A 112,101-nucleotide genomic window follows, 5' to 3' on the forward strand; every position below is an offset into this window, starting at 1 on the left:
GGCCACGAGGGCGGTGGCGAACGCGGCGAACAGCACTGGTCTGGCCTTCATATTTCTCCTCGCATCGATACGCCATCCCCGACTTCCATCCAAACACCCCTGTGGTGGACCAGGTGTCGATGTAGCAGAGGCCCGTACCCGGATCAGTACCTCGGCGGGACCCGGTTGCGGCCTGGGCAGGTTACGCACTTCCCGCATCGCATCGGCCGGTCGGTACGTAGGCGGCCCGCATCGTCGCTGTCATTTCCGTCATGGCCGCGAATACTGCCCGACGGCGCTGACACCGCACTGTCAACCGCTGCCAGCGGGTCAATCGCGGTGACCCAGCGCCGTTCAATCAGCCTGGCCATACCCGACGCAAGTATCCGTTGTTGGCACGGTCAAGTCCCGGGGCGTGGTGTAGCTCGGGTGGTCACCACGAAGCGCAGGAGTCGTCGACGTGGGGATCACCGACGTGATGGGTTGATGGCGGCTGGCGGTGTGAGTTTTCGAGGGACGGCCGCTCGCTGGCCGGATATGCGCTGCTGCGACGCCGCGCCCTCAGCGTTGGGGGCACTCGAACCAATGCGAAGTACTAACATTTCACTTACTGTCGGGGCTCATGAAACACCGCCGTACCCGCATCGCCGTGATCGGTTCAGGCTGTGGGCGGGTGCGGTAGGTGCTGGGCGGCCGATGAGGTTGGTCGGGGTGCTGGAGGTCGGGTTTCGTGGCGACGCAGGTATTCGCAGACGAGACCTCCGATGGTTTTAAGGGTCAAGCCGCAGAGCGTGTCGGGGGTGTGTCGAAGGACGGACCGAAAGCTTTGACCGGATCGAATGATTGGCCGGATAGGAGGCAGTGGTGCAGTTGGCCGAGCATCTTGTTGAACAGGTGCCGCATCGCGGGCGCGTGCCGGTCGCCGTGTGTCCGCCGGCGCAGGTAGTGGTTGCGGGCGGGGCCTTGGTTGGCCATGGCGGAGAACGCCCAGACCCATCCGGCGGCGGCCAGGCGGTCGTTCTTGATGCGCCGGTGGGTGATGGAGATTGTCTTGCCCGACGCTCGGGTGACGGGTGCGGATCCGGCGTAGGCCTTCAACGCTCGGTCGCTGGCGAATCGTGTGCGGTCGTCACCGATCTCGGCGAGGACCCGGGCGCCGGTGAGGTCGGCGAGACCGGGAAAGCTGGTGACGACCGCGTAGTCAGGGTGTTTGCGGAATTCCTCCGCGGTGGCCTGTTCCAGGTCGTCAGCGCCGGCGCAGGCGGCGTCGAGGGCGGCCAGCAGGGCCAGGGCTTGGCGGCCCATCGCCTGCTCGACCGGCGCGGGCTGACGCAGTTGCGGGGCGCGCAGGCTCGTGAGGATCTCGACGGCGAGGTCGTCGACGCCGCGCTGGCGTCCGGCGCGGCGCAGCGCGGCAGCGACACGAGTCTTCGTGAGCTTTGCGGTGTGGGCGGGAGTCGGTGCCAGGGCCAGTATCACGCGGGCTTCGGGTCGAGCCAGGTTGGTGGCCGACCTTCCCGCGAAGGTGGCAAGGAAGGCCGGGTAGTACTCGCGCAGCAGCGAGCGCAGCTCGTTGCTGGCCTTGGTGCGTCGCCAGACCGCGTCCTGTTGGGCCCGCGCCAGCACCGCGATGGCCTGGACAAGTTCACTGTCGGCGGGCAGCCGTCGGTGGTATTCGCGGTCGACGCGGATGATGTTGGCCAGGGTCATGGCGTCGACGTGGTCGGATTTGGCGCGGGTCATGGAGTGGCGTTCGCGGTAGCGGGCGACGGCCATTGGGTTGATGGCATAGACCGGTCGGCCGGTGGCGCGCAGTGCGGCGACCATCAGGCCGCGCGGGGTTTCGATCGCGACTGCGATCGGGTCCGCGGCGGTGTCGCCGGCCTCGCTCAGCAAGGCGGTGAGCTCAGCGAAGCCCGTGGGATCGTCGCTGATTCTCTTCTTCGACACGAGTTTTCCGTCGTGGTCGATGACCGCGATATCGTGATGCCCTTCCGCCCAATCGATTCCGCACTATCGGTGCATACCGGCCTCCCTCGTATCGGGTGTATCCGCAGGTCCAAGACCTCGGCGAGAACGCGCAGCGCCCTACTTACGAGCCTCTGTGGGCTTGCCTCCGATGAGCTGTTCGCGACCCAGCGCACCCGCACGGCACCGGTCTTTCCAAGAACTCGGGGCTCTCGAAAGCTGAGGTGTCTGATCGTGAGAGCAGGCTCGAACCACGAGCAATTCGATTCGACACGCACAGCCGGACGGGACCAACACGCGTCAGTGCCCGGTCCGGCTGCACCAGCTGCCGTGTACCCGCGGTCTTGCACGAGGGCTCACCGCCCAGAGGTGTGTCAGGGGTCGATCACGGCAGGTCAGGCTCCGCTGCAGGTGCCCCCACTCTTGTTCGAGGACTCTCAACCCACGGGCTGCCAAGAGGTCACCGCAACGGCAAGCAGGCCGGTTCGGCTCCGGTACTCACGGCCTTGTCTGAGGGCTGTCACCGCCCAGGAGAAACCGAGGAGTCACCGCGGCCGAACCGCCGAACGATCACCACAACTGCTCGGCGCACTGCCTCGTCCGAGGCCTCGAGGGCCGTGGAGTTGGCGTGGCGTCCAAGTCAGTTCGAGTAACCGTTACTACATAAGTAGGAGTTGGTGCGTCTGCGGGAGTTTCCGGAGATCAGCCGCGAGGAGCTGTTCCGGTTCTTTACGCTGACCCCGGCCGATATCGCGTTCGTCGCGCCGGGCGGGGGCGGGGACCGGAGGATCAGCTCGGTCTTACGGTCGCGTTGTGCACGCTGCTGGGGCTGGGGTTCGTTCCGGACAAGATCGCCACCGCGCCGCAGGCCCGGCACAGCCCCCACTACTGTTTCATCGCGTCGATCTCACTTCCCACACGATGGGATCGAGCTGACACGTCTGGTTGTGGGTTCGGGTGAGGCCGTGTTCGTGTGGTGGTGCGGGTATCGAGCCAGCGAATGAGTGGCGGTAACGCCAACAGAACGAGAAACAGCCGCAGACTTTGCACGGTCGAGATCAACGTGATGTCGCTGCCGCTGGATACGGCAGTGGCCAACACGGCGTTGATACCACCCGGCGTGGTCGCCAGATAAACCTCCACAAACGTGCGGCCGCTGATCGCCGCGGCGGCCCAGGCCATCCCAGCGCAGAGCAGGCAAACCGCTGTGATCGCGACCAGCAGGCGCGGCAACACGGCTGTTACCTGACCGATAGCGGGCCGGGTGAACCGCAGGCCGATCTCGAGTCCGATAACTGCGAACAGGATGTCCTTGAGCGGTCCGGCCGGCGCGAGGCCTGTCCACGTGCCGGTCATGGTTACCACAGCAGCCAATACCATCGGGCCCAGTAGTACCGGTGCGGGCAGCTTGATCCGCTGCCCCAATCTGACACCCAGAAGACAGACCGCGCACAGTGCCAGGACCGATGAGATGCCCTGAGGTTGGTCGACCCACAGGTCGAAGGTGGGCCATGTCAGCGGCGAGGAGGAGCGAGTGCCGCTGCTGCCCACCGCGGTGACGATCAACGGGGCAGAAAGTGCGATCACACCCACCCGTAAGAACTGCGCGAAAGCCACCCGCCGGGAATCCGCCCCGAGGTCGTCAGCGCAGGCGATGATGCCGCCCGACCCACCGGGAACCATTCCCAGAACGGCATCGACCAGCGGGAACTTCGGAGTTCGGGCAAGCCACAGTGCAGCCAGACCACAGCAGAGAATCGACGCGACCGTCACGACGATCAACGGCAGGCTCGCACCTGCGACCGATCGCAGCGCATCGAGCTGCAAGTAGCTGCCCATCACCACACCGACCATGGCCTGAACTGCCCGACTGGCCCGCTCCGGGGAAGGCGAACGCACCAGCCCGGTGATCGCCAGCACAATGCCCGCGACCAGCGGCACCACCAGCTCCGCGGCGGGAACTCCAACTACCTCAGCGCACTCGGCGAGCCAGTAACACCCGACGATGACAACGGCCCAGCCCAGAAAACCACGCACCATCACCCACGCGGCCCCGCACCACGATCCCAGCACCGACACGCGAACCAACCGACGTGATGATCGACCGCGCGGGCCCGCGCACAGCGCAGGTGGCTGCGGTCGGCCGGAGCAGGTGGCGGACGAGGCCAGGCCTTGAACGATCGTGGCAGCCGCAGCGAGGTCCGGATCTGGAGGCTCACCCGAGCTCTGGTGAACATCAGCCCGCGACCGAACCATAGAAACTCCCTGACAGCCTCACACCCGAGAAACAGTTGCCAAGAAATAACTGTACCGGGGTCGAGCGTGACGACTGTCAGCGCTGTTCTGATCTGACGTCAACCCCACGGCCGGTTCCAGCTCGGCACCGACCGGCCGTCGAGCGTCACGGGAGATGATGACGATCACCGCTGAGCCGTCGTAGAGGTTGCCCGATGGTGTGGTTGCCGATGGTGTGGTCTGCGTGGGTTCGGGGTTGTTCGGGATGGGCATCGCGGGCCGATACGCCGCCGCGCGCGTCGACATCGACGACGCCCACGCGGTGTGGGGGTCGCGCTCGTAGAGCCACTGAATCCACGCCGGCACTGTCGGTCACGCTCAGCCGATCCGACTGCGCGAGACGGCTGATCACCTCCGCCCGCCGCACCGCCACCGTGGCTCATCGGCGGTCGACACATCCCGCTCCACCACCGCATCACCGGCCATCCCGCGAACCCCTCCACTGAAGACGAGTGCGAGCAAAAAGCACGTTACACAAGCGGAGTACGAGACACACCGATACTCGAAGTCCCTTCAGCCAGAACCGAATTCGCACCTCAGTGCTGAAGACGACTTCGAACACTGGCAAAGACGGAACATCAGCGAACAGCGACGGCACCGAGCGTGGCTGTCATATTTCGAAGTCGCCGACTTCCCATCCGCTGGCCAGCGCCCGACCAAACCGCGAGGTTGACAACTGGTCACTTGACCAGGTTAAGTTGATGTGTCATAAGTTAGTCAGACCTGAGTAGACACGAACGGAGAACACCCTTCATGTTGGCAATCATTGGCCTGATCATCGCCGCTCTTGCCGGGACTGGCAGCGCCGCCGCAGGCTCTGGCGGCGCCTCCCATCTCCCGGCGATGTTCTGACCAACCGGTAGTTGGCGCGACAACCACCAGCGCTCGCCCCGAGTTTCGCGGCGGGCGCTGGTGGTTGTCGCGGGGTGAGACTCATCGAGCGTTTCCGAGCAGCTTCCTGTCGGTCCTACCTGTCACCGTGGTGGGATGTCGTTTTCCGAACAGCGCCGAAATGAAATCGATGCGATGAGTGATTCCCAATGACGGGTTGGGCGGCTACGCCGCCCAACCCGGTGCCGCCGTGGTCACGAGGCCCGTGGTGTGGCGCTGCCGACGTTCGTGAGCCGGTGAGGACGGCTTGTTCGACAGATGGGGCGGGAGCCGCAATCGGGGGTCACAGTGCCGCTTCGGCGGCGCGGACGGCGCGGACGAGGGTGGCGGTGGCGTAGCGACGCCAAACTGGTGCGACCGCAAGGCGGATCAACCAGTACCGACCTGGACGTGGATGGAACGAATAAGTCCAGCGGACAAGGCAATCCGAACCGTTCGGGGTGAACGTCCACTCTCCACGCACCTTTTCGACCAGAAGACGCAGCGGGCCGGTGAAATCGGTTATTTCGTAGGCGAAGCTGTGGGGCCGGGTGTAGGCGATGAGGCGTTCGCGGGCTGTGGAGCCGTCGGACAGGACCGGAATGCGAGTGTTGCCAACGGTGTCCCATGGCCCGGACTGGTCGCGGACACCGCCGACCCCGGGCAGTGGTCCCATTCCCGTGAAGATGGTGGTCAGGTCGATCGGCTCGATGATGTCGAAGGCGGTCTCCGGTGAAGTGCGGCAGGGGGATTCGACGGTCACCGGCACATATCCGAGGCTCATGCCGCCTATTGTGCCCTTGATTCAGTACCAGGCCGGGGCTCGTGCACCGCGGGCCCGATCGCGACGTGTGCGAGCAACCCCGGCAGGTCGATGCCCAGATGCCGGGTGATCTCACGCAGCGCGTTGTCGAGTGCCACCCGCGTGGACCCAGGCTGGGGGTGCAGTCGCACGACGGCGCCCGCCCGCCGGATTTCGGCATGGCAGACCTTGTCACCGCGGGCGCACCCGGCGACCGGCCGCGGTACACCGATGACGACGTGAGCCTCACCGCCGCGGCGGCTGACCCGGCCGCTGATGAACATCTGCACTCCAGCACTTCGTCTCGAGCGACCATTTCCGCCGTGACGATCCACATTGCTGCTCGGGCCGGGTGGATAGGAAGAGTCTGCGGGCCGATCCACCCGGCTGCCGAGCACGATGCGCCGCTCGGAGTCGGCGAAGCGGGCATCGATTCCGGAGTCGTCCACTGTGACCCCGGCCGGGTGATCCGAAGTGAGGAATGCGGCGCGATAACCGCACCCTGATTCCTGCCGCGCCCCACGATCGGCTCACCCGCACCGCACCGTATCGAGATCCTGTGCGGGAGCGGCCCGAATGCCGCGCCGATGGCACGAATCGAGAGTGCCCGGGCACGGGTGGTCACCGACATCTCGGAATTAGCTACGTGATCGAGATTGTCGTGCAGAATGCCGGACAGAACCGGCCCGACCGGTCGGTGAACCTTAACGAGGTGAAATGACCGATCTGATGGGATCGACCGCGCACGAGCTGCTCGCGCAGGTCCTCGCGCGCTACGGCAGCATCGACGTCTTCATCGCCCGTCTGCACGTTCAGCTGGACACACCCACCATCATGTGCCCTGCCGCGGTGGCACCCTCGGACTGCGGCCGGCACCGGCTCGCAGAGCCCACGGGCACGGTGCCTGTGACTACCGCAGCCCTATCCTCGCCCACGTTGCGGAAACCCTGGGGGTCCGGGGTGCCGGTAAGAATCGTGTCGCCTGGTACATGAGCGTGTCTTCCGGCCTGTGCGAGCTACAGCATCTCGGCGTACATGCGGCCGTCGCGTACCCCGAATTCGATCCGACACGGGAACTCCGACGGGTATCCGGCCTGGAGGTTGCGCAGATTGCCTCCGATGACGAACGTCGCCCACTCCCACAACTCTTCGGGGAGCTCGAACATCCAGCCGTCGGTGGCGCGCACGTACGGGATGTCGGCACCGAGGGGATCGTGGCGGCCGAGAGCGGCCACATCGAGGATCATCCCCTTCTCCTGCGCGGACGCGATCGGGGGCGGCTGCAGCAGCATCATGGCGGAAACCGTAGCGCCACCCACGCCCTCCGCGGGCGAGGCGCGACGAGGCGCGACGAGGACGCCCGATTTGCCCGGCCGGCAAGCCCGGAACCTACTGAAACCACTGGTCGCCCGACGCAATGAAAGCGCGGCGGCGTTTTGCCGCAAGGCATTTCAGCGGCTTCATGTACCACCTGACGCGATTCTTACTTCCCCCATCATCGGCCGCGGCAGCCAACCGGGACCCGCTGTTCACCGAGGCAACGACTGCGTGTCCTTTCGATGGTCCAGCACTTGCCGACCAGTTGGTCGAGGTCGCCGCCGACCAGGTCTCGCACCCAGGGGCGCAACGCGGCAGCGGCGCTCGGCAAGCCCGGGACCTCACCGATGGGCGTGGTCGCGGAGTCCGCAGGGACCACGGCAGAGGTCGTGCTCGGCTGTGCCTGACCACCTGGTTCGGTGCTTAAGGCAAGCCCAGGAACCCGGCCGCGGTGAGTGCGTCATGCCGTTGCAGTCCACGACCGATCGCGGCACTCGGAATGGGATGCCAGCGCACACCGCAGCGCTGCCCGTACCTGCTACACGGGCGCGCTCGTGCCCGATGGTTCTCGGATAGAACGCCGCACCTCAGTCGGTCGCGAGGCGGGAGGGCAGGGGTGCGAGGGAGAAGTTCTTCCAGATGTAGGTGTCCATCTGGTGCTGGTCGAGGGTCAGGTTGTCGACGCGGTCCACTTTGCCGTCGGAGTTGAAGTGCCACACCAGCGCCCACAGGGTGTCGACCTGGCCCTCGCCCTCGGTCGAGTAGCCGCGATGGATATCGACGACGTATTCGGCGTTGGCTTCGAGGAAGAACGTCTCGGCCTTCATGCCCGCCTTGGCGAGCTGGGCGAAGAAGGCCAGGACCTCGTCGAGTCCGTGCTTGGTTCCGGAGAGCGCGTGGTGCCCGGGAATAGTCCATGCGATGTCGTCGGTGAGTACCGCCTTCATGCCGTCCAAGTCGTAGCGCGCATACGCCTCGAAGAAGTCGCTGATCGCCCGGATCTTCGGGTCCTGCTGTGTCACCACGTGATTCCTTTCGAAGAGGTGAATTCGCAGTCTGCATCCGGTCGCTGGCAGAACACTGTCAGCGGTTGACGGCGACGGACACCCACAGGACGGATGCAAGTGAGCCACATCGGCAGGAAAAGCCATCTCCGATCGGTAGTGCGCGAGCCTGCCTGAGATCATGAAGGAGATCATCGGCCGTAGCCCTGACGACGGACTGAGACAGTCGAATTCGGTATCCGGCCGGTGGCGTGCGCCGCGTTGGCCGGATTTGGTTGAGGAAAGGCAATTCTCATGAGTGCTGAGCTCGTGCTCCGGACGGTCCAGGATGGCATTGCCACCCTGACCCTGAACCGTCCCGAGAAGCTGAACGCGCTGACGGCGGCCTCGTTCGAGGAGCTGGCGGCGCATCTGGACGCGCTGGCCGGCGCGGACGTCCGGTGCGTGATCCTGACCGGCGCGGGCCGATCCTTCTGCGCCGGACACGATCTGGAGTCGCTCGCCGCCGGTGACGCGCTGGCGTCCCGCTACCATGAGGCGGAGACCATTGCCCGGCTCGAGGCGTTCCCGGCGCCGGTGATCGGCAAGATCCGCGGGCACTGCTTCACCGGCGGACTCGAACTGGCCCTGGCCTGCGACCTGCTGGTCGCGGGGGAGAACGCGCAATTCGGGGATACCCACAGTCAGTGGGGGCTGGCCCCGCTGTGGGGCATGTCGGTGCGGCTGCCGGAGCGGGTGGGCATGGCCCGGGCCAAGGAACTCAGTTTCACCGCCCGGCGGTTCAGTGGTGTCGAGGCCGCGGACATGGGCCTGGTGAATCACGCGGTACCCGATGAGGGGCTGGACGAATTCGTGGCGCACCTGGCCGCGCAGATCACCGCCAACTCGGCCGGGTCGAATCGAATCTACAAGTCGCTCTACGCGAATTCGCGGGAACTCGGACGCGCCGAGGCGTTGAAGGCGGAGACGGACATGCAGTTCGGGCTGCCGGACGACTCGGTCGAGCGACTGACCAAGCGCTGAGCGGGTCAGACAGGGCGTGCCGCCTCGGCGCGGGCGATGAGGAAGTCGCGTTCGGTGTCGTTGCGGGCGTGGGCGATTGCGGCGCGGTACGCTTGTGCGGCTTCGGCATTCCGGCCGAGGCGGTGCAGGAGATCGGCGCGGACGGCATGGAAGAGGTGCTGGTCATCGAGGTCCAACTGGTCCAGTTCGGCCAGTGCGGCTACGGGTCCGGCAACCTCGGCGACGGCCACCGCGCGGTTGAGCCGCACCACCGGGCTCGGGGTGAAGGTGAGGAGCTGGTCGTAGAGCTGCAGGATCTGCGGCCAGTCGGTGTCGGCGGCGGTGCGGGCGTCGGTGTGCACGGCGTTGATCGCGGCCTGGATCTGGTACGGGCCGGGCTGGTTGCGCCGCAGGCATTCTCGGACCAGAGCGTGGCCCTCGGCGATCAGGGCTGTGTCCCAGAGACTTCGATCCTGCTCGGGGAGCGGCACGAGCTCGCCGGTCCCGGAGGTGCGTGCGGCACTGCGTGATTCGCTGAGCAACAACAGCGCCAGCAGGCCGTGAACCTCGGGTTCGTCCGGCATGAGCTCCGCGAGCACCCGGGTCAGCCGGATGGCCTCGGCGCACAGGTCGGCGCGGGTCAGGCGCGCGCCGGCGGTGGCGGTGTGGCCCTCGGTGTAGATCAGGTAGACGACCGCGAGCACGGCGTCGAGCCGGGCGGGCAGCTCGGAGTCGGACGGCACCCGATACGGGATCCGGGCATCGCGAATCTTGCCCTTCGCGCGGGTGAGGCGTTGCGCCATGGTGGTTTCCGGCACCAGGAAGGCCCGGGCGACCTCCGCCGTGGACAACCCGCCCAGCAGGCGGAGGGTCAGCGCCACCTGAGCCTGGCGGGACAGCGCGGGATGGCAGCAGGTGAATATCAAGCGCAGCCGGTCGTCGCGCACCGCGTCCTCCTCGATCGGTTCGCCCTCTGCCCGGAGCAGCGCGGCCTGGGCGTACTTGTCCGCGCGGGCGGCCTCGCGGCGCAGCCGGTCCACCGCGCGATTACGGGCCGTGGTGATGATCCAGCCGGGTGGACTCGGCGGCAGCCCATCGCGCGGCCAGCGCTGCACGGCGGTCGCGAAGGAGTCCTGCACCGCGTCCTCGGCGATATCGACATCGCCGAAGACGCGGATCAGGGCAGCCACCGAGCGGCCGTAGTGCTCGGCGAAGACGGCCGCGACATCGACTGTGCCGGAGGGCATGTCAGCTGTCCTGGATCGGCCGGACCTCGATCGGCAGCCCGATGACGCGTGCCATGCGGCGACCCCAGTCCAGCGCCTCGTCCAGGTCGGCCGCGCGGATGACGGTGAAACCGCCGATGTGCTCCTTGCTTTCGGCAAAGGGCCCGTCGGTGACGAGTACCTCCGAGCCCTGCGCGCGCAGCACGGTGGCGGTACTCGGCGCGTGCAGCCCGGCCGCGAACACCCACGCCCCGGACTCCCGCATCTCCGCATCGAGTGCCGTCAGCTCGCTCATGATCTCGTCGAGGTTGTCCGGCGGCGCGGTGTCGTCGGGCTGGTAGACGCTGAGCAGGTACTCGGTCAACGCGACTCCTCTCCGGCGGGACGATAGGTGGCCATGAGGACACCGGTCGTCGTGGTGACGCTGTCGGTCAGCCGCAGCGGGCCCACGTCGACGCTGTCGAACAGGCGCGCGCCGGGACCGACCGTCAACGGGTGGATCGAGAGCAGGTACTCGTCGATCATGCCCGCGCGCATGAGGGAGCGCAGCAACTCGCCGCTGCCGAGGACCACCAGATCCAGGTCCGGCCGCCCGGCGCAGAGCGCGCGCACGGCCGCGATCCCGTCGCCGGGCAGCAGGGTCGAGTTGTGCCACGGCAACGGTTCGGCGAGGGTGCGGGAGCAGACGAACTTCTCCGCCTTGTCCAGCACCTCGGTGAACGGATTGTCCGTCTGATGCGGCCAGAATCCGAAGAAGTCCTCATAGGTGCGACGGCCGAACAGCAGGCCACTGTCGCTGTGCGCGGCCGTGTGCGCACCGATGACGCGGCCCTGGACCGGGTCCGCGTACCGGTGTGCCCAGCCGCCGCCGGTGAATCCGTTCCGGGTGTCCTCGTCGGCCCGGCCCGGCGCCTGCATGACGCCGTCGAGGGTGAGGTTGACGACCGCGGTGATCCTGCCCATGTTCGCTCCTTGGCTGCGGCCCGGCCAGGTTGCCGGGTTCACCCTCTACACGAACGGGCTGCCGCGATCACGACACCGCCGCGGAAATTTTCCGACGGCACAGACCTCGAGGTTCTCCTCGATGTCGCGGAGCCGATGCCGGGCGAGTGCCAGATTGCCGCGGTTCCGGTCCAGCGCGACGTACAGGTTGGACCCGCCCGGGCCCGAAAAAACCTGCGGGCGCCGCCGTTTCCGGCAGCGCCCGCAGGCTCGGTACGTCCGCGGCTCAGCTCAGCCGCACAGGCTCCCCGGCGCGGTGGCCGCGTCGAGGAACAGTACGGCCTCCTCCTTCTCGGCCGCCCCACCCGGAAGCTGTTCGGACAGCTGCTCCTTGGTCATGCCCGAAGCGATGGCCGCGCAGTCGGCCTTGCCGACATCGATGGCCGCGAGCTGCTGATCCTGATCGGTCAGCAGCTCACCGCGCTCCTGCAGGTAGCTCACGAACACCTGCTCCGGCGCGGTCAGTGCGCGCTCCGCCCCGGCCACCCCCGCGGCCGCCCCCAGCAACGCGACCCCTGCAGCCATCACTCCGAAACCCGAAGCGAGACGGCTCTTTTTACCCACGAACTCTCCTTCAACATCGAACGAACCCGGCGAGCCTACCCCGGGCCGGCCCGGGCCATGTGCGAAGCCGACCGGAGCTCTGGCCGGGGAATTCGGGTCAGTCGCGTTCCAGAATGCTGGTCACCAGCATGGTGTGATCCTCGAGCCGCCGCCGCACGGACCAGCCGAGTTCGGCGAAGGCCTGCTCGTACTCCTGGCGCGTCCACAGTCGCACGCCGGTGACCGCGTGATAGATCTCGTAGGTGGGCGAGAACCACGGCTGCTGTGTCCAATACGGGGCCTCGAGCAGGTAGCCATCGCCGATCACCAGCCGCCGCAGGTTGGGGAACCAGTCCATCCAGCCCCGCAGCACCGCGGCGATGCCGTCACCGTCGCTGGCCAATTGGTGCAGTAGGAAGAACGACATGGCGGTGGTGACGGCATCGCGGTCGATGGTGGCCAGCCAGGCGGGCGGTTCCGGTTCGGGCTGCACCGATCCGCCGAGCAGGGTGATGCGGTCGCCGAGCCCGCGCGCGGTGAGTTCGGCGGTGGCCGAGGCGATCACGCCGTCCTCGATGTCCACGCCGAGGAACCGTTCCCGCTCGGCGATTCCGGCCAGCGCCAGCACCCGCCCGGCGTCGGCGCAGCCGAGATCGATGGTGCAGCCGGGTGTTCCGGCCGCGATGGCGTGCCCGATGGCCTCGAAGATCTCCGGCCGCCGCCGCGCGATATCGGTGCAGCCGCGAGCCACCTCGCCGGGTTCGGTGGCGGCGGGAATGTATTCGCGGTGCGGGCTGTCCGACAGCTGCCGGAAGGTGGGTTCCCACCCGCGCACCGCCACCCGCACGAAGCCGCGGTTCTTGCCGACATCGTGGCCAGTGTGGGTGAGCTGGTAGCGGCGCCCGCGCCGCAGCAGGAAGCCGGCGCGCACCAGCCCCTCGGCGACGGTCTGCTGGATGCCGGTGCTGGGCGCGACGGTGTCGCCGCCCAGCAGGGTGACCCACCAGCCCCAGTCGTCGGCGGCGACGATGAGCTGGCCGGCGGTCTGGCCCTCGATGACGTCTCGGATGGTGAAATCGCCGAGGGCGGACTGCGGTTGGACGAGCGGGGTGACTGCGGTCATGATCGATCTTCCTGAGCGGTGGCGACGGCGATCGCCTGGATTTCGATGAGCAGCCCGTCGATGGGCAGGGTGGTGACGGTGGTGATCCGCGCCGGTGCGGCCGTCGGGAAATGCGTGTGGAAGGCGGAGTTCCAGCCGGGGAACCAGCGGCGATCGGACAGGTAGCAGTCCAGCCGCAGCACGTGCGCGCGGCCGCTGCCCGCCGCGGTGAGGGCGGCGTCGAGCTGCCGGAAGACCTCGGCGGTCTGGCCCTCGAAGGATGTGGTGGTGACGGTCAGGGTGTCCGGGTCGACGGCGGCCAGGCCGGAGGTGAACACGAGCCCGGCCGCGGTGCGGGCCAACGGGAACGCGCTCACGGGGCGGCTCGCATGATCCGGGTGGCGTCGATCTCGGCGAGGGTGGCCGCGCCGGACAGGATCATCAGGGTGCGCAGCTCCTCGGTGAGCAGCTCCAGCACCCGATCCACTCCGGCCTCCCCGGCCGCGGCCAGGCCGTAGATGGCCGCGCGGCCCAGGATCACCGCGTCCGCGCCCAGCGCGAGCGCCAGGTACACATCGCTGCCGGTGCGGATGCCGCTGTCCAGCAGGATGGGTGTCTCCGGGCCCACCGCCGCGCGAATGCGCGGCAGCATGTCCAGGCTGGCCGGGGCCGGATCGACTTGGCGGCCACCGTGATTGGAGACGACCAGGGCGCTCGCGCCGATGGCCAGGGCGCGGTCGGCCGCGGCGGGGGTGAGCACGCCCTTGGCGATCCACGGCAGCCCGAACCCGGTGGCGGCGCCGGCCAGCTCGGCCCAATCCCACACCATGCCACCGCGTTTGAGCAGCTGTCCGAAGATCTCCGCGACTCCGGGAGCGCCGTCCTCGCCGGTCAGATTCCCGGCGAAGTGCCGCTGGTCGGGGTCGAAGCGATTGGCCATATTGCGGGTGCGGAAGCCGCCGACCGGGCAGTCGAGGGTGACGCACAGCGCGTCGTAGCCCAGTCGCGCCACCCGGTCCGCGACCGCGGCCGCGTGCCCGAAGGGATGCACCTGCGCGATCCGGGCGGCGCGCGGTGCGGCGGCGTGTACCCGCTGATAGGAGAAGCTGCCCGCCTCCGGCACGACGGACAGCGCTCCCCGGGCCTGGGCGGCCCGGGCCACGGCCGGATGCCCGTCCGGATGGAACAGCGCGTCACCACCGAACGGTGCGGTGAGAAGCGGTGTCTCCAGGGGCATTCCGAGAAATTCGGTGCGGGTCGAGGGTGCGCCCACCCCGCTCATCGGTGCGGGCAGGATGCGCCAGCGGTCGAAGGCGAGCCGGTTCTCCCGCAGGGTGATCTCCTTGCCCGCGCCGCCCTCCATGAAGTCCAGGACGTCGGCGGGCAGTGCGGTCGCGGCCGCGCGATGGATCTCGTCGAGGGTCCCGAAGTCGACGCGGGTCGGGTAGAAGCTGTCGAGCTGCGCGGTCACGCGGCACCTCCGGTGGTCACCGTCGCGGTCGTGGTCAGTGCGCTCGAATCGGCCGTCGCCCGGGTGGGATCGGGTGCCGGGCTCGGATCGGGCACCTGGGGTGGATCGAGCGCAGTGGCGGTCGGGCCGTGGACGGCGGTCGCGTGGCTGCGACCGTAGAACAGATACAGTGCGACTCCCGCCGCGCTCCAGATCACGAACCGCAACCAGGTGAGCGCCTCGAATGTGGTTGCCAGCCAGACGCATCCGGCGATGGCGCAGACGGCCACCACGGGCAGGAAGGGCACCCGGAACGGACGCGGGCGATCGGGTGCGGTGCGGCGCAGGACGAGCACGCCCACGGCCACGATCACGAACGCGAACAGCGCGCCGATATTGACCAGCTCCGCCACCGTGCCGATGGGCAGCAGCCCGGCCACCGCGGCGACGACCGTGCCGAGCAGCAGGCTCAGCCGGACGGGCGTGCCCCGGGAACCGGTGCGGCACAGCGCCTTCGGAACCATGCCGTCGCGGCTCATGGCGAACACCAGGCGGGTCGGGCCGTAGCACACCATGAGCAGTCCCTTGGTGAGCGCGACCACCGAGGCCACCAGGATCACCTTGCCGATCCACCCGGCTCCCACGGCGGCCAGTGCGGTCGCCACCGGCGCGGCATTGCCGAGGGTGGAATACGGTGCGACACCGGTCAATACAGCGCTCACGGCCACATAGAGGGCGGTGGCGATGACGACCGAGCCGATGATGCCCCAGGGCAGATCACGGCGCGGATCGCGGGTCTCCTCGGCGGAGGTGGCGACGACATCGAAACCGAGATACGCGAAGAACGCCAGCGCCGCGCCGGCCGCGATGCCGTGTACGCCGAAAGGCAGGAACGGCGACCAGTTGCCGGGATGCAGGTGGGGCGCGCCCACCGCGATCACCAGGACGAGGACGCCGATGGTCAAGGCCACCAGAGTTTTCACCACGACTGCGGTGAGTCTGACCTCGAACACGAGCACGCCGATCAGCATGGCGACAATGAGGACCGCCGGAAGATTGATGACGCCACCGTCGCTGGGGCCCGCGGAAATCGCCTTGGGCAGTGTCACTCCGAACAAGGAATCCAGGGCGGCCCCGAACAATCCGGACCAGCCGATGGCGATGGCCGATGCCGCGACCGCGTATTCGAGCAGCAGATTCCAGCCGACCAGAAACGCGGGCACCTCGCCCAGCGTGCCGCGGGTATAGGTGTACGCGCTGCCGGACAGCGGCGTCATGGACGCGAGTTCGCTGTAGCACAGCGCCACCAGTGCGCAGATGGCCCCGGCCAGCACGAACGACAGGACGATGGCCGGTCCCGCCTTGGTCGCGGCCGCAATGCCGGTGGTGACGAAGATGCCCGCGCCCACGATGGTGCCGACGCCCATGGCGATGAGGTCCACCCGGCCGAGACTGCGGGTGAGCGTTCCGTCGGCGGCCGGGGTTGCCGGAGTCACGCCGGCCCGAGTTTGTGCTGCCATTTCTGGAATCCATTCGGAGAGAATGTTTTTGGAGCTGATGTATTCCAGTGAAACGGCCGGAGTTTATGTGGCGGTGAACTCGCGTAACGACTTCGTTTCGTCGAATTCCGGAGTATTCGGCAATGTAAAGCATTGCGGGCATGCGGAATTGCGCGCGATCGGAATTCGCGCGCGATCAATTGTGCCGTTCCATTCGATGCGTCGAATATGGCGGCGGAAGAATTATGCGGTTGTCGAGATCTGCGGAGTGGGAACGGAGTCCGTGGCGCGCGCCGTTGCGTGCCGACGGACGACTGCGGTGGTCGTGGCCACCAGAACGAGGACGACCGCGGCGGCGAGCACCGCGTCGCGCATGGACGCCACGGTCGCGATGGCTCCGAAGCCCACCGTCGCGACCGCCGCACACGCGTAAGCCACGCCCGCGAAGCGCGCGGCCGCCTGGGCGTGCTGATCGGGAGTTGTTGCGGCACTGACGATCCGGAGTCCAGAGCGATAGGCGATGCCCTGTCCGAAACCGGCCACGGCGCCGCCGCACAGCAGCAGCGCCAGGCTGGGCAGCCAGGACACGGCAGCCGTCAGCGCGACCCCGGCGATGATGATCCACTGCGCCGCAACGGGTTCGGCGGCGAGTCCGGCGGGCGCGATCAGGCGCTGCGCCAGCCAGGCGCTCACCAGATACAGCGTGACGGGCAGCGCCAGCAGGGCGAGATTCGTCGTGCCCAGCAGTTCCGCGCCGTAACTCGGCAGCAGAGCGACGATCAGTCCCGCCGACACCCAGGCGGCAATGCCGCTGAGGTATCCGGCGATTCGCGGTTCGACGGTCTCGGGAGCCGCGGCCGCGCGACCGGCGATCGCCGGTCGCGCCGCACGATCGCTCAGCACCGCCATCGCGGTCACCGCGAGCAGGATCGCGTGCCCCACATAGACGGTCACCCCGGGCGCGGGCAGATACTGCGCCACGACCGCGGCCGCGATCGTCCCCAGTGCCGAGCCGAGCACGGTCGCCACCGCCATGGCCGTGCGCCCGCGTTCGCCCGTGCGTTCCAGGATCAATCCGGCCACCGAGCCGGTCACCAACCCCACCGATAGCCCCGCGCAGATCCGCGCGGCGACCGCCGGCCCCGGCGAATGCGCCACGGCCATGGCCGCATCCGCGGTGATGCCGAACCCGCTGCCCACCCCGATGCGCCACCACCAGCCCTGTCGGGTGGGCGGCGGACCCACCAGCGCGAGCGCCGGGGTCAGTGCGAACAGGTAGGCGGCGAAGATCACGGTGATGAGCAGGGGAGCGAGCGTCCAGGCATGCCGGTAGTACGGCATCATCCCGGTCGCCATGTTCGGCTGCGCCATGATCAGCACCAGCAGCGCCCCCGGTGCGGCTGCCCGCATCCCGGCCTCCTAATTGAGGAGATCTTCTCTGTTAGAGAATACGAAACTGAGAAGAACTTCTCTACTCGAGTGCCGTGCCCTGATACCGCGTCGCGCTCGCGCAGGATGGAGGCGTGCCCGTGAACACCCGCAGTGACGCCCAGCGCAGCCGCGTGCTGCTGGTCGACGCGGTCCAGAGCCTGCTGGAGGCGGGCCGGATCGGCTTCTCCATCCCGGAACTCGCCGCGGCGGCGGGTGTCGGCGTGGCCACCGCGTACCGGCATTTCCCGACCCCGCAGGACGCCCTGCAAGCCTTCCACCGCCGCGCCATCGAACATCTGGTGCAAGCGCTGGCCGCCGTCGACGCCGGCCCCGATCCGGTGGAACGCTTCCACCGCTGCTGCCGCACCTGGGTGGACCAGGCCGGGCAGTGGGGTCCGGCCGTGCGCTACATCCGCAGCTCCCGGGGCTTCATCGAACGGCTGGCCGACGGCGACGAATCCATCACGGCCCTGCACGACATGCTCGCCGAGGTGCTCAATGCCCTTGCGCTGCAGGGCAAGACCGCCGAATACGACCTCACCTACGCGGTGCTGCTGTGGATCACCATCTTCGACGAGCGCGTGGTCTACGACCTCACCGAGCACCGCCACTGGAGCCCCGCCCAGGTGACCGACCACCTCACCCGCGCGGTCGCCGGAGCGCTCGGCATCACGGTCTGACGGACCTCAGCCGACCGGCCAGCCTGCCAGCGCCGCGGCCACCCCGAGCGCACCCGCGCCCAGCAGGGCGCTCACCACGCCGCGGCGCGCCGCCAATAGCCACGCCGCAGCAGCCGCGAGCACCGCGAACTGCCAGAGGTGGTGCAGCGCAAGGGCGAGCGGGATCGCGGAGCCCGCGATCGCCCCGATGACCGCAGGTCCGGCACCGGTGAAGAACGCCTGCACGCGCTGGTCGGCCCGCAGCCGGTCGAAGTACTTGGCGCCGGCCAGCACGAAGGCGAACGACGGCGCGAAAGCGACCGCGGCGGCCAGCAATCCGCCCGGCACGCCCGCGGCCGCGTACCCGACCGCCGCCACCGTCTGCACCACCGGGCCCGGCGTGATCTGGCCGAGCGCAACGGCATTGAGGAATTGCGCTCCGGTCATCCAGCCGTAGCGGTCGACCGCATCGGCCTGCATGAGCGGAATGATGACGAAGCCCCCGCCGTAGGACAGCGCGCCCACCTTGAAGGCCACCCAGCACAGCGCTGCCAGGCCGCCGGTGGCCGGCCAGGCCGCCGGTGCCAGCGGCCACGCGGATACCCGGCTCGGGGACAGGCCGCCGCGTATCCCCACCTCGGCCAGCCCGGCCCCGATCAAGACCAGGACCAGCCACGGTCCCAGGACCGCGGCCGAGACGATTCCCAGTGCGGCATAGGAGATCCAGCGGGCCCGAGCGGCTCGGCCGTTGCCCGCGCGCCTCCAGCCGGCCGGAAGCAGGCCCATCGCAGCATGCACCGCGACGGCGGCGACCGCCGCGCCCGCTCCGGCCGCGGCGCCCCGCACCCACACCGGGCTGCCCGCCGCCAGGAAGACCGCGGCCAGGACCAGGATCAGTGCCAAACCCGGTGCGATGAAACAGCATCCGCCGACGAGCGCCCCGGCGGTGCCGCGCAGGCGCCAGGCGGTATAGATCGCCAGCTGCGTCGAGGCAGGTCCGGGGAGCAGGTTGGTCGCGGCGATGGCGTCCTCGAACTCCGCCGCGTCGAGCCAGCCGCGCCTCCGCACGCACAGGTCCCGGAGCAGGGCGATGTGTGCGGGTGGCCCGCCGAAGCCGAGGCAGCCGATGCGCCCCCACTCGCGGGCGATCGTCCACAGCGTGACCACTCCGGCTCCTCCTCCGTGTCCCGAATCCGACGGCCGACCCTAACCCTCGGTCGGTGACGATGCTCGGTACGGCGGCGACGGGCTCACTTCAGGGCGGCGTGCAGCAGGGTCACCCCGGCGGTGAGGGCCGCGCCCGCCACCGACCAGCTGGTACCCGCGGGCTGAGTGGACAGCACCACCACGGCATAGCGATAGGGCTGATCGGGAGAGGGGGAGACCAGGCCGGTGGTGTCCAGGGTGGTCGAGGAGTTGAGATCCATCCAGCCCTGTTTGACCGCCCACGTCGCACCGGTGAGGGCATCGGGGATGCCGAAGTACTGGTCGGTGCCGTCGGCGGCGGTCTCGGAGGCATTGTGCAGCGCGCCGACGATCAGGTCCCGGGCCGGGGCCGGGATCGCAGTGGTGATGTAGTGGAAGACAGTGACCACATCCCGTGGCGTGGTGAGGGTTTCGCCCCACTGGGCGGTGTCGCCCGGTGCGGTGGTCGCGGACAGTCCGATGGCGGCGACCATGCGATCGATGATGGCGTTGTTGCCGCCGTTGTCCCACATCACGTCGGCGATGTCGTCGTCACTGGTGGACAGCATCCGGGTGATCTGGGTCGTGGTGTCCGGGTCCGGTTGCCAGTTCTGGGTTTTCAACGCGTCCAGCGCGATGAGCAGCTTGACCACCGAGGCGGTGTAGAACTGCTCGTCGGCATTGAGACTGGCGATGGCCGCCCCGGTGGTGGTGTCCACCACGTCGATGCCGACGCTGGTGCCGGGCGAGGCCGCCTGGATGGCGGTCTGCATCTGCTGGGCGATGGCCGTCACCGAAATGGGGTGCGGAGCAATCACAGACGCGCTGGGTGCCGTGATCTCGGGTACCTGGCCGACACCGGCCTGATCATGAGACGTGGCGAACGCAGTGGGAGCGCTGAGGGCTGCCAGGGAGATCACGGCGACGAAACTGCCGGCCGCGATCCAGAACCACCGTGCGTGCGGTGAAGGGGCCTGAATCGAGGTCATAGTCAATTACATCGACACGAACCTCGAGACATTTCCAGCCGAAAGCTGTCAATTTCCTGTTAACTGAGGCACATTCGGATCTCGGTTCGGAGACGGTGCCGACCGGCTAATTCACCGCGAACCCAGATCATTTCTGCGTCGGGATTCATACGCCCTGGAGACAGGGATGGGTGCCGGTCCTGAGATTGCTCGAAACGCCCTCGTAAAGAGCCTCGATCCCCTCGGTTTCGGGGTGCTGCTCATGATCGTCCCGGTCCTCGCCGATGCTGACGCGCACTATGGCAACGGATGTGTTCTGTTCTCCGACAACACATCAGCAACTGTGGATTCGCTACGGTTCAGATTCATGCTGGGCGGCAGCGGTCCGCTCGGGTCGGCGCGCGCCCGGTCACACCCCGCGGTAGATCTTGCGAGCGGTCGTGATCAGCGGAATCTGGAGCGGGAGGCGCAGCAGCGCGCCGATTTTCAGCGGCAGCGGGCGATTGCTGCGCAGCCAGTCGGCGGTCAGCTGCAGGTTGGCGGGGAAGACCGCGAGGAAGACCAGTGCGGCCAGGCGGGCGCCCAGAGCGCGGGTGCGGGGGACCACGAGCAGCGCGCCCGCAGCCAGTTCGGCCACGCCCGAAACCTGGGTGTAGGTACGGGGTTTGCCCGGGAGCTGGGGCGGGATCATGGTGTCGTAGGGCTTGGGCATGAGGAAGTGCAGGACGCCCGAGCCGAGCAGCAGGGCGGCCAGCGCGAGGGCGCGGGCCCGAATGCCATTGGAGCCGACCGGTTGGATTGCCGCGGGGGAGTGCGACAGGTCTGCTGTCATCGTTGCAGCATAGCCGGTCGGTATGTATTGCCCGGCAGGTAACCGGGTTCCGCATCTCTGCTCGGAGTGTCGCCGTCGCGGGTGGCCGATCGCCAAGGGATAGCGCACAATTAGGCGGCTATCCGGCTCGAGCAGGGGAAGTTATGAAGGCGCACAAAGGGCTTGCGATGGCCCTGCTGGTCCTGGGTTTGACGGTCGCGTGCTCGAAGGGGGAGGCCACCCATCCGGCGAATGCACCGGCACAAGCGGTTCCGCAGCCCGCGCCCAAGGAGAAGGAGGGCACGATTCCGGTCGGTCCCGGTCCCCAGGGCACGTACACGGTGGCGGCGCAGCCGGCGCCCGGCAGCTGTCACTACCGCTCGACCGCCGACGGCCAGCCGCTGCCCGACCCGAACTGCACCCCGGGCGCGACGAATCCCAAAGTGACAGCGGCGAATCTGGCCGACACCATCTGTAAGTCGGGCTATACCGCCACGATTCGGCCCAACACGTCGATCACGAATCCGGAGAAGGCCGCCAATATCAAGTCCTACGACTACACCGGCGACCCCCGCGATGCCGAGTACGACCACCTGATCTCGCTGGAGCTCGGCGGGGATCCCAACGATCCGCGCAATATCTGGGTCGAACCGCCGTCACCGGGCCACCAGGCCGGCGCCGGGCCGAACAATCCCAAGGACGGCGTGGAGACCAAGCTGCACACCCTGGTCTGCAATGGCAAGGTGGCGCTGGTCGACGCCCAGGTGGCGATCGCCACCGACTGGACCACCGCGCTGGCGAAGGTCGGCTTCCCCAATAGCTAGGGGCGCGTCGCGTCCGGCGTGCCGGGCCGAAACCGCCGCTGGACTCGAACCCGCGGGCCTACGATCGAACGATGTCAGCGCCGCAGGACCCCTCGACGATGATCGAGGGCCGGGTCGTGCACAAGGTGAGCAACGCACTGAAGATCACCTTCAGTGCGGGCCCCGGTGACCCACTGGCCACCGGGGTGCAGGGCGCGGGCAATGGCCTTGCGGCCAAGGCCGCCATCCTGTTCGGCTTCAAGAACGGCGGCACCGGCAAGCACCGCATCACCTACGCCGACGGGTCGGTGGTGTGGGTGGAGTCCAAGGACTCCGCGCCCACCGTGCTCAGCCGGGGCGACGGGACCTCGCTGGCCACCGTGCATCGCGCCGACACCTCGACCGCCGTGGGATCCACGGCGGGAACACTTTTCCACTTCGTACCCGATCCGGAGGAGGCCCGGACCCCGGAACTCTTCCGCATCGTGGTGCTCGACCGCATGGGACAGGAGACCGGCCGCCTCGACGTGGTGCGGACGGTCGGCGGCTGGACCCTGCGCCGTATCGCGAACGATCTCTACAGCGAGTCCTTCTGGTGGGATCGGGCCGGGCAGCCGCTTCCCGTCCCGATCCTGGGCACCCGGCTCTGGCTCGAGCACCCGCTCGACCCGGTGGAGCGGGACGTGCTGCTGGGTGTCTGTGTGGACATCGCCCTGGGATTGCGGCCGTACATCGCGGTCATGAAGTAGGAGAACGGCTTCCGGGACTTCCGCCCGTCGGTACGGGAGTCCCGGAGGTCCGGGGTCGGCTGTCAGTCGGAGACCTTGATGACCAGCTTGCCGAGATTCTTGCCGGTGAGCAGGCCCTGGAACGCGGCGACGGCATGGTCGAGGCCGTCGACCACATCCTCGAGGTAGACGAGCTTGCCCTCCGCGATCCATTGCGCGGCCGCCGGATAGAACTCACCGGCCTGGCCGGCGAACTCGGACACGATGAAGCCGCGCACGGTCAGGCTCCGGCGCAGGATGCTCGACATGAGCAGCGGCAGCCGGTCGGGGCCCGGCGGCAGGTCGGTGTCGTTGTAGTTGGCGATCAAGCCGCACAACGGAATTCGGGCGAATTGATTGAGCCGGGGCAGGACGGCGTCGAAGACCGCGCCGCCGACATTCTCGAAGTAGACGTCGATGCCGTCCGGGGTGGCGGCGGCCAGCTGCTCGGCGAAGTCGGGGGCGCGGTGGTCGACGGCGGCGTCGAAGCCGAAGCGCTCGCGCAGCAGGGCGACCTTCTCCGGGCCGCCCGCGATGCCGACGGCTCGCGCGCCCTTGATCCTGGCGATCTGGCCGACGGTCGAACCGACCGGTCCGGTGGCGGCGGCGACCACCACGGTCTCGCCCGGCTTCGGCTGCCCGATGGTGAGCAGACCGGAGTACGCGGTCAGACCCGGCATGCCCAGCACGCCCAGGGCGGTGGTGAGCGGCGCGCCGCTCGGGTCCAGTTTTTGCAGAGCCCGCACATGCTCGACCGAGTGCGTCTGCCAGCCGCCCCAGCCGAGCACGATATCGCCCGGCCGCAGTGCGGGATCGGTGGATTCGAGGACGCGGGAGACGGTCGCGCCGCACATGGTCTCGTCGATCTCGACCGGCGGGGCGTAGGAGGGCGCGTCGCTCATGCGTCCGCGCATGTACGGGTCCAGCGACAGGTACAGCGTCTGCAGCAGCGCCTCGCCCGGCTGCGGCGGGTCCAGTTCGACCGTCTCGGTGCGGAAGTTCTCCGGCTGCGGCATACCGGTCGGGCGGGAGGCCAGGACTATACGGGTGGACTTCATCGTCGGAACGACCTTTCGATGGGCAACCCCTTCATTCTGGACATTGTGGACCCACGTCAGGTCTGTTCCGCGTGCCAGGTATCGAAACCCGTCGTGATGTGGCGGCGGATTCCCGGGGCGGCGGGAATTCTTGTTACTCGGGGGTGTGGCCTTCGGCGTGGACGGTGTTGCCGTAGCAGCCTTCGGGTTGTCCGGCCAGGAGTGGCGGGAGTTGGCGGGTGATGGCGGCTACCGGTTCGGAGCGGGTGGTTGCGTCGTGGGCGGGCTTGTTGATCCAGAGTTGGGTGAGCCAGATGGTGTCGGGGTCGTCGGGGGCCGTGTTGATGGTGTAGGTGAGCAGGCCGCTGGTGGGGCCGCCGGCGCGGAACCCGTTCAGGAGCAAGGTGATCAGGTCGTCGCGGCGGCCGGGGAGGGCGGTCATTCGACCGTAGACGCTGAACATGGTGTCGTCGGACATCGGGTCACCCTTTCGGTTGGGCGGTGCGTCGTCGAGCCTACGTTGGAATCCGTTGCACAGGTTGGTGGTTGGGTGCCCGGCACCCGACGGCCGCGGCCGCGGTGAATCAGGCTGGGTGACTTGGCGATTGATTTGAATGCGGGGTTACGTTTTGCGGTGAGTCGGGGGTTTGGGGTGGCGGGGGTGGGGAGGGGGCAGGAGAATTTCGGGGTCTGGCCGGAGTGCGCGGTCGGGGAGAAAGAGGACCGCTATGGCGGGACGGCGACTGGTGGGGGCGGCGCTGGTCGGGCGGATGCGCGCGAAGGTGGCCGACGATGGGCTGCTGTCGGTGTTGCGGGACATCGGGTTCGTCAGTCTCGGGAAGTACGGGCAGTTCCTGGTGACCGCGGTGACCGTGCCATTGACCGCGCGGACGCTCGGGGTGAGCGGGGTCGGGCTGCTGGCCATCGGGATGTCGGCGTACTTTCTGGGCTCGCTGCTGGTGGACCTCGGCATCAATACGTTTCTGGCCGCGCTGCTGAACGAGGAGGGGCTCGACGAGCTGCGGGGGAGTTACCTGGCGGTGCGGGGCGCGGGGCTGAGCATCATCGCGGTGGCGCTCACGGCCGGGCTCGCCGTCGGCGCCGGCCCGCACCTGCGCATGATCCTGCTGGGGCTGTTCGTGGGCGGATTCCTGTCCATGTCCGAGGACTGGCTGCTGGTGGGGCAGGCCAGATTCGGGGCCTCGATGACCTATCAGATCGCCGGGCGGGCGGTGTACCTCGTGCTGCTGGTCGCGGTGCTGCCGCGACTTCCGCACGCCGAGGTGGTGCTGCTGTGCCTGCTGCTGTCGTCCGTGGTCACCGTCGCGCTGACCTGGCGGGACGCCCACACCCGGTTCGGCCGCCCGGGACGCCCCACCAAGGTCGTGATGATCCTGCGCACCGGTGCGCCCGTACTCGCGTCACGGCTGCTGGTGACCAGTTACGGCCAGGGCACCGCCACCGTCTACTCCTCGGTGCTGGACGCGGCCTCGCTCGGGTTGTATTCGGCGAGTGACAAACTCGTGCGCGCGGTGCAGTCGCTGCTCGATCCGATCGGGCTGGCACTGCTGCCCCGCATGGCGCGCGAGCGTACCGATCCGGGTTTCTGGCGGCACGAGATGCGCGCCCTGGCCGCCTGCGTGATCGTGGCCGCCGTTGCCGTGGCGGGGATCTGGGTAGCCGCCCCATTCGCCGTGCAGCTCATCTACGACGACGATTTCCGCGCCGTGGTGCCGATCCTGCGCGCGGAGGTCTGCATTCTGGTCGCCACCGCCACCACCTCGTTCGTCACCACCGCCATCCTGCCGGTGCGGCAGGACACCGTCGGCATCATGATCGGTGCGGTGGTCGGGACAGTAGTGGCGGCCACCGCGCTGCTCCTCACCCTGCGCACCCACTCGGTGTGGACGCTGGTGTGGGGCACGGTGGCCGCCGAATTCTGTGTCGCCGCCTGGTATCTCGCGCGGACCGGTCAGCTGGCCGCGCGCGAGCGGATTCAGCCGGCGCTACCGGCCACCCACTGATCCCAGCTCAGTGGGCACTACTTTGGCTACCAGCGTACCGTTCCGAAAAGCGCTGGCAGTCGGGCAATTTGGCGAGCCCTGATTACGCATGATTGATCCCACGTAAGCTACAGCTAAGCTACAGACAATCGAAGGGGGTTCCCGTGCCCGTCAAGAAGAGACGCGGCCGACGCGGCGAAGGCGCTTTCTACAAGCGCAAGTCCGATGGCCTCTGGATCGGTGCCATGGCCTATGAGGACGAGTACGGCGAGTCGCGCCGGGCCACAGTGTCTTCGGCGGACAAGGTGATCGCCATGGAGAAGTTCCGTGACCTGAAGGCGGAGATCGCCCGCGGTACGTATTCGCCGCGCAAGAAAATGACAGTGGCGCAATGGATGACGTACTGGCTGGACGAGATGGTCAAGCCGCACAAGGCACCGCGGACATACAAGAGCTACCAGGACACGGTGAAGAACCAGATCGTTCCGTTCGTCGGCGACAAGCAACTTCCCGTCCAGCCGGCCACCATCCGCGGAAACCTCAAACGCGTTGGCGACCAGTGGAGCCCGCGCACAGCCGAACTCACCCACAGTGTGTGGAACATGGCGATGAAGGCGGCGAAGGCCGAAGGCGTGATTCTGACAAACCCCGTCGAGAACGTCACGAAGCCCATGAACAAGGCCGCCGTCGGCAAGGCACTCACTTCGGAGCAGGCGCGCAGCGTGCTGCTCTCGGCGATGGAGACCAAGGACCCCATGGTGACCCGCTGGGCCACAGCGCTATTGCTCGGCACGCGACAAGGTGAAGCCCTCGGCCTCGAGCGCGATCGTATCGACCTGGAGCACCGAACGGTAGATCTGTCCTGGCAGATTCAGGCGCTGCCGACGAAGGACGGATACGACCTGGAGGACCCGGACCGATTCGACGTGCCGAACGGCTACGAGATTCGTCCGCTGTATCGCCGCTTTGCCCTCACCCGGCCGAAGTCGGACCGGTCGAAACGCCTGATCCCCCTACCTGATCCGCTGGCGGCCATCTTCGAGACCTATATGGACGCCACGCCGCCGAACCGATTCGGCCTGATGTGGGTCACGGACGCGGGTACGCCGATTCCGCATCGGTACGACTCGCAGGCGTGGCATGCCGCCCTGGTTCGTGCTGGGGTTCCTGACGTTCGCCTGCACGACGCTCGGCACACCACGGCAACCCTATTGCTGGAGATGGGCGTCGAGGAGTCCGTGCGCATGGCGATCATGGGGCAGAACACGGTGGCGTCGCACCGCATCTATGCCCACGTGGACCTCGACACGCAGCGCAAGGCGCTCGGCAATCTGGGCGGGCTGCTGGCACTGGAGTAGCACAAGGGTGGCGGCCAACAAGTCGACTTGAAACTCGCCCGCGAAGCCCTCGGGAACCTGGACGGCCTGCTGGAACTTTGCTGATTGGGATATGTTCTCCCTCTGGGGGATTCAAAACGATACAGTCGCGAGATGCTGCTCGCTTATATCGATGAGACATACCGAAGAGGCTCGCAGTTCTGGGTGTCTGCCCTGGTGTTGCCGGGCGACTGGATAGCCGCTGTAAGCGATGCAATGGACGCCGTGGTGGCGCGGGCGTCAGAGAAGTTCGACGGCATCGAGAAGACGGCCGAGTTGCATGGCTACGAGATCGACGCTGGGACCGGTCATTGGGAGCCCCTTAAGGGGCAAGCACGGGCACGGGTGGGTGTCTACACCGACGCGATCGAAACGATCGCGCAATTCGGCGATCTTGCATGGTTCCGGGGCGGCATCAATGAGAAGGCATGGTGGAGCGAGACTCAAGACCCGCACGAATGGGCACTGAAGTTCCTGCTCGAACGGATCAACAGCGAGGCTTACGCCAGGGGCGAGTACGTCCTCTGCATATGCGATGACGTCCACAACAGAGACAAGTATCGAGAACGCCTACAGCATTACCGCGAGTACGGGACCGGAGGCTATGCGTCGTCGAAACTCGGCCGTATCGTCGACACTCTGCACTTCGCGCCGTCCTGCCATAGTCGAATGGTGCAGGCCGTAGACCTAGTGACCTATGTTCTCAACCGCCACCAGCACCCTGCCGAGAACCCGCGCACTGCAGCCTTCTATCAGGGACTTTGGGACATGCTTGAGCCGCTTCGCAGTCGTGGAGTGTCCCGATTCTGGCCGACAAATACGTGAGTGCACCCGAAGGAAACGCCCAGATGCACGACGACCCCGCAGCGGCGGGGTCGAAGGCGGGTGGGAATCCCTACAAAGGATGTCCTCCCACGATAATAGCGATCGGCACTCATCACCGACAACAACGCAGTGAATTTCGCGCAGGCGTGTCCTCATGGCTGGTGCCACGGCCGCTGGCGGTCGAGCTCGCTGTTGACGTGCTGGACCTCGGCGGCCGTAATGTGCCGCAACCGGATTCGCAGAGTCGGCATGTCGACCCACAGTTCCTCGGCGAGCGCGTACTGATCGCTGGGCGATACCCACATCAGTGCCTCGGTGAGCGATGCCAGTGGGATGAGGCGCTTTGCGGCAATGATGCTGACCACTCGCTCTTCGATGGCTGCGAGTCGAGGGTCGCGGGGGAGCGGGCCGCGTTCGAGATGAACGATCTCATGGGTGAGGGCACATCGTCGGGCGGCCTGGCCGAGCCTTCGGTCGATGAAGATGCCGCGGCTGGTGACTACCGCACGCTTCTTGCCTGGCAGGGCTTCCGTGCACGTCACTGTCGTGCATGGGTGGCGTCGTCCGAGCTGACGCCACGGGTTCCATCGATGGCTATTCGTTGGTAAAGAACTCCCCATCACCGGAGTAGAACACATGTTCGAGTAGGGTAGCTAGGGGTTCGCGCAGTAGTTTCTATGACCTATCGTGCCAACCTGGCTACGGGATGTTGTCCCAGTCGGGGTCCTGTTTGTCCTCGTCTCCATCCTCAGGCTCGAAGGCGGCCAGCACTTCGTCCTCGTTGTAGACGGGCTGGTCGTCCTCGTCGATGTCGTGCCCGCCCTCGACGACAGATCTGTCGCGATTGGTCGGGCCTTGTCGGCCCCTGATGGTCCGCGAGCGTGCGTCAAGCCCTCGGCGCCCGCCCTCATCGCTGACCTTGAGCTCAAAGGGGACGAGCTCAACACCTCTGAATGCCGAAGAGTCGCGAGGGGCAGGGTCGTGGCGGTCGCCGGCGGTCCGTGAGGTCGAATCGAGATCTTCGGCGACGCCTGTCGTGTCCGCGTCTTCTGACTGCAAGGGGTAGCTCATAAAGGCGGGCCGCTGGCGCTTGCGCTCCCGGCTCTTCAATCGAGCTAATTCGCTTCCACTGCCAGCCAATTCGACAGCCAGGGTGTCGGCGAGCTCTGCAGCATAGTCCAGGTAGTCGATAAGTCCCTGCGCCTCCGGCGGCAGCACCTCCAGGACTTCTGGGCGATATAGGACGCCGGGCAGTCGGTGGAACGCCTCGTCGAGTGCGAGGGCAATGTTCACCGCGAGGTTGAGGTGCCTTCCAGTGCCCTCTGGCATAGGTTCACCAGCCATAGTGAGCAGTTGATGTGTGCCCTGTGCTATCTCAGTGTGTCGCTGGTGACGGCCTTCTAGATGACCCCACCGCTGCCAAGTCAAGGCTCGAGCGGTTTCGGTCGGTATGGAAAGAGTTGGATAGCCACCTGCAAGAATGGCGTCGACACTGCCTGGCGTCCAGTGCATAACATGGTCGAGAGCTTCACGGTCGATCAAGCTGAGCGAGCTGGCGTGAAGGTCTTCAAGTGCTTGTAGCACTGCGGTCGGTGGCCCTCCCAGCGGTTCAACCATCAGCTGGTTCATGTTCAGTTCGATGCGGCGATTGCGGACCATGTCACCAAGTCGGTTCAGGTCCTCTCTGGACAAACGGCGAGGCGGGGTCGCGTCCGCTGGTTGGTCTAGTTCGTGGCCGGCGGAACGTGTGATCCGCCGGCGCATCTGATCCAGGGTGCCAAACTGAAGTTCCAGCGCCGCTTCGATCTTCGCAACCGACGCGGTCCGCGGCCAGCGGACGCCGCGCTCCAGTCCCCTGAGTGTCTTGGGGTCGATCCCGGCGTGTTGGCTGAACTCCAGCTGCCCGAGCCCCATGCGCGTTCGTTCTCGTTCGACAAATTCTCCGACACGCTGCCGGGCATGCTCCTCAGTGTCCATGCACCCAGTCTGGCAGGGAACATGTGGGAACTTCAAGCGCCTAAGCTCCGCCTAGATACTCCACGTCGGTAACTGCGATTGTGCAGCTACTCGCCGTGTGGAGTTCCCGACAAATGCCGGATACTCGCGGAAATTGGACAGACACGGGAACATAGTTTGACTTGTTCCGCAAAGCTCCCTAGGTTCGTCCCTATGGAAACGGACCATCGGAGAGTCGCTGGCAAAGGCGTAGCTTCAACGCCTTTCGCGCCAGGGGAGTGGGAGCGGGTGGGCGCAACGCTTCGGTCACTTAGGGAACTCAGGGGATATAACCCGAATCAGTTTGCGGCTCTCCTGGGGATATCCCGGGCGTATCTCGTCAACATCGAGGCTGGTCGCAAGAAGCTGACGAACATCCTTCTAGCCAGATCGGCTGAGGCTCTCGCTGTACCGCAACTCGCCATCATGCGACCCGATGCCGGGCCCGAAGACAGCGGCGTCCAGCCACTCCTCCAAGAACGCCTGGACACCGCCGCCACTTCATCAACCCCAGCTCTTGAGGAAGCCGGAGCTCATGCACTCTAACCGACCCATCAGCGCGAACACCCATTCCAACGGGGTCGACATCGTCCCTGTGAGCGTTCCGGGGTCGTCGATGCCGATCCAGGTCGACACCCAACGCCGGACGGCAGTGTTCCGACCGATGGTCAATTTCTTCGGCCTCGACTACTCGACACAGCTCCGCAAGCTCAAGGGCAAGTCGTGGGCAACCCTGGTCACTAGCACCATGGTTGGTGCGGACGGGAAGAGCCGCGAGATGGTCAGCATCGACCGTCGAACGATGAGCATGTGGTTGGCGACGCTGGACGAGAACCGCGTCGCAGAGGACAAGCGTCCCGATCTGCGCGCCTATCAGGCCCAGGCCGCCGACGCGCTCGATGCCTACCTCCACGAAGGCGGCGCGATCAATCCGAACGCGACCGCCCAGCAGCTCGACCATGTCATGCAGCGGGCTCGCGCGCAGATGGAGATCATCCGGCTGGCTGACGGCATCATCGACCCGAAGCACCTGGAAGCCAAGGCGCGCATCGTGCTGGCCCGCGGTCTCGGCGAAGCGCCCGAGCTCGACCCTGCGAACACTCCGCTGTACATCCAGACCTACCTGGAGGAGAAGGGGCTGAGCCGGGCGAGTGTGAAGTCGCTCAGCAGCCCGTTCGGGAAACGGGTCAAGGCGGCGTACATCCTCAAGTGCGGGGATGAGCCGAAGAAGTACCCGCTCACCGCGTCGAACGGCCGCGTCGTCCAGGTGAACGCCTATGTCGAGTCGGACCGCCCCCTCATGGATGAGGTGTGGGACAGGTACTACGCCGAGGGTGAGCTGTCGGCATGACCGCCGAGGACATCGCCACATGCCGCGTCATACGCGAGGTTCGACTCGAAATGCGCCGGCAGCATAAGTCCACGGCTGATCTCGCCGAACTGCTCGGCGTGTCGCCGCGCGGAGCTCAGCGCCTTCTTGCTGGCGAGACTCGGGTGCTCGTTCACGAGCTGATCGGAATCGCCTTCTGGCTAGGCATCGCCTGCAGCGTGCTCATCGAGCGGGCGGGGGAGTAGCGATGGCCACCGAGTCACGAACCCGCATTCGCTACGCGAAGGCTGAGGCCGCGCAGATGCTCTCCATCTCCATCTCCACGTTCGACCGGCTTCGCCGAGCGGGCAAGATCATCGGCCGCCAGGACGGCGGGCGGGTGTTCTTCGACCACACCGAGCTGGAGAGCTACGCCCGGTCCTGCCCTGCTGAGGGTGCGGCCTAACTAGGTATACCGACCCGGCTTGTGGTCGGGCCCAATCCATTTCCCCGAACGCCCCGCCGGGCGGCTCAGCTCGGCGGGGCGCGGGATCTCATCATACGAGGGGACTATTACCCATGGCCAATCAGGCCTGCCCTGCCCGTACCGAGAAGCTGTACGCGCCAATGTTTCTCGGCATCAATCCGCTGTGGAGCATTGCGACGCTGTCGATCGTGATCCAGCCCGCGACCGCGGCGCCAGCGACGGAGACTGTCGACGGCGTCGTCGAGACCCGCATCGGCTACGTCACCATCGACGACTGCGACCGGCCGGTCCTCACGCCCTGCGAGCACGCTACAGCGCGCACGCTGGAGCGGCTGATCGCGATGACGTCCGACATCATCGAGTTCGAACAGCCCTGCAAGGGTGCGGCATTCGACATCTGGGCCCACGAAGAGGTGGCCTCGTGATCATCCTCGGCCATCTCATCCAAATCGGTTACAGCGCAGTCCTGTTGTGGATCGGCGCGAGCATCGCTGTCCATCACCGGCGCACTCGGCGTGAGGAAAGGGACTTGCGCGATGCAAGTCTCCCGGACACCCGACCGCCGGCCACGCACCATCGGCCCCGGACTGTTGGACGGGCCGCGTGATGTGGCAGGACAACGCGGCGTGCGCCGATACCCCGACCGAGGTGTTCTTCCCTCCCGGCAGCAGTGACGATCCGGAACGACGAATGTTGGTGCGCCGCGTGATCCGGCTGTGTGAAGGATGCCCGGTGCGTCGCCGCTGCGCACAGGCTGCGCTGGACAACCGCGAACGCTACGGCATCTTCGCTGGCGTCGACCTCGGCGACGACGTCCTGGACCGAGGGTCGTCGCACTACCGGCGTAAGAAGTTGCGTCGCATCGCCAAGGCCGCAGCGTGAGCGCGGTCGAGCTCGGCGACGGTGAGCGGATCGCGCGCCAGTGCCGCCGCTGCGGCGGCTGGCTGGTATCCGCGGAATCCATCTCGTCCGGGCTCGGCCCGGTGTGTGCACGCCATGAGCGCGAGGACGCACGCCGGGCCGCATCCGACATTCCCCTCTTCGAGCTGGAGATGACTCGATGACCACAACGGAACTGCCCGCGGACCTTTCGCCCGACGAGGCCCGCGTCTACGTCGTGACCATGCTCGACGCGTGCCGCAAGGCGGAGCAGGCCGCCGCGCTCAACAAGATCCGCTACGTGCTGCTGGCCCGCCGCTACGGGCTGACTCTCGCCGAGATCGGCGAGTACCTCGATATGTCGAAATCCCGTGTGTTCCGGGCGATCCGACGGGCCGAGGATTCGCCCAGCGATGGCAGCGAGGCGCAGTAGATGCGTATCCGATCCATCAAGCCAGAATTCTGGCGGTCCGACGACATCGACGCACTCGAATGGGATCACCGGCTCGTGTTCATCGGCCTGTGGTCCTACGTCGACGACAACGGCGTCGGCCTCGACAAGCTCTCGTCGATCTGCGCTGACCTGTTCGCCGCCGACTTGGAGCGAGACCCTCGCGAGACATTCGCGAGGGTTTCCGAAGCCCTTCAGAAGTTCGCCGAACGTGGCCTGATTCAGCGGTACGCCGTCGGCGGAAAGAAGTATCTGTTCGTCACCAAGTGGGATCGCCACCAACGGGTTGACAAGCCGAACAAGCCGCGTTTCCCGACCCCGACCAGCGAAAACCCAGTCGTCGATACAGCTTTCGCGACATCCTCGCGAGAGTCTCACGAGACCCTCGCGCCTGGAACAGGGGAACAGAGGAACAGGGGAACAGAGAGTTCTCCTACGGAGAACTCTTGTTCAACGGCTGCGCCGTCGAACGTTGTCGCGCACCGCGGCGACGACTCGAAGCAGCGGGCGAAGCTGGGCGAGCCGCGAGGGTTCGCTGACTTCTGGAGCGCCTATCCGCGCCGCCAGGGCAAGGGCGCGGCCATGAAGGCGTACGCCAAGGCGATCAAGACCACCGACCCCAGCGTCATCCTCACGGCCGCTGCGCGCTTCGCTGCTGACCCGAACCGTGACCCGCAGTACACCGCGATGCCCTCGACGTGGCTCAACCAGGAGCGCTGGTCCGACGAACCGTTGCCAGCGCGCAATAGCGGCAATCGCGGGGCCGCCCGCGTCAGCCGCGATCAGAAGATCGCCGACCTCGAGCGCTTCAAGACAAATCCAAATCCCGCGATCCTGAACGCTTTCGGCGGCCCACCCGATATCGGTACCCAATTCGATCCCGGTCGTCCGCCCCGAGCGCTTCCAGGCAGCAGTGCGCACGCTGCGAATTCGCCTGCCGCCTACCAGCCCCCGCTTCTAGGAGAAGTTTCGTGACCTGCAACCTGCCCACCGCGCCGAAAGGCAACACCCCACCCGGGCTCACCAACGACGAGATCGTCACCCTGCTGCAGATCATCACCGCCTACGACAACCGCAGCGTCGACAGCGCCACTGTCGCCGCCTGGCGCGAGGCCGGCCGCCGTCGCCGCTGGACGTTCGACGAGGCCGTCGAGGCCGTGCACGTGCACTACTCCCACAACACCGCCTGGCTGATGCCCGGCCACATCACGCAGATCATCCGCCGCGACCGGGGAAGGAACTGGCAGGAATGAACGACCACCACACCCCCTACGATGCGACCGCCGAACGCGCCCTCATCGGCACCGCGCTCCTCGCGCCGGACCGCTGCCGCAACGAGTTCCTGTCGGTCCAGCCAGACGACTGGTTCAACCCCGAGGCCCGCCACATCGCGATCGTCATCGCGGAGATGATTACTGCCGGCCACCCGGTCGACCAGAACACCGTGCTGGTCGAGGCGCAGAACCGCGGCCTGGTCCCGGCGCGGATCAAGCCGCGGACCCTGCTCGACTGCGGCGACGCCGCAGGCCTGCCGGAGTCGGCTGGGGTGCACGCCGAACGGATCCGTGCGCTGTCGGCGGCCCGCAAGCTGTCCCAGGTCGGGATGCGTCTGGCGCAGCGTATGGAGACCGCCTGGACGTCGGGTACCGACCCGGCCGACATCGCGGCCGCGATCAGCGAGACCCGCCGCGCGTGCGACGACGCCGAACGCATCGCCACCGCGGCGGCCGAACCGCCCACGCGCATGGGCGATTTCCTGTCCATCCCGGACCGCCACGACTGGCTGGTGCCCGGCCTGCTCGAGCGCATGGACCGGATCGTGCTCACCGGCGCCGAGGGCGGCGGCAAGTCCGTGCTGTGCTCGCAGATGGCCTGCACCCTCGCCGCCGGACTGCACCCGTTCACCGGGACCGTGCTCGGCGCTGGCCGCCGCGATATCCGTGTTCTGGTTGTCGATTGCGAGAACTCGCCCGCGCAGTCCCGCCGCCGCTACCGGTGGATGACCAACCTCGTCAATCAGCGCCGCTCCCTGTGTGAAATGGCGCCGGTCGACTGGAACGACACCATGGCCATCGAAGTCCGGCCCGCCGGAATCGACCTGCTCACCGGCCCCGACACTGCATGGCTGGAACGTGTCATCACCGACACCGCCCCCGACCTACTCGTCCTCGGCCCGCTCTACAAGCTCCACCATGAGAACCCCAACGACGAGAAGCCCGCCCGCGAAATCGCCTGGGTCCTCGACGGATTGCGCGAACGCCACGGCTTCGCACTGCTGTCGGAAGCCCACGCGGGCAAGGGACAGGCCAGCGACGGCACCCGCTCCATGGCCCCGATCGGATCCAGCGTGTGGATGCGCTGGCCCGAGTTCGGATTCGGACTCCGCCGCTCGGCCAACGACACCAGCAAGGGCCGCGCCGAACTTGTCGACGTCGTGTCCTGGCGCGGATCCCGCGAGGAACGCCTCTGGCCGTCCAGCCTGCAGCACGCCCACATCCTGCCGTGGATGCCCGCCGACCCCGCGTACTACGAGCAGCTGCACGCCGCCAACCACACCGCTGCCTGATCCCATCCGGATCCCATCCGAAAGGCATCGCCATGCCACGCGATCACACCGACCTCCTACGGAAGCTGTGGAGCCGCAGAGACTTCCGCGCCCTGCAGCGCACCGCCCAAGCCCTCTACGTCCAGCCGCTCACCGACGCCATGCTCACCACCGCCGGCGTCCTGCCGCTCATGGTCGATAAGTGGGCCACCGCCTGCGACTACATCACCGACGCCGACATCCGCACCGACCTGAAGACCCCCATCGAAGCAGGTTTTGTGATCGTCGATACCGGGACGTTCGAAGTGCTACTGCGCTGGTACCTCGACCTGGCCGGACTCACCCGACACCCCAACCACCTCAAGGGTGCCCTGCGCGCGTCCGAGGCCGTCGAAAGCCCGCTGCTGTGTGAGGCATTGGCGGTCGACCTGCTCGCCCTCGGCCTGACCGGCGACGCTGCGGAATCTGTCGAGCGACTCATCGGACCGGAGTCCGACCCCGATCCCACCCCGATCCCATCCGGGAGTGCCCCAGTCGGGATCCTGAAGGAGGCCCGCCATGCCTGACCGAGACCACCTCGACGAGGTCGCCGAGCTCCTGACCCGTGACCTCGTGCACTACATCCACGCGGGATGGCCCACCTGGGAAGGGCTTTCGAACACGCGACGCGAGGCGTACCTTGCCCGCGGCTGCCGGGCTGCCGAAGGCGTTGTCGAGAAGCTCACCCCGTCGAGCGAGGCCTTGGCCGAGGCGTACATGGCGGGCTACACCAACGTCGTGATCGGCGGAATCTGCGAGGCCGTCGCAGGACACCTCAGCTTCGCCGCGGTCGCAGCCCACACCGCGACCGCCAGCAGCGTGGCCAAGATCATCGCCCAGTTGCGCGACGAACCAGCCGTGTTCGAGTTCGTCGGGGCGCGCCTCGCCGAAATCTCTGCCGCCACACCGACGAACTGACCGAGGAGAGATAGCGATGGACACCACTTTCATCGAGCGCCACCAGCTTCCGTTGCTGCGGCGGCTGCTGTGCAGAATCCCCGCCCTCGCCGCCGACCTCCACCACACCCGCACCAAGCAGGCCCGCCTCGGCTCGATAGGCGACGGCAAGTCCCAGAAGGTTTTCGGCCAGCCGCTCCCGTATCACCTAGGCGCGGCCAAGGTCGCTGACCAGCTGCACGCCGAGCTGGTCAGCTGGGTCCGACTGGTGTGCGAACAGCGGGCCATCACCTACCAAGGGCCCACCAGCACAGGAGGTCTCGCGCTGTGGCTGGAGCGGCACATCTACTCGCTCGCATGCACCGAGGGCGCGCAGGACTGCTACCCGAACCTGCACGCCCTCGCCAAGAAGGCTGATGCGATCGTGTGCCCGCCGGCCTTCGAGCCAGTGGTCGACGCCGAGCGCGTCGCGCAGGCCCGGCGGTGGCAGCTGAACGCCGCCGGAATCGCCACCGTGGCACGAGAGCTCGGCGAGGAGTACCGACACCTCACCCGGCGTCGCGTGTTCGTGCTCAAGGACGCGGGAGAGATCGCACCGCTGCCCGGGCCCTGGCAACCCGGCTACCCGCTGCTGTTCCTGCTCGGCGACGTGCTGGACGCACACCTCCGCGTGCCGATCCGGGCGCGCCACGCGGAGGCCAGCTGAAGGAGAGAGGATCACGGAGCACCGATCGAATGGAGGCTGGCCGAATGACCCAGCACACCCTGTTTGAGTCTCACCCGTGCGGTTTCGATGGCTGCCCCGGCGAAATGTACGAAATCGGCAAGTACGACTCGGTGGCGGATGCCCGCGCGTCGGCCGAAGCCCAGACGGACTGTCTGATCGATTGGAGGCCGAAGCCTTGCTTCAACGCCGGAACCATGTACGGCTACCCAGGCGACGAGGACTGCGCGCCCTGGAAGTTCATCATCAAGTGGGACGACGACCTGGAGTAATCCTGTCGCGGACGCACCTCGGCGTGCCGATCCCGGCGCGGCACGCCAAGGCGGGCTGATGCGGGTGACGAGGGGACTATCTCGCGGTCCCACCAAGTTGCTGAGCGTGGTACAGATTTCTACCGGCAGCCTCTGGGTTCATGCCCGCGACTATGACATTGAGTGCCAATCTGCACTGATCTGCTGGAGCCTGGTTGACGCCAGCCTGCCATGCCATACCGTGCTTTGCATGGTGGCTAGTATGCGTTGGGGTTGGTGAGTTGGCAGGCGAATCAGAGCAGGCGAAAGGGCGTCAGGGTGCTCTATTGGCGAAGCTATGGCTCAATCGGACCACAAGGGCTACGTCATGTATTGTAAACCCTGATAACTTCGCCAAGCAGAAGCTCACATTAAAAAAGGCCGACTATCGTACGTTGAACGACGTCTTCTCGTTCGATCTTGGAGGTCGGTTGCGGGGTGGAGAACTTGAGGGGCAGGATTTTCTGGCGGAAGTCAAGAACTATAAGAACTCCTCAAATCTTCCTGGCCATTTCCGCGACTTTCTAGCGCATTGCTATCGCGCCATGATCGTTCAGCATCTAATGGCTGACAACTTCTTTTGGATCGCCTTTTCTCCGCACACGGCGAGCAAGTGGGACCAACTCGCTAACGCTGACGCGGTTAAGGCTGCAGTTTTGGACACCGAAACTCGTGGGATTAATTTTACGCCTGAACAAGACCCGCAGGAAGAGTTCTTGGAGGAAGTTGCGAAAGAAGTTTCGAATCGAATATGGATGATCGTCCTATCTGAAAAGCAAATCAAACACTTGACGCTCCTGGAAGAGCATCATAGAATTATCGAGGGCCATATCGTCCAGTCGGCAGGGGAGATTATGCTATGACTTCCTATGAAGCGATACAAGAAGCAGCGGAAATCCCTGACTTTTATGAGTCGGTGACTCGTGTCAAAGAACTTGCCGCTCGAACGATCTCCGATGCCGATAAGAACGTGCGCGTCTTTTCGACTGAGAATTTCAACCATTCATACTTCCCCGACTTCGTGCTCCGGTGGCCCGGCCGTGAGCGCTTTGTATTCCTTAGAACCTCCTCGTATGCTGAGGAAATTGAAGAAGATGTAGTCAATCTTGCAGGCAAGCATCCGATATTCATGCAACTGAGCGAGTTTCGGCCCTACGGTGACGACCCGTCGCCGCGCCGGGCGTTGGATGCGCTGAGCGCCGCTGCACGTTCAACCAAGAGCCTCGTCACCAGTGTTCCTGCTATCGAGCTTTTAGACGGCCCGCGATCGGAGCGAACCGGTCGAATACTGTCCTCCTATGTAATGCGGGGCGGCAGAGGATTGGTGGAGGATGATGCCGCGCCTGCCCTGGCTGAACGTGTTGAAACAGGATTCAACGGTGCCCTCGGCGCTGATCGAGCCCCGACTGCGGCCGCGCTCGAAGTTCTAGAAGGGTTGCTTGACCCGCCGACCAACGCCGAGTTCACACATCTACTTGAAGCTGCGTGGATCAGCGGTGGAGGCTCGGCGCTTGATTTTCCAGGATCGATTACCACGATCGGCGAAAATTTGTCCGCGACTCTACTGGCTCAGCTCCTCGACATTGTTCCCGAAAATATCGAGGAATTCTGGAACCAGGTTGGAAACGCGATAACGATTGATTCGTTCGATAATATGGACCTTGTCGGCTCCCAGCCAAGATTGCAGCTCATCATGCGAACCGCAATCGGCAAGCTTCTAGCGAAGCGTTGCAGTATTCGCCGAACATATCGATCAGATCAGGAATTCGATCCGTTCATGTGGCAAGTGTACAACGGTATTCTGTCGCTACGCGGGGGTGGCTTCCAGGCGTGGATGGGGAAGGTGCCTTCGGGCCTGGAAGGTGAACATTCAGTCGACGATCTTCCGACTCTCACGAAAGTTTCTACTCGTTCGGAGAACGCGGGTCTCACCCTCACGGAGATTGGAGTGCGTGACGCACAAGAATTGTCGGTCAGATTCTCGTCCTCCGACGGACGCGACATCGCCACCAGTGAGCTCATTCACCGCGTGAGTGATAGCCTTGGTACCTCGGTCAAGGTCGACAGCGTAACAGCTCGCGTCAACGGAAAAGCGCTGCGGGTTGACCTCGAAGCCGGATTCGCCTCAGTTAATACAACTGCACTCGTCGACCTGTCAGATCTTGTGTGGAATGCATGGAACATTCTTGCTGAGACTGATAGTGAAGACGTGAGAGTCGAGCTGCGGAATGTACTCGCTGTTGAAAACTATGAGGGAATATCTTCAAGTGATGTCATGCGTGAATTGCCGGCAATGCCAACGAATGCGCTGGACGCGCCGACAATGAAAGCGCTGCCAAGCGCGGACGGCGACCAAATCGACGAGTGACGGTATGGACGTGGAAGTGGTAGGTCGCACGCACGATAACCCGCATGTCATGGCTCTCGACCTGCCTACGGCTGGGACGTGATCTCGTTACGGACAACCCATCTGCTACGCTAGTCGCGTAGCGCGTGAACTGTCCGCGCAGCAACGACCCCACCAGGGCGTCGAATTCTGGAGGCCACCACGGGAATCCCGTGCGTGGCCTTCGCCATTCCCGCACCCTGCACCGGCCACAGAACACCACTTCGGACAGCGGGCGTGAGTTCAGGGCGCAACCACCACAGCCACATTGGGAGTAGCTGTCGTATTGGGGTATGACCGCGGACTGGCCTTGAACGGATTGCCGTGCCCCAGCCTGTCGATGATGCGATGCTTTGCCTGTGGCTCAATGGCTTCCGTTGCTCAGTGCTCTTGTCGTCGCATGTGTGACGCTCTTCGGTATCCGCCTCAACAACCAGACGAACCGAGCCGCGATCACCGCATCGGACCGGCGAGAGCACTTCAAGTGGCAGCGGGACACGATCCTCCGACTGAGCGGAGAAGCGCTTGACGCGGCCGCTCGTGCGAGGTCCGAACTCAACAGACTTTCCCTCGGCGAGATCGAGTCTCGGGAGGACTTTCTGAAGTTTCTGGAGAGACTGGTCGAGCAGCACCACCGGCTGTCCCTCAGGGCGGACATGCTGTCGATGCTCGATGCCGGGGAGATCGGACTGGCGTACAACGAGCTTCGGGATTTGGTGGCCGACAAGGAGTACCTCGGACTGGCTGGCCAACTCGGCTCATTCGACGACCATGGGCACCCGCTCGGCGACGACGAGGAACTCAGCCCTCAGGAACGGCAGAACTTGTACAACCAGCTTTGTACATTTCACGCCAACTTTGACCACATGGTTGACATGGCTATCGATATCACCAAGGCCGAAATAGGCCGATGGGATCACTCCTGCGGCGTGCCCCCCGCTGCCTCTTGGCTTGAACGCAGCTCGGCTATCGAAATCCCTCTCGTGACAACGAAGTGGGGCGCGAGGTAACGATGCGTGGTCGTATCGGACCATGATATGCCGGTGTCCCTGCTGTGTTGGATAGCGTTAGGAGTGGCGTGCACCTAGGAATGGGTGCACGCCACTCCCTTTTTGTCTTGCAGCGCGTCAAGCCGGACCGACATGACCCGGCAAGCAGCTAGGGAACACCGCAAACCCACATCCGCGCCCGGATGAGTTCCACAACCCTGGATGCCTGTCCAATCCAGGGAGCCGCTGCGCGCTGCAACCCACGTCCCAGGCCGGGCCGCCGAGAGCGACGACTACCCGCTCAGTCCCGGCCTGGCACCGTCCCGAACCGTGAGCACCTGCGGCACTCCCCGCCCGCCCTGCCCGGTTCGGGACCCATTGGTCCGTAGCTCAATCGGCAAGAGCAGCCGTCTCCAAAGCGGCCGGTTCCAGGTTCGAGTCCTGGCGGATCAGCGCATCACCCAACCGAATAGGAGAACCATCATGGGCACCATCCTCGTTGACGCCGCCTCCGCTGCGGCGCATGCCGTGGACTGGGAGGACGTCATCATCGCCGTCATCAAGGCGCTGTTCTGATGACGCTGCATCACCCCATCCTGCGGCTGCCGCTGTGGTGGCCGAACCCGCTGGGCTGCTGGCTGTTCGGGCCCTGGGGCTGAGCGTGGCCGGGATAAGCGGCGGCCATGCGTTCGCCGCGGCATGGGACTGCGTGACTCAGTAGTCGAACACCGCGCCGGTCCCGCCGCCGTCCCCGTCTGTGTCGGGATGTGTGCGCCGCAAGAGGGCCATCTTGATTGATCTAACAAGGCGAGTGGCACCTAGCCAGATCAGCGTACCCACGACAACGCCGAGAGATAGCGAATATGCGTGCTCAAGCGTTGCACCGCTCGACAAGGTCACAGCCATGAGCAAACCTGCCAGGAGGAGTCCGACTGCAAGCGTCGCGAGCGCAGACTGCCGGTCTAAACGCTGCTCTTCGCGGGCGACCGCCACGCGTTCCTCTTCTGTCGAGAATGGCGGAAGGATGTCTCCCTCCTTGACTCGAATGCTCGCCACTGCCCGCTGGATTGCACGATCGAGTGCCTGTTGACCTTCGAGACCCTGAGGCCAAGCAGCCCGTGCCTTGAGCAGCAGATCAAGGCGATCGTATGGCGATTTCCGAGCGTTCCGAAGCAGGAAGTATCCGGCGATCACTGCACCGACGATCGTGCCTGTAGGAGTCGCGAGCGTCAAAAAGTCCTTCCAGCTCGCCGCCACGTTCGTCTGAGCTGGATCTGCTGCAAGCCAGGCGATCACGCCCGCGATCCTTCCAGCTGAGCGAGCAACATCGGTGATTGCCGCACGGAGGAACAACGCAGAAGGCTCCAAAGGAGTTGGCCCGCCCTACTCGAAACCAGGAGCGTCTGTGACGACATCAGGTGTGCTGCAGTGTGTCTGGACCGCCCACCGGCGGCCTACGTGCGTCGGCCCTATACCCAGGCTGGTGGCTTCGACACCGCACCCTGGTGGCGGCAGTGAGGGCGAGCTCACCACCCGCCATGCCTTGGGCACCGATCGAACAACGTTCTCCGGCGCGCTCCGCTCGACCCTGACCGGCCGGTGACCCGCGCCCGGCTGCGCGTCTGCGCGGTCGCGGGTTGCCCTGAGCTGCAGGCCGCCCCGAGGTGCGCCGAGCACCAGGGCGACCAAGAGCGGCACCGCCGGCAGACCACACCGACCAAGGCCACTCGCGACTACGCCGAGCAGCAGCGGCGCGCGGCGGTCGTCCGGGCGCACCGCCAGGGCCATGGCGATTGGTGCCCCGGATGGGGGCGGCCGGCGCACCGGTCCGCGGACCTCACCGCCGACCACATCACCGCCATCGCAGCTGGAGGTGATCCGCGCGGACCGCTCCAGGTGTTGTGTCGATCGTGCAACGGCCGCAAGGGAGCCCATAGCCACCCACCCCAGGGGAGGTGACCCCGTACCCCCCCTCCGCGTTTGGCCCCGGCTGAGGGCGCTGCTTGGTGCGGAGGGTTCAAACGTTCCGGACCAGCCAATTAGCCCACCGGCTTCCACACTCCCATCCCTCGGCTGGTGAACTGTCCGTCGGATGGAGCGATAGTGACGGTCACCTCTTGGGCCGAGGTTACGAAGCTGTTGTCGATGATGTCGCCGGACCGGCTGGTTCGCTCCCAGTACCCGTTCTCGATCAACTTCCCTGCCGACGCGGTCGTCTTGTAAGTGCCCGGGCGAATCTGGTTCGGACCGTCGCCAACGGTCAACGTGCCTGAGCCATACCAGTATTCGATGTCGCCGGCCTGCACACGCCTGTAGGCTTCTTTGATCAGGTCATCGCCGAGCATGCTGACCCCGGCTGCCAGCATGTCCGGGTTCCAGTGCTTCGACCACTCCGCATAGATTTGCGTGGGTGAACGGCTGGCATCCGGCGATGTGACCTGTTTGATGAAGCTGAGAACGGCCGCTGCTGGTCTGCGGACAACATCGGACGGAGCGCCAGAGGATCCGGCCGGGGCGTAATACTCCGGCGGGGTCCAGCCCTTCTCGTAGGCCAGTTTGTTGAACTGGTCAACTGGGAGGTTTCCGAACTTCGGTGGAGCGGTAGTCGCTGTAACCCTGGGCGTAAACGGTGTCGCTCGAACCTCGAAATCAGAGAGTATGAACTCGAAGTCACGGCCAGTAACGCTCGATAGGTCGGCGTCCGTTCCGACAACATGTGGATGGAGGCTGAACATAGACTGCCCGCCGACACCATTCGCAATCATCTCGTTGGTAGCGCGCCCCTCCTTGCCCGTGAAGTAGACATCAACAGGAACGCCATTCTGTCGAACCTGAACGGTGGCTCGAATGCTCCTTTCGGGGCCGAAGGTCCACGTCGATTCGTCAAACTGCGTGTTCGCGATATCTACGCTGACGTACGGCCGTTCGTGCCCGCCACCTCCGATGTCCGTCGTCTCGTAGTAGAAGGTGGCCTTCAGGCCGCCCTGCTCGAAAATCTTCGGAGATGTCCGGGTGACCGAGGGGTCGATACTGATAGTCGTGGCAGCGGCATCGCTGTCATGGCCTCCAGATCGGATCAGCGCCACGCCAGCCACCGCCGCGATTGCTGCAGTGATGCTGGCGCCGATCAGAATTGCTCTCTTCTGCATGCTCCTCCGTTCTGTGTGCCGCAAGAACGGCCATTCTTCCTGGCTGGCGCGATGCCCGTCCAGGGTTTCCGACCGGTAGCGCGACGCTGTCAGGTGGAGGTGACCAATGCGCGGTGGCGCACGTAATCGCTCAGGGCCGCAGCCGGATCCGAAGTCCGGCAGGTCCGACCGGCGCGGCCTGCAGTCGACCGCCTTGCCCAGCGAGGGCCACTCGGGCCGACCGCCGAAGTTTCCACTCATGCCCCGCAACGTGTTGCGGTGGGAGTACGGCGAGAAGGGCGCACGGTGGCAGGTCACTGATGAGGACGCGACTGAGGCCGTCAAAGACCGCGAGGCCCAGCTGTGGAAGTGGGCGTGGAAGACGCCGCAGGCGGCGGCCTGGGCGGCTGAGCCGTGGCGGTGGCAGGCCGTCGCCCACTGGGTTCGGACCTCGGTGATCTGCGAATCGAACGAGGCGACGGCCGCTGACCGCGGCTCGCTGCATCGGTTCGCCGACCAGATCGGTTTGACGCCGGCCGGGCTGAGGGAGAACGGCTGGAGCATCGCCTCCGACGAGGTCGGCCAGGCGCGCACCGCCGCGGCCGGGAAGTCCACTCCTGCAGCACCTTCGACACCCGCCCGCCGCCTGCGGGCTATGCCCGGTGGCGGGGCCTGACGGGTGGCTGGTCGAGTGGCCAACGCTCGGCGATATCGGCGAGGCATGGGTCCGCCAGCACTGCCGGATCCCTGACGGCTTCCGCCGCGGCGCCGAATTCGTCTGGTCCGACTGGCAATTCTGGTGCGCCGCGAACTATGGACGGATCCGCGCCGGTGTCGAGTGGGTATCCCCGGACCAGCCGCTGTTCAACCAGGCATTCGTCTACCGCCGCATGCAGGTGGTCGCACCGCAGAAGACAGGCAAAGGGCCGTGGGGCGCGTCGATGGCGTGCCTGGAAGCTGTTGGCCCGTCGCAGTTTCTGGGCTGGGCGGCCGCCGGTGACGGGTGGGCGTGCTCGGACTGGGGTTGCGGCTGCGGCTGGGAATACGAGTATCTGCCCGGCGAGCCGATGGCGATGCGTCACCCGTCGCCGGTGCTGCAGCTGACCGCAACCAACGAGGACCAGGTCGGCAACGTCTATCGACCACTGACCGCCATGATCAAGCTCGGCCCGCTGTCGGACCTGATGGTCGTGCGCGAGGGATTCATCCGCATCCTGGACGGCGTCGGTGGCGACGACTTCGACCGCATCGACGCCGTAACGTCCAGCGCCACAGGTCGAGTCGGTAACCCGATCTCCTGGGCGCTGCAGGATGAGACCGGCCTGTACACCAAGCGGAACAAGATGGTCGGCATCGCCGAGACCCAGCGCCGCGGCGCGGCCGGTATGGGTGGTCGTACCATCGAGACCACGAACGCGTGGGACCCGTCGGAAAATTCGACGGCCCAGCGCACGTGGGAAGCGAAGGCGCCGGACATCTTCCGGTTCTTCCGCCAGCCACCAGCGTCGCTGTCGTGGGGCAACAAGCGCGACCGGCGCAAGATCCTGCGCCACGTCTACGCCGGTAGCCCGTGGGTGAACCTGGACTCGATCGAGGCCGAGGCCGCCGAGCTCAATGAGCTCGACCCGGCTCAGGCCGAACGATTCTTCGGCAACCGCCTGGTCGCCCGCATGGGTTCCTGGCTGCCGCAAGGACTCTGGGAGAGCCGCTATGCCGAAGATCTGGCTACCTAACCCGCCGCCAGGTACACCGATCTGCCTGGGCTTCGACGGGTCGGAGAACAACGACTGGACCGCGCTGCGTGGCGAGACCCGCGGCGGGCTGCAGTTCACTCCGCGCTACGGGCCCGACCGCCGGCCGACGATCTGGAATCCCGACGATTGGGGTGGGCGGATCCCACGCGGCGAAGTGCATGCGGCCATCAGCGAGGTTTTCCGAACCTGGTCGGTCGCACGCATGTACGCCGACCCATACGACTGGCGCAGCGAGATCGGTGACTGGGCACTGGAGTACGGCGACGAGCATGTCGTCGAGTGGCCGACGAACCGGGTTACGCCGATGTACGGCGCGATCCGCCGGTTCGAGATCGATCTGAAGACCGGGCGCATCCAGCAGGACGGCTGCCCGATCGCCGCGGCCCACATCGCCAACTGCCGCAAGGTCGCCAAACCCGGCGACAAATACGTGCTCGGCAAGCCTGCCGACCACCAGAAGATCGACGGAGCTATCACCTCGATCCTCGCCCACGAGGCTGCCTCGGATGCCCGTGAGGCGGGCTGGGAAGACGTCGATGGCCGCATGTTCTGTTTCAGCTGAATCGGAGGTGAGCCCCTTGGTCGAATTGCGGACGCAGCTCACCGCTGATGAGCGCGACATGCTCGGCAAGCTCAACGCCAAGCACCACAAGAACGTCTTCCAGGACAAGCTGCTCGACGCCTACTTCGAAGGCTCGCAACGGCTCAAGCACATCGGCCTGGCCGTGCCTGAAGAGTTGCGGATTTTCGAGCTGGTCGCGAACTGGCCTGGCATGTACGTGCGGGAACTCGCGCGGCGGGGGAAGGCGAAGGCCGTCTACCGCCCGGGGCGGGGCTTGGCTGACGTCGAGCTGCAGGATGCGTTCCGGCTCAACAACCTTGCCGCTCAACTGCCGCTGCTCATGGAGGAAACCCGGGTCTTCGGCCGCGCCTACGCGTTCGTCGGCAGCAACGACGACGACCCCGAACACCCGCTGATCACTATGGAATCCGCCCGGCAGATCTCGCACCTGGTCGACCGGCGCCGCCGTCGACTATCTGCCGTGTTCCGCCAGTACCGCGAGGACAACGGCGAGCGCGTCGGCACGCTGTTCTTGCCGGACAAGACGCTTCAGGTCGTTGCCGGTCGCGGCGGCTGGACACTCGACGGAATCGGCTCGGACAACGGCCGAGACGAACACAACCTCGGCCGTGTTCCGGTCGTCCTGTTCCTGAATCGGCAGCGGCTCGGCACGTGGCGTGGCAGTTCGGAGATGACCGACCTCATGGGCATTACCGACGCTTGCGCGCGGACGCTGACCAACATGGGCGTCGGTGTCGAGACCCACGCTGTGCCACCGCGGTGGGCGCTCGGTATGAGCAAAGGCGATTTCGTTGACAAGGACGGTAATCCGCTGCCTGTGTGGAAGTCCTACTACCAGTCGATCTGGGCCACCCAGAAGAGCCCCAAGGACGCTGCGCTGGGCCAGTTCTCGGCGACGGACCTGCGGAACTTCCACGAGACGGTGAAGCTGTACGCCGGCCTGGCCAGTTCCGTGACCGGGCTGCCGTTCCGGTACTTCGGCGAGAACACCGCCAACCCCGCGGCCGAGGGCGCGATCCGTGCCGACGAGTCGCGCATCGTGTCCAACGTCGAGGACTTCAACGAGCAAGTCGGCGTCGGTCTGGGCTGGACCATGGCCCTGTACGAGCGATTCCGCACGGGCGAGTGGCCGGCCCCCGACGAGGCGATCTCGGTGCAGTGGCGCAACCCCGCGACCCCGACCAAGGCTGAAGAGGCCGACGCGATCCAGAAGCTCAACGGCGGCAACCCTGTGCTGTCGCGCGAGGGTTCCTGGGACGAGATGGGCTGGGACGAGGAGCGCAAGGCCCGCGAGCGCGACTACTTCGATCAGGAGTCCGCCGACCCCGCCCTCGAGCGGTTCGCCAACCGCATGACGGGAGCGCAGGGCAATGGCAACACTGCTGGCAGCGCCGCAAGCGGCAACTGAGTTCGACCGCGCCCAGCGCGCCGTGTCGGGCGATGTCCTCGACGAGGTCGCTGCCCGGTGGGGGACCCTGCCGCCCAAGGATTTCGACGCTTGGTTCGCCCGCAATGTCGACCGCCTGGTCCGCCTGGTCGCCGCCGGGCAGGCCGCGGCCACCGCGGACGCGGACGGGTACGTCGGTGACGTGCTCGACGAGCAGGGCATCGGCACCGCGCAGGAGGCACGCCCGAACCCTGGCCGGCTGATCGGTGTGACGTCCGACGGGCGCGGCATCGACGGCTTGTTGCATCAGGCCGTGGTCGATGCACAGCAGCGCGTCGCCCGGGGTGAGTCGGCCTATATGGCCTGGCAGAGTGCTGGCCAACTGGTCCACACGTATGTGCAGACCGAGCTCGCCGACGTCGGCCGGGCCGCGACCGGGCTCGGCATCGTGTCCCGGCGTAACATCGGGTATCGGCGAATGCTGGTCCCGCCCAGCTGCTCTCGCTGCGTCGTCCTGGCGGGCCGGTTCTACGGCTGGTCGGCAGGGTTCAAACGGCATCCGAACTGCAACTGCCGGCATATCCCGTGCCGTGAGGATGTCGCCGACGACGTGCGCACCGATCCGCGCCGGTACTTCGAGAGCCTGACCGTGGCCGAGCAGGACAAGGCGTTCGGTGCCGCTGGCGCGCAAGCGATTCGCGATGGTGCCGATATGGCGCAGGTGGTCAACGCTGACCGTGGTGTGAGCGTGGTGGGCGGCCGCCAGCAGCGTACGAACGTCTACGGGCGGCAGCTGCTGATCACCAGCGAGGGAACGACCCGGCGCGGCATCGCCGGGAAGATCTTCCGGGCCCGTGGCCGCAACTCGCGCAGAACACCGCGGCTCATGCCCGAGGCGATCTACGAAATCGCCGAGAGCCATGAGGACGCGCTGAATCTGCTGCGCAAGAACGGCTATCTGCTCGACGAGTTCCCGACCAGGAAACGAGCCACGCAGGGCCCGCACCACACAGAAGCCACATCCACCGAGGCGCCCGCACCCGCTGCGCCGGCCGCGTCGACCCCGGTCGCTGAACCGGCAGCGCCGAAGTCGCGCAAGGCATCACGGTTTGCTGGCCACTCGACCGCGGACTTGTCGGCGCGGCTGAACGCGAAAGCCGAGGCCGGAGAGATCGACGACGAGTTCGACGCCCTGGCCGCCGAGATCGACAAACGCGACCAGCGCGCCCAAGTGGAGCGCGACCGACGCGCCGCCAAGCGCGACGCGACCGCCCGGTCCCGCGACGACAAGTACGAGCAGCTGCTCAGACAGGGCGTGGATGACGAGACCGCGATCGAACAGGCCTACGGTGTGTCCGTGCCCGATCAGCGTCGCCACAACGCGCGGTCCTACCTGGCCGGTTTGGGCTACCAGGGCAAGGGACTCGACGAGCAGATCCGGGCCTGGCACCGTGACGAAGCGCACCAGGCTTGGCTGAATGCCGAGGACTCGACGAACGGCTACATGCTGTCGAAGGCTGGCGAAGCTGCGGGCATTGATCCGCGCAAGCTGTGGTCGATGCCCGAGGCTCGCGCCACCAAGTACGCCTCCGAGGAGCTGCGGGCGTGGTGGGATGAGAACGGCCGCGCTACCGTGTCCGAGCTGAAGGCACAGCTACTGGACCCGACCGAGCTGGCCCGGATCCAATCGCGCCGAAGGGATTTCTTGCAATGAGCGAGGACTACCGCGCCGCGCACGCTGCGGGCCGCGCCGCCTACGACAACGGCGAGCCGGTCACGGCCAACCCGTACGCCACCGCAGCGCGGGAAATGACCGCCCGCGAGCGCATGGTGGACCAGCTCACCCCGGCCGAGGTGAACCCACGTGCCGCCGCGCTCGCGCGGCTGTGGCTCACCGGCTGGCAATCCGGCCGCGACGCCGCCGAATCCTCCCGCGCCTAGCGGGATTCCACACGCCCACGCCCGGCGGTAACGGGCGTATTCGTCCCGACCGGCGCGAGGCCGGCCGGAATTCTTCCGCGATGGAGGAGCCCCACCCGATGAGTATCAACCTGCCTGTGCACCAGATCTTCGGCACCGCAATCGGCCTGCGCCGCAACGGCGCACCGATCTGGCCTATCCGCGGCGCATCCCCCGAGGGCGACCCTCCCGCCGATGCACCCCCGCCGCAGACGCCCGCGCCCGACCCGACCCCGCCCGACCCGGCGCCGGATCCGGTCGACGACAACCTCGGCGACCCCGGCAAGAAGGCACTCGACGCCGAACGGCAGGCCCGCAAGGACGCCGAGAAGGCATTGAAGGCAGCGCAGGCCGCAGTCAAGGCGTACGAGGACGCGAAGAAGACCGACGCCGAGAAGCAGGCCGAGCGGATCGCCGGACTCGAGAAGGACGCCGCGAAGGCGCTCCGCTACGAGGCCGCTGAGAAGGCCGGGCTGTCGCTGTCGCTGGCGCAGCGGCTCAATGGCAGCACCCTCGACGAAATGATCGCCGACGCCAAGGAATTCAAGGCGCTCATCGGCGGCGGCGCCGCGCAGACCTCGACGACCGAGACCAAGGAAACGAAGACCCCGAAGCCCGATCGCCGCCAAGGCGGCGGCGGTGGCGAGGTGTCCGGGTCCATGGCCTCCGGTCGAGCGGCCTACGAAGCGCGCAAGAACCGCAACTGACCACGATCCCAGAAAAGGAGGGGACGCAATGGATCTCAAGATCAATATCGACACCTTCGGGCAGGACGATCAGTCCTGGCTGGCCTCGGCTGAGGGCACCGACCGGGCCCGCACCATCACCCTGGACCTGACCACCTTCACCGCCGGCACCCACTACCCCAACGGGTATCTGAAGTCCGGCTACGCCCTCAAGAAGCTCGGTAGCGGCAAGTACGGGCTGTTCAGCGTGGGCGACGAGGCGACCGCCTCGATCGCCGGTCACTGGCTGACCGCGGTGCGTATCCCGACCGGCGCGACCAAGGTGTCCGGCGCTCTGCTCTGGCACGGCAGCGTCCTGGCCGCCAAGTGCCCCCACACCGTCAACGCTGCCGGGCAGGCGACTGCCAAGCAGATCACCTACTTCTGAGAGGAGGCGTAACCGATGGCACTCGTGCTCAATTCCGACTACATCACCCCGGCCGAGCTGACCGGCTACGTCCGCGCGGCCCTGGCCGACCAGCCGATCAACGATCTGACGCTCATCGACGACCTGCTGCCCGACACCATGGTCGACGACGTCGAGTTCCGCGCCAACATCACCCAGCGCGGCCTGCGCAAGGCCGCCCAGTTCCGGTCGTGGGACACCGAGGCCCGCATCAGCGGCCGCAAGGGAATCGCCCGCATCAGCGGCGAACTGCCGCCCATGTCGGAGAAGCGGCGCCTGGGCGAGTACGACCGGCTGCGACTGCGCAAGGCCGACAGCGCGATCCGCGACATCATCGAAAACGATGCTGTCGATCTGGCGCAGGCGATCCGCACCCGCGCCATCATGGCCAAGGCCGCGGCGCTGGTGAACGGCAAGGTGACGCTGACCGAGAACGGCCTCGACCTGGAAGCCGATTTCCAGCGGCTCCCCGGCCACACCATCACCGCGGCTGCCTTGTGGAGCGTGACCGGTGCGGGCGCGGCGGACCCGGTCATCGACCAGGAATCGTTTTTCTCGACCTTCCGCGTCAGCAACTCGGCGAACCCGACCCGCGCGATCACCAGCCAGCGGGTCATGTCGACGCTCATGCGGCAGGACAAGATCCGTGCCGCGTGCCTGCCGCCCGGCTCGACCACCGGCATCGTGACCCGCGACCAGGTCAACGCGCTGGTCACCAGCTTCGGTCATCCGCCGTTCGAGATCTTCGACGCGCAGGTCGAAGACGCTGACGGCAACACGCAGCGGCTCATCCCCGACGACCGGATCCTCTACGTCGGCGGCAACAGCAAGCTCGGTGAAACCGCTTGGGGCACTACGGCGGAAGCGATCGAACCCGACTACGGGATCGATGCGTCCGAGGCGCCCGGCATCGTGGTCGGTTCCTACATGGACAACGACCCGGTCGCCCGGTGGACCAAGGCGTCGGGCATCGCGCTGCCGCTGCTGCTCAACGCGAACGCGACCATGATTGTGAAGGTGCTGTGATGGCGCGCCGTCTCGCGACCTTCGTGCACGTCCACACTCCGGACGGCACCCGTGTGTTCGGTCCGGCCGACGTCGTGCCCGCAGAGGTGGCCGCCCTGATCACCAACCCGGACGCGTGGGCCGCCGAACCGGATCCCGAACCGGCGCAGCAGGTTCCCGACCAGGAACCCGACGAGTCGTGGACGGTCCCGCAGCTGCGCCAGTACGCCGCCGGCAAGCACATCGACTTGGGCAACGCGACCAAGAAGCCCGATGTACTGGCCGCGATCCTGGCCGCCCGCAAGGCCGACGACAGCGAGAACGATGGCAACCCCGCTGTTTGAGCTGACCGATGTGGAGGCGATCTCCGGTGAGACATTCGTCGACCCGGAGATCGCCCAGGTCGAGCGTTTCGTCCGGATGGCCAGCGCGCGTATGCGTTCCAAGGTGTCCGGGCTCGACTCCCGTATCGCCGCGGGCACGCTGGATGCGGACATCGTGATCGGCATCGGCGTGGACATGGTCCTGCGGGCCCTGGCCACGGTGCGCCGCGGCATCGATGTCACCCGCACCGAGTACCCGGAGATCAGCACCCAGTACGGGCAGGACCACTACGGCAGCCTGCTGTATCTGACCGACGCCGAGCTCGCCGACCTGCTCGACACCCCCACCGACGGCGACGCGTTCACCATCACCATCGGCGGCCGACCGTGAGCCTTCCCGAACGCTGGACGCTGCTGCGCCCAGGCCCGCCGATCATCGACCCGGCCACCGGTAACCGCCAGCCCAGCCCGCCCACCGAGATCCGTTGGCGCGGCCTGCTGCAGCAGGCCAGCATCGTCGACGCCACCGTGGTCGACGAGTTCGACGACGGGCATGTCGCGCAGCGTCTCACGCTGCTCCTGGACCCCGGGCTGCCCGGCGGTACCAGCCGCCGCGACATCTGGCGATTCGACGGGCCCGCGTCGGTGGCGGACCTGGTGCAGGTCGGCGACACCGTCACCGTGCACGGCACACCGCGGGCGCGCCGCCCTGCGCTGGGATCCCGTCGCCCCGCCTACATCGCCGCAGCGGTGCGGCATTCGACCGACATGAAGGAGAACCGACCATGATCGCATCATGGACCGACGCCGACGGCGTCACCCACTGGGCAGCCGACGAGTCCAAGGCCCACCGCAAGCACCTCGAAACCGCCCCCGCCGCCGAAGCGCCAGCCGCCCCAGCGGTCGCCGACGCTGCGGCCGCGCCGGTATCGCCCGAGGCCGAGGCTGTCGAGCCGCCGGCCAAGCCTGAAACCTCGCGGCGCCGAGCATGATTCGGCTGACCATCTTCGACGACGTGTGCCGCAGTGCGGCGCGCGTGCTATCGACGCCGAAGCGGCGCGCGATCGCCCACGACATCGCGGCCGAAGCCCGTGCGAGCGCACCGGTACTCACCGGTGCCTACCGCGACGGCATCAGCGTGCACGTATCCGGCACTGAGGTCGACGTGGTCGATGACGACCCCGACGCCATCTACAAGGAGTACGGGACCTCCGACACCCCGGCCCACGCTGCGCTGACCGACGCCGCCCGCTCCCGCGGCCGCTATTCCGGCTGGAAGCCGAAGCGATGACACCGATCCCGTTCGCGCCCGGCGCGGTGCGGGCCTTCCTGATCGCGCAACCCAAGCTGACCGCGCTCGTGGCCGCGGACAACATCACGACCCGCGACCTGCCCGACCCCATCACCGCGCCGTTCGTCACCCTGCGCGCCCCGGGAAACGTCGGAGCGGATCCGTTCCTGCGTCGCCCACTGATCCAGGTGGATGCTTGGGCGCCGAAGCTGGAAATCCTCGGCGGCACTACCGATCCCGAAGAGGTCGCCTGGGATATCGCGGCGCTGGCGGGTGAGCTGCTGGGCCGCGCCCGCCCGCAGCAGTTCCGTGACAGCGCATGGACGGCGACCTGGACCGACGGGCCGATCACGTTCGTCGACACCGCCCGCGGCATCGACCTGCCGCTGTTCCGCGCCACGGTGCGCGTCGAGCTGAAAATGCGCGCCGCCCGCGCCTGAACACTCCCCTTTTCCCTTTCTCGCTCACGGCATTTCGACGTGGGCGCCCCTCACCCTGGAGGTTGAATCGTGAGCACTCACGCCGATCCGAACAAGGCCTACGTGTGGCTCGATGGCGACGTGTACCGTGCGCCCGCCGGCACCCCTCGCCCGGACGCTCCGTTCGTCGACAATCCCGTATCCGGCACCGTGCCGTGGCTGTGCTACGGCGGTATCGAGGCCGGTTTCGAGGTGAATCCGAGCCGCGACGTCTCGCCGAAGAAGGTCTGGAATCGGCGTGGCGCCCCGTACAAGGTGATCAAGGCCCCGACCGAGGAACGCGTCAAGCTGCGCCCGGTCGACTACAGCGCCGCGACCGTGCTCACCGCGCTGCAGGGCGGCTCGATCGTCGAAACCCCACCCGGCTCCGGCATTTTCGAATGGCACGCAGGCGATGACGAGGACTTCGCGGTGATGCTGAACGTGCGCGACGAAGGCGACTCGGCCGGCTTCTACTCCCCGCGCGTCACCCTCACCACCCCGCCGCCGCGCACCTTCGGCAAGGAGGACATCGACGGCTTCGAGTTCGAGCTGCTGGCATTGGAGCCGTTCATCCCGATCACGAACTGGAACCCGCTGCAGTCGAAGTTCACCGTCACCATCGGCGGCAGCCCGACCGGCGGCACTTTCCCGCTGACCTTCAACGGGCAGACCGCATCAGGTATCGCCTACAACGCCACGGCGGCGGCGGTGCAGACCGCGCTGGAGGCGCTGTCTTCGATCGGCGCCGGCAACGTCACCGTGACCGGCAGCGCGGGCGGCCCCTACACCGTCACCGTCAACAAGATCGGTGTGCTCAGCAGCACGGGCGCGAGCCTGACCCCGTCCGGCACCGTCACGATCGCCTGAGGTAGCAGCCAGTGACCGCGAAGACTCCCGCGAAAAAGACTGCCACGCAACGCCGCCCGGCACAGCCGACCACCTCGGCTGTGCCGGCGGCGGCCGCCGTGGACCGTGTCGACGTCCTGGCCGAGCTCGCCACCGGCGACCAGCCGCCCGTGCCGATCACCCTGCTCGGCGTCGACGCCGACGTGCGCCGCAGTTTCACCGGCGGCGAGGCCGTGCAGTTCTACCAGCTGGTCGCCGAGATGGAGTTCGAGGCGATGCTGTCGCTGATCACCAGCGACGGCCCCGCCCTGTGGGCCAAGATCGCCGGCCTCACCCCGGCGCACGCCACGACCGCCCTGAACCGCATCATCAACCTGAGCGAGCTGCACTCGGGGGAACTGCTGGCGCCCCTGCCCTTGTCGGGCTACATCGACCCGACCGCTGGGGCGCAGCCTTCGCCCGAGTCCAGCGCTGGTACGGCCTGAACCTGCGCACCGCGCTGGCCAAGCTCCCCTACCGTGACGTCGCTGCGCTGCTGGACGATTCAGCAGCCCAGGACGACCAGCGGGCCCGGGACTCGGAAAACCTGGCCATGCTCGTCGACCGCCAGGATTTCGAGCTGAACTTCGATTACGTCTCGGGCACCACCGATCCCGATGACCCCGAGGTCAAACGCGAACGGGCCCAACGCGCCAAGCACGGCATCAAACCGCCGCCGCTGCCCATCCTCGCGCCGATCGCCCAACGCGACCCGGTGATCACCGCCGAGCTGGTCGAACGCTATCAGCAAGCCCAGCAGCCGTATCGGATTCCGGAACCGCCGAAAAGCAAGCTCCAGCAGCTACTCGCTGCGCGCCGAGGGGAGGTGATCTAGCCATGGCGGGTGGTCGGATCGACATCCTGGTCAGCCCTGACACCCGAGAGTTCGCGGGCCGCCTGCGGTCGGGGCTCTCGCCTGCCCTTGGCCTGGCGGCTGGGCTCGGTGCGTCCCTGGGTCTGGCGATCGGCGGCGGTGCGGCGGCCGCGTTCGGCAAGGTCATCAGTGTCGGCAACGAGTTCACGACGTCGCTGAACACCATGAAGGCGGTGTCGAACGCGACGGCCGAACAGATGGCCGCGGTGTCGGAGAAGGCCAAGCAGCTCGGCAACGACGTCACGCTGCCAGGCACCTCCGCCAACGATGCCGCCGCGGCCATGACCGAACTCGCCAAGGGCGGCTTCACTGTCGAGCAGTCCATGGAAGCCGCGAAGGGCTCCCTGCAGCTGGCCGCGGCCGCGCAGATCGAGGCCGCTCAGGCCGCGACGATCCAGTCCTCTGCGCTGCAAGCCTTCGGCCTGTCCGCGACCGAGGCAACCCGCGTTGCCGATGTGCTCGCCAACACATCGAATGCGTCGAGCGCTGAGATCACCGACGTCGCATACGGTTTGCAGGCCGCGGGCGCGGTCGCGCACCAGTTCGGTCTGTCGGTCGAGGACACCGCCACCGCGCTGGGCATGTTCGCCAACTCCGGCATCAAAGGCTCCGATGCTGGCACCCTGCTGAAGTCGGCGCTGCTGGCACTGACAGATCAGGGCAAGCCCGCCCAGTCCGCGATCAAGGAACTCGGGCTGACCGTCTACGACAGCCAGGGCAAGTTCATCGGTTTGCGCTCGTTGTTCGAGCAGCTCCAAGGCGCCTCGCAGCGTATGACGCCCGAGATGTATCAGGCCGCGACCGCGACCCTGTTCGGTTCGGACGCAATGCGTTTGGCCGGCATCGCCGCCGAGAAGGGCGTGCCCGGCTGGGACAGCATGTACACCGCCATGTCGCGCCAAGGCGCAGCGGCCGATGTGGCCGCCGCGAAAATGCAGGGCCTTCCTGGCGCGATGGAGATGGTGCAGAACGCCACCGAAGGCCTCGCCCTCGAGGTCTACGACCTGATCAAGGGGCCCCTGGAACAGTTCACCAAGAACGTCGCCGACTTCGTCACCGACCAGACACCGCGGCTGGTCGACGGACTGCACGACGGCGCGAACGCGCTCATCGGCGTCGGGCGTGCGGTTGCGCCTGTGGCGCAGGCATTCCTGGATCTGCCCGGTCCGGTGCACGCGGCGATAGCGGCATTGGTGCTGTTCCGGGCAACCTCGATCGGCACAGCGATCTCGACGGGCTTGACAGCGACGACCGCAGCGTTCGCCCGGTTCGGCGAACAGATGGCCGTGCAGCGCAGCCTCGCCGCCGCGAGCGGGGTCACGCTGTCCCAGTTCGGTGCGGCCATGGCGACCGTTCAGGCTCGGGTGCCCGCTCTCGGCCAGATGGGTGAGGCGTACCGGAACGCCGCTGCAGGCGCGACGTACTTCGCCCGGACCCAGGGCACTGTCGTGGCGGCCGCGACCGGGATGCGGTCGGCCGTGGGTGGTGTCGTGAGCATGCTGGGTGGCCCGTGGGTCGTGGGCATCGCCGTGGCCGCGGCTGCCATCTATCAGCTGTATTCGGAGTTCAAGCGGGCTGAAGACCACGCCAACGCGATGCGCCAGACCATGCGTGAGATCGGCACTGCGCGCAGCGAACTGTCCGAGATCTTCTCGCTCAACGGCGGCGTGTTCGACGACAAGGCGATCTCCAACGTGGTCAGCCAGCTCGGCATCATGAAGAAGTCGCTGGACGACGCGGGCAGCAACCGGGCCGGATTCTTCGAGAAGGCCAAGGGGGCCTTGACCTTCAAGCTCGGCGACGCGTACGACAAGAACTGGTACGCCGACCGATGGCAGGGCGCCAAGAAGATCATCGACGACCTCAAGATGTCCGATGAGCAGCTGGCCGAAACGCTCTCGGACACCAGCAAATTCAATGATCTCTCCGCGAAACTCCAGGGCTTCGGCCAGGATGGCCGCTTCGCGCAGTCCCAGTTCAAGGAGCTGCGCGACAAGATCGTTGCGATCCAGGAGACGGCCAAGGACACCACGCCCGGCTTCGCGACACTGACCCAGGCGATCGAGACGCTGTCGGACACGTCAGCTTCGGCTGGTGACCGGATCAACGCGATGAAGACCGCGCTGGACCTGCTGTCGGGCAAGCCCGTTTCCGCGCAGGATGCGCTGGCCAAGTACAACCAGACCGTCCGCGACACCGCGCAGGCCACCACCGAGGTGTGGGACAAGACCGCCGGATTCGGTGAGGAGCTGGTCCGCCAGGACGGCTCGGTCAACACGGCAACCAGCAACGGCGACAAGCTCTATCAGGCCCTCACCAAGATCAAGGACTCGTCGATCACCGCGGCCGAGGCCGGCGTGCCGATGGGCCAGGTGTTCGCACAGAACGAGCAGCAGTTCGTCCAGCTCGCCGCAGCCAGTGGTCTCACCGCTGACCAAGTTCGGCAGATGGCGACCCAGCTCGGCTACCTGCCCACCGATATCGAGATCCTGGCCAACCTCAAGGGCGCCGACTCCGTCGAGCAGCAGCTCATCGTCATCGAAAGCCTGCTGCGCACCAACGCCGACGGCATCACCATCCCTGTCGACGCCCTGACAACTCAGGCACGCCAGGAGCTCGAGGCCACCGGCGCCAAGATCGAGGAGGTCAACGGCAAGCCCGGCATCGTGAAGGTCACCGCCCCGGATCTGCAGGCCGTGATCTCCAAGCTCGACGAGTTGATCAGCAAGAACCTTCCGGACAAGACCCAGAAGGTCACGATCAACTACGAGGAGGAGTACAAGAAGGCCACCGCCGATGGCAGCTGGCGCGCGCCGATGGTGCTTCCGCGTGCGGAGGGCGGCATCGACGGCCCGCTCCCCGGGCAGGCGACGATCCAATCCCCGCGGGCCCGCCTGTACCAGTGGGCCGAACCCGAAACGGGCGGTGAGGCCTTCATTCCCCTGGCCGCTGGGAAGCGGGAGCGATCGACTGCGATTCTCGGGTCGGTCGCGGGCATGTTCGGGTTCCAGCTGACCCCGATGGCCAACGGCGGTATCGCGGTGTCCCGCGCGCTGAGCTTCCTGCAAGGCGAGTCGGGTAAGCCGTATCAGTATGCGGGCGTGGGCAATCCGTCCTGGGACTGCTCCGCGCTCATCTCCGCGGCCTATGCGCTGCTGAAGGGGCTGGACCCGTACACGCGTTGGTTCACCACCGAGAGCAATTTCACCTCGATGGGATTCCTCGACGGCGCCGACCCGACCGGGCGCGGCCTGACGATCGCTGTCTACAACGGCGGCGGTGGCCAGTACTCCCACATGGTCGGCAAGCTCGCGGGCACCGGACTGGAGTCCGGAGCCAATGGCGTGCGCGTCGGTGTCGGGGCGACCGATGTGTCCGACGCCCAGTTCGGGAGCCGCTACTACCTGCCTGAGTCGGAGTTCAATCCGCCCGCGTCGGGCAAGAAGAAGCGGAAGAGCCGCAACAACAAGAAGGAACAGACCTGGGGCGAGAGCGACGATCTGGATCTGCGGTCAGCGAACATCGCTGTGACGCAGGCGATCGAAGCCCGCGACAAGGAGCTCGCCGACCCCAAGGCCAAGCAGTCCGACAAGGACGCCGCCCAAGTCCGTGTCGAGCAGGCGCAGCTGCGGGTCAAGGAGCTGGAGAAGAAACGCGACGAGGCCAAGAGCAGCCAGGATGTCACGCCGGCACCTGACCTGACGGGGTCGATGACCGATGACCAGATCACCCTGGCCGATCTGCAGGACGCGCTCGACAACGCCGAGGCCGACCGGGAAGACGTCTACAACGATCCCGAGTCGACCGACGCTGAACGGGCGGCGGCGGATCGGTCGGTCTACAAGGCCCGCAACGCGATCGTCGCCGAGCAGAAGAAACAGAGCGAGGCGACGAACGGGTCATCGGACAGCTCCAGCGTTGTCGGCCTGATCGGTGATGTCGTCAAAGCTGGTGTCACCGGGCAGCTCTCGGACTTCCTCACCGTGATCGGCCTCGAAGGCGACATCGGTGGCGCGGTCGGCGCGTCCATCACCCAGGGCAAGAAGTACTACGACGCTGTGCAGTCCAAGCAAGCGGAAAGCCAAGCGCAGCAGCAGTTCTCGAGACCCACGATCAGCCAGGACGACATCGCCAAGCAGGGCCCGGTCACGCCCGGCACGCCGGACTGGATGGAGCAGCTGCTCAAGACGTTCACCGTCCCGACGGTGCTGCGCGACCAGGGCGGGCCCCTGCCGCACGGTGTCGCCGCGCTGAACCTGTCCGGCCAGCAGGAATGGGTGCTCACCGGTGACCAGGTCGCCGCGGCCCGCAACTTCGCCGCCAGCCAGGTCGGCGGCCCCGCGGGCAACGTCGACAACTCCGTGACCATCCAGCAGCTCCACACCGGCATGAGTGCCAGCGAATTCCGACGGGAGTGGAAGATGATGCAGCTCGACCAGCAGCAGCGTGCGAAACGGCTGGTATCGCGGTGAATCCGCCAGAGGACACGCTCATCGAGATCGAGGGCTGCAACAGGCGGTGGATCACGGTGGCCGGGCCCGGGCAGTGGGAACAGGGCGTCGCCCTGGCCGACGAGGACTCGGGCACCGACTTCGATGGCATGTACGAGGCGCCGTTCACCGCGATCTACAACGCCACCGCATACAGCATCGGCGCCGACTTCGGTGGGTACCGCGAGGACAAATACGATTTCATCCTCGCGTTCCACATAATCGGCACACCCGAAATGACCTGGCGTGAAGCCGATTCCGAGTTCCGCAAGATGTGGTCGGTGCGCCGCGACAGCAAAATCTGGGTCGAGGTCGGCGGCTCGCGGCGCAGCCTCACCGTGCGGTTGGGTGCGAAGCCGAAGATCAAGGCGGTCAACGACCCGAACAGCGAGGGCTACGCGCTGGCGTTGCTGCCGCTGGTCGGGCCGTACCCGCGGTGGGTGGAGAAGGATTTCGAAACCAAGTTCATCACCGAAACCGACACCACCGGCGGCGGAACCGAAACCGGGTACGTCACCGCGTGGAACCCACTGCCCGAGGACTATCCGAACTGGCCGCAGTGGGACGTCCAGGGCACGGCCGGCATCAAGTGGACGATCCCCGATTACTCCTGGGGCAGTGACGAACACGAGCGCGCCGAAGAGGATGCGCTGCGCAAGGTGATCATGCCGCCGCTCATCGCGGGTGAACACCTGTGGATCGACACGGACAAGATGGCCCGCAACGGCCAGGTCAACAGCTCCCTCGATACCCAGGTCTACCTGCGGATGGCGGGCAAGAAGTTCATGTACCCGTTCCCAGGCGGCCTGAAGAAAACGCAGATCCCCGTCTCTGTCACAGGCGCGCCCATCGGTGCCGGCATCCGGCTGCGCTGCCCACTCGAATGGCCACGACCCTGGGGGCTCGAATGACAGCAACCACCACAACGATCGACTTCGATGCCGAGTTCGCGAAAATCCGCGAGCGGCTCGAGCGCGAGGACGAACGCCGCGTCACCCGCCCGACCATCCGGCTGTGGGATGGGGACTGGAACTACCGCGGCGACGTCTGGCGCGAGATCTCGGCGAAGTTCCAGCTGCTGGAGAACGAAACCGGCACCGGCACACTCGAACTCCCGGCGACGTACTACCTCGCGCGGTGGCTCACCGATCACAAGAACCGGCCGACCGCCAACGTCCACATCACCGTCGACCACCTAGGATCCCGCTGGTCCGGCTTCCTCGATGAGGTCGAGCTCGACAAGGACGACGACGGCCAGCGTGTCGTGCGTGCAACGTTCAAACACGATTTTGAGCACCTCAAGCACATCCTGGTGTACTGCAACCCCTTTGCCTGCCCCCCTGCCTACGGGTAGGGGGGCAGGCAAAGACCTGAATTCTTACCGCCAGAGGTCCAGTTCCCACGCACCTGGATCCTGTTCGGGCCCGCGATCTGGGCCCTCAAGCTGACCCTGTTCGTCAACCTGTTCCGCCTCCAGGCTGGGCTGCCCTGGGAGCTGCCGGCCGACCCTATGAACGGCGCGGGCTGGCTGGACCTGGACCAGTCGAACTGGCAGCAGGTCGTCGCGCCGACCGCGATCGGCGAGGACACCAGCCAGAACGCGATCATCCACTCGCGCTTCAAGTACATGTACGACGTGCAGAAGTCGGTCGCGGCTGACGCACAGATCACGTGGCTGCCGCGGCGCTACCTCGAGGGCGACCCGCCGCCCTGGCCCGGCGCGAACCTGCGGCACGGCACGCTGGTCTGGGACCTGGTCGACTCCTCGAACTGGGATATCGAAACATCGTTCGGCGGAGACGTTTTCAACGGACTCGACCGGGCCCGCACGATCATCAACTCGGACGGGTTCAACGCCGGCGAGGAAACGATTCTCGACCCGACGTTCCCGCCCGAGTACAGCCAGCCCGGCTACAAGGGCACCATCTCTCGCGCGCCCGGCATCATCCTGCGCGACGGCGACCGCACCGGCATCAAGTCGTCCAAGTTCAAATGGCGGGCGGCCACCGACGTCGGCTTCGTCGCGGGCGGCCACTCCGCTTACGGCGTGAACGAGGCCATATCCGCTGCGGTGAACATGGCCGGTGATCTTGTGGCCGCTGCGCTGTTCATCCCGCCGATCGGCGGCGCGGTCGATGCCATCCTCAAGCCGCTCTACACCGACACGCTGTTCGCGTACATGAAGCACCACGACCGCGACCGTGCTGCACGGGCGGGCTGGAGCCACCTGCACGAAACCCTATGCGACGGCGCAGATCGCGGCTATACCCTCTCGGCCCTGCTAGCGCTGAGGGCTGGCTGGTGGCGGACGAGGGAGCAGACGACCCACCAGATCACGGTGGTCGACGGATACGAGGGTCTGCGGATCGGCCAGAACGGTCACGGCAACGCGTACTTGGGCACCCGCATCGGGACCACAACCAAGGACTACGGCCAGGCCGGCGTCATCTACGTCGACCGGATCACCGAAATCACGATCTCGTGGGACCGCAACAGCACACCCCTGTTCGCCCTCGTGGTCGGCCACCGCGAAGAAGAGGACCCCATCGTGAAAGGCCTGGAAATGATCAAAGAAGTCGCAGCCCTCGCGCGAGAGCTGGGGATGCTGTGAGCAAGATCTGGCGGCTCGAGGACATCGACCCCGACGACCCGGAAGAGCGGTTCTTGCCTGCACTGCAAGCGATTCCGATCGGCGGCGGGCAGCCGATGATCCTGGTCGAACCGATCGCCCGCGCGATCTCCAAGCACCTCACCGAGGTCGGCTGCCCACCGATCGACCCGACTGCGGCGACCAAGAAGTACGTGCGCCCCTACCGCGGCGAGCAGACCCCGCTCAACGGTGCCGCGCAGTGGGTTCCGCTCGATACCCCCGAGGCCGATCCGATCGTGATTCAGGACCCGGCGCAGATGACGATGCGCGAGCGTGAGGCGCAGGTCGAGCGGCTGCGGTTTCTCGGCTACCGGATCAACGAACCCGAGGAACCGCAGCCGCGCGCGGCCGAGGTCGACGCCATCGACACCCCGCCGCGGTTCGACCCCGCCGCCCACTCGGTCACCGAGGTCTGCGCGTACCTGCGCGGCCTCGACGACGACCCGGTCGAGGCCGCGCGCGTGGTCTACGCCGAGCGTCACGGCAAGGCGCGCAACGGAATCCTCAAGCGCCATGGCGGGGGCCGGCCGTGAGCGGCAAGGTTATGCCGCTGCGCGCCGGTACCTACCGGCTCGGCGACGGCTACCGCACACCCGCCCGGCCCGACCACCGCGGCCAGGACTTCCCCGCCGACTTCGGCACCCCGATCTACGCCGTCGCCGACGGGTGGGTCGCGCATTGCGGAATCAACGACGACCCAGGCGGTTTCGGCTCCTGGCTGGTGATCGACCACCAGGCCGAGCACGGCGTCGACAGCGTGTACGGGCACATGCCCCCGGCATCGTTGCGTGTGAAGTTCGGCGACCGCGTGACCGCTGGACAGCACATCGCCGACGTGGGCAGCGAGGGCGGCTCGACCGGCCCTCACCTGCATTTCGAAATCTGGGGACCGTCCGGCCGATTCGGCGGAAGCGATCGCGACCCATTGACCTGGCTGGCCGGAGCGGGCGACCCCGCAGGGCAGCCGAGCACACCAGGAGGTACCCCTATGCCCGCACAGCTCGACGCCGACGTGACGATCCTGTCGCCCAACGATTCCGGACCACGTGACCCGGCCCGCTGCTCACTGATCGTCGTGCACACCAACGAGGGCCCGGCCACCGGATCGGTCGACGGACTGCTGAACTACCTGGCCAACCCCGCGACCGAAGCGTCCTACAACCTGATCATCGGCGGCGACGGCCGGATCGGGCGCAGCAACGACGACAACTATGTCCCGTGGGCGGCCGGCTCGCCCGCGAACGAGCGCGGCCTACACCTGTGCTTGCTCGGCTACTCACGTCAGACCCGAGACGAATGGCTGTCCCGCCCCGCCCAGCTCGACGCCGCCGCCCGTGTGCTGCGCGACTGGTCCGCCCGCTACGGCATTCCGCTGGTGAAACTCTCCGGCGCCCAGATGCGCGCCGGACAGTCCGGCGTCGGCGGGCACGCCGACACCGTCGACGCCTGGCACGCCACCGACCACACCGACCCCGGCCCCGGCTTCCCGTGGGATGTCCTGCTGGCCAAGGCAAACCGCACCCCCGCACCGAATGAGGAGACTGGCATGCTCGACGCGATCATCAAGAACTTCAAGGGCACCACCCTGAAGATCCGGGACCTGCTGTGGTGGCTGGACAAGAACACCAGCGACACCCGCGAGCAGCTGCTCGGGCCCGACAACGGCAAGGGCGGGTTCACCGGTTGGAGCATCCTCGGCAAGTCCAAGATCGACGACCAGCGCAACAATACCCTCGTCGAGGCGCTGGCCGAGGTACGCGCCGATATCGCCGAGATCCGCCGGACCCTCGAGGGCGGCAAGTGATGGGACAGCACACTGCCGCTGAGGCCGCGAGCCAGGTCCGCTACCCGTGGCGGACCCTGGCGCGCACCAGCTTTCAGCTCATCGTCGGCCTGGCCGCCGCCATGCCACTGATCGTCGCCTCGTCCGGGCTGCCGACCACGGCAGCGGGTATCGGTACCGCGCTGGCGATCTCGGCCGCGATCACACGCGTGATGTCCGTGCCCGCGGTCAACCTGGCGCTCGCCATGTGGGTGCCGTGGCTGGCGGCCGAGCCGCGCGACAATGGCCGGCCTGCCGACGCGGACCAGGCACTCGCCGGGCAGACCTTCAACATCACCGGTGACCCCGCGAGCATGGCCGCGGCCGTCAAGCGGGCGAAGCAGCTCGAGCAGATGCGCTGGCGAGGGGGTGGCCTGTGAGCCCCGAGTTGATCACCGCGGCGTGCACCGGCGCCGTGGCCATCCTGGGCGCGATTTTCACCTACCTCGACCGCCGCCGCGCTCATCGGGTTGAGGTGCAGGGTCGGCAGATCGCCGATCTCACCAACCGTGTGGTGCACCTGGAGGCCGAGCTGGAGCGCTCCAAGAGCCTGTTCCGTGAGGCTGTCCGGTTCATCCGCGTACAGGCCCGCCATATCGCCGAGTCCGCCATTGCCTACCGCCTCGGCACGACGGTACCGCCAGCACCCGAGATCCCTGAACGGCTGCGTGAGGAGGTCTAGGCGTGACCACTCCCGGCATACCCGCACCCGACGGCGCGTTCGTGGTGGGCGGCAAGTTCGGATCCGACCTCAACAAGGAGACCACCCAGCAGCAGCTGGCGGCGGGCACCATCGCCGCCTACACCCGCGCCCAGAACGCTGTGGGTTCCCAAGTGCGGGAACCGATCGTGCTGGCGAAGGGTGCTGCTGATGTTGCGTTGACCCAGGCGCAGGCCGCGGCGAATGATGCCGCCAACGCCGTCGAGAAAGCTGATATCGCCTACGCGCTAGCGACCGAATGGAGCCTGGAATTCGTGGCGGCCTCAGCCGAAGTACTGCTGGGCGCCAACGAGCTTCTCGTGGGGCCGATGCTGAACGTGCGCGCTGGGCGACTCGCGATCATGACCGACGTCCACATTGCTTTCCTGGAGCAGCACGGCGGGCTCACCGTGGAAACCCGCAAGTGGAACGACATGAACACCGCCTACACCGTCGCGCACACCGGAGTAATCGACCCGAACGTCACGCGGCGAAATTTCTCGGCCCTCACCGTCAACGTCCTGGACGAAGAACGGTTCTTTCCCTACATCACCTCGATCACGGGCACGGTGCCGCCGACCGTCCTGCAGATATGCGTGGCCGGGGTCTACATCGATGCCTGAAAGGGGTAGCGCGTGAAGTCATTCGAGGTGCTCGCCGATGGCGAAACCTATGCCGCAACAGTATTCATCCAGCCGAACCGAGAAGCCCTGTGGGCGGCAGCATTCGGCGTCACGCAGCTGGACGGGCTGTTCGACATGACTCCGGCCGAGCAGGCGATACCCGTTGTGGACGCGGCGATCTCGCGATTCAACAACGATCCCGATGCGCTGCGTCCGCTGGTGGCCGCCGATGACCCCGTGGGGTTGCGTGGCAACCGGGCGGTGCTGTTGCAGCTGCGTGCCCGGCTGGCGAAGTCCGGCGGGACGATCTCCGGTGCCGTCGATGAGTCCCCCGAGCGCAGCGCGTGAGTTTCCTGCTGCGCCGCACAAATCGGGCGTGGGCGGGCTGGCGCGATCTGGATGCCCTGCACTCGCGCCCGAATGAGAACCCGATCCAGCCACCGTGGAAGCGCACGAACACCGGCCGCACGGTGTGGCTCGAGGGCAATGTCCTGAAAATCCAGGACGCCTTCGAAACGATCATGCGGCTCGGCGGCGTCAGCTACGAAATGCAGCCGTTCACCCAGAACTGGGGCTGTGAATTCGATCTGAACTGTGACGGCGCTGTGCTCGTCCAGCAGCAGTTCTGGGCAGCGTGCATCTCGCCGACGTGGACATCCGTCGCGTTTACCGACCTGGCCAACAGGCCGATGATCGCGATTCACCGCAACGTCGGACAACTCGGGAACACGCTGAAAGTGATGGTGTACCACGACCTCAACACCATCGAGACCCTGGCCGAGACCGGCGAGCTATCGGGACTGATGAACCGGACATGGTGCCGGATGACGATTCTGGTGGACCGCGACCGCCTCGTGCGCGCGTACATCAATGGCACCCCCCTCCTGCAGCAATGGCTGCCAACCGCCTACGCTTCGGGACCGGGCAAGCGGGCGATGAACTTCCTGAACCAGTGCACGGCCTGGTCGGAGATGAAGAATTTCGTGCTGTTCGATCAACAGTCCGACTTCCAAAGCGTCGCACCATGGTCCAGCGTCTACTACGACGACTTCAACCGCCCGGACGGCGCGGCCGGCAACGGGTGGACGCAGCAGGGCAGCAACGCGTCCATCGTCGGCAACAGCTGGTCGGTCACCGGCGGCTCGGACTCCAGCAACGGACTGATCCGCGATACCGGCGTGACGTCCGGGATCCAGCGCGTCGAGGCGATCGTCGGCGGCAACTTCCCGCCCAGCGGCGGAGCGGACGCGAGCCTGATCCTGCGCGCGACACCGGATGGCAGCGAGGGACTCTCGGCGAACTTCTTCTCCGGCACGATCTACCTCTCGCGCTTCACCGGCGGGCTCGCGACCCCGACGTTCACGGACTACATGTCAACCTCTGAAGTCACCGTCCCTAACGGTGTGAAGGCCGCGTTCGCCTGCACGAATCAGGCGGCGTGGATTGAAGTGAACGGCCAGATCGTCCTCATGGCCGATGTGAACAACAAGGTCACCACCTCGAATTCGTGGGGCGGCCTGCGGGTTTCGCGGCGAAGCGGAAGCAACTCCCACTCCTGGAATGACGTGCGGCTGCTCACGCGCACGTGAGCTCCACGCATTCCGAATCGACCCCGCCCCGAAGGGAGGGACGCACATGGCAAACATCGGCGACAAGCTGCCATCTGACACCGTGTGGCTCACTGGCGGCCGCGACTTCGAATGCTACTTCGAGCACCTCGACGCCAACCGGCAGCCGATCGACTTTCCAGTCGGCTCGCTGTTCTTCGAGCTCGACACTGTGCCTACGAAGACGCTGTGGACATTCACGATCACCGGCTCGCAGGCCAGCCTGAAAGTCGAGTCGACCGCCTCTGACCTGATCGCCGCCGGAACCATTTGGCAGCTGGTGTTTCTCCCGCAAGGAGAGACCGCCGGCGGGCGACCGTTGGCCCTGGGCCGGATTGCGAGGCAAGGCGAATGATCCTGCGCGGCTCATCCCCGAACGGGGAAACCATCGAAACCCCAGCGCGCCCCGGCGGAATCATCCTGTCCACACCCGGGCCCGCCGGACCCGCGGGCCCGGCCGGACCAAAGGGCGACACCGGGCCCGCGTCCACCGTCCCCGGCCCGAAGGGCGACACAGGCGCGACCGGCCCGACCGGTCCGAAGGGCGACACCGGCGACGGGCTGCAACTGGACGGCCAGGTCTCCACCTACGCCGAGCTGCCCACGTCCGCCCCCGACGGCGCGGTCTGGCTCGCGGCGGGCAAGCTGTACCGTCGCACCGCCGGCGCATGGCCAGCGGAAGCGGCGGGCACTCCCATCCAAGGCCCGCAGGGAATACAGGGAATCCAAGGGCCCCAGGGAATTCAAGGCCCCGCCGGCGTGCAGGGCGTGCAAGGTGCAACGGGCGCGACAGGCGCGAAGGGCGACCAAGGGATTCAGGGGATCCAGGGTCCGACCGGTCCGAAAGGCGACACGGGCGCGGCCGGATCGTCGGCCTGGACCGACATCACGGGCAAGCCGTCGACCTTCCCGCCCAGCACGCACACGCATCCGGCCACCGAGATCAACGACTCGTCCACCGTCGGGCGCGCAGTGCTCACGGCCACGGACGCCGCCGCCGCCCGCACGGCCCTCGGCTCGGTCCCTGCAACCCGCCAGATCGCTACCGGCGCCGGACTATCCGGCGGCGGAGACCTGACCGCGGACCGCACGCTCGCCGTGGCATACGGCACCACCTCGTCGACCGCTTGTGTTGGCAACGACTCTCGTCTATCCGATCCCCGCACACCGACCGCAGCCGGTCAGGTCTACGACTTCACCATCAAATCGCACTCCGGAACCCGTGCGACCGGCGCGGGCAACATCATCCCCGAAGGCGTCCGGATCGAGCGGGCGATCAGCATTCAGGCGATCACCATCCGTGGCGAGACCGCGGGTACCGGCAACCTCGTGGTCGAGGTCCGCAAGAACGGCAGTAATACCGGAATGCCTGCCGCATCGACGATTGCGGCGGCCAACCATGCCGCTGATACGACCGTCACCGCGGGCGGACCATGGGCGGTTGCGGCCGGCGACCGGCTCACCGTCCAGATCACCACAGCGGACAGCCCAGCGGGCAACGGACTGCAGGTGAGCTTCAAGGCGGTGACGTCGTGATGTTCGTAGTGGCGGGCCGCGCCGGCGTACAGGTTGGCGACGACTTCAACCGCGCCGATGCGTCGAGCCTCGGCGCGAACTGGACGCCGCTCGGTAACTCCGGGACCGGCCTCGCGATCGCGACCAACCGCGCCCAAGCCCCGAACGCACCGACCAACCAGACAGTGATCTGGGCGAACCGGCACAACACGCAGCCGACGACCGACAACGTGGACGTGTCCGCGGTGCCCATCGCGCCCACCACGAACCCTGACGTCGCCAACCTGTACGCCGGCGTCATGCTGCGCTGCAACTCCGCGGGCACGCTGTGGGTCGAGGCACTGCTGACAAGCACGAAACTGTGGATCATCACCCGGGCAGGTGCGGGCGGCACCGCAAATTTCCAAGGGTCGGCCGGCTCGACGGGCGCGACGATATCCTCGCCGACCAGTTGGCGATTCACTGCCGTCGGAAACCTGTACTCGGCGTACATCAACGGCGGCTCGACTGCGGTCGCGACATGGACCGACAGCGGCGGTGTCGTGCCGATCAACTCGACGACCCGCTATTTCGGCATCGTCGGTTCATCGAAGGATACGATCGGCAGCCCCACCCGCGGGTATGGGATCGACTCGTGGACCGGCAAGGACTTCTGACGCGACCAACAAGAACGCGCCCCGGCAATCATTGCCGGGGAGCGTTTTTCGTCGTTGCGGTTCAGCGCCCGAGGGTCTGCGCAATCACGCAGGCGTCGACAGCCTGCACCGCCTCGTCGCCCGGTGAGATGCTCAACGGCGCGGACGACGCCTTCGGGAAAGTCGAATTGTTGCGGGCCCCGCCGGTCGAGGCGTACACCTTGCCGCCCGCGACGACCCAAACGTCCGAGCGCTCACGGACCTTGCCGGACTCGTCGACGATCGTCGCGCCGAAGAATGTTCGGCCACCGGCGTCGAGGACAGTGCCGTTCGTGAGCGACCACCCGGCATGCGACAGCCCGGCCTGCACGAGCGCGATCGTCCCCGCCGCCGCCGGTGCGCACCGCGGATCGGACGCCGCCTGAGGGATCGCTGGCGTTGTCGGCGCGGCCGTCGTTGCACTCGGCTGCGCGGGCGCGGCGGATGTAGCGATGACAGTGGGCGCGGTCGTGCTCGGCGCGACCGTCGTGGACGGCGCGGCGGACGTGTCCTTGCCCTTGTCCTTGCCGAAGATTGCGCCGATCACGACGAGCAGCACAAAGAGGCCGAGGACGCCGAGCACACCGAGGAGAATCCGGTTATTTCGGCGATTGGTGGCCGGATCGCCTACCGGCGGTGTGGGATCGGACAACGCAGCCCCCTTGGGAGTGTCTTTAGGTGTGAATTACCGTCGCCTCACGATCGCGTATTCCTTGTTCGCCGTTAGCGAAACAGGGCGCATGGCATGAAATGTCATGTGCTCGCGAGTTCGTCGCGAACACGGCAAGGCCCCGAGCAAGCGGGACAGTGAATAGGTGGGTTTGCGGTCGCACCTGCAACTGACCGAACTCGGGGCCGCTGGGTCATCGGGTGTTCTGATTACGTGCTGCCGTGCGTCACCCCCCGTCTATATTTCCGAGCATCGGAGTGGTCTGCGGGCTCGAGTGCGAGCGCCTTGTCCAGCTCGTAGCGCGGCACCCTGAGCCGCCAGTTGTGGCACTCGACCGGGTTCACCGTCTGGAGTTCAGCGAAAGCTGTTACGCGCCGGGGGTTTCCGCCGACATGCGCCAAGTTCGGAGTGATCACGACCGCGCAATCGATCTGGCGGAGCAGCCGGTACAGCATCCCCATCCGATCCCGATTCGAGTTGTCCACCGTGAGCACCCGCACAACGCGCAGGCCCAATGCGTGAGCTCGTTGCCGGGCGTAGAACTCGGCCCAGTCCAGGTCCGCTTTCGTGGTGAGCAACGGACGGAAGATGTAGATCACGGCCTTGCTTGGCTGCTCGTTGGCTCGTGCGATCTCGAGCGCTTCCGTTAGCGAGTCCGGGTAGTCGTCCGGTTCCGGTGTGTCCGTCACGGTTCGCTCCCTCAGTGAGTTGTTTGGGATGCACCCGGTGCCGAGGTACCGCCGGCCGATCGAAACGGGGGCGCGCGGTCGACGCTCCGGAGTAGCGTCCATCCCGGCACCGGGGCTGTTCCCAGCATTACCGAGTGATCAGGGCAAACCCATGTACGGAACCCCTACGACGGTCGTACGCTTCCGCTACGGGTGTTGCGGACTCGGCCGAGGGGGCTAGATGATCGTTGGCGATTGGACGAGCGCGGAAGTCAAAGCCTTACGCGAGGCTCTGCTCCAGACTCAGGAGGAGTTCGCCGAAACACTCGGCTACACAATCCATGCGGTCCAGAAGTGGGAGAACCTTCCCGCGGGCCGAAAACTAAGCAGACACAAGACTGTCGAGGACATGGAAAGCCAGCTCGCGCGGCTCGACCTGATACAACACGAGCGGTTCCAAAGTGCCTTAGCCCGCTTGTATTCCGGACCGCCCACCATGGATCGCGCCGCGGAACTCCATAGCGAGGAAGTGGTCGACGACGTGAACCGTCGGGAGTTTGGAAAGGTGCTTGCCGGGACCTTAGCGGCAGAGACGCTGCACATCGGACACGGCGACACGCGTCGCATGGCGGCGTATGTCAATCTCATTGAGGACCAGGCACGCCGAGTCGGTGGGGCCCCGCTCGTCCGGACCGTCCTGGCCCAGTCCGAACGGGCCGTGCGCGCGCTGGACACCGCGACGTTCGGCAATTCCGAAGCGGAAGCGACCTACCTCTCGGCGGTCGGCCATTTGGCGGCCACGGCTTCATGGCTGGCTTTCGACTCGACCCTCGTCACTCAGGCCAGACGATCCGCGAACGACGCGTTCGCCGTCGCCAACCAGGCGAGAGACGACGACGTGACCATCCATTCGTGCATGGTTCGCTCATTGGAGACACTCGCGCTGGCCAAGACCGGCGAGGGCAGTCCGCAATACGCGTTGCGCCTGACCGGCCTCGCGCGAAACCTGTTGCGCGGCCGTCCGCCCGCTCGCATTCATGCACTGGTCGCGACCCGGGAAGCCCAGGCGCACGCCCAGATGGGCGACCGCGAGCGGTTCATCCGCGCCATCGCGGTTGCTTGGCGCGAAATGGAGCAGGCCGCCGACCACGAGCCGATCGAGCAGTGCCCGGTGTGGCTTCAATTCGTCTCAGGCAGCGAGATCAAATTTCACGAGGCGCGCGGATACGAACGGCTCGGCGACACCGCAACCGCCGTCGAGCTTTTCGGCGCCATGGAACGCGGTGCGGGAAGGAACGCCGTGTTCTATCGAGCGCGCAAGGCTGCGACTCTGGCGGGCGGCGGCGACCTCGCCGCCGCGGTCGCCGAAGGGGCCCAGGTGCTCGACCAGCTCGAGCAGGATCTCAGATCGCCGAGGACGATCAAGGTGCTCGAACCGATCCGTACGGCCGCCGACAAGCTGGCATTCGCTGAAGCTTTCTGCGAGCGGTTCGACGCGGTATCGAGCAAGGTAGAGGTATGAGCACCAACGTAATTCAGGGTCTTACCTTCACCCGGTATACCGCCGCGCAGGCTCGCGGTATCCGGGACGTCGTTGAAGCCATCTACCGCGCCGCCTACGCTGACGCGATCGACGCCGGAGACCCGTTCGAAGCGCCCGATGCGTTCATGCATCGGTTCGATGCCTACTCCGATCCGAAAGCGGGAGGATTCGAACTTGTCGTCGGCCGAATCGATGGCGAGCCGGTTGGGCAGACGTGGGGGTGGCCGCTGACCGCGGATAGTCGCTGGTGGACAAATCTTCACCTGGACGCCGGGGACCGCGCGGCGTTTGTTGCCGAGAACGGCCGACGCACGTTCGCCCTCTCCGAGATCATGGTCGCCAAGCCGTACACCGGCCGCGGCATCGCGCGCGCCCTGCATGACGAGATCCTCAGAACTCGCCCGGAAGAGCGCGCGACGCTGCTTGTCGAGCCGGACAATGCCCGTGCATACCGGGCCTATCTCAGCTGGGGCTGGTCGAAGGTCGGCGTTCTCAAACCCAGCTGGCCGAACGCACCGCATTTCGACGCCCTTATCCGGGAGCTCCCGAAGCGGCAGAAACGACCGATTCGGTGACTGATTCGTCTGGTTTCGGGCACGCAGTGGACCTGATACATCTGATTGTCTTGGCAAGAGCATTACCAAACATCGGGGATATCTTTGCGGGCCAGCCAGTTTCTGACAGTGCCAGTGGCTTCGGTCGCCTTGTTCGCCGCAGCATGTGGCGCTGATACCAGCAGCGCCAGTGTCACCGGCCGAGCTACTTCGGCGGCTCCAGTCAGCTCCAGCTCGCCTGCAACGACAACGACTGCGGTATCTTGCCATCCAGTTATCGATGCGAACTACCTGCCTAAGCCTCCCTCCTCGGAGGGGCCGTTTCTCGACTCCTGCAAGCTGGTCGAGTTTGATCGACAGCTTCAGATGAGCGATATGAGCTTCACGGGCGAGGTTTCGCTGAATCTCAGGTACGTGGATGCCGAGAGTATCTGCTACGGCCTGAACGATTCGGAGCCGTACAGCAAGGTGCGTCGATATGCGGGTCGGGTAAGCAACCCGGAGCTCTTCGTTTCAATCGCTGTCGGCGTCTTCTGCCCGCAGCACGCTGGAGCTCTGCCCCGGTAGCGCTCGGGACGCAGCCCCTGGCGGGTCACCCCTATCGGCCGCAGTACAGCAACGAACTGAACAAGCTGATCACGAAGAGGAATCGCGCCGGACCACCGAGTCGGTCGACGCCTCGGTGGTCGCGGCCCCTCGAGGTCGAAACCTGGGATGGCACCGGCTACTGACCGCCGACCGCTGTCCGAGGTAGCCCGCCACGTCGCCCCCCGAAGCCGTAGGGCGAAACCGCCTAGTCAGGTCTTTAGCGCATGTACGGGGGCTGGGGCGGCGGCGGAGCGGAGGTCGCGACCTGCACGTGCTGTGTCCATTGGATTCCATCCCACCAACGGAGCTGGCCGGGATAACCGGGATCGCCGTACCAGCCGGGCGGAGTCGGGTTCGGCCGCATCGCTTCACGCACGTTCGCGTGGTCGAGCGCAGCCAATTGCTGACGCTGCATCTCGAGCTGCATGGCGTTCTGTGCAACCTGGGCGCGGGTGGCGTTACGTGTCTGCCGCGCGTACTTAGCAGATCGCTCTTCGGGAGTGCTCCATCGCACGAGTCCCATGGTTGTAAGACTTGCTGTCTTTCGAAAGAGCCCCATCCTTCGCGCTTTCCTCCCCGCCAGGACATCCGGCACGCCGCACAGTAGCACGCAGGGCTCAAACTATTTGGCGCATTGCATCATTCGCAATCTTCGCGAACTGAAAGGTCTCTATATCAGCGCACGAGCGAGCACTGCGGACGGCTGCGAGGGCATTCGGCTGTAGGTATCTACTGCCTGTATTTTCGAGCTAATCGCGCCCGAGACCGGGGAGTGAGTCCAGCGGCCATCGAGCCGGCTGGCGGGGATGCCTGCGTGGAGGCTGTTGACGCCGCGGTCTCGTCGAGGCTCGCGGACCTCCTGATTGCAGGGCTGGCCAGGAGTTCGATAGCTTCGGCGATATCGGTATCAGTCATCCTCCAGGATCGTCCGACTTTTCTGCCCGGGAGCCTCTGCGCGCGTAGTTGGCGCATGAGCCAGTTTTCGGAGGGTGCGCCGATGCGCTCGGCGGCGTACGAAATCGGATGAGTGAGGGCGGGCGTGGGCTCGGCCATTTGCTCAAGGTAGGTGGATCGGCCACTGTGGCGGCGACGACGGACACAGGACATCAGCCGGACAACCAGCCGTCCGCTGGACGCCGAGTACCGCGCCCCTGTAACGAACTTCGTCATCTACGACCAAGCGCAGGTACTCACCGAGACCGTCTCCGCCGAGCTGACCATCACCTGACCCTGTGAAATCCTGTCGCACGAGACGACGTTTGCCGCCCATCCTCGCCGAGCAAGCAGCGTACGGCGACGACGCACTCGCCTTGATCACCGCGGCGGCCCGTCGACGCCAGACCAATCGATAGCCCCAGCGGAACACCAACGGCAGTAGGCGGTTTCGTGGCAGTGGAGTGATGTACGGGAAGGGTCGGGGGCGGACCGTGTCAGGCCGTGCCGTTGCCGGACGCCGCCTCGCTGCCCTCTGGTACGGAGTATCGGTAGTGCGTGCCATCGCGCAGCATGGCCCACAGCACGTCGACTCGCCTCCGCGCCAACGCGATCACGGCTTGCTGGTGGACTTTGCCTTCGGCCCTTTTGCGTTGGTAGAACGACGTTGCCCGAGGGTCGTAGCGGGCGGCGGATTCGGCGCTGCGGTAGCAGGCCCGTAGCAATTGCCGGTCGTAGTACCGCGGTCTGCGGTGGTTATTCTTGATGCTGCCAGAGTCGTGCGGGATGGGCACGAGACCGCACGCGGCAGCGAGCCGGCTGGCAGTGGGATAGGTGTGGATGCTGCCATCGATGCCGACGGTGAATGCGGCGCCGAGGTGGGGGCCGAATCCGGGCATGCTCTCCAGGATCGCCGCGTACGGGTGAGTACGGAATCGGCTGGTAATGGTCTTGTCGAGCCCCTGCATTCTGGCCTGTAGGTCGAGGACTGTCGCGGCCTGCTCGCGGACGAGGTCCTCGAGCACGATGCGGCCGGGCAGTTCAATTGCTTGCCTGTCGGCCGCAGCGCGCGCGGCGGCGAGGAGGGTGTCAGCTTTGCGTGCCCGGCCGGACAGCCAATCCAAGATCGCGGTGTCGCTGGCGGCGTGGATGGCCGCGGCCGAGGGGAAGCCGGTCAGCAGGACGACAGCACCCTTGTTCTGGGCAAAGCTGAATGCGGCTTCCAACGCTGGGCTGAGCCCGCTAAGCAATGCGCGGAGGCGATTGATCGCCCGGACTCGATCCGCGGACACTCCGGCTCGATGGGAGAGCAGTGCACGCAGCGCCACGGTTACATCGTCGCAGGGCGTAAGGACGGGTAGATCGTTACGTTGGCGAGCCTGGTCGGCGATGATCGCCGCGTCGCGGGCATCGGTTTTGCGTTCGCCGGCATAGGTCTGAGCGGAGTAGTGGAACGCTCGGCCACACAGATACACGACCCTCAGCCCGCGGTGATGCAGCAAGGTCAGCAGCGTCGTCGCCAACTCACCTTTCGAATCCACAGCCCAGACGATCGGGTGCGCCTGTAGTGCAGTGACTGCGTCAACCAGGCCGGTCAACGACGGTTCATCGTTGCGGACTCGCTGAGAAAGCACTCGGTTGCCCGCCTCGTCGATGACCACACAGTGATGGGCGGCTTTGCCGATATCGACGCCCGCCCACATACCCTGCCCACCCATGCCCGCCTCTGCTTCACGAATACTCGACACGGGGTGACCTGCCGCGCATGCGTGTGCAGCAGTTGTGAAGCTTGCCTTCGGTTGATGAGCGAGTCAGGCCACCAGCAGAGCGCCAGCACGCGACCAAAAACGCCAAGCCGTCACAGCGGCAGGCATGCACCCAGTCGTCAACTGTTGCTCCGCTCTGTAGTTCGGTACCGGCCAGCGTCTGGACTGGCGCGCCAGCGCCCACGCTCCCATGCCCGTCGAGGCGCACCCCTGGTGTCGGGCATGGGTACTCGATTCCACCTCTACCTTTAGCTGAAATCGACTGGCGCGGACAGGCCCGAGTGCCCGTCCGCGCCGTAAGCTACAGCTGGAGCTACAGTGCCAACGAAGAAGGCCTCTCCTGTCCGGCGGTTGCGCTGGTGAGAGGAGCCTTCGGATGTATTCGATCAGAGCGCAGAGCCCTGAACCCACTGATCCCAGCTCAGCGTCCAGTCGCCGTTCTGCCACACCTCGAGCGGCGCGCCGCCGGTATTGTGCACCTCCACCACGTCGCCGGGCTGCGCGAAGTTGAAGAACCACTGCGCGTTCTCGGCATTGAGGTTGAGACAGCCGTGTGAGGTGTCGGTATTGCCCTGCGCCCACACCGTGGAATCCAGCTGGTGCAGATAGATGCCGTCGGTGCTGATGCGCGTGGCCCAGCCGATGGCCTCCTTGTATCCGAGCCGTGAATTGACGGGCAGACCGTAGGTCGAGGAGTCCATGATGACCGGGTTGGCCTTGTCCATGACCGTGTACGTGCCCGGCATGGTCCAGAACGTGAACGTCTTGCCGGCGATGGTCTCGCTGCCGCCGCGGCCCATGGAGGTGGGCATGGTGCGGATCAACTGACCGTTCTCGAACACCTGCACCTGATGGGTGTTGTCGTCGGCGATCGACACGTGCGACGGGCCGATGACGAAGTTGGCCTTGGAGTCCTCCTGGCCGAACAGGCCGTTGCCGACCTCGACGCCGTAGAGGTTGGCCGCCACGTTCACCTTGGTGCCGGTCTTCCAGTACTCCTTGGGCCGCCAGTGCGCGTTGCGGTTGTCCATCCAGTACCAGGCGCCGTCGACCGGCGGATCAGTGGTGACGACCAGACGCTTCTGCGCCGCGGCCCGGTCGGTGATGTCCTCGTCGAAGTGCGCGACGATGACCATGCCCACGCCGTAGCTGTTGCCGTCGACGATCGCCTGCCCGCCCGTGGTGTTCAGATACACCTTGGTCTGGTTCTTCGGGGCGATGGTGGTGAAGCTGGAGGTGACCGGACCGGTGGGACCGGTCACGTCCATGCCCGAGGCCTTCAGCGTGTACGTGCGGCTGTAGCCCAGCTGATCGTTCGGCTTCCATGCCGTCTTGTCCGGCGTGTAGGTGCCCTCGATGACCTTGCCGTCCTCATTGGTGAGCGTGACATCGGTCAGCACTCCGCTGGAGGTGCTCACCTTCACCGGCGCCGACGGATCCACCTTGTCCGTGCCCTGCGCCGGGGTGATGGTGATGGACTGCGCGACCGGAGTGCGTGGACCCACATTCCCGCTCGGGAGATTGGACGAGCAGGCCGCCAGCACCAGCACCAATGCGATCAATACGCTCGCTGCGGCGTTCGTCCGAAAACGGCGGGGTGGCATAGCTTCCCTCCTGTAATCGCCGTGCGCCGCACTGCTGCACAGCATCTTGTTACTGCCCAGCGTAGTAGATTACCCTCCGTTTCCGATCTTCCGTCGCCCGGTCATGCTGACGAAATGACAACGATGTGAGACCCGTGTGCGACACGCCGTTGGGCAGTGGTCATTTCAGCGATTGTTCTTTGATAGCGAGTTGCTGTTGACCCTTCTGATACGTGACTTCGCGGATGCCCAGGGCATCGCGCAGCTTGCCCGCGGGCAGCGTCACCGGCTTGGGTGCAGGCCCGTCACCGGGTTTCGGCAGCGGATAGGCCGTGGTGGTGCCGCTGTAGAACGTCACATTGCCCTCGGTCTTCGTGAACAGTTGGTGCACATGGCCGTTGAGGCAGGTCACCGAGGAGAACCGCTTCAGATAACTGAGCGCCTGGGTGGCATCGTCTGTGCCCCAGCCCCATTGGGGGTACATGGCGAACAGTGGAATGTGGCTGAACACGATGATCGGTGTGTCACTGGACAATCCGGCCACATCCTTCTGCACGAAGTCCAGCTGGTCCTGCCCGAGGTGTCCGAGATCCTTGAGATTGAGCGTATTCACCAACCCGATCACGTGGACGCCGGCGATGTCGAAGCTGTACCAGCCGTCCCCCCGCGTGCCGTTCCCGAACGCCGACCGGTATCGGGAACCGCCGTCGTCACTCGAATCATGTTCTCCTGGAACGGTGAACACGTGCGGGGTCTTGAACCCCTGCATCATCTGATGGACCTGATCGAACTGCTCGGCCGTGGCCAGATGCGTGAGATCGCCGGTGTGGATGACGAAGTCGGGCTCGTAGCCCAGCGAATTCACCTGTGAGATGGCCTCGGTGAAGGTATCGGTCACGCTGGTGTTGGCGGTACCGGTGAAACCGATGTGACTGTCACTGACCTGAGCGAACCGCAGCGTGGGCCGGGCGGGGGCGGCCAGCGCGGTGCCGGCCACGTGCGAGACCACCTCGCCGCCCACCACCGCCAGGCCCACGGCCGCGCCGAACCAGGCGGAGTGCCGCATGAGCTGGCGGCGGGTCATCTGCTGCGGATCGCGGGCCGCGTCCTCGTCCTCGAAGTCCGCGTACCGGTCGTTCGGGTTGCGAGTGTTCATTGGGTCACCACCACGGTCGCGTGCATGAAGGGATGAATCGAGCAGACATAGGCGAAGCTGCCCGCTTTCGAGAAGGTGAAGGTGTAGGTCGCGTTGTTGCCCAGCGTCGGCGAGCGGAAGCTGCCGTCGTTGGCGACCACGGTGTGCGGTTCCTCGTCCTTGTTGGTCCAGGTCACCGTGGTGCCGACCTTGACGGTCAGGGAGCTGGGCCCGAAGGCGAAATTGTCGATGTTGACAGCATTCGGGCCGGCCGGTGCCGCCGCCGGGGCGGACGAGCCCGGCATGGACATGCCGGGCATACCGGTCGGCCCGCTGCCGTCCGGCACCATGCCGGGCGTAGCGGTGCCGGAAGCGAAGGTGAAGCCGGGGGCGGCATTGTCCGTGGCTTTGCCGCCGCCGTTCGAGCTGCACGCGCTCGCCGTCAGCAGGGCTGCCGCGGCGACGGTGACGGCGACGGCTGCGCGCCGCCGGCTGCGGGTGGGTGTCATGGGGTCCGGGCCTCCATCCGGGATGGTTCCGTTCGCTGCTGCGAACCGGTCATCCATAGATAGGGGCGGGGGTTACATGGGACGGAAACCGCTGTGCACCAACGCTATTGGAGGCTAGGCGGGTTCGGTGGGCGCGAAAACCTCGATGGTGCCGTTGTTCTCGCGGACCTGGACGGTGGGCAACGGCGCGGGCGCCACCGGCAGTTGATGGGTGACCACCTCGCCCTGGATGGAGAAGGAGGTGGAGTGGCACGGGCAGCGCAGGCGCTCGGCCGGGGCGTCGAGCCACAGCTTGCAGCCCTGATGCGTGCACACGCCGGAAACCGCGACCGGATTCCCCTTGTCGCGGCGCACGAATCCATTGACGGTGCCGACATCGAACGCGATCGTCGCGCCCTCCGGCAGATCCGTGGAGCGGGCGATCGGCAGCCACGCGCCCGTATTGGGGGACAGCGGGGCCTGCTTGGCGGCGGGCGGGGAGCTCGGCTGCCCGTGCCCGATCAGGGTCCGATCCACCACCGCGCCGACCGTGGCGGCGGCCGCGGCCGCGGAGGTGCCGATCAGCAGGTTCCGGCGGCGGTAGCCGTTCGCCGGGTGCAAGGGGGTCGGCTCCTCGTCCATCTCGGCCGCGAGCCGGCGCTGCAGACTGCTCAGGAACTCCTCGCTGGGCGCGTCGCTGCCCAGGCGCGCGGCCCGCAGTTCGATGGCCGTGCGCATCTCCTCGGCCTCGGCCTCATCGGGCCGGAAGCCCGTGGACTTCTTTCCGGCCAGTAGTTCGTCGACGAACCGCCGCACTTCCCGCCCGCTCACCGCACACCTCGCTCATTCAGCTGGGACGCCATCTGCAACGCCCGATGCTGCAACACCTTCGCATTCGCCACCGTGACACCGAGGCTCTGCGCCGACTCCCGGACCGAAAGCCCCTGGAGAAAGCGCAGTTCCAGAATGCGGCGGTAGCGGTCCGGGAGTTCGGCCAGCACCGCCTTGGCGCGGGCCTCCGCCCCGGAGTCGTGGAACTCCTCGGGCGGTTCATCGGGGATATCGCCCTCGATGGTGGTGATCTCCCGGCCCATTCGCGCCTTCCAGTGCGCGGCCAGCACCGTGCGCGCGGTGGCGCGCAGGTAGGCCCGCACCTCCGGGGCGCTCGCCGTGATGCGCAGCGGTTTGAGCGCTGCCGTGAACACCTCGGCGGTCAGATCCTCGGCGTCGGCCCGGTTGCCAACCTTGCCGAACATCAACGCGTACACCCAGGTGACATTGTCCCGGTACACCGCTTCCCAGCTGGCGTAGCTGTCACCGGACACCAGCCGCAACTCCCGACCCGAGCTCGAGCTCAAGACAGGCTGCGTCCGGTGCTCGGATTCGACCCGTCGCACCATGAACCGCCGCTTCCCGCATCCAACGAATACATAGACGCGTGTTCACGTCTGTCAGTAGATAGCGCCCGGGGTTACAGCGGGGACGTTTCGGCGGTATCGCAACGAATTCGTCCCGGGCGGATCCGGCCGGATCCACCCGGGACGTACGCAGATCGCGCTGTCAGCGCGCGGGTCGCAGCAGATCGCCCCGCAGCACGCCGTGCAGGGTCCTGGCGGCGACCACGGCCCAGGCGGCGACCAGCAGGGCGTACAGGCCCACGGCGGTGACGGCGAACAGGTCGGCGCCGGTGTGCTGGTAGAGCGCGGTGCTGCCGGTGACGCAGCAGCCGAGCGGGAAGGTGAAGCCCCACCAGGTCAGGTTGAACGGCATGGAGGTGCGGGCGTGCCGGGTGACGGCAATGGCCAGCGCCAGCCACAGCATGGCGAATCCCCAGGTGGGAACGCCGTAGAGGACGGCGAAGACATCGAGCCCGGCGGCAGTGCGGTCGTCCACGACGCCGGGGGCGACATTGGCCAGGCTGCCCGCGGCGGTCACGGACTGGCCCAGGGGACCGAGCACCAGCCAGACGGTGGCGACCATCCCGGCCGGCAGCAGGCCGTGATGCAGCAGCCGCGACCAGATCAAAGTGATGGTGACCAGCGAGGCGATCAGGCTCAGTCCGAACATGGCCAGACAGGCCACGAACATGGTCAGCCGCAGCTGCCCGGCCGGAGTGTGCGGCACCAGCAGTGCGCCCAGCGCGGCGGACACCATCGGCGGCACCACGGGCATCAGCCAGCCGCCGAAGGCCGAGTCGGGATCGAAAGTGTGGCGGGTGATCATCCGGTAGGGAATGGCGGCGGCGGTCATCAGCCCGAAAACCGTTCCGGCCGACCACAACACCCAGTCGACGGTCACCGCGGCGGTCGAGCCGATGATGTCCTTGCCGAGCAGCAGGGTGCCCGCGCCCACGGTCAGCAGGGCCATCGGCGGCGCGCCGTAGAACTGCATCATGATCGGGTGCAGCCCGTGTCCGCGGGCCTCCTGCGGATACCGCCGCCAGTGCAGGACCCAGGCCCCGGCCAGCACGGTCAGCAGCAGCGCGGCCAGCGCCCACACCAGGGTGGCGACGCCCTTCAATCCGGGGAACTGCATCGGCAGGGTGGCGGCGGCATTGGCGATGATGCCGGTGCCCATCACCGCGGCGAACCAGTTCGGCGCCAGGTGCCGCAGCGGCTGCCGCCCGTCGCCCTCGCCCGCCGCCGTCGGGGTGCTCACCTGTGCGGCGGGAGCTGCGGCAGCGGTTCGGCGGAAGGTCACGGTGGTCATGCCTCAACCCTCGCCGACCGGCACTTCCCCCGGTAGCGCTCACAATTCGATGGATGCATAGATCGGTTCTATGCCCGACCCCGGTCCTGTTCTATGCCGCCACGATGTACCGGATCGTCAGGCGGTGGGCGGAGCGGATTTGCGCAGCACGTCGAGGAAGGCGCGCATCCATTGCGGATGGTCGGGCCAGGCGCGCCCGGTGATCAGATTGCCGTCGACATGGTCCGGGCTGTCGACCCATTGCCCTCCGGCCGCCACCACATCGGGCTCGAGCGCCGGGTAGCTGCTCGCGGACCGGTCCCGCAGCACGCCCGCGGCCGCCAGGATCAGCGGTCCGTGGCACAGCGCCGCGATGGGCTTGTCCGTTTCCGTGAAGTGCTGGACGATGCGCCGGCAGTCCTGGTCCCCGCGCAGATACTCCGGCGCCCGCCCGCCCGGAATCACCAGCGCCGCATACCGGCTCGGGTCAACCTCCGCGAACGCCAGATCAGCGGGCCAGGTCCGCCCCAGCTTCTCGGTGTAGGTGTCGAACCCCTCGGTGAAGTCGTGGACCACGAACTGCAACCGTTTCCGAGCCGGAGCCGCGATGTCGACCTCGTACCCCTCTTCCAGCAATCGCTGATAGGGATACATCACCTCGAGGTCCTCGGCGGCATCTCCGGTGATCAAGAGCACCTTCGTCATGGCGCACCTCCCAGAGAATGGTATCGAGACCGCTCATCACCCCACCGCTTTTCGGAACACCTGGTCGCATGATCCGGTGCCGTATCGCGATCCGGACGCGGCGGTCACGCGGGCTGGATGTCGGGGAGTTTGTCGGGTCGCCAACAGTTCGCTATTGATCTCATGCCTGGTCGATAGGAAACCATAATGCGGCGATTGCGGGCATTGAATCCGAGGTGGTGCAAAGGATCTGAACGGTCGGTATCGACATGAACCGGAGATGCCCGGGAAATTCGCTAATGAATAGCTACCGTGCGGGAACGGCCTTTTCAGGTTCCCATACCGACAGGAGCGGCAGCCATGCCCGACGGTGTTCCCGGATTCCCGATGTCACGACGCGGATTGTTCGGTGCCGCGGCCGGATTGGCGGCCACGGCCGCGCTGGCGGCGTGCAGCAGCTCGAAGAATTCGTCCACGTCGTCGTCTACCACCACCACAGCCGCCGCGGGCGGTAGTGATCCGAAGTCGATCGCGACCGACGCCTACATCTTCGGCTACCCGCTGGTCCTCATGGACGCCACCCGCGCCACCGCCGCGCCGGCCAACACCCTGCTGCGCTTCGACAAGACACCCAGCCCCGACGACAAGACCGTCGTCACCCCCAATGTCGACACCCTCTACAGCCAGGCGTGGCTCGACCTGCGCGCCGAGCCGATGGTGTTGCAGATTCCGGTCATGCCCGACCGCTACTGGCTGGCTCAGATGATGGACGCTTGGACCAATACCGTCCACAACCCCTCGAGCGTGCACCCGCAGGTGTCCCGCGGCGGTCAGTCCGGCCCGTTCACGTACGCCGTCACCGGCCCCGGTTGGACCGGGCAGCTTCCCGATGGGCTCACTCGCCTGGACATGCCCACCGGTACGACGTGGATCATCGTCCGTTTCGCTCTCGACAGCCCGGACGACCACGATGCGGTGGTCGCTCTGCAGAACCAGATCAAGCTCATGCCGCTGAGCGCCTGGACCGCCGACCCGGACACGCCCACGCCCAATGGTGCACCGGGCAGCATGTCCGACAGCCCGGCCAAGCAGGTCCAAAACATGGACGGTGCAGCCTTTTTCGCCAAGCTCAATGAACTGATGGCGGCCGACGCTCCCGCACCCGCCGACGCCGACGCGCTCGCCCGATTCGCCGGCCTGGGCATCAAGCCCGGTGGCTCGGTCACCGGCATCGACGCCGACACCCTGAACGCCGCGGTCCGCGACGCACAGCAGCGGATCCACGACTACAAGAACCCGAGCGCCAAGGAGGTCAACGGCTGGAGCTATGCCACCGACCTCGGCACCTACGGCACCGATTACCCATTGCGCGCCAACACGGCATCGACCGCCCTCGGCGCGAATCTGCCCGCTGACGCGATCTATCCGATGATGGGCAATGTTCCCGCCGATTCCGGCGGTACCCCGCACACCTACCGATGCCACTTTCCGGCAGGCCAGCTGCCGCCCGCGGACGCCTTCTGGTCGCTGACCGCCTACACCGCCGACCACTTCCTGGTCCCCAACCCGGACAACATCTACTCCGTCGGCCACCAGCCCGCCGTCACCCCCAACCCCGATGGTTCGGTGGATCTCGTCCTGCAGGCCGCCAAGCCCGGACCCGAAGTCCCCCAGGGCAACTGGCTGCCGATCCCATCCTCCGGGACGTTCAATCTCGCCATGCGCCTCTACGCGCCGCGCGACGACGCCGCCAATGGAAGCTGGCAGCCGCCCGCGCTCACCCCGACCAGCTGAACCGCGGCCAGGCCGGCATGAGCGCAGACCAGGAGTCGCGTTCATGCCGGCCGATGCGCGAGACCCGTTGCGATGGTGGGGAGTTCAGCCGACTATCGACGCACGGCGGTCCGGCGGGGCCGGGCGCAGGTGCCGGACGACGGCCAGGTCGGTGGGCTGGGCGTGGCGGGTGTCGTAGCGGTCGAAGACCGCGGCCAATTCCGGTGACCAGCGCGCGAATTCGGCTCGGATGGGCCCCTCGGTCTCCAATTGGCACACCACGCCCAGCGCGGTCAGGAAGGAGCGCGCGAAGGGGGTGAAGTAGGCGGGCATGTCCAGTTGCCGGTGGACATTGGACAACCGCGGGGCCAGCACCGAGCGGACGTGCCCGCGCAGCCAGGCGGTGGTGAGCCGGAAGGTGGGCACGGTGAGCGGTTCGCCGACCGCGTCGAGCCCCTCGGCCAAGGCGGCCACGTCGTAGTTGCGTCCGGGCCGCACGAAGCCGTGCCGCCGCACCGCCGCGTCCAATTCCGGTATACCGCCGTTGAACGCGGCCTCCATCACCTCGCCCACCAGTGCCTCGAAGCCCGGGGGCGGCCAGGGCGTGCAGGCCCCGAAATCCACCACGCCCAGCCGCCCGTCGGGCAGCACCCGGAAATTGCCCGGGTGCGGGTCGCAGTACAGCAGGCCGGTGCGCGACCAGGTCGACAGCAGGAATCGGATGATGAGCATCCCGACCCGGCTGCGCTCCTCGGGCGCACCGGATTCGATGATCCGCGAAACCGGTGTGCCGGTGAGCCATTCCGTCACGATCACATCGCCGCGCTGCGTGATCACGCCGGGCACCACGAAGTCCGGATCGTCGGCGTACGCCTCGGCGAAGCGCCGCTGATGGTCGGCCTCGGCCGCGTAGTCGAGTTCGTCGGCCACACAGGTGCAGATGGCCTCGGTCACCGCGGGGACGTCCGCGCCGGGCGCGAACACCGTGGCCAGCACCGAGAGTCGGCGCAGCTGTTCCAGATCGGCGAGCACCGCCTGGTGCGCGCCCGGATACATGACCTTGACCGCCACCGGCCGCCCGTCGTGCCACACCGCGCGATGCACCTGTCCGATGGAGGCCGCCGCGGCCCGCCGATCGTCGAATTCGGTGAAGTGCCAGCGCCAGTTCTCGCCCATGCCCGCGGCCATGGCCGCGTGCACGGTCCCGGGCAGCATGGTGGGCACCGCATCCTGCAGCTGGGTGAGCGCGGTGCGGTACGGCGACGCGATCTCCGAGGGCAGCGCGAGTTCGTAGAGCGAGAGCAACTGCCCGAGTTTGGTGGCGCAGCCCCGCAATTCGCCGAGTACCTCGAAAATGTGCTGGGCGGTGCGCATCCGGATCTCGAAGTCCACCTCGGCGGCGGATCGGCCGAGGGCCCGCTTGCCGACCCCGGCGGCCTGCCGGCCCGCGAATGCGACCGGAAGACTGGCGATTCGCGCATTGCGGACCGCGCCGCGGACGGGCGGCCTGCCCCCGTCGTCCCCCGACCGTTCCCCGATACGCCGAATCGACATTGCTCACCTCGTCGTGTGCGCGGCACCGCGCCGGCGTCCGATGTGGCTCTCACCAGGTCCGATGAGTAGCCCGCCCCGGCGCATGCACGTGCAGTTTGGCACACGAAAGTCTAAACTGTCTGGGACGTATCCGAAAGTTGTCGAAAGGTGACAGGATGGGTGCCCAGACGGTCGTGTCCGATGTCGCGGACGAGCTCGCTCGCCGCGTCGCGACCGGTGAGTACGCGCCCGGTGATCTGATGCCATCGGTCCGCCAGGTTGCCGAGGAATTCGATATGAACCGGGCCACAGCGCAATTGGTGCTGGGCCGGCTGGAGTCCTACGGCTTCGTGGACGCGCATCGCGGCCGCGGTTTCACCGTCCGGGATGTGCGCCGCGCGGGCGGGGTGGATGTGTACCGGCGGCTGTTCCGGCTGTCCATGCACACGCCCGAGGTGGCCGCGGAGATGTTCGGCAATATCGTGGCCGCCGAGCGCGCCATCGTGCTGGAGGCACTGCTCGACTACACCGCCGCCGAGCGCGGCATCGAGCCCGCGGTGCTGACCGCCGCGGTCGACCAACTCGAAACCCGGGCCCGCAGCGCCGAACCCGATCACACCCGGATGCTCGAGCTCGAGGTCGGCCTGGTGCGCCTGGTGCTGACCGATCTGGGCCACACCATGCAGCGCGCGGTGCTCAATTCGGTGGGGGAGATGCTGTTCGAGGTGCCGGAGGCGGTGGAGGCGTACTTCGCGGCCTCGGCCGATCTGCACGTACTGGTGTGGCGGGCGCTGCTGGCGGTGTGGGAATCCACGGCCGGTCCGTCCCAGGCACAGCTGGCGCTGTTCGAGGATCTGTTCGCCATGTACCACGAGAAGGTGCTGGCCAAATTCGACGAATTGCTGGGTATGGGCCTGGATTCCGCGGTGCACCGGCAGAGCGCGTCCGCCTGATCAGACGGCGGTCGCCATGGCCGCCGCCACGAGCGCGCCGATGATGGCCAGCGCTAGCACCGCCAGGATCACCCGGTTGCCTTTGGTGGGTGGCTCGGCGGGTGGATGGACGGTCATGGATCTGTCTCCTCATCGATATGGGTGGTCGAGGCCATCGTATTCCGATGGCTCCCAATATATTTGGAGTCCTCCACGTTGGGGCAATATCTCGGCCGCTTCCCTGGCCACGCCGACGAAACCGGGGTGGTCGATGAGAAGACGCGCCACCCGCTCGACCTCGGGTCCGCCCGTCACCCCATGAGGGTCCGGCAGATGCGGGGAAGGCGCGGGTGACCAGGTAGACCAGCCAGGATTCGGCGCGCAGTGGCAGCAGGCCGCGATTGCCCTCGACCGCGGCGACGATCCCGCGTCCGGCCCGGGGTTCTTCCCGCGCCTGACCCGCTGTGGCGCGCCGACCCGTCTTGGCGACCAGCCGGCCCGCAGAATCGAGCGCAGTCGGTAGCTTTCGTGCTCAGTAGCGGCTGAACGGCACCGCGGCACTGTGGCCGCCGAAGCCGAACGATGTCGGCGCTCGACACTGGCCGCACGGCGACACTGCCGGCCGGCGAGAACCGTGGTGGCCCAGGCGCGCCGCACCAGTGCGGCAAGACCCGCGACGATCGCTCCTACTGCGACAACGACGATAACGATGATGGTGGCGAGCATGATGGGCCCTCTCCCCCCCGGATTGTCCCAGACAGAATGAAGACGGGATCTGGTCCCGGCTGGTCGACTCCGCTCGCGGAACTGCGCGGTCCCGCATCGCCAGGTATATTGTCTCAGACGGAAATTCGAGGAGGAGAACGACCGTATGACCGAGGCGCTGCCCGACCGGCCGACCGTGACCAGCCCGCCCCTGCTCGCCCGCCGCTGGACCATCGACGACATCCCCGACCAGACCGGCCGGACCGCCGTGGTCACCGGCGCCAACAGCGGACTCGGTTTGCGCACCGCGGAAGCCCTGGCCGCCAAGGGCGCGCACGTCATGCTCGCCTGCCGCAACGAGTTCAAGGCCGCGGCCGCGCTGGAGCGGGTGGGTGCCGCGGCCACCGGCCCCAAACCCGAAGTGCTGCCGCTGGATCTGGCCGATCTGACCTCCATCCGCCGCGCCGCCGATCACCTCGACGTGCGCGGCACGCCGATCGACATCCTGGTCAACAATGCGGGCGTGATGGCACTGCCGCGACATCAGCGCACCGCCGACGGCTTCGACGCGCAGTTCGGCACCAACCACCTGGGCCACTACGCATTGACCGGACTACTGCTGCCCCAGTTGCTGCGCGCACCCGAAGCACGCGTGGTGACCGTGTCGTCCATCGCCGCCTGGGGTGGCCTGATCAACTGGCTGGATCCGAATTGGCGTGTGGTGTACAGCCGTTGGCTGGCCTACAGCCAATCCAAACTCGCCAATCTGCTGTTCACCGCCGAGCTGCAGCGCAGGGCCCGCGCCGCCGGGTCGGCGCTGACCGCCGTGGCCGCGCACCCGGGTCTGTCGGCGACCAATCTCTACGATTCCGGCCCGGAGAAAGGTGTGGCGGCGGCCTTCGCGGCCGTCCAGCAGCGAATGCTGTTCTCGCTGGCTCAATCCGACGCCAAGGGCGCGCTGCCGCAACTGTATGCGGCCACCATGCCCGGCCTTGCGGGCAACTCCTACTGCGGCCCGGCCTTCGAGGCCTTCGGATATCCGCGCCGCACCCTGCGAAATCCCCTCGCCTACAGCCGATTCCAGGCCCGTAAGCTCTGGGAGCTCAGCGCCGAGCTGACCGGCGTCGACTACCGGTGGACCTGACCGGCGGCCCGAGCTAGGACGGGTAGACCGCGATCTCGATGAGATTCCCATCGAGATCGCGGCAGTAGTGCGAGACCATCTCGCCCAGCGCGCCGATCTTGACCACCGGGCCGTTGACGATCTCGACCCCGCACGCGGTCAGGTGCTCCGCGACCGCCTCGGGCGCGGCCGTGGTCACGAAGCAGAGGTCCTGTGCCCCAGCGGCTTCGGTGGCCCCGGTGGTCCAGTTCGGGTCGGTGTCCAGCGCGCCGACCGGCCGCAGATTGATCTTCTGATTCCCGAAGGTGAGCGCGAGCCGCCCGGCGGGGCCGAACCGCTCCACGCTCATGCCCAGCACGCGGGTGTACCAGTCGGCTGTCGCCACCGGGTCGAGACAGTTGATGACCACATGATCGAAACGGTCCACGGTGAATGCCATGTCCGCATTCTCCGTGCGTCCCGTAGCAAGATCAACGGCGGCGCAACAGCATTCCGCGAAGGTAGGCTGCCTGGCCGGAATGCTGGATATCGTCGTCGACCACGCTGATCAGGCGGACTCCCAGGGTGACCGGCGGATCCCAGCGGGTGTCGACGATGCGGGGCAGATCGGCGTCGGTCAGCGCGGACACGTACCCGATGGTCTGATCGTGCACCGCGTCGAAGTAGCCGAGCAACAGGTCGGCGGAAACGCCGTCCAGCCGCGCCACTTCGGCGGAACTGTGCGCGTACCCGGTGGCGGAATCGTCGAAGGGCAGGTCGAATCGCTTCGCCCAGCCCTGCGCCGTCCACACCTGTTCGAGGCCCGCGACATCCGCGATGTGATCGTCCTGCACGCGGGTCAGATGCCAGATCAGCCAGGCGATGGAATTGGCATCCCCGTCCGGCCGCGTGGCCAGTTCCGCCGGGGTGAGCCCCTCCACCGCGCCGTGCACGTTCTCCTTGATCCGCCCGAATGCGTCCACCAGCAAGTCAGCGCTCGTCATGCCCTCATCCAATCACCACGGGCCGGAGGTTATTCCGAGGCGCGCGCCCAATCCGGAACCCAGGTGCCGGGACGGTCCACATCCGCGCCGGCCAGATGGCCGTGCAGCGCGGCCAGCGTGGGATGGGGGTCCGCGGCGCGCTGGAGCAGGGAGTGCGGGTAGACGGGCGTGGGATCACGCAAGGGCACCCGCCGCAGACCGTGGGTGTCGGGCCAGAGGAAGCGGGTGTCCTCGCCGACCAGCGTCGCGACCTCCGGGGAATCGGCGACCGCGTCCAGGAGCGGCTCCAGGCCGAAATTCGGGCCGACCGAATCGATGGTGAGATCGAAGGCCGCGGCGAGTGACGCGTAATAGGCGGACCATTCGGTACCGCTCACCAGGCTCGGCATCCAGATGCGATGGCCGGCCAGATCTTCCGGCGACACTGTCCGCGCCTTGGCCAGCCGGTGGGCCGGGCCGACGAGCAGCTCCAGTGGCTCGTCGAAGATCGGCGTGGCCTGCAGGCCCTCGGGCAGCGCGTGCCCCGGCGCGGGCACACAGCGGAAGGCGGCATCGACCGAGCCCTCCAGCAGCGCCTCCATGGCCGCGCCCGCGTGCGGGAGCCGCACCACGTCCAGTTCGAAATCGGGATGGGCGCGGTGGAAGTCGCGCAGCAGCCCGGCCGGGGCGAGCTGGCGACCCACCACATCCACGCGCAACGCCCTCCGGCCCGGGCTCACCGAGGCCAGGGCGCGTTCGGCGGTGTGGAGCAGGGTGCGGGCATGGGGGAGAAAGGCCTGCCCGTCGAGGGTCAGGCGGGCGCCGCGCGCGGTGCGGGTGAACAACCGGGCGCCCAACGTCTTCTCCAGGGCCGCAATGCGTTTCGAGACCGCCTGCTGGCTGATCGACAGATCCGTGGCGGCGTCCTGGAAACGTTCCGCGTCCGCCACCGCGACGAAGGTGCGCACGGCCTCGAGATCCATGCGACGAGAGTATGCGCACAACGTCCGGTTGTGGCTCGCGGGCGGTTCGGTTGTTTGATCCCGAGGTCGCGGGTCTGCTTCGATCTTGCCGGACAACGACGGCGGGACAGCACGAGGCGGGCGGTATGACGGGCAGGCGGTCACTGGGACGCGGATTCGGCTGGTTGTGGACGGCTTTCGCGGTGAGCACGGCGGGATCGTGGCTGGCCTTCGACGCCTTCCCCTTGATCGCGGTGCTGGTCCTGCACGCCGGGCCCGGGCAGGTGTCGCTGCTGGCGGCCGCCGGACTGGCGGTGGGCGCGGTGGTGGCGATACCGCTGGGACCGTGGATGGAATTCCGGCGCAAGCGGCCGGTCATGATCGCCACCGATCTGGCGCGCTTCGCGGTGGTGCTGAGCGTGCCGCTGGCTTTCGCGGCGGGCGTGCTGAGTTTCGCGCAGCTGGTGGTGGTTTCGGTGATCGTCGCGGCCTCGGACATCGCATTCCGGGCGGCGTCGGGGGCATACCTGAAATCCCTGCTGCCCAAGGAGGACCTGCTCCTGGCGAACGGGCGATTCGAATCGACCATGTGGACGGCGTCCGTGCTGGGCCCGCCGCTCGGGGGCGCGGCGATCGGGATCTTCGGACCGGTGGTCACCGTGGCGGCCAATGCCGTCAGCTTCCTGTTGTCCGCCTTGGGAATTCGGGCCATCGGCGGCGGTGAGCCGCAGCCCGCGCCGCGCGGGAGCGGGGGCTTCCGGATGGGCGACCTGGTCGAGGGCTGGCGCTACATCCTGACCCACCGCGCGCTGCGGCCGCTGTTCGTCAACACGATCCTGGTCAATGGCCTGATCCTGGCGACCCAACCGCTGCTGGCCGTCATCATGCTGCGCGATCTCGGCTTCGCGCCCTGGCAGTACGGGCTGGCGTTCGGCATTCCCTGCCTCGGCGGCCTGATCGGCTCGCGGCTGGCGACACCGCTGGTCGGCCGGTTCGGTCAGCGCCGGGTGCTCGTCGCCGCCGGGATGCTGCGCGCCTGCTGGGTACCCACCCTCGCCTGCATCGGCCCCGGCCTCACCGGCCTGCTGGTGGTGATCGTGGTGGAATTCGGCCTCATCACCTGCTGCGGAGTCTTCAACCCGGTCTACGCGACCTTCCGACTCGAATGCGCCGCACCCGACCGCACCACCCGCATGCTCTCCGCCTGGTCCATCACCAGCAACATGAATACCGCGGCCCTGACGGCCCTCTGGGGCCTCATCGCCGCCGTCACCGGCCCCCGCACCGCCATCGCGCTCGCCGGACTACTCATGCTCGCCACGATTCCGCTGTTGCGCCCCAACAGTTTTCCCGACCTCCCCGCCGCGGAACCGGTAGCCGCCGCTACAAACTGAAGGCGATCGCGCGCAGCACGAGCACCGCGATGAACACCACGGTGAAGGCGAGGTCGATCGAGACGCCGCCGAGCCGGACCGGCTTCAGGACCCGGCGCACCGGCGCGATCACCGGCTCGGTGAGGCGATGAACGACATCGCGAGCCTTCCGCAGCGCCGGCGGGGTGTCGCCGAGCACGCCGATCCAGTCGATGATGAGGCGGGCCAGCAACAGCAGCATGAACAGCGTCAGGGCGAGCCCGAGCAGGGAACCGAGGAATGACATGGCGAACTCCTTCGTAGTGGCCGCCCTCAGGGTGATCAACGCCGCAACGCCGTCGAAAGTGCCCTGATCGTCGACCCTGCTCGGCAGGTTCGGCGGCGGGCACGCCGCAGCCGTGCGAGAATCTGGGCTGCTGTTCGCCCCGCTCACCCGAGATCGCACAAGGAGTCGCCGTGAGCAAGAAGTATCTGGTCGGCCTGCCCCTGGCCGTCGCCGCCATGTCACCGGCCCTGGCGGCTGTCGATGCCGCGACCGCCCAGGCCGCCGTTCCGACCTACACCTGTACCGCGCAGACGTGGGCGGGGGACCAGTTGCCCGCTGTGACGGTGGAGGCCAAACACGGGAAGTATCAGGCGCAGGGCGTCGCACAGACCATGTGGGGCGGGGTCGCCAAGTTCGCGACCATCGACTGCAAGATCGGCAACTGATCCCGCGAGATCGGTAACCGAATCCGGGCCGCGCTCAGATGGCGCGGCGATGGTTCAGATAGGCGAAGGAGGCGAGGCCCAGCGGGATCTGGCACCAGAAGGTGAGGAGCCGGAATCCCAGGGCCGCGCCGACCGCCACCCCGCCGGTCAGGCCCGCGACGGCGGTGAGGCCGGCCGCGATGGTGATCTCCTTGGTGGCCACCCCGTTCGGGGAGGGCAGCAGCGGGGCCAGGGCCACGGTCACCAGTTCCACCACGAACGTGTCGGGCAGGCTGAGGTTCGCGCCGACCGCGTGCAGCACCGCCCACAGCGCCACCACCATCAGCAGCGGCTGGATCAGCGCACAGATCCAGAGGGCCGCCGCGCGGCGCGGACGGACCGCGGTGGCAGCCACTGATTTCCAGGCCAGTTCGGCCTCCGAGCGCGCGTGCCACATGCGGGCGGGCAGCTGCCGCCAGCCGCCGTGCGCCTGTACCCGGCGGTTCATCGCCCGGGCGGCCACCGCCAGGACGATGCTTCCCGCAAGCGCGGCGATGATCATGATCGCGGCTGTGTGCCAGAGATTTCCGCCGATCAGGTGGTGCCACCACGCCGAAGCACGGGTACCCAGGTCGTGCCACGGGGGTTGCGCGCCATTGCGGCTCATCAGGCCCGGCGCGGCCAGCGCCGCGATCACCACCAGCGGAACCCGCACCACCAGCGCGGCGAATCCCATCAGCGCGATGGACGCCACCGCGCCGGTATGACTCAGTCCGGTGCGGCGCAGAAACCGCATTCGCAGCAGCAGTGAGGCCGCGGGCACCAGGCCGATGGCGGGTACCGCGAGCTGGAGGGCGAACAGCTGCCGGGCGGAGGTGTCGGCGGGTATCGAACCACGCAGCATGAAAACCGAGGTGGGCCAGAGGGCGAGGGTGGCGAGCGCGGCCAGCAGCAGCCAGCGCGGGTCGGCTGCGGCGAGGGCGTGGACTCCGGTCAGGACCGCGTCCCGCTGCCAGAACGCCGCGGCCATCACCAGCACGGTGAAGACGATGGTGGGTAGTGCCTTTCTCGCAGATGCGGGAACGGCCGCCATCTGCCCTCCTAGGTATCGCAGATATCTTTTTTCGCCGGTGAATCGCATTTGCGCAGATCAACATCAACGCGGTCGGTGGCGCGTGGACTCGCGTCGCCCGATTGGTCCGTGGCGGGTTGCCGGGGACCCGCCTCCTGGTCACGGCGTTGCCGGACCGGCGCGTCCTATCGGGCTGGTTGTTCTGCTGGCGTGAGGTGTAGCCGGCACCTGGCGGGCGAGGACTACCTGGTCCGGACCGCAGTCACGGACCCATCGGTGATTCGAACCGAAGGCAATGGATTGCCGGGTTCATTGAACACGATTTGAAGATCGAAAACGAGTGCGGTGCCGCAGACGGAGAAAATCTTTACAGCCCATCGGTATCGATCACCCGGATTCCGCCAATCGACAGAACGGTCGTCTTCCAAGAGCGCCAGGGCGATTCACCGCAGATCCGGGTAGGCTCGCTGGCAATGGGGAGTGCCGAGATCAAGTCGTAGGGCAGGGTCACGACGTGGCGAATTCCATGACCGCGAGCGCAGTGCTTGCCGAACTCGAACCGGTGGCGGAAGCGAATCTGAACCGGCACCTCTCGGTGGCCAAGGAGTGGCATCCGCACGACTACGTGCCCTGGAACGAGGGGCGCAACTTCGCCGCCCTGGGCGGAATCGACTGGGAGCCCGGGCAGTCCCGGCTCAGCCCGGCGGCGCGGGCCGCCATGATCACCAATCTGCTCACCGAGGACAATCTGCCCTCCTACCACCGGCTCATCTCCGAATCGTTCACCCGCGAGCGCGCCTGGGGCACCTGGGTGGACCGCTGGACCGCCGAGGAGAACCGGCACGGGATCGCTATGCGCGACTACCTGGTGGTCACCCGCGGCGTCGATCCGGTGGCGCTCGAGCACGCCCGCATGATCTGTGTCGGGACCGGCGTCGACGACCCCACCGGAACCGGTGACCACGCCGTTCTGCACGGGGTCGCCTATGTGACGTTCCAGGAGCTGGCCACCCGTGTCTCGCACCGCAATACGGGCAAGGCCTGCCACGATCCGGTCGCCGACCGCCTGCTCGCCCGTATCGCCACCGACGAGAACCTGCACATGGTCTTCTACCGCAATATCTGCGGCGCGGCCCTGGACCTGGTCCCCGATGACGCCCTCGCGGCGATCAGCGCGGTCATCGAGAACTTCCGCATGCCCGGTGCCGGCATGCCCGACTTCCGCCGCAACAGCGTCCTCATCGCCAAGCACGGCATCTACGATCTGCGCCAGCATCTCGACGAGGTGATCCTCCCGGTGCTGCGCAAATGGAACATCTTCGAGCGCACCGACTTCTCCGGCCGCGGCGAGCGGATCCGGGACAGTCTGGCCACGTACCTGGACAAACTCGGCAAGGACGTGGTCCGGTTCGAAGAGCAGCGCGACCGTGCGCTCGCCCGCGATGCCGCCCGCCGGGCCGCCGCGACCACCTGAACCCGCCCATGTGAACAGCCACCGCGCTGTCCACAGCCCCCGCCTTTTCGCCGAGACCTCCCGTCCCGCCGCCGCTAGGGTGTGTCCACACGAAGGGGGAGGCATGACAGACATGCTGCGCGCCGACATCACGGCGCTTCGAATCATGGCGGCGGGCATCCACTCCGAAGCCGGAGCCATCTCGGCCGTCGACCCGGTCGACCTGATCGCGAAAGTCGGTCGGGCCATGCCGAATTCCGCGATCGGCGCCGCCGCCGCCACCGTCGGCGACCCACTCCTCGCCGCCCTCCGCAGGCTGGCCGCCCACCTCCACACCTTCGCCGACACCACCGTCCACACCGCAACCACCTATGAGGCCACCGAGCTAGCTCTCGAAACCCAGCTGGACGGCTATCTGCACGGCGCTTCCTGACCGGCCTCGCCGGTCCGGCGACCGCACGAACAACGAACTCGCCTCCTGCTGAACGGTATTCGCCGTTGGCACCTGTGGCGTTCCGCGCCGAGGGTGACCGGTGGCGCGTTGGACGGAGTCGGGCGCCCAGCGCGGGAGGCTTGCGCCCCGGCGGCAGTGCAGATTTCGCGAATCGGAAGGGATTGCGTGGGGAGGCGCGATGGTGCGAGCGGGGTTTTCGCAAGTGCGGGGATGGGAGCCGGGGGCTGCGATCCGCGCCAGTTCGGGTGTGGCGGTGGCTGATTCGGCGTTCTCCGGGGCCATGACACGGGTGGGGCGCCTGGCCGATGTCACGGTCGCCGGGTGGCAGGGGGCGGCGGGGACGGTGGCCGCGCTGCGGGCATGGGAGTCGCAGCTGGCGGCGAACCATATCGGTGCGGCACTGCTCGACATCGCCGACGCGTTCGCCGAGGCGGGCGCGCTCGAGCGGGTGTGCGCGCTGGTCGGGCAGCTCGCCGACGAGGCCCGGGCCACCGGCTGCCGGATCGCGGAGGACGGCACGGTCCGCGGGCCGCGCTCCGATACCGGGAACTCGGCGCTGGACTTGATCTTCCAGGCGGGCTTCGACGCGAAGGCGAAGCAGGTGCAGGCCCGGCTGGTGCCCCTGCTGGATCTCGCGGGGGAGATCGACGAGCGGGTCGGGGCCCGCCTCGGCGCGGTGGCGGAGGCGCTGGCGGGGTTGGCCGTGGATCCGACGGGTGGCGGGCCGAGCACTCGGGTCGCCGGGATTCTCGACGGGACCGCGAGTCTTCCGGAAGATCCCACAGTGCTCTGCGCGCTGTGGAAGTCGCTCACACCCGCGGATCAGGACGCGCTGTTCGCGGCCGATCCGCTGGTCGGCGACCGCGATGGGATGCCGGCCTTGGCCCGCGACCACTACAACCGGATCGCCTTACAACGGCTGCGGGCCGAGGCCGCGGTGGAGGATCGGCGGCTGGCCGACCGGCACCGGGACTGGACGCGGCACGAGAACCTGCCGACCACCAGCGCGGGCTGGATTCGGTTGCGGGAGTGGGAAGCCGCGCGGAAGGAGGCGCAAACGCGCGATGCCGGGTACGCGGCGCTCGCGAATCAGGCCGGGGATCCGGGCTCGGGCCGATTGGTGCTGGCGGTGGACCGGAACGGGCACGGCGCGATCGCACTGAACAATCCGGATCTCGCGGTCAATGTCGCGACCTTCGTTCCCGGTACCGGATCGTCGCTGACCGGTATCGGTATCGGGGTCGGCCGCGCGCGGGCGCTGCTCGAAGCGGCCGAGCGAGCCGATCCGGCCGCGCTGACATCGGTCATCGCGTGGTACGGGTACGACGCACCGCCGGATCTGGCCGAGGCGGCGCGTGATCGCCGGGCTCGGGCGGGCGCGCCCGCGCTGGATCGGTTCGAGAGTGGCCTGCGGGCCGGCCACCTAGGGCTCGCGGCCCATCAGACGGTCGTCGGGCACAGCTACGGGAGCGCCGTGATCGGAGCGGCGGCCAGCGGAGCGAACTCCCTGGCGGCCGACGATCTGGTGTTCGTGGGAAGTCCTGGGGTAGGTGTTGATGATGTTTCGAAATTGCGTTTGACGGGTATTCCTGCGGGCCACAACGGTGCGCATGTCTATGCCACGGCCGACCCCGCTGATCCGGTGCCCAAGTTCGGACAGTTTCTCCATGGGGTCGATCCGGTCGATCGCGAATTTCGCGCAACGGCTTTCACTTCTTCCGGAGCCACTATCGACCTTCCCGTGTTGCGGGCCCTGCCGTTCGATGTCGTGTCACACGGAAACTACTGGGAGCCTGCGAATCCGGGTCTGTGGCATCAAGGGGAAATCATCGCCGGACGCTATGGCCAATGATCCCGAACGGGCGGTTCGTTGCGTCGTGATAGCCGTAACTGCTGGTTGCGGATTAGTTGCGGGAGTGCCCGTACCACGGCTCTGGGCGGCCGACCAAACTGGTTTGAAACGGTCGGGTTCATGCTAGGGTTCCGTCAGGTTGGAATGGGAAGTCGGAGACAAATGCGCACTGAGAACATCAATAGAAAGTTCAAACTGCACGACGAGCGCAGGATCGCCGCCCAACTTCCAGAGCAACTTCTTGGTTTAGATGTCGTGGGTTTTGGGAAGTTAGAAGAGTTTCCGGGTGAGTTGCTGAACTCCTTCGGGGAATTCGCGAACGGTTCCGTGCCCCCGCAGTCCCGCATCTATCGCAATGCGCAGCCGAATCTCATCGATGCCTGGCTGCTGGAGTTGTTGCGCGGTGCGCGCATCGGTGACCGCTTCTATCTACGGACCGGGCTGGAGTACTTCCCCTGGGCCGACTGCCGCGTCCTCGACCATCGCTGGCTGGAGTCGCTGCGTCGCGTCATGGGCACCAACCAGGGATACATTGCGCACGATAAGAACTCGGCCGTCATGACCATCGGCACGCAGTACGAGGTGCTCGGCTTCGCCGCCGGCTCCGGGCTGCCGAGCGGGGCCGAGGCCGCGCCGGTCGAGGACATCCCGACCCGCCGTATCGTCCAGACCCCCGCCGGATCGCCGGATCAGGTGACCGCGGCGCTCAGCGGCGACCTGCGGGCCCGCCGCCTGGCCGCGCTGAACTCCGACGCACCCGCCGCCCGCGATCTGGACCCGGCCGCTGCGCTGGCCTCCATGCCGGACCTGCCCGCGACGCCCGCCCAGGACAAGCCGGCCCCCCAGATCGTGGATGTGCTACCGGTTCCCGCGCCGGAGGCGGTCGCCGACCCCGAGCCCGCGGCGCTCGAGCCGGCCGCGTCCGCGGCGCCCGAGACCGTCGCCCCGAAGGTCGCCGCCCAGCCGATGCCCGGACGCGACGAGGCGCCCACCCAGCTCATCTCTCGCATCGTGGTGCCCACCGAAACCGACTGACTGCTCGCGCGACCCACGGTCTCGATCCGAACTCGCCGGACGACCGTGGGTCCGAACCGAACCGGCCAGGCCCGGCTTACGTTGTTCTGATACGCCGGGCTTCGTTCGCCGAGTTCGAAAGAGCCGATATGTCGACATTCAATGGGCTGCCCGCCCATGTCCTGCTGGTGCACGTGATTGTCGTGCTGGTCCCGCTCACCGCGGGACTGCTGATCCTGTGTGCGCTGTGGCCCGCGGCCCGCAGCCGGTTGATCTGGCCGACGGCCGTCCTGGCGGTGCTGGTGACGGCATTGACGCCGGTGACCGTGGAGGCGGGGGAGTGGTTCCAGCGGCAGCTCGGTAATCCCCCGGTGGTGGACGAGCACGCGCGGCTCGGCCATCAGATGCTGTATTTCGTTGCGCCGCTGCTGGTTTCGACCGTACTGCTGGTCTTCGTGCACCTGCGGCGCGGCCGCGGGAAGCCGCTGGGCCGGGCGGTGCCGGCGGTGATCGCACTGCTGGTGATCGCGAGCGGCGCGGCGGCCGGGTGGCAGACCTACCGGGTCGGGGACTCGGGGGCGCACGCGGTGTGGAACGGCGTGCTCAACCACTGACGGAGACGACTGTCGTGACCCGGCGGCCGGTCTGCGGGGCGGTCGCCGGGCCACGGCAGTGCGGGCACGGTCAGATCTTGCGGATGACCGTGACGACCTTGCCGAGAATCTGGGCGTCATTGCCCGGAATCGGCTCGAACAGGGGATTGTGCGGCATCAGCCACACCTGGGATCCGGTGCGCTTGAAGGTCTTCACGGTGGCCTCGCCCTCGATCATGGCGGCCACGATGTCCCCGTTGTCGGCCACGTTCTGCTGCCGCACGACCACCCAGTCGCCGTCGCAGATGGCGGCGTCGATCATGGACTGGCCGACGACCTTCAGCAGGAACAGCGAACCCTCGCCGACCAGTTCGCGCGGCAGCGGGAAGACGTCCTCCACCGCCTGCTCGGCCAGGATCGGGCCACCGGCGGCGATCCGGCCCAGCACCGGGACGTAGGTCGGGGCGGGGTGCTCGTCGGAGGCGTCGGCCTCGGTATTGACCGCGCGCAGCCGCGACACGCCGGCGGTGGCGCGCATCGCCGTCTCGTCCAGGCCCCGGACATCCACGGCGCGTGGGCGATTGGGGTCGCGGCGTAGATAGCCCTTGCGCTCGAGCGCCCGGAGCTGGTGTGCCACCGAGGAAGTCGAGGTGAGGCCGACGGCATCGCCGATCTCGCGGATGCTGGGCGGATAGCCGCGGTCGTGCACCGAGGTGCGGATGACCTCCAGTACCTTGCGCTGGCGCACGGTCAGATCGGCGCCGACACCGGACGATTCGGACAGGGGGCCGTCACCGTCGGGACCAAGGGGTCCGTTCTCACCATCCGCGCCGCCGTGTTCGCTCACCGCCGCCGTCCTCCGTTCACTGCTGTCGCTCACCGGAATTCGTTCCCGGATGCGGTTCATCGTGCGTCCGGGGAACTCGTGTCTCGACTGTAGTCCGTGTGACGCGTGTGATCAAACATCTGTTCGACGCATGTCGGGGAAATCAGTGACATTGTCGGTGGGCCGTGGTAGAAATTCGAACATCAGTTCTTCGAACACATGATCGAGTCAGTTGTCCAGCATCATTCGGTCCGCCCTACTTTGGAGGTTTCTTCGATGCGCACCGTGGTCAGCGAAATCGACACTCTGGGAAGCGATCTGGGATTCGACAGCATCCCCTGGGAGCTGCGTTCGGATCGGTTCCGGGCCGGGACGCCCGCGGCTGCGGGCCGTCCCGCCCTGGACCGCCGCCCCTGCCGCGCACGGGTTCGGCCCGCCGCCGGCGCAGGTGTTCGACGCGACCATGTCGTGGTGCGACACGCGGCCCGGCGCGCCCGTGGCGCGCATCCGCTGGATCGGGTGCAGCGTGCCCAGGTCGGTCTCGCGGCCCTCGCCATCACCGCATTGATGAGCGCGCTGGCCGTGGCCGGTCTGATCGGTCTGGCCCACTTGCGTTCCGGCGACTTCGATTCGCAGACCACCCCGTCCTCGGTCCAGCTGGTCCAGGCGCCGGTGCGATAGCGAGCCCGCTGCTGCGATAGTTGCCCGGTCATAGCCGTTATTCGGGATAGAGCTCGACGGCCATCGGCGTGGCCGAAAATGCAGATTGAAAACTGAAACGTGTTGCTAGCGTCCCCCTGGATGTGACAGAGGCTACATCCGCGCGGGCCGTGCTCCGGCCCGCGCGCACAGCGACAGGGGGCGTCAATGCCGAGAGTTCGAGGGCTGATCCGGGTGGCCGGTGTCCTCACCTGCCTGATGATCGGGCTGGTGACCGCACCGGCCGCGCATCCGGAGTCCGCCTATGCCGTGTATCTGGATCTGCCGTCGGTCAATGGTGACGGCGCGGCCGGCGGCGGATTGAATCCCGCACTGCCCCTGGATCCGGACACCCTGCGGGCCGCGCTCGACGACGCGCGCGTCGCGGGTGTCGAGCCGCGGCGCTACGCGACGCTGCTGCATCAGTACTGGCTGGTCACCGCGACCCGGAATGCCGATATCGACCTGGCGGCCTGGGATCCCGGGCGCGGCGTCGCGGCGAATACCCGCACCTTCACCCAGGTCTATGTGAACTACCTGCGGCTCGACAACGCTCACCCGGACTACTGGTGGACCGGTCTGGCCGGGCTGGCCGGCGGGTCGTTCGCGTCGGGCTTCTTCGACATGGGCGATGTGTCGGCCATTCTCACCGTCCCGGGCATCCATCAGCTCGGTGACTCGGTGGCCGATCTGCTGCGCGGCACCCCGCCGCAGTTGCTGGACATCCTGCCCGCCGACATCCGGACCCTCGGCACCGCGGGCGAGCGGCTCACCGCCGACGATCTGGCCTGGTACCAGACCCGGCTGATGATCATGCAGAAGCACATCTTCATCGACCAGGTGCCCATGCACGAGGCCTACGCGGCCGCGGGCCTGGCCGGTGTCGAGGAGATGTACCGGGCCGGCGTGCTGGACGAGAACGCCATCACCGCCTGGCGCGAGATCGATTCCGGCACCCCCGACGGCCTGGCCGACGCCGCGCTGCGCATGACCGACCGGGAACAGAACCAGATCATCGCCGACCAATGGGATGTCACCTCCCACGGCCGTGGCGACATGGGCCGGGTCATGACCTACGTGAGCACGATCGCGGGCAAGGCCGCCGTTCCCGGCGTCCGCGCGCCCGGCGTCTTCGCGCCCACCACCCTCACCACGGGCGCCATGTCGCTGCGCGCCCCGCTGCCCGACTTCAACTGGGCCGACCGCGACACGCGGTGGAACTACATCACCCACGATCTGCTGCCGCGCTATCTGGAACTGTGCGCGAATCCGGCCGCCGCGAGACCGGTTCTGGCCGTGCCGTTCCCGGTCATGCTGACCACTGGGCGGCTGGTGCAGCGCTTGCCGGATCTGCTCGCCGACCTGACCTCGCAGTGGCAGGTGACCACCTGATTCGGGCCTGCGGACCCGGGCGGACGCCGCCGATCGGGTCCGTCACGGTATCCTCGAGATTGCTCGAGGTTGCTGTGGAAGCCCAGGCATCGACGAAGGATCCCGGATGCATTGCCCGTACTGTCGTCATCCCGATTCGAGGGTGGTCGATTCGCGTGAGGCCGAGGAAGGTACCGCCATCAGGAGGCGACGTGCCTGCCCGGAGTGTGGGCGCAGGTTCACCACGGTCGAAACCGCGATCCTGTCGGTCGTGAAGCGCAGCGGTGTCACCGAGCCGTTCAGTCGCGAGAAGGTCATCCGCGGCGTCAGCCGCGCCTGCCAGGGCCGCGAGGTCGATTCGGATGCGCTGAACCTGCTCGCGCAGCAGGTGGAGGATGCGGTGCGTGCCAAGGGTTCCCCCGAGGTGCCCAGCCACGAGGTCGGCCTCGCCATCCTCGGCCCGCTGCGTGATCTCGACGAGGTCGCCTACCTCCGCTTCGCCTCGGTCTACCGATCCTTCAGCTCCGCCGAGGATTTCGAACGCGAGATCGCCGACCTGCGCAAGCACCGCGCCGACCACACCGTGGGCGCGGCAACCAAGTAAACGGGCGACCGCTACCGGTCACCCCCCACATCGATTCCCGGTCCGGCCCCGAGCAATTCGGAGCCGGACCGCTTCATTTCCCGGCGTCCCAGGACATGAGATGCGCGATGCGCTGGCCCGCAACCGCTTTCCGAGAAGGCATGTGCGCCAGTGCATGCCCGTGGTGTTGCGCGGAAGATCGCGCCCCGTCAGCGCTTTTGCTGGGGTGGGCGGCGGGCGATGTCGATCGCCTTCTCGATGCGCTTCGCCGACACCGGGTAGGGGGTGCCGAGCTGCTGGGCGAAGAGGCTGACGCGGAGTTCCTCGATCATCCACCAGATTTCGACGATGTCGCGGCCGCCCCGGCGCGCCTCGGGGAGGTTGCCGACGAGCCGGTCGTAGGCGGCGTGGACGCGGTCGAGTTCGGCCAGGCCGGCGCGGTCGCGGTTGGCGGAGGCGGGGAGCGCCTCCAGGCGCAGGCGGGCGGCTTCCAGATAGCGGGGGAGTTCCCGCAGCCGGGGGCTGCCCCACTCGGCGATGAAACCGGGGAAGATCAGGTCGTCGAGCTGGTGCGTGACATCGTCGGTGGCGTCCCGGTCGCGGGATTCGGCGAGGGCGGCGCGCAGCCGGTGCGCCTCGGCGAGGACCGGGACGACGGAGCGGACGATGGTGGCGACGGCCGTGGTGAACTGCGGGCGGACCTTCTCCACCAGCGCCTGGAATTGCTCGGGGCTGCGCACCGGTCCGCCATTGGCGGCGATGAGTTCATCGGCGGCGCAGGCGCGGCAGTCCTCGACCAGGGCGTCGAGGGTGCCGTACGGATTCTGGCTCAGCGCAAGGCGATCGGTGGGCGGCAGGCCCGCGGTGACGGCGCGGGTATTGGTGGTGATCGCGCCCAGTAGCAGGGCGCGGGTGCCGGTGCGCATGGCGGTGGCCTGGGCGGCGGGGGAGCTGAGGACGCGTACCGCCACGCCGTTCGTTTCCACGACCAGGGCCGGATAACCGGTAATGGTCTGACCGCTGACCTGGCGTTTCACCGTGGACGGCAGGGTGCCCAGGGATTCGGAGGTCCACACCGTGGACGGGGCCCGCTCGGCGGCGTTGTTGGCGCGCGCCACCGACTTCGAGACCTGTTCCGCCAGGCTGGATTTCAGTTCGGCCAGGCTCTTGCTGCGGGCGACGACGGCGCCGGTCGGGTCGGTGGCGGCGAAGGTCATCCGCAGGTGGTCGGGCAGGCCCGCCGGATCGAGCATGGTGGCGGCGATGGTCACCGAGCCGAGCTGGGACAGTTCCCGGGCCAGTCCGGTGCGCAGTGGTTCGGCGCGCGGGGTGAGGCGGTCCAGGGCGGCCTTGGCGAAGTCGGGTGCGGGAACCACGGTGCGGCGCAGCTGTTTCGGCAGCGTCTTGATGAACGCGGCGGCCAGCTCCTCACGCATGCCGGGGACCAGCCAGTCGAAGCCGACCGAGCGCACGTGCGCGAGCTGGGCGATCGGAATGTGCACGGTGACACCGTCGTCGGCCTGACCGGGCTCGAACTGGTAGGTGAGCGGGAAGGTCAGCTCGCCCTGCCGCCAGCTGTCGGGGTAGGCGGTCGGATCCAGCAGTGCCGCATCCTCGTTCACCACCGTGGAGGCGGTGAAGTCCAGCAGGTTCGGATCGGTGCGCTGGGTCTTGCGCCACCAGCTGTCGAAGTGCCGCACCGACACGATGTCCGACGGGATGCGCTGGTCGTAGAAGTCGAACAGCACCTGGTCGTCGACCAGGATGTCGCGCCGTCGCGCCCGATGCTCGAGATCCGCGACGTCGTCGAGCAATTCGCGGTTCCGCGCGAAGAAGTCGTGCTTGGTCTGCCACTCGCCCTGCACCAGCGCGTGCCGGATGAACAGCTCCCGAGACAACTCCGGATCGATCCGCCCGAAGTCCACCCGCCGCTGCGTCACCAGCGGAATGCCGTACAGCGTCACCCGCTCGTAGGCTGCCGCCGCACCCCGTTTCGCCGACCAGTGCGGTTCGGAGTACGTGCGTTTCACCAGGTCCCCGGCCAGCCGCTCGGCCCACTCGGGTTCGATCCGCGCCGCCGTCCGGCCCCACAACCGCGAGGTTTCCACCAGCTCGGCCGCCATCACCCACCGCAGCGGCTTCTTGGCCAGCGACGATCCCGGGAAGATCATGAACTTGGCATTGCGGGCTCCCAGGAACTCCCGGGTCTCCGCCTCCCGCACACCGATATGCGACAGCATGCCCGCCAGCAGCGCCTGGTGGATCGACGTCACATCCCACGGCAGCGAGTCGTTGTCCAGCCCCGCTTTCGCCGCGAGGGTCTCGGCCAACTCCGCCCTGCCGCTGTCCGACGTCGCGCCTCTGCCGCGCCCGCCGTGAGATCGCCCCGCACGGCCCGAGTCCTTGGCGTGCGCGACGTCGCTCCCGCGCCGGTTTCGTCCGGTATGACCGTCGGGAGCCTCGGTGGTGGCCATGTGGTCGCCGGGTCCGGTTTCGGATCTGCTCTCGCTGCGATCTGTGCGGCTCGCGCTCCGGCCGCGGCGGTTACGCGGGGTGCCGTCGGCATCGGAAGACGGTGCGGTGCGGTCGAATTGGGCGTCCGAGCCCGCGGTGTTCCAGCCGAGGCCGCGGGTGATGGTGCGGAGCTGGCCGTGCAGGTCCTGCCATTCGCGAATACGGAGGTAGTGCAGGAACTCGTCGCGGCACAGGCGGCGGAACTGGTTGGAGGACAGGGCGTTCCGCTGTTCGCGCAGGTAGTCCCAGAGGCGCAGGTAGGCCAGGAAGTCGGAGCCCTCGACGGTGAAGCGCGCGTGTTTGGTGTCGGCGGCCTGCTGGTGTTCGACGGGTCGCTCGCGGACATCCTGGATGGACAGGGCCGCGACGATGATGAGGACCTCGGCGAGGCAGCCGCCGCGGTTCGCCTCGACCAGCATGCGGGCCATGCGCGGATCGACCGGGATCTGCGCCATTTCGCGGCCGATGGGGGTGAGGATCAGACCGGCGTCGGGAATGTCCTTGCGCGCACTGGCTTCGGCCTCCGCCCGGGCCAGCGCGCCGAGTTCCTCGAGCAGCGCGATGCCGTCGCGAATGGCACGGGCGTCGGGGGCCTCGACGAACGGGAAGCTCTCGATATCGCCGAGTCCGAGCGCGGTCATCTGGAGGATGACGGCGGCCAGGTTGGTGCGCAGGATCTCAGGTTCGGTGAACTGCGGCCGGGATTCGAAGTCGTCCTCGGAGTACAGCCGGATGGCGATACCGTCCGCGACACGGCCGCAGCGACCGGACCGCTGTCGCGCCGACGCCTGCGAGATGGACTCGATGGGCAGCCGCTGCACCTTCGTGCGCATGGAGTAGCGCGAAATGCGTGCGGTGCCAGGGTCGATCACGTAGCGGATGCCCGGCACCGTGAGCGAGGTCTCGGCCACATTGGTGGCGAGCACCACGCGCCGGCCGGTGTGCGATTCGAACACCCGGTGCTGCTCGGCCGCGGACAGCCGCGCGTACAGCGGCAGAATCTCGGTGCGCGGCAGCCGCATGTCCCGCAGCGAATCCGCGGTATCGCGGATCTCGCGCTCGCCGGAGAGGAAGACCAGAATGTCGCCGTCGCCCTCGGCCTGCAGTTCCCGCACCGCGTCGCCGATGGCGTCGGTGGGGTCGCGGTCGACGATCCGGGTGTCCTCGTCGTCGGGGTCCTCGGAGGTGACCGGAAGCTCCAGCGACAGCGGCCGGTATCGGACCTCCACCGGATACGATCGTCCCGACACCTCGACAATCGGTGCGGGCGTGCCGTTCTCGTCACTGAAGTGGCGCGCGAACAGCTCCGGGTCGATGGTCGCGGAGGTGATGATGATCTTCAGATCCGGCCGCTTGGGCAGCAGCTGCTTGAGATACCCGAGCAGGAAGTCGATATTGAGGCTGCGCTCGTGCGCCTCGTCGATGATGATCGTGTCGTAGCGGCGCAGCAGCCGGTCGCGCTGGATCTCGGCGAGCAGGATGCCGTCGGTCATGAGCTTGACCAGCGTGCGGTCCGACGCCTGATCGGTGAAGCGGACCGTGTATCCGACCACGTCGCCCAGTTCGGTGCCGAGTTCCTCGGCGATGCGCTCGGCCACGGTGCGGGCGGCCAGTCGCCGCGGCTGGGTGTGGCCGATGGTGCCGCGGATCCCGCGCCCGAGCTCGAGGCAGATCTTGGGGATCTGGGTGGTCTTGCCGGAGCCGGTCTCACCGGCCACGATCACGACCTGGTGCGCGGCGATGGCGCCGGCGATGTCGTCGCGGCGCGCGGAGACCGGTAGCTGCTCGGGATACCTGATGGCCGGGACGGCGGCGCGGCGGGCGTCCACCCGGCGTTGCGCGGCGTCGATATCTGTTTCGAGGTCGGTGAGATCGCCGCCGCGGGCCTTGTCGAGCCTGCGACGCAACCGGTGCTCGTCGCGGATCGAGAGATCGGCCAGGCGGGTACGAAGCTCGCGAGAGGTGGCGGCGGTCCTGGTCATTGCATCGTCAACGATAGCGAAGAGCCGGTCCGGGCCGGTCGGCGCGGTGTCCGGCGGCCCGATCTCGCGCTTGCCGCAAGTGTGCCGCACCGGCGTATCGTCCGCGGTCGGGTGGTTCGGCATGCGACCATCGGGCCCTGGCCGTCAGAGGCGGAACGCCCGCGTGGATCCGGGTGCTGCGCATCGTCTTCGGAATCGTGGGCCTGGTGGCGCCCTGGTGATCCCGATCGTGCTGATCGCGGACTGGTTGCTGGTGGCCGCGGGTCTGAAGCCGACCATCCGGCTCATCCTGGGCCGGCTGGCCTACCCGCTGGCCTACGGCGCCTACACGCTGTCGCGCGGGCCGTTCGACGATTTGGTACCCCTACCCGTTCATCGACCCCCGCGACCAGGGCTACGCCCAGCCGTCCGGCGGGCTGGTGATCAGGCCGTGATCTTCGCCATCCTGGGCGTGACCGCGGTGGCGCTGAACGGGGGCTGGTACCCAGGGCCGTCGGCCGCTGACTCCGGTTCAGAGCGCCCGGGTCATGAAGACGCTGTGCGGGTCCGCCGCGTAATTCGCGAACGGCCCGCACTCTTCGAACCCGTAGCGCTCGTACAGCCGCACCGCTGGCAGATAGAACTCCGATGCCCCGGTCTCCAGGCTCAACCGCGCGTATCCGCGCGCGGCGGCCTCGGCGAGGATGTGCCGCAACAACTGTGACGCCACCCCGCGCCCCCGGTGACTCGCCGCGGTCCGCATGGACTTGATCTCACCGTGCACCGGATCCAGCTCCTTGAGCGCTCCGCACCCGGCCAGTTCCGTGCCCTCCCACGCCGACCAGAAGGTGATCTCCGGCTTGCGCAGCGCCGCCACGTCGAGCGCGTGCATGCTGTCCTCGGGCGAGTTCGCCAGCATCTCGGCAACGTGGGCCTCGAGCAGTCCGATCACCTCGTCCCCGCTCAGATCGTCGATCACAATGCGCATGCCGCCAGGCTATCCGCCGAGCTCGGGACCATGACTGCACGGGCCGCGCCGCCGGTTCCGGGTACTGACCGCACGCGCCAACCCGCCGACCTACCGTGCCGTCCGTTCCGGTGTGGTGCGTGTGTACTCCTGCGACCGGTGAGACTCGGTGTGGTCGGCCGGGTTTCGTGATCATTTCGGGTTATCCGGCTCGGCTGTTCGGGCCGTCGTGGGGCGAACCGCAACGGCACGGTTCCGAGGGTGCTACCGCGGGGCGTCGGATACGTGCACGCCGACTCGAAGCTGAAGACGGCCCGGAAGCCGCAAGGCTCCGGGCCGTTTCCACGCCGCCGGACCTCGAATGCCGCGAGTTCCGGAATGGCCCCGATCAGGGCGGGTCAGCGTTCGTGGGTTTCCTCCAGGACGGTCCGGCCGACCCGCGCGTACCGGGCTGGGGAGCGACGCTTCAGATATTCGGCGAAACCGAAGCCGCCCAGGGCGATTGCGGCGACCAGCCACGGGGTGGCCTTCAGGACCAGGGAGCTGGATTCGGCGCCCGCGGCGGTACCCATATTGAGGACCAGCAAACCGACCACCGCGGCCATGGCGAGGCCGCCCAGCAGCGGAGCCAGTACGGTGCGGAACCAGTGCCGGCTCTCGGGGTGATGGGTGCGGAAGTAGTTGAGCACCGCGAAGGAACAGGCCGCCTGGACCACCAGGATGGCCATGGTGCCGAGGATCGCCAGCAGCGTGTAGGTGCCGGAATAGGGATCCTTGCCCGCGATTCCGAAGCCCGCGACCAGCACGCAGGCGATGACCGTCTGGACCACGCCCGCGATGTGCGGCGACCCGTGCCGAGGATGGGTGCGGCCGACGGTGCGCTCGAGCACGGGGAAGACGCCCTCGCGGCCGAGCGCGTAGAGGTAGCGGGCGGCGCAGTTGTGGAATGCCATGCCGCAGGCCAGGGATCCGGTCATCATGAGCCACTGCATGGCGCTCACCGCCCAATGCCCGACGTAGGTCTGGGTGGGGTGGAAGAACAGGTCCATCGGGTTGTCCGAGGCCGCCAGCGCCGCCGATTCCCCGATGCCGTTGCCGGACATGGCCATCCACGACACGAGTACATAGAACACGCCCACGCCGATGACCGCGATCATGGTGGCCTTGGGGATGATCCGCTTGGGGTCACGGGATTCCTCGCCATACATGGCCGTCGACTCGAATCCGACCCACGACCAGAACGCGAAGAACAAGCCCAGCCCCGCCGACGGCCCGGTGAAGGCATTGACCGGATTCAACGGCGCGAACGAGAATCCGTGCGGCCCACCGCCGTGCAGCGCCACCGCGATACCCATGATGGCCAGCACCGCGCACTCGGTGCCCAGCAGCACGACCAGGAACTTCTCCGCGACGGCCACCCCGAACCAGGTGCCCAGAGCATTGATCCCCAGCATGACGATCGCGAACACCCACCAGGGCACGTGCACGCCGAACTGTGCCGCAACGGTATTCGTGCCGAAGCTGGAGAAGATCCCGACCAGCGATCCCTCGAACACCATGTACGCGAAGGTGGCCAGCAGTCCCGCCGCCAGCCCGGCCGAGCGGCCCAGTCCGAACGAGATGAACCCGTAGAACGCGCCGGTCGCGGTGATGTGCTTGGACATGGTGGTGAAGCCCACCGAGAACACCGCGAGCACCACCATGGCGATCAGGAACGCGGCGGGCGTGCCCGTCCCGGTCCCGGCCGAGATCATGAACGGCACATTGCCGGTCATGGCGGTGATCGGCGCGGCGGTGGCGATGGCCATGAACACCACCCCGAGCAAACCCACGGCATTGGCTTTGAGGCGGTGCACCCCGTCGGGTGGATTGGCGCCGGGCGGCGCGGCGGTGGCGCGTTCGATCTGCTGCGTCATGGATCCGTCTCTCTGCTGCGCCCGCCCCGGAATCACCGGGTGGCGGGGTCTTTTCCAATGGCGCGGAACGCTATAGACGGTCTGTAACAGCGGCGGGTGTGCGACGGTGACCGTCGGCGGGAAAGGCGCAAGATTTTTCTCTCGCCTCGAGACAAGCCGATGTTACCTGTGTTTACGCCCGTGCAATACGGATCGGCGACGCTGTGGCAACCCGTGGTCAGGGAACCGGTCCAGAGAGAGGCGCACGTATGAGATCGGCTGCGCCGAGTCGGCCCCCGGTGTCCGGACGTTCGCCGGTGCGCGGATTGACCCGGCGCGAACTGCCTTTCGTGCCGGTGTTCGCGCAGTCGGTCGCGGCCATCGCCCCGTCGGGAACGGCCGTGGTCACCCCGGCGTTCGTGATCGGCGCGGCCGGGGGCGGAGCGAGCGTGGCCGCGTTCCTGGCGGCGGCGCTGCTGGCCTGGGGTGTGGCGCTGGTGATCCGGCCGATGGCGCAGCGGCTGGCGGTGACCGGCGGGCTGTACACGTATGTGGCCAAGGGGCTCGGCCCCGCGGTGGCCGTACCGGTCGGCTGGTCGGCGATCGCCGGGTACGCGAGCGTCAGCGTGGCGGGGCTGATCGCGGTCGGCACGTATCTGGACCAGGTCGCGGTGACCGCCGGACTCGCCGGATTCGGCGGGACCGCAACGATTGTCGCGCTGCTGCTGATCGCGGCTTCGGCCGCGGCCGTGCTCATGGTGCGGGGGATCCGGCTGTCCGCCTCGGTGACCCTGCTGATCGAATGCGTCTCGGTGGTGACGGTCCTCGCTCTGATGGGCTACCTGCTGACCCGCGACGGCGTCGGCGCGCAGGCCGGCCGCGCCTTCGAATGGCGCGGTGGCACCGGTGGTCTCGCCATGAGTGCGGTGGTGGCTATCAGCGCTTTCGTCGGGTTCGAGAGTGCGACAACGCTGTCCGCCGAGGCCTACCGGCCCTTCCGGTCGGTGCCGCGCACACTGGCGTGGACGCCGGTCGCCGCCGCGGTGATCTATCTGTTCACGGTGTCCGCGCAGGCGGTGGCGCTGGCCGCCGCGCCGCCGGGCCTGGCCGCCGGTTCCACACCGGTGACGGACCTGGTGTTGCAGGACAATTCGCGATTCCTGAGCGCGGTCCTGGATCTCGGGGTGGCGGCATCGTTCTTCGCCTGCACGGTCGCCTCGATCAATGCCCTGGTCCGGGTCCTGTTCACCATGGGCCGCGAGGGCATCGCCCCGGCCGCGGCCGGTCGCACGCACCCGCGTTTCCACACGCCCGCGCCCGCGATCGTCGCGGCGGTCGGCGCGGTGACGGCCTGCGCGGTCTGGTACCTGCTGTCGGGAGCCGAACCGCAGGACGGGATTCGGAGCTTCCTCACCCTGAGCGCGCTCGGCTATCTGGGTTCGTATCTGCCCGCCTGCCTGGCCACTCCGGCGCTGCTGCGCCGCATCGGCGAACCCAGCCGTGGCATGGCGCTGCTCGGCACGGTCACCGCGACGCTGCTCGGAATCCTCATGGTCGCCGCCGCGGTATCGGCCCGCAACGACAATGTCACCGTCGTGATCGCCTACGCCGCGGTGCTTGCAGCCGCCGCGCTCTTCACCGTCGCGCTGCGGGTCTGCGCGCCGGATCGGTTGCGCGGCCTCGGCATCTACGACGAGCCGCAGCGCGCGGACCTGCT

Annotated in this window: 119 protein-coding genes, 1 tRNA gene and 2 pseudogenes (1 of these 122 only partly in view); 78 read left to right on the forward strand and 44 right to left on the reverse strand. The window is 67.1% G+C overall.

All coding sequences use genetic code 11. The annotated features are described in order from the left end of the window. Positions 1–756: 756 nt before the first annotated feature. The gene (locus tag ACWEKS_RS14675; protein WP_452340726.1) at positions 757–1,986 is read right to left on the reverse strand and encodes an IS110 family transposase; all 1,230 of its coding nucleotides are present in this window, start codon (positions 1,984–1,986) and stop codon (positions 757–759) included. A gap of 635 nt (positions 1,987–2,621) precedes the next feature. Between ACWEKS_RS14675 and ACWEKS_RS14680 the strand changes: the two are divergent. Beyond that, positions 2,622–2,812: pseudogene (locus ACWEKS_RS14680) on the forward strand (DUF4158 domain-containing protein); the annotation flags it as partial. A gap of 20 nt (positions 2,813–2,832) precedes the next feature. Here ACWEKS_RS14680 and ACWEKS_RS14685 read toward each other — a convergent pair. Beyond that, a complete protein-coding gene (locus ACWEKS_RS14685; protein ID WP_452340544.1) occupies positions 2,833–4,026 on the reverse strand; it encodes an AbrB family transcriptional regulator in 1,194 nt (397 codons plus the stop codon). 376 nt (positions 4,027–4,402) lie between these two features. Between ACWEKS_RS14685 and ACWEKS_RS14690 the strand changes: the two genes are divergently transcribed. Continuing rightward, entirely contained in the window at positions 4,403–4,525 is a 123-nt protein-coding gene (locus ACWEKS_RS14690) for a hypothetical protein (RefSeq protein ID WP_452340545.1), read from the forward strand. An 891-nt stretch (positions 4,526–5,416) separates the two neighbouring features. Here the strand turns inward: ACWEKS_RS14690 and ACWEKS_RS14695 are convergent. Continuing rightward, on the reverse strand, positions 5,417–5,896 hold the full coding sequence (locus tag ACWEKS_RS14695) for an SRPBCC family protein (protein WP_452340546.1): 480 nt from the start codon (positions 5,894–5,896) through the stop codon (positions 5,417–5,419). A 5-nt stretch (positions 5,897–5,901) separates the two neighbouring features. Continuing rightward, complete coding sequence (locus ACWEKS_RS14700) at positions 5,902–6,198, reverse strand: hypothetical protein (protein ID WP_452340547.1); 297 nt, start codon at positions 6,196–6,198, stop codon at positions 5,902–5,904. A gap of 433 nt (positions 6,199–6,631) precedes the next feature. Between ACWEKS_RS14700 and ACWEKS_RS14705 the strand changes: the two genes are divergently transcribed. Further along, a complete protein-coding gene (locus ACWEKS_RS14705; protein WP_452340548.1) occupies positions 6,632–6,907 on the forward strand; it encodes a hypothetical protein in 276 nt (91 codons plus the stop codon). A gap of 23 nt (positions 6,908–6,930) precedes the next feature. On the opposite strand, the gene ACWEKS_RS14710 is transcribed toward ACWEKS_RS14705, so the two are convergent. Beyond that, on the reverse strand, positions 6,931–7,209 hold the full coding sequence (locus ACWEKS_RS14710; protein ID WP_452340549.1) for a hypothetical protein: 279 nt from the start codon (positions 7,207–7,209) through the stop codon (positions 6,931–6,933). Between the two features lie 609 nt (positions 7,210–7,818). After that, a complete protein-coding gene (locus tag ACWEKS_RS14715; RefSeq protein WP_452340550.1) occupies positions 7,819–8,253 on the reverse strand; it encodes a nuclear transport factor 2 family protein in 435 nt (144 codons plus the stop codon). Between the two features lie 276 nt (positions 8,254–8,529). Here ACWEKS_RS14715 and ACWEKS_RS14720 point away from each other — a divergent pair, with 276 nt between their 5' ends. Further along, entirely contained in the window at positions 8,530–9,258 is a 729-nt protein-coding gene (locus ACWEKS_RS14720; protein WP_452340551.1) for an enoyl-CoA hydratase/isomerase family protein, read from the forward strand. Between the two features lie 5 nt (positions 9,259–9,263). Here ACWEKS_RS14720 and ACWEKS_RS14725 read toward each other — a convergent pair whose 3' ends face one another. The 9 genes from ACWEKS_RS14725 to ACWEKS_RS14765 all read right to left on the reverse strand — a co-directional run bounded on the left by ACWEKS_RS14725 (position 9,264) and on the right by ACWEKS_RS14765 (position 17,469). Then, a complete protein-coding gene (locus tag ACWEKS_RS14725) occupies positions 9,264–10,484 on the reverse strand; it encodes an RNA polymerase sigma factor (protein WP_452340552.1) in 1,221 nt (406 codons plus the stop codon). 1 nt (position 10,485) lies between these two features. After that, positions 10,486–10,827 carry a YciI family protein gene (locus ACWEKS_RS14730; protein WP_452340553.1) on the reverse strand — a complete coding sequence of 114 codons (342 nt, stop codon included), beginning with the start codon at positions 10,825–10,827 and terminating at the stop codon, positions 10,486–10,488. After that, positions 10,824–11,426, reverse strand: coding sequence for a dihydrofolate reductase family protein (locus tag ACWEKS_RS14735; protein ID WP_452340554.1), 603 nt, complete (start codon positions 11,424–11,426; stop codon positions 10,824–10,826). The genes ACWEKS_RS14730 and ACWEKS_RS14735 overlap by 4 nt, the downstream gene beginning before the upstream one ends. 270 nt (positions 11,427–11,696) lie before the next feature. After that, positions 11,697–12,029, reverse strand: coding sequence for a DUF732 domain-containing protein (locus ACWEKS_RS14740; RefSeq protein WP_354848287.1), 333 nt, complete (start codon positions 12,027–12,029; stop codon positions 11,697–11,699). Positions 12,030–12,126: 97 nt separating this feature from the next. Further along, the gene (locus ACWEKS_RS14745; protein ID WP_452340555.1) at positions 12,127–13,131 is read right to left on the reverse strand and encodes a hypothetical protein; all 1,005 of its coding nucleotides are present in this window, start codon (positions 13,129–13,131) and stop codon (positions 12,127–12,129) included. After that, complete coding sequence (locus ACWEKS_RS14750; protein WP_452340556.1) at positions 13,128–13,487, reverse strand: RidA family protein; 360 nt, start codon at positions 13,485–13,487, stop codon at positions 13,128–13,130. The genes ACWEKS_RS14745 and ACWEKS_RS14750 overlap by 4 nt, the downstream gene beginning before the upstream one ends. Beyond that, positions 13,484–14,581 (reverse strand): alpha-hydroxy acid oxidase, encoded by a 1,098-nt coding sequence (locus ACWEKS_RS14755; RefSeq protein WP_452340557.1) that lies wholly within the window; start codon positions 14,579–14,581, stop codon positions 13,484–13,486. The genes ACWEKS_RS14750 and ACWEKS_RS14755 overlap by 4 nt, the downstream gene beginning before the upstream one ends. After that, positions 14,578–16,080, reverse strand: coding sequence for an amino acid permease (locus ACWEKS_RS14760; protein WP_452340558.1), 1,503 nt, complete (start codon positions 16,078–16,080; stop codon positions 14,578–14,580). The genes ACWEKS_RS14755 and ACWEKS_RS14760 overlap by 4 nt, the downstream gene beginning before the upstream one ends. 222 nt (positions 16,081–16,302) lie before the next feature. Continuing rightward, entirely contained in the window at positions 16,303–17,469 is a 1,167-nt protein-coding gene (locus ACWEKS_RS14765; RefSeq protein WP_452340559.1) for a hypothetical protein, read from the reverse strand. Positions 17,470–17,588: 119 nt separating this feature from the next. Between ACWEKS_RS14765 and ACWEKS_RS14770 the strand changes: the two genes are divergently transcribed. Further along, entirely contained in the window at positions 17,589–18,170 is a 582-nt protein-coding gene (locus tag ACWEKS_RS14770; RefSeq protein ID WP_452340560.1) for a TetR/AcrR family transcriptional regulator, read from the forward strand. 6 nt (positions 18,171–18,176) lie between these two features. On the opposite strand, the gene chrA is transcribed toward ACWEKS_RS14770, so the two are convergent. The 3 genes from chrA to ACWEKS_RS14785 form a co-directional block, all read right to left on the reverse strand. After that, entirely contained in the window at positions 18,177–19,316 is a 1,140-nt protein-coding gene (gene chrA / locus ACWEKS_RS14775; RefSeq protein ID WP_452340561.1) for a chromate efflux transporter, read from the reverse strand. A gap of 83 nt (positions 19,317–19,399) precedes the next feature. After that, on the reverse strand, positions 19,400–20,323 hold the full coding sequence (locus ACWEKS_RS14780; protein WP_452340562.1) for a hypothetical protein: 924 nt from the start codon (positions 20,321–20,323) through the stop codon (positions 19,400–19,402). A 388-nt stretch (positions 20,324–20,711) separates the two neighbouring features. Beyond that, positions 20,712–21,134: a DoxX family protein gene (locus tag ACWEKS_RS14785; RefSeq protein ID WP_452340563.1), complete on the reverse strand. Its 423-nt coding sequence runs from the start codon at positions 21,132–21,134 to the stop codon at positions 20,712–20,714. Positions 21,135–21,277: 143 nt separating this feature from the next. Between ACWEKS_RS14785 and ACWEKS_RS14790 the strand changes: the two genes are divergently transcribed. Together ACWEKS_RS14790 and ACWEKS_RS14795 are read left to right on the forward strand one after the other, a co-directional pair. Further along, on the forward strand, positions 21,278–21,937 hold the full coding sequence (locus ACWEKS_RS14790) for a hypothetical protein (RefSeq protein ID WP_452340564.1): 660 nt from the start codon (positions 21,278–21,280) through the stop codon (positions 21,935–21,937). A 71-nt stretch (positions 21,938–22,008) separates the two neighbouring features. Then, on the forward strand, positions 22,009–22,665 hold the full coding sequence (locus ACWEKS_RS14795) for a hypothetical protein (RefSeq protein WP_452340565.1): 657 nt from the start codon (positions 22,009–22,011) through the stop codon (positions 22,663–22,665). Positions 22,666–22,727: 62 nt separating this feature from the next. On the opposite strand, the gene ACWEKS_RS14800 is transcribed toward ACWEKS_RS14795, so the two are convergent. Further along, complete coding sequence (locus ACWEKS_RS14800; protein WP_452340566.1) at positions 22,728–23,741, reverse strand: NADP-dependent oxidoreductase; 1,014 nt, start codon at positions 23,739–23,741, stop codon at positions 22,728–22,730. Positions 23,742–23,874: 133 nt separating this feature from the next. Next, complete coding sequence (locus ACWEKS_RS14805; protein WP_452340567.1) at positions 23,875–24,198, reverse strand: putative quinol monooxygenase; 324 nt, start codon at positions 24,196–24,198, stop codon at positions 23,875–23,877. A 292-nt stretch (positions 24,199–24,490) separates the two neighbouring features. On the opposite strand from ACWEKS_RS14805, the gene ACWEKS_RS14810 reads away from it, so the two are divergent. The 4 genes from ACWEKS_RS14810 (at position 24,491) to ACWEKS_RS14825 (ending at position 28,532) form a co-directional block, all read left to right on the forward strand. After that, on the forward strand, positions 24,491–25,744 hold the full coding sequence (locus tag ACWEKS_RS14810; protein ID WP_452340727.1) for a lipopolysaccharide biosynthesis protein: 1,254 nt from the start codon (positions 24,491–24,493) through the stop codon (positions 25,742–25,744). A gap of 143 nt (positions 25,745–25,887) precedes the next feature. Further along, positions 25,888–27,081 carry a tyrosine-type recombinase/integrase gene (locus ACWEKS_RS14815; protein ID WP_452340568.1) on the forward strand — a complete coding sequence of 398 codons (1,194 nt, stop codon included), beginning with the start codon at positions 25,888–25,890 and terminating at the stop codon, positions 27,079–27,081. Between the two features lie 132 nt (positions 27,082–27,213). Then, positions 27,214–27,924 carry a DUF3800 domain-containing protein gene (locus ACWEKS_RS14820; protein WP_452340569.1) on the forward strand — a complete coding sequence of 237 codons (711 nt, stop codon included), beginning with the start codon at positions 27,214–27,216 and terminating at the stop codon, positions 27,922–27,924. A gap of 23 nt (positions 27,925–27,947) precedes the next feature. After that, positions 27,948–28,532 (forward strand): hypothetical protein, encoded by a 585-nt coding sequence (locus ACWEKS_RS14825; RefSeq protein ID WP_452340570.1) that lies wholly within the window; start codon positions 27,948–27,950, stop codon positions 28,530–28,532. 91 nt (positions 28,533–28,623) lie between these two features. On the opposite strand, the gene ACWEKS_RS14830 is transcribed toward ACWEKS_RS14825, so the two are convergent. After that, complete coding sequence (locus ACWEKS_RS14830) at positions 28,624–29,901, reverse strand: helix-turn-helix domain-containing protein (protein ID WP_452340571.1); 1,278 nt, start codon at positions 29,899–29,901, stop codon at positions 28,624–28,626. A gap of 192 nt (positions 29,902–30,093) precedes the next feature. Between ACWEKS_RS14830 and ACWEKS_RS14835 the strand changes: the two genes are divergently transcribed. The 19 genes from ACWEKS_RS14835 to ACWEKS_RS14925 all read left to right on the forward strand — a co-directional run bounded on the left by ACWEKS_RS14835 (position 30,094) and on the right by ACWEKS_RS14925 (position 41,368). Continuing rightward, entirely contained in the window at positions 30,094–30,465 is a 372-nt protein-coding gene (locus ACWEKS_RS14835; protein ID WP_452340572.1) for a helix-turn-helix domain-containing protein, read from the forward strand. A 70-nt stretch (positions 30,466–30,535) separates the two neighbouring features. After that, positions 30,536–31,270, forward strand: coding sequence for a phage antirepressor N-terminal domain-containing protein (locus ACWEKS_RS14840; RefSeq protein WP_452340573.1), 735 nt, complete (start codon positions 30,536–30,538; stop codon positions 31,268–31,270). Then, positions 31,267–31,494: a hypothetical protein gene (locus tag ACWEKS_RS14845; RefSeq protein WP_452340574.1), complete on the forward strand. Its 228-nt coding sequence runs from the start codon at positions 31,267–31,269 to the stop codon at positions 31,492–31,494. The genes ACWEKS_RS14840 and ACWEKS_RS14845 overlap by 4 nt, the downstream gene beginning before the upstream one ends. Positions 31,495–31,496: 2 nt before the next feature. Continuing rightward, positions 31,497–31,694, forward strand: coding sequence for a helix-turn-helix domain-containing protein (locus tag ACWEKS_RS14850; RefSeq protein WP_452340575.1), 198 nt, complete (start codon positions 31,497–31,499; stop codon positions 31,692–31,694). A gap of 113 nt (positions 31,695–31,807) precedes the next feature. Next, on the forward strand, positions 31,808–32,140 hold the full coding sequence (locus ACWEKS_RS14855; RefSeq protein WP_452340576.1) for a hypothetical protein: 333 nt from the start codon (positions 31,808–31,810) through the stop codon (positions 32,138–32,140). A gap of 181 nt (positions 32,141–32,321) precedes the next feature. Continuing rightward, positions 32,322–32,597 carry a WhiB family transcriptional regulator gene (locus ACWEKS_RS14860; protein ID WP_452340728.1) on the forward strand — a complete coding sequence of 92 codons (276 nt, stop codon included), beginning with the start codon at positions 32,322–32,324 and terminating at the stop codon, positions 32,595–32,597. Beyond that, positions 32,594–32,779, forward strand: coding sequence for a DUF6011 domain-containing protein (locus ACWEKS_RS14865; protein WP_452340577.1), 186 nt, complete (start codon positions 32,594–32,596; stop codon positions 32,777–32,779). Before ACWEKS_RS14860 ends, ACWEKS_RS14865 begins: the two co-directional genes overlap by 4 nt. Next, positions 32,776–33,027: a hypothetical protein gene (locus ACWEKS_RS14870; protein WP_452340578.1), complete on the forward strand. Its 252-nt coding sequence runs from the start codon at positions 32,776–32,778 to the stop codon at positions 33,025–33,027. Before ACWEKS_RS14865 ends, ACWEKS_RS14870 begins: the two co-directional genes overlap by 4 nt. Then, the gene (locus ACWEKS_RS14875) at positions 33,028–34,020 is read left to right on the forward strand and encodes a hypothetical protein (RefSeq protein WP_452340579.1); all 993 of its coding nucleotides are present in this window, start codon (positions 33,028–33,030) and stop codon (positions 34,018–34,020) included. Further along, positions 34,017–34,298, forward strand: a complete 282-nt coding sequence (locus tag ACWEKS_RS14880) for a hypothetical protein (RefSeq protein WP_452340580.1) — start codon at positions 34,017–34,019, stop codon at positions 34,296–34,298. The genes ACWEKS_RS14875 and ACWEKS_RS14880 overlap by 4 nt, the downstream gene beginning before the upstream one ends. After that, a complete protein-coding gene (locus ACWEKS_RS14885) occupies positions 34,295–35,611 on the forward strand; it encodes an AAA family ATPase (protein ID WP_452340581.1) in 1,317 nt (438 codons plus the stop codon). The genes ACWEKS_RS14880 and ACWEKS_RS14885 overlap by 4 nt, the downstream gene beginning before the upstream one ends. A gap of 32 nt (positions 35,612–35,643) precedes the next feature. Beyond that, entirely contained in the window at positions 35,644–36,156 is a 513-nt protein-coding gene (locus ACWEKS_RS14890) for a hypothetical protein (protein WP_452340582.1), read from the forward strand. After that, a complete protein-coding gene (locus ACWEKS_RS14895) occupies positions 36,149–36,547 on the forward strand; it encodes a hypothetical protein (RefSeq protein ID WP_452340583.1) in 399 nt (132 codons plus the stop codon). The genes ACWEKS_RS14890 and ACWEKS_RS14895 overlap by 8 nt, the downstream gene beginning before the upstream one ends. Before the next feature lie 16 nt (positions 36,548–36,563). Continuing rightward, entirely contained in the window at positions 36,564–37,232 is a 669-nt protein-coding gene (locus tag ACWEKS_RS14900; RefSeq protein WP_452340584.1) for a hypothetical protein, read from the forward strand. Positions 37,233–37,276: 44 nt separating this feature from the next. Continuing rightward, on the forward strand, positions 37,277–37,522 hold the full coding sequence (locus ACWEKS_RS14905) for a hypothetical protein (RefSeq protein ID WP_452340585.1): 246 nt from the start codon (positions 37,277–37,279) through the stop codon (positions 37,520–37,522). A gap of 260 nt (positions 37,523–37,782) precedes the next feature. After that, complete coding sequence (locus ACWEKS_RS14910) at positions 37,783–38,403, forward strand: hypothetical protein (RefSeq protein WP_452340586.1); 621 nt, start codon at positions 37,783–37,785, stop codon at positions 38,401–38,403. Further along, complete coding sequence (locus ACWEKS_RS14915; protein ID WP_452340587.1) at positions 38,400–39,908, forward strand: hypothetical protein; 1,509 nt, start codon at positions 38,400–38,402, stop codon at positions 39,906–39,908. Before ACWEKS_RS14910 ends, ACWEKS_RS14915 begins: the two co-directional genes overlap by 4 nt. 422 nt (positions 39,909–40,330) lie before the next feature. Next, on the forward strand, positions 40,331–40,936 hold the full coding sequence (locus ACWEKS_RS14920) for a hypothetical protein (RefSeq protein WP_452340588.1): 606 nt from the start codon (positions 40,331–40,333) through the stop codon (positions 40,934–40,936). Positions 40,937–41,294: 358 nt separating this feature from the next. After that, positions 41,295–41,368 (forward strand) — tRNA-Trp (locus ACWEKS_RS14925). A 261-nt stretch (positions 41,369–41,629) separates the two neighbouring features. Here ACWEKS_RS14925 and ACWEKS_RS14930 read toward each other — a convergent pair. Both ACWEKS_RS14930 and ACWEKS_RS14935 read right to left on the reverse strand, forming a co-directional pair. Continuing rightward, positions 41,630–42,211, reverse strand: a complete 582-nt coding sequence (locus ACWEKS_RS14930; protein ID WP_452340589.1) for a hypothetical protein — start codon at positions 42,209–42,211, stop codon at positions 41,630–41,632. Between the two features lie 743 nt (positions 42,212–42,954). Further along, on the reverse strand, positions 42,955–44,304 hold the full coding sequence (locus ACWEKS_RS14935) for a hypothetical protein (RefSeq protein ID WP_452340590.1): 1,350 nt from the start codon (positions 44,302–44,304) through the stop codon (positions 42,955–42,957). Here ACWEKS_RS14935 and ACWEKS_RS14940 point away from each other — a divergent pair. From ACWEKS_RS14940 to ACWEKS_RS15090, 31 genes and pseudogenes are all read left to right on the forward strand, one after another. Next, positions 44,303–44,719: a hypothetical protein gene (locus ACWEKS_RS14940; protein WP_452340591.1), complete on the forward strand. Its 417-nt coding sequence runs from the start codon at positions 44,303–44,305 to the stop codon at positions 44,717–44,719. The genes ACWEKS_RS14935 and ACWEKS_RS14940 overlap by 2 nt on opposite strands. Beyond that, entirely contained in the window at positions 44,706–45,776 is a 1,071-nt protein-coding gene (locus ACWEKS_RS14945) for a terminase (protein ID WP_452340592.1), read from the forward strand. The genes ACWEKS_RS14940 and ACWEKS_RS14945 overlap by 14 nt, the downstream gene beginning before the upstream one ends. After that, positions 45,754–46,359 carry a terminase gene (locus ACWEKS_RS14950; RefSeq protein WP_452340593.1) on the forward strand — a complete coding sequence of 202 codons (606 nt, stop codon included), beginning with the start codon at positions 45,754–45,756 and terminating at the stop codon, positions 46,357–46,359. Before ACWEKS_RS14945 ends, ACWEKS_RS14950 begins: the two co-directional genes overlap by 23 nt. Positions 46,360–46,366: 7 nt before the next feature. Next, positions 46,367–47,788: a phage portal protein gene (locus ACWEKS_RS14955; RefSeq protein WP_452340594.1), complete on the forward strand. Its 1,422-nt coding sequence runs from the start codon at positions 46,367–46,369 to the stop codon at positions 47,786–47,788. Then, complete coding sequence (locus tag ACWEKS_RS14960; RefSeq protein WP_452340595.1) at positions 47,751–49,481, forward strand: VG15 protein; 1,731 nt, start codon at positions 47,751–47,753, stop codon at positions 49,479–49,481. The genes ACWEKS_RS14955 and ACWEKS_RS14960 overlap by 38 nt, the downstream gene beginning before the upstream one ends. Continuing rightward, entirely contained in the window at positions 49,478–49,708 is a 231-nt protein-coding gene (locus ACWEKS_RS14965) for a hypothetical protein (RefSeq protein ID WP_452340596.1), read from the forward strand. Before ACWEKS_RS14960 ends, ACWEKS_RS14965 begins: the two co-directional genes overlap by 4 nt. 98 nt (positions 49,709–49,806) lie before the next feature. Next, positions 49,807–50,433 (forward strand): hypothetical protein, encoded by a 627-nt coding sequence (locus tag ACWEKS_RS14970; RefSeq protein ID WP_452340597.1) that lies wholly within the window; start codon positions 49,807–49,809, stop codon positions 50,431–50,433. Positions 50,434–50,461: 28 nt separating this feature from the next. Beyond that, positions 50,462–50,839, forward strand: a complete 378-nt coding sequence (locus tag ACWEKS_RS14975) for a hypothetical protein (RefSeq protein ID WP_452340598.1) — start codon at positions 50,462–50,464, stop codon at positions 50,837–50,839. Positions 50,840–50,854: 15 nt separating this feature from the next. Continuing rightward, on the forward strand, positions 50,855–51,883 hold the full coding sequence (locus ACWEKS_RS14980) for a major capsid protein (RefSeq protein ID WP_452340599.1): 1,029 nt from the start codon (positions 50,855–50,857) through the stop codon (positions 51,881–51,883). Next, positions 51,883–52,206 (forward strand): hypothetical protein, encoded by a 324-nt coding sequence (locus ACWEKS_RS14985; RefSeq protein WP_452340600.1) that lies wholly within the window; start codon positions 51,883–51,885, stop codon positions 52,204–52,206. Before ACWEKS_RS14980 ends, ACWEKS_RS14985 begins: the two co-directional genes overlap by 1 nt. After that, on the forward strand, positions 52,187–52,576 hold the full coding sequence (locus ACWEKS_RS14990) for a hypothetical protein (RefSeq protein ID WP_452340601.1): 390 nt from the start codon (positions 52,187–52,189) through the stop codon (positions 52,574–52,576). The genes ACWEKS_RS14985 and ACWEKS_RS14990 overlap by 20 nt, the downstream gene beginning before the upstream one ends. After that, positions 52,573–52,974, forward strand: coding sequence for a hypothetical protein (locus ACWEKS_RS14995; protein ID WP_452340602.1), 402 nt, complete (start codon positions 52,573–52,575; stop codon positions 52,972–52,974). Before ACWEKS_RS14990 ends, ACWEKS_RS14995 begins: the two co-directional genes overlap by 4 nt. Next, a complete protein-coding gene (locus ACWEKS_RS15000) occupies positions 52,971–53,177 on the forward strand; it encodes a hypothetical protein (RefSeq protein ID WP_452340603.1) in 207 nt (68 codons plus the stop codon). The genes ACWEKS_RS14995 and ACWEKS_RS15000 overlap by 4 nt, the downstream gene beginning before the upstream one ends. Further along, the gene (locus ACWEKS_RS15005; RefSeq protein ID WP_452340604.1) at positions 53,174–53,476 is read left to right on the forward strand and encodes an HK97 gp10 family phage protein; all 303 of its coding nucleotides are present in this window, start codon (positions 53,174–53,176) and stop codon (positions 53,474–53,476) included. The genes ACWEKS_RS15000 and ACWEKS_RS15005 overlap by 4 nt, the downstream gene beginning before the upstream one ends. Further along, on the forward strand, positions 53,473–53,916 hold the full coding sequence (locus ACWEKS_RS15010; protein WP_452340605.1) for a hypothetical protein: 444 nt from the start codon (positions 53,473–53,475) through the stop codon (positions 53,914–53,916). The genes ACWEKS_RS15005 and ACWEKS_RS15010 overlap by 4 nt, the downstream gene beginning before the upstream one ends. A 69-nt stretch (positions 53,917–53,985) precedes the next feature. Next, positions 53,986–54,804, forward strand: a complete 819-nt coding sequence (locus ACWEKS_RS15015) for a hypothetical protein (protein ID WP_452340606.1) — start codon at positions 53,986–53,988, stop codon at positions 54,802–54,804. An 11-nt stretch (positions 54,805–54,815) separates the two neighbouring features. After that, the gene (locus tag ACWEKS_RS15020) at positions 54,816–55,268 is read left to right on the forward strand and encodes a hypothetical protein (RefSeq protein WP_452340607.1); all 453 of its coding nucleotides are present in this window, start codon (positions 54,816–54,818) and stop codon (positions 55,266–55,268) included. Positions 55,269–55,375: 107 nt separating this feature from the next. Further along, positions 55,376–55,657: a hypothetical protein gene (locus ACWEKS_RS15025; RefSeq protein ID WP_452340608.1), complete on the forward strand. Its 282-nt coding sequence runs from the start codon at positions 55,376–55,378 to the stop codon at positions 55,655–55,657. 2 nt (positions 55,658–55,659) lie between these two features. Next, positions 55,660–60,168: a phage tail tape measure protein gene (locus tag ACWEKS_RS15030; RefSeq protein WP_452340609.1), complete on the forward strand. Its 4,509-nt coding sequence runs from the start codon at positions 55,660–55,662 to the stop codon at positions 60,166–60,168. Continuing rightward, the gene (locus tag ACWEKS_RS15035; protein WP_452340610.1) at positions 60,165–61,097 is read left to right on the forward strand and encodes a phage tail protein; all 933 of its coding nucleotides are present in this window, start codon (positions 60,165–60,167) and stop codon (positions 61,095–61,097) included. The genes ACWEKS_RS15030 and ACWEKS_RS15035 overlap by 4 nt, the downstream gene beginning before the upstream one ends. Beyond that, a pseudogene (locus ACWEKS_RS15040) lies at positions 61,094–62,797 on the forward strand (Gp37-like protein). Before ACWEKS_RS15035 ends, ACWEKS_RS15040 begins: the two are co-directional and overlap by 4 nt. After that, a complete protein-coding gene (locus ACWEKS_RS15045) occupies positions 62,794–63,369 on the forward strand; it encodes a phage gene 29 protein family protein (protein ID WP_452340611.1) in 576 nt (191 codons plus the stop codon). Before ACWEKS_RS15040 ends, ACWEKS_RS15045 begins: the two are co-directional and overlap by 4 nt. Beyond that, on the forward strand, positions 63,366–64,640 hold the full coding sequence (locus ACWEKS_RS15050; RefSeq protein WP_452340612.1) for a peptidoglycan DD-metalloendopeptidase family protein: 1,275 nt from the start codon (positions 63,366–63,368) through the stop codon (positions 64,638–64,640). The genes ACWEKS_RS15045 and ACWEKS_RS15050 overlap by 4 nt, the downstream gene beginning before the upstream one ends. Further along, positions 64,640–65,038, forward strand: a complete 399-nt coding sequence (locus ACWEKS_RS15055; RefSeq protein ID WP_452340613.1) for a hypothetical protein — start codon at positions 64,640–64,642, stop codon at positions 65,036–65,038. The genes ACWEKS_RS15050 and ACWEKS_RS15055 overlap by 1 nt, the downstream gene beginning before the upstream one ends. Next, on the forward strand, positions 65,035–65,340 hold the full coding sequence (locus ACWEKS_RS15060) for a hypothetical protein (RefSeq protein ID WP_452340614.1): 306 nt from the start codon (positions 65,035–65,037) through the stop codon (positions 65,338–65,340). Before ACWEKS_RS15055 ends, ACWEKS_RS15060 begins: the two co-directional genes overlap by 4 nt. 2 nt (positions 65,341–65,342) lie before the next feature. Continuing rightward, positions 65,343–65,981 carry a hypothetical protein gene (locus tag ACWEKS_RS15065; protein ID WP_452340615.1) on the forward strand — a complete coding sequence of 213 codons (639 nt, stop codon included), beginning with the start codon at positions 65,343–65,345 and terminating at the stop codon, positions 65,979–65,981. Between the two features lie 12 nt (positions 65,982–65,993). Next, positions 65,994–66,329, forward strand: a complete 336-nt coding sequence (locus ACWEKS_RS15070) for a hypothetical protein (protein ID WP_452340616.1) — start codon at positions 65,994–65,996, stop codon at positions 66,327–66,329. Beyond that, a complete protein-coding gene (locus ACWEKS_RS15075) occupies positions 66,326–67,570 on the forward strand; it encodes a hypothetical protein (protein ID WP_452340617.1) in 1,245 nt (414 codons plus the stop codon). The genes ACWEKS_RS15070 and ACWEKS_RS15075 overlap by 4 nt, the downstream gene beginning before the upstream one ends. A gap of 46 nt (positions 67,571–67,616) precedes the next feature. Further along, positions 67,617–67,943 (forward strand): LtfC-like domain-containing protein, encoded by a 327-nt coding sequence (locus ACWEKS_RS15080; protein WP_452340618.1) that lies wholly within the window; start codon positions 67,617–67,619, stop codon positions 67,941–67,943. Beyond that, positions 67,940–69,124 carry a hypothetical protein gene (locus ACWEKS_RS15085; protein ID WP_452340619.1) on the forward strand — a complete coding sequence of 395 codons (1,185 nt, stop codon included), beginning with the start codon at positions 67,940–67,942 and terminating at the stop codon, positions 69,122–69,124. Before ACWEKS_RS15080 ends, ACWEKS_RS15085 begins: the two co-directional genes overlap by 4 nt. Before the next feature lie 8 nt (positions 69,125–69,132). Beyond that, complete coding sequence (locus ACWEKS_RS15090) at positions 69,133–69,759, forward strand: DUF7257 domain-containing protein (protein WP_452340620.1); 627 nt, start codon at positions 69,133–69,135, stop codon at positions 69,757–69,759. 61 nt (positions 69,760–69,820) lie between these two features. On the opposite strand, the gene ACWEKS_RS15095 is transcribed toward ACWEKS_RS15090, so the two are convergent. Then, entirely contained in the window at positions 69,821–70,429 is a 609-nt protein-coding gene (locus tag ACWEKS_RS15095) for a DUF2510 domain-containing protein (RefSeq protein WP_452340621.1), read from the reverse strand. Between the two features lie 227 nt (positions 70,430–70,656). Beyond that, positions 70,657–71,136 (reverse strand): hypothetical protein, encoded by a 480-nt coding sequence (locus ACWEKS_RS15100; protein ID WP_452340622.1) that lies wholly within the window; start codon positions 71,134–71,136, stop codon positions 70,657–70,659. A 220-nt stretch (positions 71,137–71,356) separates the two neighbouring features. Between ACWEKS_RS15100 and ACWEKS_RS15105 the strand changes: the two genes are divergently transcribed. Next, positions 71,357–72,637, forward strand: a complete 1,281-nt coding sequence (locus ACWEKS_RS15105; RefSeq protein ID WP_452340623.1) for a helix-turn-helix domain-containing protein — start codon at positions 71,357–71,359, stop codon at positions 72,635–72,637. Continuing rightward, on the forward strand, positions 72,634–73,233 hold the full coding sequence (locus ACWEKS_RS15110; RefSeq protein ID WP_452340624.1) for an N-acetyltransferase family protein: 600 nt from the start codon (positions 72,634–72,636) through the stop codon (positions 73,231–73,233). Before ACWEKS_RS15105 ends, ACWEKS_RS15110 begins: the two co-directional genes overlap by 4 nt. 784 nt (positions 73,234–74,017) lie before the next feature. On the opposite strand, the gene ACWEKS_RS15115 is transcribed toward ACWEKS_RS15110, so the two are convergent. Then, positions 74,018–74,227, reverse strand: coding sequence for a DUF2510 domain-containing protein (locus ACWEKS_RS15115; RefSeq protein ID WP_452340625.1), 210 nt, complete (start codon positions 74,225–74,227; stop codon positions 74,018–74,020). Between the two features lie 639 nt (positions 74,228–74,866). Between ACWEKS_RS15115 and ACWEKS_RS15120 the strand changes: the two genes are divergently transcribed. After that, positions 74,867–75,028 (forward strand): hypothetical protein, encoded by a 162-nt coding sequence (locus tag ACWEKS_RS15120; protein WP_452340626.1) that lies wholly within the window; start codon positions 74,867–74,869, stop codon positions 75,026–75,028. Between the two features lie 202 nt (positions 75,029–75,230). On the opposite strand, the gene ACWEKS_RS15125 is transcribed toward ACWEKS_RS15120, so the two are convergent. The 8 genes from ACWEKS_RS15125 to ACWEKS_RS15160 form a co-directional block, all read right to left on the reverse strand. Then, positions 75,231–76,481, reverse strand: coding sequence for an IS110 family transposase (locus ACWEKS_RS15125; RefSeq protein ID WP_452340627.1), 1,251 nt, complete (start codon positions 76,479–76,481; stop codon positions 75,231–75,233). Between the two features lie 404 nt (positions 76,482–76,885). After that, positions 76,886–78,103, reverse strand: a complete 1,218-nt coding sequence (locus ACWEKS_RS15130) for an Ig-like domain-containing protein (RefSeq protein ID WP_452340628.1) — start codon at positions 78,101–78,103, stop codon at positions 76,886–76,888. Between the two features lie 160 nt (positions 78,104–78,263). Further along, a complete protein-coding gene (locus tag ACWEKS_RS15135) occupies positions 78,264–79,166 on the reverse strand; it encodes a metallophosphoesterase family protein (RefSeq protein WP_452340729.1) in 903 nt (300 codons plus the stop codon). A 68-nt stretch (positions 79,167–79,234) separates the two neighbouring features. After that, positions 79,235–79,726: a cupredoxin domain-containing protein gene (locus ACWEKS_RS15140; RefSeq protein WP_379384050.1), complete on the reverse strand. Its 492-nt coding sequence runs from the start codon at positions 79,724–79,726 to the stop codon at positions 79,235–79,237. A gap of 114 nt (positions 79,727–79,840) precedes the next feature. Then, positions 79,841–80,536, reverse strand: a complete 696-nt coding sequence (locus tag ACWEKS_RS15145) for a Rieske (2Fe-2S) protein (RefSeq protein ID WP_452340629.1) — start codon at positions 80,534–80,536, stop codon at positions 79,841–79,843. Then, on the reverse strand, positions 80,533–81,063 hold the full coding sequence (locus ACWEKS_RS15150) for an RNA polymerase sigma factor (RefSeq protein WP_452340630.1): 531 nt from the start codon (positions 81,061–81,063) through the stop codon (positions 80,533–80,535). The genes ACWEKS_RS15145 and ACWEKS_RS15150 overlap by 4 nt, the downstream gene beginning before the upstream one ends. 202 nt (positions 81,064–81,265) lie before the next feature. After that, positions 81,266–82,414 (reverse strand): TDT family transporter, encoded by a 1,149-nt coding sequence (locus tag ACWEKS_RS15155; RefSeq protein WP_452340631.1) that lies wholly within the window; start codon positions 82,412–82,414, stop codon positions 81,266–81,268. Between the two features lie 117 nt (positions 82,415–82,531). Beyond that, complete coding sequence (locus tag ACWEKS_RS15160) at positions 82,532–83,098, reverse strand: DJ-1/PfpI family protein (protein ID WP_452340632.1); 567 nt, start codon at positions 83,096–83,098, stop codon at positions 82,532–82,534. A 339-nt stretch (positions 83,099–83,437) separates the two neighbouring features. On the opposite strand from ACWEKS_RS15160, the gene ACWEKS_RS15165 reads away from it, so the two are divergent. Next, positions 83,438–84,871, forward strand: a complete 1,434-nt coding sequence (locus ACWEKS_RS15165; protein WP_452340633.1) for a DUF1254 domain-containing protein — start codon at positions 83,438–83,440, stop codon at positions 84,869–84,871. A gap of 84 nt (positions 84,872–84,955) precedes the next feature. On the opposite strand, the gene ACWEKS_RS15170 is transcribed toward ACWEKS_RS15165, so the two are convergent. Continuing rightward, positions 84,956–86,404, reverse strand: a complete 1,449-nt coding sequence (locus tag ACWEKS_RS15170) for an ABC1 kinase family protein (protein ID WP_452340634.1) — start codon at positions 86,402–86,404, stop codon at positions 84,956–84,958. A 155-nt stretch (positions 86,405–86,559) separates the two neighbouring features. Here ACWEKS_RS15170 and ACWEKS_RS15175 point away from each other — a divergent pair, with 155 nt between their 5' ends. Together ACWEKS_RS15175 and ACWEKS_RS15180 are read left to right on the forward strand one after the other, a co-directional pair. Next, complete coding sequence (locus ACWEKS_RS15175) at positions 86,560–87,336, forward strand: GntR family transcriptional regulator (RefSeq protein WP_452340635.1); 777 nt, start codon at positions 86,560–86,562, stop codon at positions 87,334–87,336. Positions 87,337–88,186: 850 nt separating this feature from the next. Beyond that, positions 88,187–89,164 (forward strand): oxidoreductase, encoded by a 978-nt coding sequence (locus ACWEKS_RS15180; protein WP_452340636.1) that lies wholly within the window; start codon positions 88,187–88,189, stop codon positions 89,162–89,164. A 13-nt stretch (positions 89,165–89,177) separates the two neighbouring features. On the opposite strand, the gene ACWEKS_RS15185 is transcribed toward ACWEKS_RS15180, so the two are convergent. From ACWEKS_RS15185 to ACWEKS_RS15195, 3 genes are read right to left on the reverse strand one after another with little or no spacing between them, the layout of a single operon-like run. Further along, the gene (locus ACWEKS_RS15185) at positions 89,178–89,582 is read right to left on the reverse strand and encodes a VOC family protein (RefSeq protein ID WP_452340637.1); all 405 of its coding nucleotides are present in this window, start codon (positions 89,580–89,582) and stop codon (positions 89,178–89,180) included. Positions 89,583–89,613: 31 nt separating this feature from the next. Beyond that, a complete protein-coding gene (locus ACWEKS_RS15190; RefSeq protein WP_452340638.1) occupies positions 89,614–90,126 on the reverse strand; it encodes a mycothiol transferase in 513 nt (170 codons plus the stop codon). Between the two features lie 29 nt (positions 90,127–90,155). Then, entirely contained in the window at positions 90,156–91,088 is a 933-nt protein-coding gene (locus ACWEKS_RS15195) for a LysR family transcriptional regulator (protein ID WP_452340639.1), read from the reverse strand. Between the two features lie 125 nt (positions 91,089–91,213). Here ACWEKS_RS15195 and ACWEKS_RS15200 point away from each other — a divergent pair, with 125 nt between their 5' ends. After that, entirely contained in the window at positions 91,214–92,461 is a 1,248-nt protein-coding gene (locus tag ACWEKS_RS15200; protein ID WP_452340640.1) for an MFS transporter, read from the forward strand. Here the strand turns inward: ACWEKS_RS15200 and ACWEKS_RS15205 are convergent. Continuing rightward, positions 92,451–92,726: a YggT family protein gene (locus ACWEKS_RS15205; RefSeq protein ID WP_452340641.1), complete on the reverse strand. Its 276-nt coding sequence runs from the start codon at positions 92,724–92,726 to the stop codon at positions 92,451–92,453. The two genes, ACWEKS_RS15200 and ACWEKS_RS15205, sit on opposite strands and share 11 nt — an antisense overlap. 170 nt (positions 92,727–92,896) lie before the next feature. Here ACWEKS_RS15205 and ACWEKS_RS15210 point away from each other — a divergent pair, with 170 nt between their 5' ends. Beyond that, positions 92,897–93,151: a hypothetical protein gene (locus ACWEKS_RS15210; RefSeq protein WP_452340642.1), complete on the forward strand. Its 255-nt coding sequence runs from the start codon at positions 92,897–92,899 to the stop codon at positions 93,149–93,151. 34 nt (positions 93,152–93,185) lie between these two features. On the opposite strand, the gene ACWEKS_RS15215 is transcribed toward ACWEKS_RS15210, so the two are convergent. Continuing rightward, positions 93,186–94,223, reverse strand: a complete 1,038-nt coding sequence (locus ACWEKS_RS15215; protein WP_452340643.1) for a lysylphosphatidylglycerol synthase domain-containing protein — start codon at positions 94,221–94,223, stop codon at positions 93,186–93,188. A 505-nt stretch (positions 94,224–94,728) separates the two neighbouring features. Between ACWEKS_RS15215 and ACWEKS_RS15220 the strand changes: the two genes are divergently transcribed. The 5 genes from ACWEKS_RS15220 to ACWEKS_RS15240 all read left to right on the forward strand — a co-directional run bounded on the left by ACWEKS_RS15220 (position 94,729) and on the right by ACWEKS_RS15240 (position 99,589). Further along, positions 94,729–95,676, forward strand: a complete 948-nt coding sequence (locus ACWEKS_RS15220; RefSeq protein WP_452340644.1) for an acyl-ACP desaturase — start codon at positions 94,729–94,731, stop codon at positions 95,674–95,676. A gap of 103 nt (positions 95,677–95,779) precedes the next feature. Next, positions 95,780–96,088, forward strand: a complete 309-nt coding sequence (locus ACWEKS_RS15225; RefSeq protein ID WP_452340645.1) for a hypothetical protein — start codon at positions 95,780–95,782, stop codon at positions 96,086–96,088. 274 nt (positions 96,089–96,362) lie between these two features. After that, entirely contained in the window at positions 96,363–97,961 is a 1,599-nt protein-coding gene (locus ACWEKS_RS15230) for an alpha/beta hydrolase (protein WP_452340646.1), read from the forward strand. A gap of 255 nt (positions 97,962–98,216) precedes the next feature. Further along, the gene (locus ACWEKS_RS15235) at positions 98,217–98,996 is read left to right on the forward strand and encodes a hypothetical protein (protein WP_452340647.1); all 780 of its coding nucleotides are present in this window, start codon (positions 98,217–98,219) and stop codon (positions 98,994–98,996) included. A 128-nt stretch (positions 98,997–99,124) separates the two neighbouring features. After that, complete coding sequence (locus ACWEKS_RS15240) at positions 99,125–99,589, forward strand: DUF2231 domain-containing protein (RefSeq protein ID WP_379384090.1); 465 nt, start codon at positions 99,125–99,127, stop codon at positions 99,587–99,589. 70 nt (positions 99,590–99,659) lie between these two features. Here the strand turns inward: ACWEKS_RS15240 and lexA are convergent, their stop codons facing one another. Then, positions 99,660–100,448: a transcriptional repressor LexA gene (gene lexA / locus ACWEKS_RS15245; RefSeq protein ID WP_452340648.1), complete on the reverse strand. Its 789-nt coding sequence runs from the start codon at positions 100,446–100,448 to the stop codon at positions 99,660–99,662. Positions 100,449–100,670: 222 nt separating this feature from the next. Between lexA and ACWEKS_RS15250 the strand changes: the two genes are divergently transcribed. The 3 genes from ACWEKS_RS15250 (at position 100,671) to nrdR (ending at position 103,068) form a co-directional block, all read left to right on the forward strand. Then, complete coding sequence (locus ACWEKS_RS15250; RefSeq protein ID WP_452340649.1) at positions 100,671–101,075, forward strand: hypothetical protein; 405 nt, start codon at positions 100,671–100,673, stop codon at positions 101,073–101,075. A gap of 186 nt (positions 101,076–101,261) precedes the next feature. Continuing rightward, positions 101,262–102,485, forward strand: coding sequence for a hypothetical protein (locus tag ACWEKS_RS15255; protein WP_452340650.1), 1,224 nt, complete (start codon positions 101,262–101,264; stop codon positions 102,483–102,485). Between the two features lie 106 nt (positions 102,486–102,591). Further along, positions 102,592–103,068, forward strand: coding sequence for a transcriptional regulator NrdR (gene nrdR, locus ACWEKS_RS15260; RefSeq protein WP_354848181.1), 477 nt, complete (start codon positions 102,592–102,594; stop codon positions 103,066–103,068). Positions 103,069–103,256: 188 nt separating this feature from the next. Here the strand turns inward: nrdR and hrpA are convergent, their stop codons facing one another. The 3 genes from hrpA to ACWEKS_RS15275 all read right to left on the reverse strand — a co-directional run bounded on the left by hrpA (position 103,257) and on the right by ACWEKS_RS15275 (position 110,405). Next, positions 103,257–107,543 (reverse strand): ATP-dependent RNA helicase HrpA, encoded by a 4,287-nt coding sequence (gene hrpA / locus ACWEKS_RS15265; RefSeq protein WP_452340651.1) that lies wholly within the window; start codon positions 107,541–107,543, stop codon positions 103,257–103,259. A gap of 511 nt (positions 107,544–108,054) precedes the next feature. After that, positions 108,055–108,510 (reverse strand): GNAT family N-acetyltransferase, encoded by a 456-nt coding sequence (locus ACWEKS_RS15270; RefSeq protein ID WP_452340652.1) that lies wholly within the window; start codon positions 108,508–108,510, stop codon positions 108,055–108,057. Positions 108,511–108,887: 377 nt separating this feature from the next. Then, positions 108,888–110,405 (reverse strand): APC family permease, encoded by a 1,518-nt coding sequence (locus tag ACWEKS_RS15275; protein ID WP_452340653.1) that lies wholly within the window; start codon positions 110,403–110,405, stop codon positions 108,888–108,890. Between the two features lie 278 nt (positions 110,406–110,683). On the opposite strand from ACWEKS_RS15275, the gene ACWEKS_RS15280 reads away from it, so the two are divergent. Next, positions 110,684–112,101, forward strand: partial view of an APC family permease gene (locus ACWEKS_RS15280; protein WP_452340654.1) — the 5' portion only. The gene runs 22 nt beyond the window's last position; only the first 1,418 of its 1,440 coding nucleotides appear in the window; the start codon lies at positions 110,684–110,686; the stop codon falls past the right edge of the window.

It is taken from the genome of Nocardia sp. NPDC004711 (genome assembly GCF_053601595.1).

What these genes read in the sequence shown, in the direction of transcription:
- ACWEKS_RS14850 (WP_452340575.1), top strand. Translation starts at nt 31,497, where the DNA reads ATGGCCACCGAGTCACGAACCCGCATTCGCTACGCGAAGGCTGAGGCC.
- ACWEKS_RS15155 (WP_452340631.1), bottom strand. Translation starts at nt 82,414, where the DNA reads ATGACCACCGTGACCTTCCGCCGAACCGCTGCCGCAGCTCCCGCCGCA.
- ACWEKS_RS15200 (WP_452340640.1), top strand. Translation starts at nt 91,214, where the DNA reads ATGACGGGCAGGCGGTCACTGGGACGCGGATTCGGCTGGTTGTGGACG.
- ACWEKS_RS14710 (WP_452340549.1), bottom strand. Translation starts at nt 7,209, where the DNA reads ATGATGCTGCTGCAGCCGCCCCCGATCGCGTCCGCGCAGGAGAAGGGG.
- ACWEKS_RS15215 (WP_452340643.1), bottom strand. Translation starts at nt 94,223, where the DNA reads ATGGCGGCCGTTCCCGCATCTGCGAGAAAGGCACTACCCACCATCGTC.
- ACWEKS_RS14890 (WP_452340582.1), top strand. Translation starts at nt 35,644, where the DNA reads ATGCCACGCGATCACACCGACCTCCTACGGAAGCTGTGGAGCCGCAGA.
- ACWEKS_RS14725 (WP_452340552.1), bottom strand. Translation starts at nt 10,484, where the DNA reads ATGCCCTCCGGCACAGTCGATGTCGCGGCCGTCTTCGCCGAGCACTAC.
- ACWEKS_RS15255 (WP_452340650.1), top strand. Translation starts at nt 101,262, where the DNA reads ATGCCGAGAGTTCGAGGGCTGATCCGGGTGGCCGGTGTCCTCACCTGC.
- ACWEKS_RS14720 (WP_452340551.1), top strand. Translation starts at nt 8,530, where the DNA reads ATGAGTGCTGAGCTCGTGCTCCGGACGGTCCAGGATGGCATTGCCACC.
- ACWEKS_RS14960 (WP_452340595.1), top strand. Translation starts at nt 47,751, where the DNA reads ATGGCAACACTGCTGGCAGCGCCGCAAGCGGCAACTGAGTTCGACCGC.
- ACWEKS_RS14855 (WP_452340576.1), top strand. Translation starts at nt 31,808, where the DNA reads ATGGCCAATCAGGCCTGCCCTGCCCGTACCGAGAAGCTGTACGCGCCA.
- ACWEKS_RS15185 (WP_452340637.1), bottom strand. Translation starts at nt 89,582, where the DNA reads ATGGCATTCACCGTGGACCGTTTCGATCATGTGGTCATCAACTGTCTC.
- ACWEKS_RS15165 (WP_452340633.1), top strand. Translation starts at nt 83,438, where the DNA reads ATGCCCGACGGTGTTCCCGGATTCCCGATGTCACGACGCGGATTGTTC.
- ACWEKS_RS15205 (WP_452340641.1), bottom strand. Translation starts at nt 92,726, where the DNA reads ATGTCATTCCTCGGTTCCCTGCTCGGGCTCGCCCTGACGCTGTTCATG.
- ACWEKS_RS15135 (WP_452340729.1), bottom strand. Translation starts at nt 79,166, where the DNA reads ATGACCCGCCGCCAGCTCATGCGGCACTCCGCCTGGTTCGGCGCGGCC.
- ACWEKS_RS14805 (WP_452340567.1), bottom strand. Translation starts at nt 24,198, where the DNA reads ATGTCCGACGACACCATGTTCAGCGTCTACGGTCGAATGACCGCCCTC.
- ACWEKS_RS15085 (WP_452340619.1), top strand. Translation starts at nt 67,940, where the DNA reads ATGATCCTGCGCGGCTCATCCCCGAACGGGGAAACCATCGAAACCCCA.
- ACWEKS_RS15225 (WP_452340645.1), top strand. Translation starts at nt 95,780, where the DNA reads ATGACAGACATGCTGCGCGCCGACATCACGGCGCTTCGAATCATGGCG.
- ACWEKS_RS15175 (WP_452340635.1), top strand. Translation starts at nt 86,560, where the DNA reads ATGGGTGCCCAGACGGTCGTGTCCGATGTCGCGGACGAGCTCGCTCGC.
- ACWEKS_RS14825 (WP_452340570.1), top strand. Translation starts at nt 27,948, where the DNA reads ATGCACGACGACCCCGCAGCGGCGGGGTCGAAGGCGGGTGGGAATCCC.
- ACWEKS_RS15195 (WP_452340639.1), bottom strand. Translation starts at nt 91,088, where the DNA reads ATGGATCTCGAGGCCGTGCGCACCTTCGTCGCGGTGGCGGACGCGGAA.
- ACWEKS_RS14705 (WP_452340548.1), top strand. Translation starts at nt 6,632, where the DNA reads ATGACCGATCTGATGGGATCGACCGCGCACGAGCTGCTCGCGCAGGTC.
- ACWEKS_RS14830 (WP_452340571.1), bottom strand. Translation starts at nt 29,901, where the DNA reads ATGGACACTGAGGAGCATGCCCGGCAGCGTGTCGGAGAATTTGTCGAA.
- ACWEKS_RS15025 (WP_452340608.1), top strand. Translation starts at nt 55,376, where the DNA reads ATGCTCGTCGACCGCCAGGATTTCGAGCTGAACTTCGATTACGTCTCG.
- ACWEKS_RS15190 (WP_452340638.1), bottom strand. Translation starts at nt 90,126, where the DNA reads ATGACGAGCGCTGACTTGCTGGTGGACGCATTCGGGCGGATCAAGGAG.
- ACWEKS_RS14840 (WP_452340573.1), top strand. Translation starts at nt 30,536, where the DNA reads ATGCCGATCCAGGTCGACACCCAACGCCGGACGGCAGTGTTCCGACCG.
- ACWEKS_RS14790 (WP_452340564.1), top strand. Translation starts at nt 21,278, where the DNA reads ATGAAGGCGCACAAAGGGCTTGCGATGGCCCTGCTGGTCCTGGGTTTG.
- ACWEKS_RS14785 (WP_452340563.1), bottom strand. Translation starts at nt 21,134, where the DNA reads ATGACAGCAGACCTGTCGCACTCCCCCGCGGCAATCCAACCGGTCGGC.
- ACWEKS_RS14940 (WP_452340591.1), top strand. Translation starts at nt 44,303, where the DNA reads ATGCCCCGCAACGTGTTGCGGTGGGAGTACGGCGAGAAGGGCGCACGG.
- ACWEKS_RS14800 (WP_452340566.1), bottom strand. Translation starts at nt 23,741, where the DNA reads ATGAAGTCCACCCGTATAGTCCTGGCCTCCCGCCCGACCGGTATGCCG.
- ACWEKS_RS15000 (WP_452340603.1), top strand. Translation starts at nt 52,971, where the DNA reads ATGATCGCATCATGGACCGACGCCGACGGCGTCACCCACTGGGCAGCC.
- ACWEKS_RS14895 (WP_452340583.1), top strand. Translation starts at nt 36,149, where the DNA reads ATGCCTGACCGAGACCACCTCGACGAGGTCGCCGAGCTCCTGACCCGT.
- ACWEKS_RS15270 (WP_452340652.1), bottom strand. Translation starts at nt 108,510, where the DNA reads ATGCGCATTGTGATCGACGATCTGAGCGGGGACGAGGTGATCGGACTG.
- ACWEKS_RS14885 (WP_452340581.1), top strand. Translation starts at nt 34,295, where the DNA reads ATGAACGACCACCACACCCCCTACGATGCGACCGCCGAACGCGCCCTC.
- ACWEKS_RS14810 (WP_452340727.1), top strand. Translation starts at nt 24,491, where the DNA reads ATGCGCGCGAAGGTGGCCGACGATGGGCTGCTGTCGGTGTTGCGGGAC.
- ACWEKS_RS14735 (WP_452340554.1), bottom strand. Translation starts at nt 11,426, where the DNA reads ATGGGCAGGATCACCGCGGTCGTCAACCTCACCCTCGACGGCGTCATG.
- ACWEKS_RS15220 (WP_452340644.1), top strand. Translation starts at nt 94,729, where the DNA reads ATGACCGCGAGCGCAGTGCTTGCCGAACTCGAACCGGTGGCGGAAGCG.
- ACWEKS_RS15030 (WP_452340609.1), top strand. Translation starts at nt 55,660, where the DNA reads ATGGCGGGTGGTCGGATCGACATCCTGGTCAGCCCTGACACCCGAGAG.
- ACWEKS_RS14905 (WP_452340585.1), top strand. Translation starts at nt 37,277, where the DNA reads ATGACCCAGCACACCCTGTTTGAGTCTCACCCGTGCGGTTTCGATGGC.
- ACWEKS_RS14745 (WP_452340555.1), bottom strand. Translation starts at nt 13,131, where the DNA reads ATGACCGCAGTCACCCCGCTCGTCCAACCGCAGTCCGCCCTCGGCGAT.
- ACWEKS_RS14835 (WP_452340572.1), top strand. Translation starts at nt 30,094, where the DNA reads ATGGAAACGGACCATCGGAGAGTCGCTGGCAAAGGCGTAGCTTCAACG.
- ACWEKS_RS14760 (WP_452340558.1), bottom strand. Translation starts at nt 16,080, where the DNA reads ATGGCAGCACAAACTCGGGCCGGCGTGACTCCGGCAACCCCGGCCGCC.
- ACWEKS_RS15180 (WP_452340636.1), top strand. Translation starts at nt 88,187, where the DNA reads ATGACCGAGGCGCTGCCCGACCGGCCGACCGTGACCAGCCCGCCCCTG.
- hrpA (WP_452340651.1), bottom strand. Translation starts at nt 107,543, where the DNA reads ATGACCAGGACCGCCGCCACCTCTCGCGAGCTTCGTACCCGCCTGGCC.
- ACWEKS_RS14860 (WP_452340728.1), top strand. Translation starts at nt 32,322, where the DNA reads ATGTGGCAGGACAACGCGGCGTGCGCCGATACCCCGACCGAGGTGTTC.
- ACWEKS_RS14950 (WP_452340593.1), top strand. Translation starts at nt 45,754, where the DNA reads ATGCCGAAGATCTGGCTACCTAACCCGCCGCCAGGTACACCGATCTGC.
- ACWEKS_RS15105 (WP_452340623.1), top strand. Translation starts at nt 71,357, where the DNA reads ATGATCGTTGGCGATTGGACGAGCGCGGAAGTCAAAGCCTTACGCGAG.
- ACWEKS_RS14845 (WP_452340574.1), top strand. Translation starts at nt 31,267, where the DNA reads ATGACCGCCGAGGACATCGCCACATGCCGCGTCATACGCGAGGTTCGA.
- ACWEKS_RS15140 (WP_379384050.1), bottom strand. Translation starts at nt 79,726, where the DNA reads ATGACACCCACCCGCAGCCGGCGGCGCGCAGCCGTCGCCGTCACCGTC.
- ACWEKS_RS15055 (WP_452340613.1), top strand. Translation starts at nt 64,640, where the DNA reads ATGGGACAGCACACTGCCGCTGAGGCCGCGAGCCAGGTCCGCTACCCG.
- ACWEKS_RS14700 (WP_452340547.1), bottom strand. Translation starts at nt 6,198, where the DNA reads ATGTTCATCAGCGGCCGGGTCAGCCGCCGCGGCGGTGAGGCTCACGTC.
- ACWEKS_RS15170 (WP_452340634.1), bottom strand. Translation starts at nt 86,404, where the DNA reads ATGTCGATTCGGCGTATCGGGGAACGGTCGGGGGACGACGGGGGCAGG.
- ACWEKS_RS14870 (WP_452340578.1), top strand. Translation starts at nt 32,776, where the DNA reads ATGACCACAACGGAACTGCCCGCGGACCTTTCGCCCGACGAGGCCCGC.
- ACWEKS_RS14990 (WP_452340601.1), top strand. Translation starts at nt 52,187, where the DNA reads ATGGCAACCCCGCTGTTTGAGCTGACCGATGTGGAGGCGATCTCCGGT.
- ACWEKS_RS15160 (WP_452340632.1), bottom strand. Translation starts at nt 83,098, where the DNA reads ATGACGAAGGTGCTCTTGATCACCGGAGATGCCGCCGAGGACCTCGAG.
- ACWEKS_RS14780 (WP_452340562.1), bottom strand. Translation starts at nt 20,323, where the DNA reads ATGACCTCGATTCAGGCCCCTTCACCGCACGCACGGTGGTTCTGGATC.
- ACWEKS_RS15240 (WP_379384090.1), top strand. Translation starts at nt 99,125, where the DNA reads ATGTCGACATTCAATGGGCTGCCCGCCCATGTCCTGCTGGTGCACGTG.
- nrdR (WP_354848181.1), top strand. Translation starts at nt 102,592, where the DNA reads ATGCATTGCCCGTACTGTCGTCATCCCGATTCGAGGGTGGTCGATTCG.
- ACWEKS_RS14820 (WP_452340569.1), top strand. Translation starts at nt 27,214, where the DNA reads ATGCTGCTCGCTTATATCGATGAGACATACCGAAGAGGCTCGCAGTTC.
- ACWEKS_RS14900 (WP_452340584.1), top strand. Translation starts at nt 36,564, where the DNA reads ATGGACACCACTTTCATCGAGCGCCACCAGCTTCCGTTGCTGCGGCGG.
- ACWEKS_RS15250 (WP_452340649.1), top strand. Translation starts at nt 100,671, where the DNA reads ATGCGCACCGTGGTCAGCGAAATCGACACTCTGGGAAGCGATCTGGGA.
- ACWEKS_RS14975 (WP_452340598.1), top strand. Translation starts at nt 50,462, where the DNA reads ATGGATCTCAAGATCAATATCGACACCTTCGGGCAGGACGATCAGTCC.
- ACWEKS_RS14765 (WP_452340559.1), bottom strand. Translation starts at nt 17,469, where the DNA reads ATGCGGGCAGCCGCACCGGGGGCGCTGCTGGTGCTGATCATGGCGCAG.
- ACWEKS_RS14970 (WP_452340597.1), top strand. Translation starts at nt 49,807, where the DNA reads ATGAGTATCAACCTGCCTGTGCACCAGATCTTCGGCACCGCAATCGGC.
- ACWEKS_RS14915 (WP_452340587.1), top strand. Translation starts at nt 38,400, where the DNA reads ATGACTTCCTATGAAGCGATACAAGAAGCAGCGGAAATCCCTGACTTT.
- ACWEKS_RS15005 (WP_452340604.1), top strand. Translation starts at nt 53,174, where the DNA reads ATGATTCGGCTGACCATCTTCGACGACGTGTGCCGCAGTGCGGCGCGC.
- ACWEKS_RS15110 (WP_452340624.1), top strand. Translation starts at nt 72,634, where the DNA reads ATGAGCACCAACGTAATTCAGGGTCTTACCTTCACCCGGTATACCGCC.
- ACWEKS_RS15115 (WP_452340625.1), bottom strand. Translation starts at nt 74,227, where the DNA reads ATGCAGCTCGAGATGCAGCGTCAGCAATTGGCTGCGCTCGACCACGCG.
- ACWEKS_RS14875 (WP_452340579.1), top strand. Translation starts at nt 33,028, where the DNA reads ATGCGTATCCGATCCATCAAGCCAGAATTCTGGCGGTCCGACGACATC.
- ACWEKS_RS14985 (WP_452340600.1), top strand. Translation starts at nt 51,883, where the DNA reads ATGGCGCGCCGTCTCGCGACCTTCGTGCACGTCCACACTCCGGACGGC.
- ACWEKS_RS15080 (WP_452340618.1), top strand. Translation starts at nt 67,617, where the DNA reads ATGGCAAACATCGGCGACAAGCTGCCATCTGACACCGTGTGGCTCACT.
- ACWEKS_RS15130 (WP_452340628.1), bottom strand. Translation starts at nt 78,103, where the DNA reads ATGCCACCCCGCCGTTTTCGGACGAACGCCGCAGCGAGCGTATTGATC.
- ACWEKS_RS14695 (WP_452340546.1), bottom strand. Translation starts at nt 5,896, where the DNA reads ATGAGCCTCGGATATGTGCCGGTGACCGTCGAATCCCCCTGCCGCACT.
- ACWEKS_RS15010 (WP_452340605.1), top strand. Translation starts at nt 53,473, where the DNA reads ATGACACCGATCCCGTTCGCGCCCGGCGCGGTGCGGGCCTTCCTGATC.
- ACWEKS_RS14965 (WP_452340596.1), top strand. Translation starts at nt 49,478, where the DNA reads ATGAGCGAGGACTACCGCGCCGCGCACGCTGCGGGCCGCGCCGCCTAC.
- ACWEKS_RS14980 (WP_452340599.1), top strand. Translation starts at nt 50,855, where the DNA reads ATGGCACTCGTGCTCAATTCCGACTACATCACCCCGGCCGAGCTGACC.
- ACWEKS_RS14795 (WP_452340565.1), top strand. Translation starts at nt 22,009, where the DNA reads ATGTCAGCGCCGCAGGACCCCTCGACGATGATCGAGGGCCGGGTCGTG.
- ACWEKS_RS15275 (WP_452340653.1), bottom strand. Translation starts at nt 110,405, where the DNA reads ATGACGCAGCAGATCGAACGCGCCACCGCCGCGCCGCCCGGCGCCAAT.
- ACWEKS_RS14935 (WP_452340590.1), bottom strand. Translation starts at nt 44,304, where the DNA reads ATGAGTGGAAACTTCGGCGGTCGGCCCGAGTGGCCCTCGCTGGGCAAG.